We start from the raw sequence: 82,388 nt of genomic DNA, 5'->3' as shown, positions 1-82,388 counted from the left end.
GAATCACCACAGATTGCTCCTCACCACCCTAACACCCGGCCACACCCCCCATTCACCAGGGGGCCCGGATCCACCAGAACCCGGAACAACCAAGCGTTAGAGCCACCCTCGACGGTTTCTCCCGTCGGGAGCACCAAGTTACTTTACTCGATCCGGCCAGCGGTGTCAACCCGCTCTTTCCGTCTCGCTCGGAGCCTCGTCAGCTCCTGTTCACTTGTGGATACAGCTTAACCCAACCCCGATGGGTACTTCGAGGGGGCCCCACTCAGCTGCCCGGGACGCCGGATGCGCCGCGGCAGCCTCGGTGAGGGCGGAGACGATACCGCCTCCCTACTCGGCCTCACGGCCGGGGCGCAGCCACAACTTGACGGTACTCGTCTCCGAAGCTCCGATCGCCTGCATCAACTGCTCCGGCGGCACCGGTTCACTCCTTCCGACCGGAACGATGTCGTAGCCCCAGGAGGTGAACTCCTCCAGCACACCACGCGGTTCGTCCCCCAGCGCTCGTATGCCAGAGGGAGTGAAGGAGCACACCACGGCGGGACGGTGTCCCCGCAACAGCCGTTCGAGCCCGGCGAGGATGCGGTGCACCCGCGAGCCGACGTCCACGTGCACCACGGAGAGGTTGCGTTCGCCGACCCCGTGCTCAGTGCTGAGCTCCTCATCCAGCCGGACCCCCCTTAGCCGGACCACGGAAGCGCGCCCGTCGGGAGCGGACTGGTGCCCCTCCCCTTCGGCGGAGGTCACCTCAACCCCGCCGGTACCGGCGGGCAGCCCGAGGAGTTCACAGTCCGTGCTCCAGGCCGCGCGGTCCAGCACGGTCAGACGTTCCCGGAGCCGCTCCGCGACGTTGACCTCCGCGTTGTGCTCCAGCAGACCGCGCGCCGTCTCGTCCGGCTCCACCGCGATCACCCGCCCGGTGTAGTTGAGCCTGCCGAGCACACGGACGGCCTGGTAGCCCACGTAAGCACCGATGTCGAGGAAGACACCACCGGGTTCGAGCAGGGAGTCGATCAGCGCGGACACCTCGGCGTCCCAGCGGTGGTGCGAGGACAGCCAGGGCAGCATCACCGTGTCGTCGGCCGGTAGCCGCAACAGTCCCGCCTCACACACCACCGGCGTGCCGGGCAGATGGGCCGTCCCACCGTTGCGCTCGTGCTCGCGCAGCACGATGCGGCGCAGCGCGTCGGTGCTGCGCAGCGTGTTGTCGATGTCCAGGGCGGTGCGGCGCAGCCCGTTCTCCAACTGTTCCCGCTGGTTCCGCTCGGAGGTCTCGATCCGCTGCTCCAGCCGGTCCACCCGGTCCAGCGTCCGCTCCACGGCACCGGTGAGGCTGTCTATGCGCTCGGCTAGTTCGGAGAGCTGCCGCTCGCCGAACGAGCCCGCGCTCTCCTCCAGGGCGCGCAACCTGCGCTCGTGCTCGGCGAGGTCGGTGCGGGCCTGCACCGTGCTGTCGTCGGCTCCGGCGACCCTGGAACCGAGCTGTTCCTGGCGCTGGGCCAGCTGCGTCAACTCCGCCCGCACCGCGTTGACGTCGAGGTCGTCGGCACGTTCCTGCTGTCTGCGGAGCAGCTCCGAGGAGGTCTTCTCGACCCCGTCGAGCAACGACCGGATGATGTCGCGGATGTGCTCGTCGTAGTGGCCCAGGGCTTTGAGCACGGCTTTGCGCAGGGCGGGGGTGACCGCGTTGCGCCCGCCCATGCCCACCTCGGGCGGACGGTGCAGCGCGTGCCGGGCCACCAACAGCGGACGCAGCGGATCCTCGTCGGGACCGTGCTGGTCCCGCGCCCACTTGGCCCGCCAGTTGCGATAGGCCGCCTCCACGCGTTCGCGGAGCTGTTCACCCGCCTTGTTCGGTGCGTGGTGCTGGGCCAGGCGTTCGCGGGCCGCGACGCCGAACCGTTCGAGGGCTCCGGGGTCGTCGGCCGCCTCGGTCAGCGCTGCCGCGGCGGCTTCGAGGTCAGGCTCCCCGGCACCGTGGCATCCAACGAGCACCGCGCCCTCACGTCCGAAGAGCTCGCCGACCGAGCCCTGTTCCACCGTGATGACGGGAATCCCACGTGCCGCCGCGTCGAGCATCCGGAGCGCGTAACGATCCCCACCGACACCACCTTCGGCGCGGTGCAGCGAAACGGCGCAGTCGGCGACGAGTTGGGCGGTCTCCTCGGAGTCCTCCCGCTCCAGCAGCAGAATCCTGGGATCTGTGGTGGTGGCCAGCCGCAGCCGCTCGGCGGCTTCCGGATGCTCGGCGGCGCCACTGACCGCCACGACCAGCCGCACGTCTTCACGCCCGCCGAACGCGGCACCGAAGGCGGTCACCAGACCGAGCACGTTCGCGCGGTGCTCCTCGGTGTGGTCGGCGAAGGCGACGAAGACGAACTCCCCCTCGATCCCGAGCCGTTCGCGTGCGTGTCGCCGAGTCGCCGGATCGGGGCGATCGTGTTCCGGGAACGGCAGGGCGAGCACCCGGGCCTGCACGCCCACGTGCCGTGCCGCGTGCCTGCCCGCCTGCGACAGCGCCCACAGCTCGGTCGGTTCGCCGGAGACGGTGGCCTGCTCGGCCGGATCGGCCCCACCGTCCGGGCGAACGTCGATGAGGTGGTGCCCCGCGGGCACCGGGACCGAGGGGTCGCAACGCAGCACGACGGGGTACTGCGCGTCGTCCGAGTTCGGGATCCCGGAGGAGCGCACCGCGAGCCGCACCAGTTCCGCTAGCCTGCCGGAGCCGACGACGGCCACGCCGAGCTGGTCGGTCATCTCGGAACGGTTCGGCCCCGGGCTCCGCACCAGCCGCGACGGCACGCGCCCACTGGCGACCCCGACTCCGGCGCACCACTCGGCGAAGGCGGCGGCGTCGTCGGTGAGCGGCCGCGGGTAGTCGCGGCGCAACAACGGGTCGTCCTGCCAGAGCGCGAAGCACCACCGGGAGCATCCGGCGGCCCGCTGCTGCTCGTCACCCGGGGTGGCGGCCCAGTCCAGGAACTCCGCGAACGGATCGCGTTCCGGGGCCTCGGGTTCGAAGGGGCCGGGGACCACGGGTTCCCCCGAGGCTTCGGCGGACAGCCACTGGGAGCGGTACGCGGCGCGCAGCGGGCCGGGCAGCGCCGTACCGTCCGGGAGCTCGTCGAACGGTGAGGACTTCTCGGTGGCCATCCCCTGGGACACGAGCGCGTTGCGGTAACCGGCGCACAGTCGCGCCAACGGCGGGGACTCGGACAGCAGTACCCGGGGGCGGTCCGAGTACTCGGCGGAGAACAACCAGGGGCGCTGCGGCTCGAAGCCCTCGAAGTGGACGCTTCGCAACGGCTGACCGTCCACGATGTAGCCGTCCTCGGAGGATTCCAGGGTTCGCTGACCGGCGTTGAACACCGAGAGCCCGACACCGGGGTCGCGCAGCACCCGGTGGTCGACCACGGCGGGAAGCCCCTCGAAGAACTCGGCCGCGGCGTCCGGTTCGGCCCGCACCCGTTGCGCCCATTCGTCGAGCACCCATTCGCAGCCCTGGCAGACCGCGAGCAGGTTCGGGTCGAATGATCCCCGTGCGGCCAGGTCCCGGGCCCCCGGGCGCAGCCCGTCGGCGGGCAGCGGGCGGAGCACCCGGGGGGACAGCCCGAGCGGGGTGTCCTTGTCCAGGGTGGCGAGCGGTTCCCCGAACGATCCGAAAACCTGGACCGACGGCGACAGGTAGAGCACCAACGGTTCGGAGCGCAGCAGGAAGGAGAGGAGCCTGGGCAGCACGACGGCGTTGAGCAACTCACCGCCGCAGGCCGTGGCCAGCCGGGCGAACTCGACCTCGTCGACGCCGATGTCGGCCGGGGTGAGGACTTCCTCGCGAGCACCGGCTTCGAGGCCGGAGTCGAAGTCCAGCAGCAGGATCGTGAACCGCCCGCCGGGGTGGCACCGCAGGAACGAGTCGCGCAGTACCCGTGCCCCGGCGAGCTGGCCATGCCTCGCGACCGTGCAGCCGTGCGGCGGGCCCGGCCCGCCTCCCTCGTCGGACGGCCGGGGGGATCCCTCCTCCGGCAGCTCGACGGGCCAAGCCGGTTCGTCGGCGAACTCGTCCGCCGGGCCGGGCCCCTCCGGATCGGCGGGCGGCCACTGGTTCGATTCGGAATGGTCCAGGGGATCGCTCACGGTCCTGAACCTACCGTCGAGGATTCGGCCTCGGCACTCCCCGACCGGATCACAGCATCGGCATCAGGGTGCGCAGCTCGTACGGCGTGACGTGACTGCGATAGGCGTTCCACTCGTCCCGCTTGTTGCGCAGGAAGAAGTCGAAGACGTGCTCGCCGAGCGTCTCCGCCATCAGCTCCGAGTTCTCCATCTCGGACAGTGCCTCGTTGAGGTTCTGCGGCAGGCTGGGATACCCGGCCGCCTTGCGCTCGCTCTCGGTCAGCGACCAGACGTCGTCCTCGGCGGCCGGTGGCAGCTCGTAACCGTGTTCCACGCCACGCAGCCCGGCGGCGAGGATCACCGCGTAGGCCAGGTAGGGGTTGCACGCCGAGTCGAGGTTGCGCATCTCGATACGCCGGGAGGAGGACTTGCCCGGTGAGTACATCGGCACCCGCACCAGGGCGGAGCGGTTCGCGTGGCCCCAGCAGACCGCTGTGGGGGCCTCGCCCCCGACCACGAGCCGCTTGTAGGAGTTCACCCACTGGTTGGTCACCGCGCTGATCTCCCTGGCGTGCCGCAGCAGTCCCGCGACGAAGGCACGGCCGGTGTCGGAGAGCTCGTAGGGGTTCTCGGGGTGGTAGAAGGCGTTCTGGTCGCCCTCGAACAGGCTGATGTGGGTGTGCATCCCGGAACCGGGCTGGTCGCTGAACGGTTTGGGCATGAACGAGGCCCGCACGTTCTGGGTGAGGGCGACCTCCTTGACCGTGTACCGGAAGGTCATCACGTTGTCGGCCATGGTCAGCGCGTCGGCGTAGCGCAGGTCGATCTCCTGCTGCCCCGGTGCGCCCTCGTGGTGGCTGAACTCGACGGAGATCCCCATCGCCTCCAGCGCCTCGATGGCGTTGCGGCGGAAGTGGGGGGCGGCGTCGTGGCTGGCCTGGTCGAAGTAGCCGCCCGAGTCCGCGGCCACCGGCTCGCTGCCGTCGGTGGGCAGGTTCTTGAGCAGGAAGAACTCGATCTCCGGGTGCACGTAGCACGTGAAGCCCGACTCGGTGGCCCTGGAGAGGGTGCGCCGGAGCACGTGCCTGGGATCCGCCCAGCAGGGAGATCCGTCGGGCATCGTGATGTCGCAGTACATCCGCGCCGAGTAGTGTTCCCCGTCCGCCGTCTCCCAGGGCAGTACCTGGAAGGTCGCCGGGTCGGGTTTGGCGACCATGTCCGACTCGTAGATGCGGGAGAACCCCTCGATGGCGGAGCCGTCGAAACCGATCCCTTCGGCGAAGGCCCCTTCGAGCTCGGCGGGCGAGATGGCCACCGATTTGAGAATGCCGAGAACGTCGGTGAACCACAGCCGCACGAAGCGGATGTCGCGTTCTTCCAGAGTGCGGAGCACGAACTCCTGCTGACGGTCCATGCCCGCACCCTAAGCGTCCGGGTGGGCTCGTGCCCCACCCGCTCGGTCACGAGTGGGTGAGGCACGTCCGCCGACAGGGTAGCCGACAGCCGCTCGGCCCGGAGTGTTCGGTGCGCCCGTCGGTGCGGGGCTCTCGATCCGGGACGGGCACGGCCCGGCCGGAAAACCTCGATCAGGCCGAGCAGCGCTTGTCCTGCTCGGGGAGCTTCAGATCGACCAGGTAGCGCGTCCCGGCCTCGTTCACGCAGTCGTTGCCGTGCAGGAAGACGGTGTGTCCCTCGCCCTCGTAGGTCAGCAGCCCGCCGCCGAGCGCGTCGGCGAGTCGCCTGCCGTTCTCGTAGGGCGTGGCCGGGTCGCCGGTGGTGGAGATCACCAGTGTTTCGGGAAGTTTCTCCGGCCGCGGTTCCGGCTTGTCACCGGTCTCCGGGACGGGCCAGAAGGCGCAGGCGTCGCGGGCGGAGCTGACGGGATGGCCGTTGTCGGTGAAGGGGGCCGCCCGCCGGTACTTCCGGTTGAACTCCCGGTAGTCCTCTCTGCCGCCGATGCGGTCGGCGTCCACGCAGGTCACCGCGGTGTAGACGGCCATGATGTTGGAGTAGGAGCCGTCCTTGGCCCTGCCGTGGTAGAGGTCGGCCAGTTGCAGCATCACCGAGCCGTCACCGTTGGCCAGTCGGGACAGTCCGGTGTTGAGTGGCTGCCAGTACCGCTTCGAGTACAGCGCCTGCACGAAGCCGATCTCGGCGTCCGCGTAGGACAGTTCCCTGCCCTCGAAGACGGTGGAGGCCGGACTGCCGATCAGCGGCCGGGTGATCTCGTGGTAGCGCTCGACCGCACGGTCGGGATCGCCGCCCAGCGCGCAGCGCCGCTGCCGGGCGCACCACTGTGCGAAGGCGTCGAAGGCCTGCTGGAACCCGGCGGCCTGTCGCAGGTTCATCTCGGCCCTGTCCCAGTTCCCCGGTGCCATGGCCCCGTCGAGCACCATCGCCCTGACCCGTTCGGGGAACCGGGAGGCGTACTCGGCCCCGAGGCGGGTGCCGTAGGAGTAGCCGAGGTAGGTGAGTTCCTCGTCGCCGAGCGCGGCTCGCAGCACGTCCATGTCCCTGGCGACGCTGTCGGTCCCCACGTTGGCCAGCAGCTTCTCACCGCTGCGTTCGGCGCACTTCTCGGCGTAGCGGCGGTTCTCCTTCTCGATCCGATCCACCGCCGCGTCGGAGGTGATCGCCTCGGAGTTCAGTCGAGCGGCGTCCTTCTCCTCGTCGGTGAGGCACTTGACGCGAGGGGTGCTCGCCCCGACGCCGCGCGGATCGAAGCCGACCATGTCGAACTTCTCTCCTAGTTCGGTGCCCTCGATCTTGGAGACCCGCGCGGCGGTCGAGGTCATCCCGGAAGCCCCCGGCCCTCCCGGGTTGGAGACCAGCGAGCCGACGCGCGCCTGCTCGTCGGAGGCCGGCCTGCGCAGCACACCGATCTCGGCGGTCTCACCGTCGGGTTCGTCGTAGTCCAGCGGCACGGTCAGGCGGGCGCATTCCAGCCCCTCGGTGTCGAAGAGCTTCTCCGCGCGGGGCGTGGTGGCGTAGGACGCGCAGCCTTCCCAGTCGAGTGACTGCTGGTAGTAGCGCTCCAGTTCCGGCGCGGGAGACTGCGCGGTGGACTGCTGGTTGTCCTGCTGTGATGGTTCCTGCGTGTTCGAGCACGCCGTCACTACCCCCAGAAGAGCGACAGCGGCGACCACGGTTCGTGGGCGAAACATGCGCGGGATCGTGACACGCGACATCGGAACGGCGCGACGAGCCGCCCCGGCGAACGTGCGCGTCGTCACTGCGCGAAGATGGAGATATGCCGCAGTTGCGTGTAGCTCTGGCCCAGGTGAACCCCCGCGTGGGCGACATCGCGGGTAACAGTTCGCTGGTCCTGGAACGCAGCGGGGAAGCCGTGGCGCGCGGGGCGCACGTCGTGGCGTTCCCTGAGATGGTGCTGTCCGGCTACCCGGTGGAGGATCTGGCGCTGCGCAAGTCGTTCGCCGCCGCCAACCGGGCCGAACTGGAGTCCCTGGCGGTGCGGCTGCGGGAGGCGGGCTGCGGGGACGCCCTGGTGATCGTCGGGCATCTGGACCGCGACGACGAAGGTGTGCGCAACGCGGCGTCGCTGCTGTACGGCGGTGAGGTGGTCGGCACCTACTTCAAGCACCACCTGCCGAACTACGGCGTCTTCGACGAGGCCCGCTACTTCGCCCCCGGCTACGACCTGCCGATCGTGCGGTTCCACGGGCTCGACATCGGCGTGGTGATCTGCGAGGACATCTGGCAGAACGGCGGACCGATCGCGGCGCTCGGCAAGGTGGGAGTGGACGCGGTGGTCTGTATCAACGGTTCCCCCTACCAGCGGGCCAAGGACCACGAGCGCACCCAGCTGGTGATACGCCGCGCCGCCGAGGCCGGAGCCCCGATGGCCTACGTGAACATGGTCGGCGCGCAGGACGAGCTGGTCTTCGACGGCGACTCGATGATCGCCACGAACCACGGGCGGCTGTTGAGCCGCGCTCCGAGGTTCGCCGAGCACCTGCTGGTGCGCGATCTGGACCTCACCGCCGGTGGCCACACCTCCACCGAGGTGGCCCCCGAACCGGTCGATCAGGGAACACCGCTGCACTTCCGGCCGCGCGCGCTGCCCGCCTTCCACGTCGAGCGGATGACGCTGCGCCCGGACCCGCTGCCCGCCTACGAGCTCTCCGAGACCGAAGGGGTCGCCGAACCGCTGGCCGAGGAGGCCGAGGTGTGGTGGGCCCTGGTCACCGGCCTGCGGGACTATCTGCGCAAGAACGGGTTCAAGTCGGTGGCCTTCGGGTTCTCCGGTGGGATCGACTCGTCGGTGTGCGCCGCGATCGCGGCGGACGCCATCGGCCCGGACGGGTTGTACGGCGTGTCGCTGCCCTCGCACTACTCCTCGGAGCACTCCCGCTCCGACGCGGCGGAGCTGGCCGAGCGGATCGGCTGCCACTTCGAGGTGCACGCGATCGAGGACATGGTCCGGGTGTTCGTGGACCAGCTGGGACTGTCCGGGCTGGCCGAGGAGAACGTGCAGGCGCGCTGCCGGGGCATCACGCTGATGGCGCTGTCGAACCAGCACGGGCACCTGGTGCTGGCACCGGGCAACAAGACCGAGCTGGCGGTGGGCTACTCCACGATCTACGGCGACGCGGTCGGCGGGTTCGCGCCGATCAAGGACGTGCCCAAGACGCTGGTGTGGCGACTGGCGCGCTGGCGCAACGCGGCGGCGGAGAAGCGCGGGGAGACTCCGCCGATCCCGGAGAACTCGATCACCAAGGCCCCTTCGGCCGAGCTGCGGCCGGGCCAGGTGGACACGGACTCGCTGCCGCCGTACGAACTGCTCGACGAGGTGCTCGACGGCTACGTCGAGGGCGACAAGAGCTACGACGACCTGATCCGGGAGGGCTTCGACGCCGAGCTGGTCGAGCGGGTGCTGCGGATGGTGGACCGGGCGGAGTACAAGCGCAGGCAGTACCCGCCGGGCACCAAGATCACGCTGAAGGCGTTCGGGCGGGACCGCAGGTTGCCCGTGACGAACCGGTGGCGCGAGGCGCGGCCCGAATAGCTCAGAGCCGTTCCGCTCGACGGGCATCGTCCTCGGCGGAACCTCTCGCACGGCTCTCGCCGCGGGTGCCGGAGACATCGGGTGGGTACTACACAACGTCGGGGCCGTCCTCGCGAGAGCGGCACGGGAGACCCCGCGACGGTGCCGCTGGCGGCGGTGGTCGGAGTGCGGCTTCGGGAACAACTCGGGCACGGCGATGTCGCGGGAAAACGGCGCATCCCGGGTCGCACTGTCCCATCGGTCCGGCGATGTCGCGGGAGAATCGAGGCGGGCCGTAATCCGGCCGGAGGGCCTGTCGGCATCAGACCACCGGTGCGGGGGAGGCGGATGACGTTCGCCGGTCGGTGCGGCGCTCGGACCGTCGTTCGGTGGCGAGCAGCGACTCGAATGCCTCGGCCTGCGCGGTCAGCAGCCGGACTCCGGCGAAGTTGACCGGACTGTCCTCGGTGTAGGAAGTGAGCACCTCCTCGCCGCTCCAGACCAGGTAGAGCACCCGCAGGTGGTGGCCGGTGCCGTTGGCGGCGCGCCAGGCCCCGAACTCGGCGGTGTAAAGGCCGAACTCCGAGTCGCAGCGCGAGAGTTCGGCGACCGCCCAGTCGTGCAGCGCCTCCCGCAACAGCTCGGGGTCGCGGTTCGCGGTGTCCACTTCGAGGCTGGCGATCAGCGGGTCGGCGGCGCCGAGGGGACGCGACGCGGGTCCGTGTTCGAGGGTGTAGCCGAAACGCACGGAAAACCTCTCCTCACCGGCTGGATAGACTGCCCGTGTCGAACGGACAGTGTGTGGTCGATTACATGCCAAATCTAGCTGACATTTGACCGCACCACATGGCCCTGAATGGGTGATCTTCGGAGATGGGCAAACCTCGGGCGACGATCGAACGCAGGCAGCTTGGGGCAGAACTACGCAGACTCCGCGAAGCCGCGGGCAAGCAACAGCGGGACGCCGCGGCGGCGATCGAGTGCGACGTCAGTCAGATAAGCCGTGTGGAGCGCGGTGAACGAGCCTTCAAGGTGCTGGAGATAGAAGCGCTGCTGGACTTCTACGACGCACCGGAGGAATCACGAACGCAGATCGGCAAACTGGCGCAGCTCGCGCGCCAACGTCAGCCACGCAGGATGTACTCCGACACGCTTCCCGGTGCGTTCCGCAGACTGAGCGATCACGAACAGGACGCCACCGAGCTCTACTACTCGGACAGCGAACTGATCCCCGGGCTGTTGCAGACCGAGAACTACGCCCGCGCCCTGATCCGAACGGCTCGTTCAGCGAGTGCCGGTGGTGAGCCCGGGGACGTGGAGGCGCGAGTCCAGTTCAGGCTGGACCGTCAGGAACTTCTCAAGCGAGCCGACGCACCCTACATGTGGTTCGTGATCGGCGAGGCCGCTCTACGACGACCCATCGGGCACAACGAGGTACTCCGAGAGCAACTCGTTCACCTGCTCGACCTGATCGAGCGGCACGAGCACGTCGTGATTCAGGTGGCACCGTTGGACATCGTGGATCATCCACTGCTTGGTGGCCCCTTGCAAATACTGCGCTTTGGCGGAATCGCACCGGATATAGTCCAGCAGCCGACCTTCATAGGTGCCGGGGTGTATCTCGTGGACGAAGAGGACATCGCTGAGTGCTCACGGGCATTCGACCGCCTCAAAGCGGTAGCACTGGGACCTGAAGAATCGCGAACGTACATCACAAAACGCCTGGAGGAACTGGACGATGAACTCTGAGCAGCACGAATCAGGCTGGTTCGTCAGCAGCTACAGCGGTGGTAACAACAACAACTGCGTCGAGGTCCGCTTCACCAACCACGGCACCGAGGTACGCGACACCAAGAACCGCACAGCGGGAACACTCGCCTTCGACCGCGAGCAGTGGAACTCCTTCGTGCGAACTCTGCCCGACAACATGGCGTGATCCCGAGCGGCCGGGGCATGCTTCGGCACGACCCACCAGGACGCTTTGAGGAGTTCGAGCATGTCCCCCGAGCCGGCTGTCTCCGACTGGTTCGTCAGCAGCTACAGCGGCCCCCGCAACAACAGCTGTGTCGAGGTCCGCTTCACCAACCAGGGCACCGAGGTGCGCGACACCAAGAACCGCGCGGCGGGAACACTCGCCTTCGGAGCCGACCGGTGGAGCGCCTTCCTGCGGGCACTGCGCGGCTGATCACGGGTACGGGGCACCCCGGCCGGGTCCTGCTCGGCCGGTCACTCCCCGAAAACGCCCGCTCGAACACTCACCGGTGCGCTACGGTGCCCCACCGTGGCATCCCAGCGAGAACAACCGGACTCCCCCGGAGCCGAGACCGCCGGAATCACCCCGGCCGTGTTCGACCTCGGCAAGCGACTGCGCCGGAACGCGCTCGCGGGCGGGCTGGTCCTCGGGCCGTTCGGAGCGCTCGTGCTGCTCGGCAGCATCACGGACAACGTGGACGGTCCGACCGCGGCACGCGTGTTCGCCGGGGTGTTCGGCGCCGCGCTGGTCGGCATCGCCGTGCTCATCGCGCTGCTGTGGCCCGTGATCTCCCGCCCGCAGCAGCTGGTGATCGAGCACACCGGCATCCGCTGGCACGACCCGCGCGGCCGACCGTTCACCATCCGGTGGGAAGAGCTGGCCGAGATCGCGGTCCACCGGAAGTGGACCCCTCCGAAGTTCGGCCACTCCTCGGCGCAGGTGCGCGTTGACCTCTTCCCCTCCGGGCACGACTTCCGGCGCCGCCACCCGGAGCTGGAACACCTGCTCCGGAACGGCGAGAACCGGCCGCACTACCGGCTCGCGCTCGGTCCCAACAAGACGGCCGCCACGATCGTCGACGAGGGAATCCAGCGCTTCCAGCCCCGGCTGCACCGGGGCATCCACGAGGAGAACCGCCCCTCCGGCGCGAGGTGAGCCCGGAACGGAGCGCTGTCCGCCCTCGACTCCGGACTCCTCGGGTGGCGGAACCTCCCGCCGGCGCTCGCTCCGGCGGAACCGACACCGAGCAGGAACTACACCACGTCGGTCCTTCCTCGCGAGAGCACGACGCGGGAGAACCCGCGGGCCGGGCCGCGGGAGTGATCGCCCCGGCGCTCACGGCACCGGGAATCCCCCGAACCGCGGCGAGTATCAACCGACTCACCGTTCACGAACGGAGTTCCCCAGCGGTATCGCTCATTTCCCCAGCTCGGCACGCAGGGCGGTCAGCTCCTCCTCTGTGAGCTCGACGTCGAGCTCGCGCAGTCGCCTCCCCAGTTCGTGCCCGGGAACGGGGGTGCGCTCCACCTCCCCGGAAGCGTGCTCCACCACCAGCTCGTCGCCCAACAACTTGCGGGTCGCCTCCCGTTCCGGCCGCATCACAACGGGCTTGCCCACGAACGGCGAGTTCGGGTGAGTCGAGGTGTGGTGGTGGGCCACCTCGTAGTCCACGAAACGGCTGGGAATCGGCTGGAATGCGTGCAGCGACTCCCACTCTTCGCCGTTCCGCTTCTGCAGATGCCAGAACGTACCGTCGTGGTGCATCCGGTGCGGGACACCCGCCTGCTCCACGACCGCCCCGTCGCGCAGCGGCAACGGGTGCGACACCCCCGCACCGAAACCGACGTCGGCCAGGTAGGCCCCCTCGTCGAACCAGACGAGCAGCATCATGTGGGTGTAGGGACCGGGACGCAGTGGCTGCACCCGGGCCATGTGCCGGGAGACGGTGAACCCCAGGCGTTCGAGCACGGCCGCGAACAGCAGGGCGTGCTCGTAGCAGTAGCCGCCCCGGTTGTTCTCCAGCAGTTTGCGCTGGATCACGTCCAAGCCGATACCGGGGTGCCGGCCGAGCACCACGTCGATGTTCTCGAACGGGATGGTGCGCACGTGCGCCTCGTGCAGGGTCCGCAGCGCCGCCACTGAGGGCTCGGGCGGCGCCGACAGGCCGAGCCGGGCGAGGTAGTCGTCCACCGAGACCGCGCCGGTGTTCCACTCATCGGTGGTCTTGTCCTGTGATTCGAGCGTTGCCATGTGACCGAAAGTCACACTTCGAGCGCGGTGGAAGTCAACGAGTTTCACCCTCCGAGGAACTCGGCCCCACCCGGAATAAACGGCGCCGGATGTGACGTGCGCCAGAAGTTGTCGAGCCCGCACGGCGGCCGTGCCACTGTTGTGGGGCAAGCATCCGTTGTTGACCCGTGGACCCGCTTGGCGGGCCGCGAGGAAGAGGATGAGATGACCGAACGGAACACGCGCGGCACCGACGCCGACGGGGTGAACATCGCCACCGGCAGCGCGGACGGTGCCGAGACCTCGGCCCCCTACGGCACGACGGCACCACGCCGCAGGACCCGGATCCACCACCTGCGCGAGTACAAGCGCAGGGGCGAACCGTGGGCCATGCTGACCTCCTACGACACCTACACCGCGCGGATCTTCGACCAGGCCGGCATCCCGGTGCTGCTGGTCGGCGACTCGGCCGCCAACAACGTCTACGGCTACGAGTCCTCGTTGCCGGTCACGGTGGACGAGATGCTGCCGCTGGTCCGTGCCGTGGCGGGCGCCGCCGAGCACTCGCTGGTGGTGGCCGACCTCCCCTTCGGCTCCTACCAGGCCTCGCCCGAACAGGCGCTGCACACGGCCGTGATGTTCATGAAGGCCGGGGCGCACGCGGTCAAGCTCGAAGGCGGGCGCCGCTACGCGGCGCACGTGGAGGCGCTGGTGGCCGCCGGGATACCGGTGATGGGCCACCTCGGGTTCACGCCGCAGAGCGAGCACGGCCTCGGCGGGTACCGGGTGCAGGGCCGTGGGGACCAGGCCGAGACCCTGCTCGCCGACGCACGGGCGGTGCAGGAGGCGGGTGCCTTCGCGGTGGTGCTGGAGATGGTCTCCTCGGGTGCCGCGAAGCGGGTCACCGGCGAGCTGGAGATCCCCACGGTGGGCATCGGCGCCGGGCCGGAGTGCGACGCACAGGTGCTGGTGTGGACCGACATGGCCGGGCTCAACACCGGGCAGACCCCGCGCTTCGTCAAGCGTTACGCCGAGATCGGGAACGAACTGGCCCGGGCGGCGGGCGAGTTCGCCGACGACGTGCGCAGCGGCGCGTTCCCCGCCAAGGAGCACAGCTTCGACTGATTCCGATGAGCGCTCTGCCGGTCCCGGGCGGCGATTCCCCCGAGAGATCGCCGCCAGGGTAGCCGAGTGGTGAAAGCTCCCGCCCGGTCGGGCCGCGCTGCGGGCCGACCGCTCTGGGGGCCACACCGAGGGCCGAGGGTGGCCACCTACGCCGCGCCGGGCGGGGTGCCCGTGCCGAACGGGCTCCCGCCCAGCGCCTCCCGGCCGTGCGGGGCGTGCCACTCCTCCAGGGCGGGCCCGGCGGGCACGATGCCGTTGGGGTTGATGGCCGGATGGGTGCGGTAGTAGTGGTTTTTGATGTGCTCGAAGTTCACCGTCTCGCCGAAACCGGGTGTCTGGAACAGGTCACGGGCGTAGGCCCACAGCACCGGTAGTTCGGCGAGTTTGTGCCGGTTGCACTTGAAGTGCCCGTGGTAGGCGGCGTCGAACCGCACCAGCGTGGTGAACAGCCTGACGTCGGCCTCGGTGATCGTCCCGCCGACGAGGTAGCGCTGGTGTTCGAGCCGCTCGGACAGCAGGCCGAGCCGCCGGAACAGCGCGTCGAAGGCCCGCTCGTAGGCCCGCTGCGAGGTGGCGAAGCCGCAGCGGTAGACCCCGTTGTTGACGTCGCGGTAGACGACCTCGTCGATCTCGTCGATCTCCTCGCGCAGCTCCACGGGGTACAGTTCCGGGGCTCCCGCGCGGTGCAGGGCCCGCCACTCGGTCTCGAAGTCGAGGGTGAGCCGGTGGTAGTCGTTGCTGACCACCGTGCCGGACTCGACATCGAGCAGGGCGGGGACGGTGCAGCGACCGCTGAACTCCGGGTCGGTCGCCAGGTAGGCCTCGGACAGCAGCCGGATGCCGGTGACCGGATCCCGACCACCGGGGTCGAGCGTGAACCGCCAGCCGCGTTCGTCCCGGAGCGGATCGACGACGCCGAGCGTGATCGCCTGCTCCAGCCCCAGCAGCCGACGCACGATCAGCGAGCGGTGCGCCCAGGGGCACGCCAGGCTGACCACCAGGTGGTACCGCCCGGGCAGGGCGGTCCACCCGGAGGAACCGTCGGCGGTCACCCGCTCGGTGAACCGGTTGTGCTGCCGCACCCACTCGCCCGAGGCCGAGGTCTCGGCCGGGAACTCGGCGGCGCTCATGCTCTCCCCGCTCTCGGCCGGTCGAACCGGGGAAACCCGTCCGGGGGCTCGGCACCGTCCCGGCCCTCCTCGGGCCGGGTCCGACGACCGGACAGTCCCGGCACGGGGGCATTGTCGGCCGAAACCGGGGGCGGTGCCAGCCGGAGTGACCGCCCCCGATCGGGATCACACGTCGGTGACGCGAATCCCCGCGTGCGCCTTGTAGCGCCGGTTGATGGCGATGACGTTGGCCGTCAGAGCCTCCACCTGGTGCGCGTTGCGCAGCCTGCCGCCGTAGATGCCGCGCACCCCCGGGATGACGTCGGCCAACGACCTGACCAGATCGGTGGCCTCCCTGTCGTCACCGAGCACCAGCACGTCCAGGTCCACGTGCGAGACGTCGGTGTCGGCCAGCGTCACGGCCGAGACGTGGTGGAACGCAGCGGTGACCCTGGAGTCCGGCAGCAGCGCCTCGGCCTGCTGGGCGGCGCTGCCCTCCTCGACCGGGAGCGCGTAGGGCCCCTTGGCGTCGAAGCCGAGCGGGTTGACGCAGTCGACCACGATCTTACCCGAGAGCTCCGAACGCAGCTCGCGCAGCGTGTCGGCGTGCGCCTCCCAGGGAAGCGCGGCCAGCACCACGTCGGCCTCGGCCGCGCAGTCGACGTTGCTCCTTCCCAGCACCGAACCGCCACTGGTCGTGGCGATCTCCTCGGCCACGTCGGCGGCCCGGTCGGCCGACCTGGATCCGATCAACACCCTCAACCCCGCCTGGGCCCACCGGATCGCCAGTCCCTTGCCCTGCGCACCGGTACCGCCCAGCACACCGACGGTCAGTTCCCGAACGTCAACCACCATGACTCCCATCGACTCCGATCACGTGTCAGCACACCTTATTACCCGCCGGTAACCAAATACCGGGGACCTGGCCCGGCGTGTTCGCGACCGGGAGCCGACCCGGTCGAAACCAGCGCACGAGCGATCCCCGTACGCTCCCGCCGCCGACTCGGACTCCCGAGCCGCCACAGCGCCGGCGGAGTGAGGCTCCGCAGGCCGGTCCCGCCGAAATCCGCCACTCGTGCGAACGGAAGCGGGACTCCGACTCCGCCGTTCCCACTCCCAGTGGACATCCGAGAACCGCGTCCCCGCGAGAACGCGGCTTCCGCACGAGCGGACCGCCGAGGCCGCCGGAGAAGCCGATGATGAAGATGTTCGCCCTGATCGCTTCCGTTCCCGATCCGCGCGGCACACTCACCGCCCCCACGAACCGGACGAGATCGATCCAGGAGGTTGTTCCGAGTACTGGGACAGGGAAAACCGGGACAGGGACCGATGCCGGAACCACGTATCCTCCTCGACCCACCGGAATACCACGGCGCGGGCCATGTCGGGCGTGCCGACACCGGAGGACCGGGCGAGGACGGCCCCGTCCGGTATCACACGGGCTCGCCCGGGACCGTCCGATCCGGCGGGTGACGCACCGGATCAGTCGGAGGGGCGGTCGGCGGACTCGAACAGCACCTCGCGGCGGGTCACGTCCGCCTCGACGAGCCGCACCGGGATCCGCTGCCCCGCCACGAGTTCCGCCCCCCGGCAGCGCGCTATCACCGGTGGCTCGCGCACGAACACCTCGCCCGTGCCCGCCTCCCCGTCGGTGCGCAGCACGGTGGCCGTGAAGACCTCGCCGACGCGGTCGGCGAGCTCCCATGCCTGCACCTGGGCGATGCACGCGCGTTCCACCCGCGAGGCCAGCCGGTCGGAGTTGCCCATCGCCGAGGGGATGTCCACGATCCCCTCCCTGACCCACTCCGGGACGGTCCGCCCGGCGACCACCGCCAGGCAGACCTCCGTGCACAGCCGGTCCACCAGCCGCCGCAACGGAGCCGTGACGTGGGCGTAGGCGGCACCGATACCCGCGTGCCCCACCGCTGAGGGCTTGCCCCACTGGAACGCGGTGTAGCCCGCACCGCGCAGCAGCCGGGTCCCCGCCACGTGCATGGCGAGGGATTCCGGGCGCAGCGGTTCCAGCCCGGTGAGGAAATCGGCCGGGGACTGCTCCGGAGGCCAGTAGACGCCGAGCCGTTCGGCCGAACGGCGCAACCCCCGCACGGCCTCCTCGTCGGGCTCGGGCACGGTGCGCAGCACCCCCACACCGGCCGCGATCATGATCTCGGCGGCGCACATGCCCGTGAGCAGGGATATCTCCGCGTTGAATGCCTCGAGCCACATGCGGGGGCGCAGCCCGAGACGCCAGCCCGAGCTGTCCGAGAACTCCACGCGCTGCTCGGGGAGACCGAGCTCGATCGCTCCCCGGTGCACCGTCTGCTCCCTGCGCAGCAGGCCGACCTCCGGCAGCGGTTCCACGGCCGGATGGGGCGTGCCCGCCTCGAAGGAGCGCAGCAGCCCACGGTAGTCCAGCGCCGCCACGGAACGGACCACGGCACGCCGGACGTCCACCCGGACGGGGGAACCGTACGGATCGAGGTCGACCGTCCAGAGCACGGCCGGTCTGACCTGCTCGGGCAGCAGACTGGCCGCTCCCTCGGACAGCACCGGCGGGTGCAGCGGAATGTTCCCGTCCGGCAGGTAGAGGGTCTGCCCTCGGCGGAACGTCTCACGGTCCAGCGCGCCGCCGGGAGGGACGAAGGCTGCGGTGTCGGCGATCGCGTAGTGCACCCGGAACCCCCCACGGCCACGCCGCCGCAGCAGCACGGCCTGGTCGAGGTCCTTCGCCCCGGCGGGATCGACGGTCACCATGGGCAGATCGGTGGCGTCGGTGCGCTCGGCCGAGGAAAGCGGGGCCGCGACCGCGCGCTCGGCCTCCATCAGGGCATCGGTGGGGAACTCCCCCGGCAGGCCGAACTCCCGACGGATGCCGCCGAAGTCCATCGCGGAGCGAGAAGCGGGGCCTTCGCGGTCCCTCTCCCCTGGGGCTCCGCCCGCCACACGGACAGCAGCGGCGGACTCACTCCCGTGGGAAGTCCGCGCCGCCGTCATCGGAACTCAGCGCTCCTCGGCTCCGGGCCGCCGCTCCCAACGCCGGTCCGCCTCGTCCGCCGCCTCGGTTCGCTGCCGGGCGAGCTCCAGGGCGTGTTCGGCCGTCGCGCGATCAGGGTATGGCCCGAGACGGTTGAGCGAGCGGCACGCCTCGCCTGGAGCCTCGACTCGTCGATGCTTCAAGCAGAAGTACCAGCTGTTCGGGTCCATGGTTCCGAGCCTGGCACGCCGAACGAGGAATGTCACGTGCGCGCGGGCGAGCGCACCGAGGACCACCCGCCCGGCGGACGACTCCGGGGAGAGTCCGGGCGGAACGCGCCGGGGCCCGCCCGGCCACCTCGGGACGAGCGGCTCCTACGAGGCACCACCACCCCGGCGCGGGATGGGATCCAGGCACGGGACGAGCACGTGCTGCTGCTCCGGGTTCTCGATCGTCGCACCGTCACGGGAGCGGTACTCCAACTCACCGGTGTCGCCGACCTCCATGGTGCACCCGACCTCGGCCAACTGTTCCTCGTCCAGATCGACCAGCCGCTCGTACCTGGTGGGCACGACGCGGTAGACCGGCCACCTCAGGTGCCCGAACGCCTGGTGGAACTCGGCGAGCAGATCGCGCATGTGCTGCTGCCACGGCAACGGCATCGACTCGGCGAGGGAGCGCGGCAGTACGGCGTAAGCCTGGTCGACACCGTGGTGCTCCTCGGACAGGTAGTCCGCCAGCGGGGTACTCGAAGCGGGCGGACCGTTCGGCCGTGGGATCGGGTCGGGGGTGAACATGCTCTTCCTCCTGGAGCGTGCGGCGGAGCGGTCTCGGCCACCGTTCGACCGACCTGGACATTCTCGGCGCGGTCACGTCCGGATGCCCGTCTCGTGCGGTGTTCGGGAGGCGGCACCGGAGATCACCTCGCCCGGGAGAGCGTGGGGCGCACCGCCGTCGGCAGCAGCTCCCCGCCGTCCCAGAGCTCGGCGATCTGAACGTCCTCGCCCGGCTGCGGGGCGTGCAACACCTCGCTGTCGCCGAGGTAGAGCGCCACGTGGTGCACCGAGTCGGACTCGCGGTTGGTTCCCCAGAACACCAGGTCACCGGGACGGGCCCGGGACAGCTTCACCTTGGCGCCGCCGCTGTCGTACTGGTCCTGCGAGACCCGGGGGATCTGCACCCCGGCCGCCGCCCACGCCTGCTGCGTCAACCCCGAGCAGTCGAACTCGTCAGGCCCCTCGGCCGCCCACCTGTAGGGATCGCCCAGCTGCCCCTTCGCGTAGTCGATCGCCTCGGCCACCAGCGAACCGGTCTCCGGCAGCTCCTCGCAGCCACCCAGCGCGGCGGCCTCGCCCCGCTCGCTGACCAGATGCGCGGCCATTGCCTCGGCGTCGTGGTAGCGCGAGGGGAACGCCGAGCGCTCCACGGCCTGCGCCGCCGCGCCGGGGCGCATCCGCTTCCAGCCCTCGACCTCCAGCAGCACGTCGTAGAACTTGTTGATCGCGTACTCCAGGTCGGTCACCTGCCGCGGCGTCCCCCAGTTCATCGAGGGACGCATCTGGAACACGCCCAGCGAGTCGGCGTGACCGTAGTCGAGGTTGCGCAGGTTCGACTCCGTCTTGCCCGCCTGGATCGCGATCTGCCAGGCGCGCGGCGGCAGCTCACGCCGCTTTCCTATCCGGATGATCCTGCTGACGACCCTGCGCTGCTCGCGCCCGAGCGCGGCCGCCATGCGCTGACCACGTTGGACGGAACCCTCGGACGTGGCCAGGGCGGTACTGCAACCGGACCAGGTACCACCGCTGCCGCCACCACCGCCCATCCCGGCCAACAGGCCGGTCACCGCACCGACACCGATCAGCCCACCGAAACCGGTGAGCAGCACCAGGACAACCGCGATCTTGCGCATATCAGTCCACCCTGTCGTAACCGGCCACGCGCCAGCCCTGCTCCGTGCGGACCACGTGCACCCGCAACGTGGGCCCGTCGGTGGGCGCCAGTACCCGCATGGAGCTCTCGGTCGAGCTCTCCGCGCTCAACTCCCCGGTCAACTCGGTCGCGGGGACGTTGGCGGGCTCGACGCTCTCCAGCACACCCATGAACTCCGGGGTGGTGTAGGGGCGCAACCGGTCGAGCCACCGCTGCCGCGTCGTGTCCGGCGAGTGGCGACTCCAGTTGGACACCCACGAACGCACCACGTCCATCCCGGCCGGAGTGGGCGGGGCGGACTCGGGCGTGACGGTGGGAACCGAGATCGTGGGCGGTGCGCCGTCGAGTTCGTCCCGCTCGCGGGTGTCCTGCCCGCCTCCGGCGACGGAGTCCCGTTCCTCGGACTCCGGGGCGTAGCCGGTGGACTCCCGGTCCGTGCGAGCGGCGCTGCCGGCCGGGGTGACCTCGGGCAGTAGCAGCCCGACGGTGCTGACCAGCGCGACCAGCAGCACCAGCGCCAGGATCAGGTGTTTGGGGGAGCGCAACGGCCAGCCCCATAACCTGCGGTATACCGCGGCGCGACCGCGATGCGTCCTGATCGGCATCAGAATCGGCCCCCTCGAACAGACACGTCACTCATCGGCGACCTCCAACCCGCGCGAGGGGCGGTAGACCACGTTGACCGGTCTCCCCCGCAGGAACTCGGTGTCGGAACGCCGGTCCGGTCCGGCGGCGTCACGCAACGGGGAGTTGCCCCCGACCCGGGAGGGGACCACGACCGGGTCCTGGTCCCGCTCCTCCCAGCTCCCCTCAGTGACCGGAGCTGTGTCCACGACACGACTGCCCCCCTCGGCGGCGGGCAGCGAACCGGCGGCTCCCCCGGTCGCGCCCGGACGCTGCTGCGCCGCCTCCCGCTCGCCACCACCGGTGGTTCCGCCCGGCCGCGCGGCCGGTATCGCGGCGGGCGAGCCCGCCCGGTCGCCACCGCCGCCCCAACGGCCCGCCGGTCGATCCATCCGCTCGGAGGTCGCCGTCACTGGGGGCTCCTCGGACTCGGGACGAGCCCGTCCGGGACCACCGCCCGCGCCGAGATCGTCGTTGTCGGAGGAACGCACCTGGTCCCAGAAGTCGTCCTGGGCACCGCGCCGCTGCTCGTCCGAGCCGCGTCTGCGCGAGCGGGAGAACCACGAGGGAGTTCCCGGAACCGCCCCGCCGGCCGCGCCGACCGAGAGCTCGACCATCTGCCCCATGCGCCGGATCGGCTTGCCGATCATCAGGAAGATGACCGTCAGCAGCCCGGCCAGCACTATCTGGGTCAGCAGTGCGAAGCCGCTGCCGGAAGCGAAGATCAGGTTGAGCACCACCGTGTGCACCCCGGCCATGGCGGAGATGACCACCACGTTGAGCAACGCCGATCCCGCGATCCGCCCCACACCGCGCAGCACGTCGTGGTGCAGTATCGCGACCAGACCGATGAGCGGTCCCGTGAGGATCAGCACGCGCAGCAGCAACTGGGCCAGCAGGATGGCGGCCTTGGCCAACAGCTGGAAGGTGGTGTAGGCCAGCGCCTGCAACATGCTCAGCATGCCCGCGCCGATGCGGCTGCCGTCCACGCCACGGAAGTAGCCGTAGGCACTGCCCATCTGGTCGGCCACCTCCTCGAACTGCCGCTTCTTCTCCTCGGCCGATCCGTCCGCCTCCCCGGACAGCACCTCGCGCTTGCTCCAGGCCTGCGCGTCGAGCAGCCGCATCCCGAGCTCCTCGGCCTTCTTCGAGTCGGGGGAGCCGAACTCGCCCCGCAGCCAGCCCCGGTAGACGACCTGGTCGTGCAGCAGCGTGGGCAGTCCGTCCCGCTCGTCGACACCGACCTCGCGCAGGAACCCGCCCTGCACCGCCGAAGTGCCGGTGATCACGACGTCGTCCAGGGCCTGGGTGTAGACCAGCGGCGTCAGGTAGGTCGCCGAGGCCAGCCACAGCCCGGCCAGGGCCCAGGTGGTCCGCTTGCCGATGCTGGCGAGGTCACCCCGCCAGATGTAGCGGAACAGCAGCACCGCGAGGACCACCGCCACGACCCCGAACCACGGGGTGAACACGCTGTCGTACAGCGCGACGGTGGCCCTGGCGATCATGTCGTCCAGCGGCTTCATGAGATCGCCGGACAGCAGCGAGTAGTGCAGCGAGTTGGTGATGCCCACCAGGTTCTTGGCGACGTTGAACAGCTGGTTGCCGATCCAGGTGTCGACCATCGCGTTGGGGTTGTTGACCCCCTGCGGTCCACAACCGAGGTCGTAGGTGTGCCAGACCTGACCGGCGTAGCCGTACTCGTCGTAGGCGCTGCCCGTCCGGCCCACACCGATCGGGGCCGGGTCCAGGGCCCCCACCATGCCGGTGCCCGGGCGTCCCGGTGTGGGGGGCTGGGTGCAGTCCAGCGGCTGCGCGTGGACGGGGGCTCCGACCAGCGCCTGCGTCCCCAGCAGCGCGACCACGACCGTCAACGCCCCGCGGCGCCCACCGCGGTGGGCCGGGAGACCGCCGAGCCCGCGACGTGCCCGTCGAACCAGGGCGACCAACGCCACGGCCGCCCCCGAAAGGATCAACAGCAACCACACGATCAGGAAACTCCTCGTGCTCGGTCCCCGCCCCGGTAACCGTTACTGCCGCCGGGATCCTCGCCGGAATCGGTCGGCTGATCGTCACGCCCCACCCCAGCGGCGGTGAGCTCCCACTCGGTGAAGTCCTCCAGCAGCTCCTCGTCCTCCTCCGGGACCGGCTCCTCCTCGGTGTCGGCGCCACCGATCTCGGCTATGGAGTCGGAGTTCGGCGTCAGCGACTCGTTGCCACCCGCCGAGTCCTCGTCGGAGTCCTCGACGACCGGCGTGGTGTCCAACGAGTCCCGCAGGTGCTGCAGGTGGGGACCGCTGAAGTCGATCCTGATGCGCTCGACCCCGCCGTCACCGTCACCGAAGATGAACTGCCTGGGCGAGCGATCCCGCTCGGTGCTGTTGCGGGCCGGACCGGGACGGCGCCCCAGCGCGGAGACGACCTGCTCGTAACCCGCGTCGACCGGCACCTTCAACAGCCGCAGCGCGTCGGACTGGGCCTGCTCGTCATCGAGCCTGCCGATGAACACCGAGTCCAACAGCGAGACGAACCCCTGGATACGCAGGAAGTCGGCGGGTATCTGGCTGGAGAGCAGCACCCGAACGTTCCACTTCCGGGAGTCACGCGCGAAGCGGTTCATCAGCACGCGGCCGGTGGGCACCTCGGACAGGAAGAAGGCCTCGTCGATCCAGACCCCCTTGCGTTCCTCCTTCGGGCGCTCGTAGACGGTGCGCTGGGTCAGCCACGCCGCCAGGTTGAGCAGCTGCACACCCAGCGCCTCGCTGTCGGTCCAGTGCTCCCGTCCGACGCCGTCCTTGGGGAGGGTGAGCCCGGCCATGGTGAGCACGGTCAGCCGGTCCTCCCTGCGCTGGGAGTAGGGGTCGGCGTCGGCTTCCGGGATCAGCAGCGACATCCGCTCCCGTACCTCGTCGAGGAAGTCCGCGACAACCACGGCGTGTTCGTGGTGCTCACTGGCGTCCCTGCGCAGCGCCTCGAACACCATGCCGGGATGGGCGTCGGGCCTTCCGCCCACCGCCCGGACGGCGCGCAGCAGCACGATCCGGGTCTGGGGCATGCGGGCGACGTCGTAGGGCAGCAGGCCGGTGAGCACGTCGAGCACCAGGCGGCGCCGGGTGGCGGCGGCCAGCGCGCGTTCCCGCCGCCAGCTGCGCTCCGGGTCCTCCTCGTCGACGAAGTGCTCCAGCTCCGGCTCGGCCACCACCCGGTACGGGTTGAGGATGCCCGGCTGGGCGTTGAGCAGGTTGATCGGCCGGGCGTAGGGCCGCAGTTCCGGCAACTCGCACAGCTCGGCCAACGGCCCGGAAGGATCCAGCAGGGTCCAGTAGGCACCGGCACGCAACGTCTTGTACACCAGACCGCCGCCGAGGAAGGACTTGCCACCGCCGAGACCGGCGACCATGGCGGTCAGCCCGGAGGCGTCGCGCACCTCCTGGGCCATCCACGGGTCCCAGGCCACCGGACGCCGGGTGGCGGTGCAGGTCTCGCCCAGCAGCACGCCCCTGCGGTCGCCGACCTCGGCGGTGGCCTGCGGCACCGAGGAGGCCGCCCACACCACCGAGCCGCGGCGCATGTAGGCCCCGGAGGCGAGGGGTTCACCGGGGATGAACTCCCGCGCCATGGCGTACTGGGCCTCGGGGTGTTCGATGGCCACCTTGGGTTTGTAGAGGTCGAGCAGCTGCTGGGCGAGTCGCAGCGCGTCGCGTTCGGTGGGCCCGGACACCGACATGCGCCACCAGGAGCGGACCCGGGTGGCCAGGGCGGTGAACCCGGAGGTCATCTCGTCGTCGATCTCCAGCACCCTGCCCGCCTGCCTGGCCAGCGAGGTGGGGGGCTCCAGACCGTGTTCCTCGGTGTAGTGCCGGACCTGGGAACGCACCTTGTTCATCTGGCGCTGCAGTTCGCCCCCCACGTCCTCGGGGCGGCGGACGTAGATGCGCGCCGACCACTCGACCGGCGCGGGCAACCGGTCGGAGTGCTGCAACCAGGGATCGTCCACTTCGGGGATCTGCAGCCCGTGCGTCTGGCCGAGGGTCAGCACGGCCACCTGCCTGCTCACCCCCGCGTTGGAGCCGGTGCGTCCCCGGACGGTGACGGTGGGGGCGTAGGGTTCCTGGTGCATGTCGGCCGCGTCGGTGAAGGAGGCCAGGTCCTCCGGTTGCCACTCGCCGCCCGGGGTGGCGGGCAGGTTGCGGGGAGCGGGCAGCCCGAGCGAGCACGAGCGGTGCATCAGCCAGGAGATCTCCTCGGCCGTGACGGGCCTGCCGTCCAGCCCGGCCGAGCCGATCACCTGGTCGAGGTGCTCGATCTCACTGTCCAACGCGACCAGTTCCGCGTCCACGGCCTCCGGGAAGACCCGGCGCAGCAGCGGCGCGGCCCGCTCGACCGCGCGGTCCACCACGTTGCGGGTCTGGACCTGCACCCCGAGATAGACCTCCTTCTCCGCCATCGACCGCCCCATGAGCTGCTGTTGCTCACCGACCATGTAGTCGTCGAAGCTCAACGCACCCGGCACATCGGGCGGCGGGTTGTGCGCGTTACGCACATGCGCTTCCGCCCACATCCGGATCGGATAGGGACGATTGGTCACGCGCAGATGCAGCCAACGTCCCTGCAGTTCGGCGTACTGCCCGGCGATGGCGGCGATGAGGTCCTGCCGCTGGGAGTCGGAGCGAAACGACCAGCGCTGCGGGGACAGCCGATACCAGGCGAAGACGTCCTGGCCGGTGCGCAGCAGGTGCCCGTCGATGGAGCGCGCGGCTATCGACGGCGTGTAGCTGGGCAGGGACTGCTCACCGGAGAGCTTGCGGTCCCCGCGCTTACCGGTCCGTGCGGTCTTCGACGCCTTCCGCGGCGCGGCACGATACTGCTGCCCCGAGGCCCGCCTGGAATCGTGCTCACGACCTCGCCCGCGACCGAACACCGCGAACCTCCTTGCTACGCACACGTCTGTTGAGGGTTCTGGCCCGTCCGGCGGCACCGGACCGCGCGGAATCGCGCGGCTTCCGGTCCTCCTGACCGGACCCGGGCCCCTCATTCTGTCTGGTGGGGCCGGTGGGATCGGATCGTGAGGCGCCGCTCGCCGTGCCGGACCGCTTCGTACGTTGGGGGGGCTCGGACCGCTTGGACCGTTTGGGCCGGGCGGCGGGACGTGGGCGCCGCGCGCTGACCCGGACGGCGGCGGCACTCGCGGCGCCTCCCCTGCCCTTGGAACTTCCCCGGGGGGCGGTGAGCTCGCGCAGCCACATCACCAGTACGGCGCTCAGCGGGCGCTCGTGGCTGATCCGGGAACAGATCAGCCGGGTCAGGGCGATCGTGATGACCATCGCCCACGCCGTGGAGAAGAAGCCGAAACCGATGTTCATCCGACGTTCCGCGGCGAGCACCAGCAGAAAGATCAGGATACCCACGCCCCAGGCGACGTAGCGCGCCCGCCACGGGAAGGTCGCCTTCGGCGGACCCAGCCAGACCGCGTCCACCCGGTAGATCTCGTCGTCGGTACGTACCCGCATATCCTTGCCACCTGCCCCGTCGAGCCGACTGGTCGACCGCTCACCCGCTGCTGGTACTGAACAGGCCGGCTATGAAGGTCCCGATGTCCACACCGGTCCCGCTGACGGCGAGACCGATTATCGCCAGCGCGACGAAGACGCCTCCGACGCGACGCATCACGCCCGCGTTGTCGCCCTTGCCGCCTCCCAGCCACAGCAGCAGCAGTGCCACGGTCAGCAGCAACAGCGGGAGCAGGTTGTCCAGAATCCAGCCCCGGATACCATCGGTGTTCAGATCGGTCTGCGCGAGCACCGCGACCGGGGGCCGCGTCGCGTCGAGCGCGGCGATCTGGTCGAGAGCTAGTAGTGGCACGGCGGTCATTGTTACCTCTGTGTACGAGCGGTCGTCGGCTTTCCTCGACAAACCGGGGGGTGCCCGGCACGCGGTATCGAGTAGAACATGACACGCGTCCCCGAAGTAGTGGTAGCGCCCACCGGGTGTGGCGCCGAACGTGTCACTCTTACAGCATGCCCGCCGGGGTTGAAAACCACGCGTACGGCGCAGCCCCCCGTTCCGGAGGACGGGAAGGGGGCACATCCGCGCCCAACCCGTCCCGTGTTCCGTCCCGTGTGGAAGGTTCGACAGCGGCCAACCGAGGACCATCCTTTCGCGACTGGTCGAACCCCGGCAGCGGCGCCGGTGATCGTCGGTATCCACGACGATGATGCCTGATCTCACATCACACTCCAGTGAAACCAGCGTTGATCATCCTCGCACGGGCCGCGCCCCCGTCTCGGAACCGGCGGGGACGGGAACGGGAGCGCGGCGGACACCGACGCGGGTGACGGGCTCAGCGGACCCCCGAGTTGCCGACGAGCAGGAAGCCGCGCATCGCGAAACGCGGGTCACCGAGCAGTTCCGTGGCACGCCGCAAGTCGTCGGGATCCACCCGGCCTTCAGCGAACATGCGATCCCTCAACTGGGTGAAGTTCGCCCGGATCAGCTCGCAGCCCGGCGAACCACCGCGCCACACCTCGGCCGTTCCCACGGAGCTGACATCGCGCAGCCCGAGGCGGCACAGCTCGCCGTAGAGGTGTCGCCCCCAGTGTATGTCGGCCCCGGCGGCCGACATGGCATCCAAATAGGACCACAACACCCTGTCGAAGAGCTCCCCCTCGGCCACACTGGGGGCACACACCGTTCCCGCACCTTCGACGTCGAAGTCCTCCATGAGCAGGACTCCGCCGGGTTTGAGCGCCCGCACCAGTGGTTCCAGCAGCTCCCGTCGCCGCTGGAGCAGGATCAGCAGCAGCCGGCCGTGCACGAGGTCGTAGCCACCTCCGGACAGGGCGTCGACCGTGATGTCGTGCTCGAGGACGCGCAGGTTCGAACCGGCCACGTGTCGCAGCCCGCGCAGATCGACGTCGGTGGCGACCACCTCGCCGCTTCGTCCGACCCGACGGGCCAGCCAGCTCGCCAGCGAACCGCTACCCGCCCCGACGTCGAGGCACCGCCAGCCCGGCCCCACGCCGGAGTCGAGCAGCCGTTGGATGCTGATCCGGTCGAAGGCTCTGTCCAGCGCACCGAGGTGGATCTCGGTGAGCCGGTCGTCAGAGGCGAAAATGTACTCTCCCAAGGTCACAACCTCCCCGTTTTCCCGGCGAGGTTAGATCGCGTGAGGTCGTGTGATCGTTATGCGACGGGGGTTGTCGCACCATCGGCCGACGGGGCGGGGCAGCTCACCGGAAGGTTGGAGGGGACGAGCCGACCTGTAAGCCGGATCCTGTACGTGGCGGGATTTCGACACCCCGCCACGTGGCGACCATCCATCTAGGCCTGCCGTCACCGACAGGCTCCAGCGGTCTACCCGCAAGTCTCGGACGGGCCGCCCTCGAACACTTGCGCAGGCACCGAATCGGTGCCCTCTTGACCTTGCTCCGGGTGGGGTTTACCTAGCCGCCCCCGTCACCGGGGACGCTGGTGGTCTCTTACACCACCCTTTCACCCTTACCCGGCCGAACGGTACGGCCGGGCGGTTTGCTTTCTGTGGCACTTTCCCGAGGGTCACCCCTGGTTGCCGTTAGCAACCACCCTGCCCTGTGGAGTCCGGACTTTCCTCGGCGGGGCCGAACCCCGACGCGGCCGCCCGGTCGACTCGTCCTCTCTTCAGTCTACCGAGGTTTCCCGGTCGGAGCGCCAACCGGGGCGGCGCCTCCCACCACGGAGCGGACGCCGCCCCGGCACCCGACCGGAGGACCTCGTCAGCCCGTCGGCGCCATGGTGGCGCGGTCCATGTCCTCCAGCGTCCGCCCCTTGGTCTCGGGCACCCACTTGAGCACGAACCACACCGACACTGCCGCGAACACGGTGTAGCCGAGGTAGGTCATCGACAGACTGATCTCGGACAGCGGCGGGAACGTGGCGGTGATGAGGAAATTCGCCAGCCACTGGGCCGCGGCGGCCACCGCCAGGGCCGGGGCGCGGAATCGGTTCGGGAACATCTCGCCCAGCAGCACCCACACGACCGGACCCCACGAGATGGCGAAGAAGAACACGAAGACGTGCGCGGCTACCAGCGCCATGGGGCCGTACGGGTTGGCCAGGTTCGGTTCGCCGTCCACGGTGTTCGCGTGGCTGAACGCGTACGTGGCCAACCCCAGCATGATGGTCATGCCCACGGAGCCGGTCAGCAGCAGCGGGCGTCGTCCGACCCTGTCCAGCAGCAGCAGGGCTATGACGGTGCCCAGGATGTTGAAGAACTGCGTGGACAGGCTCAGCAGCAACGAGCTCGACTCGTCGATCCCGACCGACTGCCACAGCGCCGACGAGTAGTAGAAGATGACGTTGATCCCGCCGAACTGCTGTAACGCCGACAGGACGATGCCGATCCAGACGATCGGGAACAGGCCGGTTCCCACCCTGCGGAGGTCGCGCACGCGGGGCCGGTGGTCGTTGGCCACGGACTCCCGGATCTCGTCGAGCCGCTCGTCGAGCTCACCCTCCTCGGTGGTGCTCAGAACCTGGTGGGCCCGGCTCAGCTGGCCGCGCATGACCAGGTAGCGCGGCGACTCGGGGATCGTGAAGGCCAGCACGCCGTAGAGGACGGCGGGAACGGCTTCCACAGCCAGCATCCACTGCCACGCGTCGAGCCCCAGCAGCGGGTCGGCGGCACCTCCCGCCATGCCAGCGATGCCCCAGTTGACGACCTGGGAGATCGCGATTCCCAGCACGATGGCCAGCTGTTGCAGCGTGCCGAGCCTTCCCCGGTTCCTGGCCGGAGCGATCTCGGCGATGTAGGCGGGCGCGATCACCGAGGCCATGCCGACCGCGACACCACCGAGGAGCCGCCAGAGGGTGAAGTCCCAGACGGTGAACGGCAGCGCCGACCCGATCGCGCTCAGCAGGAACAGCACGGCGGCCGTGCGCATCGTCACCAGCCGGCCGTACCGGTCGGCGAGCGTTCCGGCGTACCAGGCCCCGACCGCCGATCCGATCAGGGCCATCGCGACGGCCAACCCGGTCACGACGGCACCGACTCCGAAGGTCTCGCGGATCGCGGTGACACCCCCGTTGATCACGGCGGTGTCGTACCCGAAGAGGAAACCGCCGAGCGCCGCGACCGAGGCGAAGTGCGCCGTTCGCAGCGGACGGGCGTGAGATCCGGCACCCGAGGTGCCGGTGTTGGAATGGAAGGACATCTATGCTCCATTGCATTAATGGGGAAGTGTGACCCAGCAATGGTTGGTAAGGATCATATCCTTACTAACGTGTGTCAAGACAGCGACTGAACGAAGTTTCATGTTTCGTGTCGGTTACTCGAAGTAGCGACACTGGCGCCCGACACCGGTTGTGCGGGGGCCGCGCAAGGAGGTTTTCGCAGCATGGCCGACCCCCGGACGGTCCGGCAGATGAACCGACAGCACATGCTCGAGCTGTTCAGCGACGGCCAAGCGCGCTCACGCGCGGCGGTGGCCCGCACGACCGGCCTGACCAAACCCTCGGTCTCGTCGATCATCGACTCCCTGCTGGAGGAAGGGCTGCTGGTCCCCGCCGGAGTCGGCGAGGCAGGCATCATAGGCGGCCGCCGACCGAACCTCGTGGTCTTCAACCCGGACGCGCGTGCCCACGTGGGAGTGCATCTGGGAGTGCGTCGCAGTTCGGTGGCGGTCGCGGACGCCCTCGGCAGGACGCTGGCCACGGAGTCCGTGCCCAGCTCGGTCGGGGACCCCGCCTCCGGCGTGCGACAGCTGGGACCGCTGGTCGAGCGAGCGGCGGAACGAGCGGGCGTTCCCACCGAGCGCATCGCCTCCGTCGGGGTCTCGGTGTCCGGGCTGGTCGATCACCGCAGCGGGCGCTGCCTGCTCGCCCCCAACCTGGACTGGCACGACGTGCCGATCCGGGAATGGATCGAGGAGCTGTTCGACGTCCCCGCGGTGATCTACAACGAGGCCCACGCGGGCGCGTTGGCGGAACAGCGCTTCGGCTGGGGCGAGGACGTGAACAACTTCGTCCGGGTCATGGTCAGCATGGGGATCGGCGCCGGTGTCGTGCTCGACTCCCGACTGTTCGCGGGAGCCGCGGGGATCGGTGGCGAGATCGGCCACTGCCGCGTCGAGGACGACGGCAGGCCGTGCGCCTGCGGCAACGCGGGGTGCCTGGAGAGCGTGGCCTCCCAGCCCGCCATCCTGCAGTCGGTCCGTGAGGCCGCCGAGACCGGCACCCCGACGGAGCTCGCTCCCGACTGCGACATCGACGAGGTGCTGACGGCGGCCGAGGACGGCGATGCCGGAGCGGAGGCGGCGGTGCGCCGGGCCGGGACCGGTCTGGGAAGGGGGATCGCCTACCTGCTCAACGTGCTGAACCCGGACCTGGTCGTGCTCGGCGGCACGGTGGCGGCCGCCGGGCAGGTGCTGCGGCACCCGATGGAGGAGGCGGTGCGGTACTCCTCGCTGCCGCACTCCGCCTGCCGCCTGGTGACGAGCTCGCTGAGCAACGCCGAGCTCGACGGTGCCGTGTTGCTGGCACGCGAACAGGTCGCTCCCTGAGGACGACGGGGAGCACCGCGGGATGCGGTGGGGTTCGGCGCTCGCCAATCGCCGCGCCCCACCACGCCTCCGGGACGCGAGCGCCGCCCGGCCGCGTGCTCACCCGGCCACGGGCCCGTGACGGGGCTCCGTCCGACGCGGGGACCGGTCGGGGATCAGAGCCCTCGCAGGTGCGAGGTGTCGTTGACCAACCTCACCGAGGCGTTGCCGTCGGGGTAGAACTCCGCCACCGACAACGAGGCCAGGTCGAGGTGCAGCCGATAGAACAGTTCGGGCCCCACTCCCAGGGCCATGCGCAGCAGCGACTTGATCGGGGTGACGTGCGTGACGAGCACGATCGTCCGCCCCGCGTACTCCCGCAGCAGCTCCCGCCGCACCACGTCGACCCGCTCGAAGACCGCGTTCATGCTCTCACCCTCCGGCGGCGCCACGGCTGGATCGCCGAGCCAGCTGCGATGCAGCTCCGGGTACCGCTCGGACGCCTCGGTGAAGGTCAGCCCTTCCCAGGCTCCGAAATCGGTCTCCATCAGTCCGTCGTGCGAGACCAACCGCCCACCGACAGCCCTGGCCACCGCCTCGGCGGTACCGCGCGCGCGGCTCAGCGGGGAGGAGAGCACCGGAACCGTCCCTTCCCCGGACGAGAGCTCGTCCATCGTCAACAACCGCCCGGCCGCCGCCCTGGCCTGCCGTTCGCCCAGTTCGGTGAGAGGAACGTCCCCTCGCCCCGAGTAGCGCTTGTCCACCGACATCGGAGACTGCCCGTGCCGCAGCAGCAACAGCCGTGTCGGTGATCCCACCGCGCCGCTCCAGCTGGCCGCCCCTCCGGGGGTGGAACTCGCGGACGCGGCCTCCTCGGCGGAGGAACGCGCCACCGGCTCGGTCCGCGCGGCCTCCTCGGCGGAAACCGTCGAAGCGGCCGGTTCCGGCACCGGCTCCTCGCCGTTCGCCTGCCGGTCCATCGCCTCGTTGGCGAGCCGGTCCGCGTGGGTGTTGCGGTCGCGTGGGATCCACTCGAACGGCGCCGAGGTCAGCCGCGAGACGAGCCGCCGGGCCTCGGCGGCCAACGGCTGCAACGCCTCGTGCTTGACCCGCCACCTGCCCGACATCTGCTCGACGACGAGTTTGGAGTCCAGCCGGATCTCGGCTTCCGTCGCGCCGAGCTCCAGGGCGGCCGTGACCCCGGCGATCATGCCCCGGTACTCGGCGACGTTGTTGGTCGCCTCCCCCAGTCCTCCGGAACGCTCGGCCAGCACGGCACCGGTGTCGGCGTCGCGAACCACCGCCCCGAAACCGGCCGCCCCCGGGTTGCCGCGCGAGCCGCCGTCGGCCTCGACGATCACTCGCGTGCTCACAGACCCGACTCCTTGGTACGCACCATGATCGCGCCGCACTCCTCGCAGCGCACCACGTCGTCGGCCGCTGCCTCCCGCACCGAGGCGAGCGCCGCCCGGTCCAGTTCGAGGCGGCAGGCCCCACACCTGCCTCCCTGCAGATACCCGGCACCCGCCCCGCGCTGCTGCCGGATGCGTTCGTAGAGGTCGAGGAGCTGCTGCGGGATCTCGCCCGTCAGGGACTCCCGCTCGGCGAGCCGCTTCGCCTCGTCGCTTTCCAGGTCGGCCAGCGCCTCGTCGCGGGCGTTGCGCGCGTCCTCCAGTTCGGACTCCGCCGCGTCCACGGCCCGCTGGGCGTGCGAAACCTCGGTCTCCTGCGCCTCGCGGCGCTCCATGACCTCCAGCATGTCGTCCTCCAGTGCGGCCTCGCGCCTGCTCAGGGTGCTCATCTCGTGCTGCAGGTCCTCGAGCTGCTTGGAGGACTCGGTGGAATCCATCAGCTGACGGTCGCGCTGCTGCCTGGACCGCACCTGCTCGACCTCGTTCTCCAGCCGGTCCACCTCGTTCTGCAGATCGTCGAGCGTGGTCCGCGCGGCCACCAACGCGTCCTGTTTGGTCCGCACCTCGCGCTCGGCGGCGCCGATCCGCTCCAGTTCCGGCAACGTCCGCCTGCGGTGGTTGATGCGGTTGAGCTCGGAATCGACGTTGGCGACTTCGAGCAACCTGCGTTGTGCGGCGGGATCGGCTTTCACTCGGGCTTCCTCCCAGATTCGGTGGCCCTCCCGTGCGCGTGCACCGTCCACGGATCGGTGCGGCACGAGGAGACGAGGACTTCGACAGTATCGGGCAACGCCCCGCCGAGGATATCGGCGGCCTGCTCGCACCAGGGCCACTCGCTGGCCCAGTGCGCGACGTCGACCAGGTTGGGAACGCTCACCCCCGGAACGTCGGCACGGGCCAGGTGCTCGGCGGCCGGGTGGTGTCGCAGGTCCGCGGTGACGTAGGCGTCCACCCCAGCCGCGGTGGCCGTCTCCAGGTGCGAGTCTCCGGAACCGCCGCAGACCGCGACCCGTTCGACGAGCCGCCGGGGGCTCCCGGCCCCTCGGGCTCCCCACGAGGTCGTGGGCAGCGCTTCGGCGACCCGCCGCACGAACTCCTCGAAGGGCTCCGGTTCCGGGAGGGTTCCGATCCTGCCCAGCCCGGTGTCCGCCCCCTCCCGGTGCGGGCTGAGCGGGCCGGTGACGGTGAGCCCGAGCCGCGCGGCGAGCGCGTCGGAGACACCCGGGTTGGCGGTGTCGGCGTTGGTGTGGGCGCAGTACAACCCGACCCCGGAGCGGATCAGCCGGTGCAGCAGCCGCCCCTTGGGATCGTCGGCGGGCAGCGCGTTCACCCCGCGAAGCAGCAGGGGATGGTGCGAGACGAGCAGCTGCGCACCCTGCTCGACGGCGGCCTCCACGGTTTCCTCGACCGGATCCACGCAGCACAGCACACGCCGCACCGTGGCTTCCGGATCGCCGCAGACCAACCCGACCGCGTCCCACGATTCGGCGAAACTCGGCGGGTAAGCGGTCTCGAGCACGTCGAGCACGTCCCTGATGCGTGTGGTCATCGACTCGCTTCCCCTGTCGTCTGTCGATTCTCGGTGCCGGGAACGATCGGCTCGTGACGGGGAACCGTCTCCGGGAGACCACCGAGCTCCGCGAGGACCTCCCGCAAGGCCGAGACCAGACCGGAGTTCTCCGAACTCCCCCGGACAGCCACCCGGACGTGGTTCTCGTCGAGGCCGGGGAAGGTGTCGGCCCGGCGCACCGCGATGCCGCGCCTCCGGAGCCCTTCGCGCACCGAGGGCCCGTCCGGCACCCGCAGCAGCAGGAAGGGTGCGGCCGCGGGCAGCGAGACCGTCACGCCCGGTATCCCGCCGAGCTCGGCGGCGAGTTCGTCGCGGTGACCCGCGATCTCCCGGGCCGCATCGCGCGACTCGGCGACGGCCGCGGGTTCGCAGCACGCGCGCAACGCCTCCAGACCGAGTGTGCCCACCGGCCAGTGGGGGCGACCGTGGGTCAACCGGCGCAGCAGCTCCGGCTCGCCCAGCGCGTACCCCACCCGCAGGCCGGGCAACCCCCACATCTTGGTCAACGAGCGCAGCACGAGCAGGCCGGGAATCCGCTCGGAAGCCAGCGATTCGGGCTCCTCGGCCACCGCGTCGGCGAACGCCTCGTCGACGACCAGCACCCGTCCGGGGCGGGCCAGCGACCGGACGGTCTCGGCGGGGTGCAACACCGAGGTCGGGTTCGTGGGGTTGCCCAGCACTACCAGATCGGCCGCCTCGGGCACGGCTTCCGGGCGCAGCCGGTACCCCTCGGCGGGGTCCAGCAGCACCCGGGTGACCTCGACGCCGCCCTCACGCAGCGCCAGCTCGGGCTCGGTGAAGGAGGGGTGCACCACGGCGGCCAGCCTCGGCCGCAACGCGGGCAGCAACGCGAAACCCTCCGCCGCTCCGGCCAGGGACAGCACTTCCTCGGCAGGACGGTCGTGCCGCTCGGCGACGGCACGGCGCGCGGCGAGATCGTCCTCGGCCGAGGGATAACCGCCGAGCCTGTCCAACGCGGCGACCAGCCGATCGCGTAACCACTCCGGAGGACGCCGCAACCGGACGTTGACGGCGAAGTCGAGCAGCTCGCCAGCGGCGTCCACATCACCGTGGTGGCGCAACATCTCCCTGTCGTCCCGGCGAGTCATCTCCGGCAGTCTAGCTACCGGGGAGGGCCGCGTCGGACAGGCGGCGGTTCGCCACCGAGAACGCCACGGGCGTGTGGCGAAGGTGCCGCGCAGCGTCACGGCGGGGCCGGAACCCGGCGCCGGAGCGAGGTCGCCCGGCGGGACACTGGGGACGTGACATTCGATTCCACCACCAAGCCCTTCCACGTGTCGTTCGTCTGCACCGGCAACATCTGCCGATCCCCCATGGCCGCGCTGGTGTTCGGTGAACACCTGAGACGCGCGGGCCTGGCCGACCGAGTCGAGGTCTCCAGCGCCGGGACCGGTCCCTGGCACGTGGGCGAGTCCGCGGATCCGCGCACCAGCGCGGTGCTGGCCGACCACGGTTACCCGACCGAGCACACCGCCGCCCAGCTCGACGAGTACCACCTCGACGCGGACCTGCTGCTGGCCATGGACGCGGGGCACCTACGCGTGATCCGCGACGCGATCAACAATCCCGACCGCGCCCGGCTGCTGCGCTCCTTCGACCCGAAGTCGGACGAGTGGGCCGAGGTGCCGGACCCCTACTTCGGCGGCGAACGCGGTTTCGACGGGGTGCTGGAGATGATCGAGGCGGCGATGCCCGGACTCCTCGACTGGGTGAGGGCCGGGCTGGGGGAGCAGCGTTCCACGAGCTCCTCCGAGACGGTGTCCTGAACTCTCGCTCGCCGAGCGAACGCGATGACGTCCCAGCGCACCGAGGAGGAAACGCCATGAGTCGGTCACCCGCCGGTCTGGCGGAAGCCGTCGCGGAGTTCACCGGGGCCTCGGCGGCGACGCCGCGCCGCCTGGGTGGCGGCGACGCCTCGACGGCCTACGAGGTCCCGCTCTCCGACGGTCGCAGCGTGTTCGTCAAGGCCGCCCCGGCGGACATGCCGGGGGCCCTGCGCGCGGAGGCCGCGTCGCTGCACTGGCTGGCCGAGCCGGGCGCGGTGCGGGTCCCCCGGGTGTACGGCGACGACGAACGGTGGCTGGTCACCGAGCACGTGGCCGAGGTCTCCCCGACCCCGGAGGCGGCCGAGGAGTTCGGACGCGCCCTCGCGCGCACGCACGCCGCCGGCGCTCCCGCGCACGGCTGCCCGCCCCCGGGCGGGCCCCGGCACGCGTGGATCGGGCTCGCTCCGATGCGCGACGAACCCGCGGCGGACTGGCCCACCTTCTACGGCACGCTGCGCGTGGAGCCCTACGTCCGGCGGCTGGTGGACTCCGGAACACTGCGGACCTCGGAAGCGGAACCGATAACCGCGGTCTGCGAGAGGCTCGGCGAACTTCCCGGTGCCGACGAACCACCCGCCCGGCTGCACGGCGACCTGTGGAGCGGGAACGTGCACTGGGGACGCGCGCCGGGGGACGCGGAACCGCACGTGTGGGTGATCGATCCGGCCGCCCACGGTGGTCACCGCGAGACCGACCTCGCGATGCTGCGGCTGTTCGGCTGTCCGCACCTGGAACGAGTGCTGGCGGCCTACGAGGAGGAGTGGCCGCTGGCGGCGGGATGGCGGGAGCGGGTAGGCCTGCACCAGTTGTTCCCACTGCTGGTGCACGGCGTGCTGTTCGGTCGGAGTTTCGCCGTGCGTGCCCGCGCGGCGGCGGAGGAGACGCTGCGCCTGTTCTGAGGCCGTTCGGAGCCACCGCTGTTCTGCGCCGACTTCCGCGCGTCGGGCCGCCGGGGTGCTCGTCGGCTCCCGATCCGGCGTCGTCCGCACCGAAAGCCGGGAGACACCGCCCACTCCCCGCCTGGCCCGTGCGGCGTCCGGCGAAAGGACCGGACTACCGTGGACCCGTGCGTTTCGGGTTTCTACTGCGCCCCGGCTGGATCGGGTTGATCCTGCTGGTCGGCGTTTTCTCCACGGTCTGCTTCACGGTGCTGGCCCCGTGGCAGTTCAGCAGGCACAACGAGACGCAGGTGCGCAACGACGCGATCCGTTCCTCCATGCGGGCGGAGCCCAGGCCGCTGAACGAGGTGCTGCCGCGCGGACGGGCTCCGAGCTCCTCGACCGAGTGGACGCGGGTCACGTTCACCGGGCACTACCTTTCCGGGGACGAGGCGCTGGCCTGGCAGCGAACCGTGCTCGGAGAACCCGCCTTCGAAGTGCTCACCCCGTTCCGCCTGGAAAGCGGTGGAACCGTGCTAGTCGACCGGGGATTCATCCGACCGGTGGAATCCACCAGAGCACCGGAGTACTCGGCCGCCCCCGAGGGAACGGTGCGCGTGACGGCGCGAATCCGCACGAACGAGCACGACGCCGAGCAGCGGTCGATGTTCCGCCACGACGGGCACCGGTGGACCTACGCGATCAACTCCGACACCGTGGGCGAGGGACTCGGCGTCCCGATGCGCTCCGGGTACTTCACGCTGGTCGGCGAGCAGCCCGGCGTGCTGAGCCCGGTACCGCTGCCGAGGCTGGAGTCGGGACCGTACTTCTCCTACGCCATGCAGTGGATCATCTTCGGGATCATGGCGCCGCTCGCGGCGGGATACCTGATCTACAGCGAGGCGCGCTCCCCACGCACTCCGCTCGGCGGCTCCCCCCGCCGGGAGAGCACCGCCAGGCGCGGGAAGTCCCGCATGTCGGTAGCCGAGGCGATCGCCGCGGAGGAACGCCGGGAGCGCGAGAACTCGACGGGGACCTGAGCGAGCGCCCCGGAGAGGGGCACGGCACCCCGCTGTCGGGCGACGGAGGACGAGAGGCACGGGCCGCTTCACCCTCGGTCGGATCGGTGCGATCCGAACACACGAGCCTGCCACCCAGCGACCGCCCCGCGCGGGCCCACCGCCGCCTGAGAGGGATCAGCGCCGCCGTCGGCCGACCACCGACGCGGTCACCGCCGCGAGAACACCTCCCACGGTGCCGACCAACCTGGACAGCTCGACACTTCGCGTGACGTCCCCACCGTCGGCGGTGCGTCCCTCCCCCAGCACTGGTCGGCTCTCGGTGGCGTGTCCGTAGTCGGTCCGTCCCCCCAGTCGAATACGCAGCGCACCGGCGAAGGCAGCCTCGACCTGACCAGCGTTGGGGCTGGGATGCGCCGAGGCGTCCCGTCGCCGGATCCGCCCGCTCTCCCGTGCCGAGCCGCCGACGACCGGCGCGCAGGCCGTGGTCAGCGCGGCGGTGGCACGTGCCGGCACCAGGTTGAGCAGATCGTCCAGCCGTGCCGCGGCCCAACCGAACGAACGGTACCTGCTACTCCGGTTACCGATCATGGCGTCGAGCGTGTTGGCCGCCCGATAACCGACGAGGCCGGGAACTCCCGCCAAGGCTCCCCAGAACAGCGGAGCGATCACCGCGTCCGAGGTGTTCTCCGCCACGGACTCGACGGTGGCGCGCGCCAACCCCTGCCCGTCCAGGCCATCGGCGCGACGACCGCACAACCCGCGCAGCCGGAGGCGTGCGGCGTCCAGCTCCCCGGCGTCGAGATGACGTGCCATACCGGTCCCCTCCACCGCCAGCGAGGTCCCTCCGAGCACGCTCCAGGTGGTCAGTGCGGTCACCGTCGCTTCGGCGACCGGTGAGCGCCGCACCACCCGTTGAACCGCCAGGCCGAGGAACGCGGCCGTTCCCACCAGGCCCGCCGTGTGCAGCGCCCCCGCCGAACGGCTGTCGCGGTAGGTGGCCTTCTCGACGCGCTGGGCGAGCCCGCCGAACGCCGCCACCGGGTGTCCGCGCCTCGGATCCCCCAGAACCGCGTCAGCGGCCACACCGAGTAATAAACCGACCGCCCGCCCCGAACTCACGGCAACTCCTCCTCGCAAGGTCCACCAGGTCCGTGGCGCACGCTACCTCCCCGCCCCGGAACGGAAGGCACCCAGGCCACGAGTAACGGAGTGTTTTCGGAGGCGTCCGCGAGCGGGGTTATCGTGGCTGACCGTGACCGCCGATCACGAAGCCGTCGAGCCGCTCTCCGGAACGATGCCCGACGCGATGCCCTCGACCGAGGATCCCGCAGCTCGTCCGGCGAGCGTCGGACGGGTCACCGGCACGGACGGAGCCGCCCTGACCGGCCCCGCTTCCCCGGGGAGCACGACCACCACCGGAACCACGAGCGGCGAAGCCGCCGCCGAGGAGCGGGACCTCCCCTCGGCGGCGGAGGTCGGCTCGGGCGAACGGCGACTGCTGCTCTACCGGCACCTGCAGGTGAGCGGGCACCGCACCTATCTGGCGATCATGCGGCTGTTCACCTCCACCCTGCTGGCCGACCTCTCGGCCTCCGAGGTCGCGGGCACGCTGGCCGTCGCCGAGCGAGAGGGCAGGATCGCCGAGGGCGAGTCCGAGCTGTCCACCGTGGTCGAACGGCTCCGCAAGCTCCGCGAGTGGGGCAACCTGACCTACGGCAGGCGCGAGACGACCGCGTCGAGCATCGCGGAGTTCCAGCACGGCAGCGTTCGCTTCCAGGTCAGCAAGCTGGGGGTACGGGTGCAGCGGGACGTGGACGCGCTGCTGCGTGTCCCGGAGGGTGCGCGGGAGGTCTCCAGAGAACTGCTGCCCGCCGTCGAACGCGGGCTGGGCGCCATCGTGGAGCTGCTGCCACCCGGTACGAACGCCGACACGCTGCCCGAGTCCACGAGGGAACGGCTCTCCGAGCAGGTCACCACGGTCTTCCTGCAGCACTCCGAGCTCGCCGCCACGGTTCGCGACTTCTACGCCTACCTGGGTCAGGTGGTCACCCGCCACCACCTGAACGCGGGTGAGATATCCGGTTTCCGGAACCTGCTGGTGGAGTACATCCAGGCGGTGGTGGAGGACGTGATCCGCTACACCGAACCGATCGCCGTCTCACTGAGAGCACTGGCACGACGCCGCGACCAGCTACTGGCGGCACTGGGCACGGTCGAGGACCTCGGGGACGGGGTGGAACGCGCACGGGGCAGGACCGGTGCCGACTGGCAGGAGCTCACCGACTGGTTCCTGGACTCCCCCGGCAGGCCGAGTCAGGTCTCGGCGCTGCGCGAGGCCACCGCCCGCGCGATCGGATCGTTGCTGGCCAGCGTCAAGCACGCCACCTCGGGTGGGGGTCCGGTCCCCGGACGTCGTGGCGACCTGCTCAACCTGGCACGCTGGTTCGACGGTTCGGACCAGGCCGGGGCGCACCGGCTCTACGCGGCCGCCTTCGGGTTGTACTCCTCCCGGTGCCTGCAGCCCGCTCCGTCGCACGACGGGGACGAGCACAGCGCCGGCTGGCTGTGGGGCAACCGGGTGGAGGTCGCGGTCAACGTGCGCAACCGTGCCGACCGGAGCGGCAGCGGCGGCACCGCCCGGGTGCTGCACGACCCCATGACCGAGCAGCGGCTGCTGGACGAGCGCCGGGCCGAACAGCGGCGGCGCGCGGCGGCGGTGAGCGAGCTCGCCGCCGTGGAGGGGCCTGCGGACAGCAGACTGTCCGCGGACGCCCTCGAAGTACTGTGCGAACTGCTGACCTCGGCCATGGCCGACCGGGACGACCCGACCCAGAGCAGCACCGCGCTCGAACCGGTCCACCGACTGCGGCTGCGAATCCACCACGAGCGGGGAAGGCGAACCACGATTTCCAGCGTGCACGGCGAGCTGAGCCTGGACGACACGGTCCTCGAACTGGACGTCTCCGAAATGGCGGACAGTCCCGGCGGGACGGACGCACCGCTCTCCGGCTCGGACACCGGCGAGGCGGCCCGATGAGAGCACGGGAGACCACAGTACCGGGATTCGAACAGCTCGGGGACATAGACGCGGCCAACGTGGTGCGCTGCGCCAGGACGCTGTTGCGCCGCCCCCTGCTGCACGCCGCGAGCCCGGACGGCGACCTGCTGGGCATGATCTACCGTCACCGCGCGGTGCTGCAGGAGCTGTTCGCCACCCTGCTCGGCTACCGCCTGGTGATCCACCGGAGGTACGCGCGGCTGTACAAGTCCGGACCGGGCGAGGACGCCACGAGGGCGGTTCCCACGCTCACCCCCCGCGGTTACGCGCACGTGGCGTTGACCCTGGCCGCGCTGACCGGCTGCGGAAAGCAGGTGCTGCTGTCACGACTGATCGAGGAGATCCGCGCGGCGGCCGGCGAAGCGGGTCTCGTGATCGGTGACGCACCGGGGGATCGCAGGTCGATGGCCGCCGCGCTGCGCCACCTGGTCGACCTCGGGGTGCTCACCGAGACCGAGGGGACGGTGGGGCCGCTGGCCAACGACACCGCGGCGGAAGCGCTGATCACGGTGGACACCGACCTGCTCGGCCAGCTGGTGACCGGTCCCCTTTCGGAGGCCGACGGTCCGGAACGACTGGTCGAGCTGGCGGCGGGCACCGAAGGTGCCCACGCCGTCACGGTGGAGCAGGCCGTGCGGCGCAGACTGGTGGAGGACCCGGTGGTGCACTACCACGACCTGCCCGAGACTCAGGCGAACTGGCTGCGCAGGCACCGCGCCGGTGAGGCGCGGTTGCTGGAGCGGTACTTCGGCCTCGTGGCCGAGTCCCGTTCGGAAGGGATCGCCACCACCGATCCGCAGGACTACCTCAACGACGCCCCGTTCCCCGGCAGCTCGACGGTGGCGCGCGTGGCCCAGCTGGCGTTGCCGAAGTTGCTGGAGGGCTCCGAACCCCGCGAGGGCGATCACCGGCACCCGCTCGGGCGGGAGGATTTCGCCCGGGTGTGCGGTGAGTTGCTGGAGAGTTACCCGGCGGCGTGGTCGCGCCGGGCGCTCGAGGACCCCGACTCACTGGTGGCGATGGTGGTGGACCTGCTGCGCCGCGTGGGCGTGCTGACGCCGCACGACTCCGGGGAGGCCGAGCGCTGGCTGCTCAGTCCCAGCGCGCACCGCTGGTTGCCGATCCCGGACGGCGAGCCCGGCACCGCCGAGCGGGAGACGGACACCCCGCCAGAGGAACCGAGCCCCGATCTCGCGTTGTTCGACTACCCGGAAGGAGAATCCACGCGGTGAGCACGGAAGCGGTGGAGTACCAGGAGGGCACCGCGGGACAACGGTCTTCGACCGCTTCCGGCGGGGCCCGCCTCCCCGGCGGCGGGGTCGGTAGCCGTTGGAGCCTGCGACGTGGCGGCGTGGTCAACATCTGGCAGTACGCGAACCAGGAGTTCGACCTCAGTGGTGGACGCGCGATCTTCCAGGGAACCAACGGTTCGGGAAAGTCACGCACCCTGGAACTGCTGCTGCCGCTGTGCCTGGACGGCGATCTGCGACAGATCGGTTCGAAGGGCTTCGACACGGTCAGCATGAAACGGTTGATGCTCGACGAGCGCGAGGGCGGCGGTAACCGCGTCGGCTACGCCTGGGTCGAGCTGTCCAGAGTCGAGGGGGACGGCTCGGAGCGGTTCCTGACCTGCGGGATCGGGGTGAAGGCGGCGGCGGCTTCCAACCAGATCAGCGATTCGTGGCGGTTCGTGACCGAACGCCGGGTCGACCACGACCTGCGGCTGATCGGACCGGGCGACGTGCCGTTGGGCCAGACCCAGTTGCGGGACGAGCTCGGCGCCGAGTGCCTGTTCGACGAGCAGGCCTTCCGCGCCAGGATCGCGGGCACGGTCTACGGCATCACACCGGAACGCTACGGCGACCTGCTGCATCTGCAGCGCACCCTGCGCAACCCGGACGTGGGGCTGAAGGTGCAGGAGGGCCAGCTGGAGCAGATCCTGTCCGACGCGCTGCCCCCGCTGGACTCGACATTGGTGCAGCGGTTGGCGACCTCCTTCGAGGACCTGGAGTCGATCCGCGAGAACATCCTGCGGCTGACCACCGCCGACAGCGCGCTCGGAACCTTCATGACCACCTACTCGGACTACGCGCTGGCGGTGCTGCGCGCGCGGGCGAAGGAGTCCCGCGAAGCGGCGGGCCGGTACGACTCGCTGCGGGGCACGATCGAGGAGCTGACCGAGCAGCACCGGGCCAAGCTCGACGAGCGCTCCGAGAGCGACGAGCGGGTGACCGAACTGGAACGGCGCGACCGCGAGCTGGACTCCTCGTTGCAGGCCCTGCGGCAGAGCCCGGCCTACACCGAATTGCAGAACCTGCACGACCGCAGGGCACTGGTGGACAACGCGCGCTCGACGGCCGAGGACGCGCTGCGCACCGCCGAACGGCACCGGGACCAGGAGCAGCGCTCGGTCTCCACGGTGCTGGGCATGCTGGAGCGCCTGGGTTCGGACGTCGCCGCGGCCAGGCAGCATCGCGAGCGGGCGGAGTCCCTGCTCACCGCGTCGGGGTTGGACGGTTCGCTGGCCCCTGGCGTGCCCACGATGCCGCCCACCGAGGCCACGGTCCGTTCGGAGGTCGTGCGTGGCACTGCCGATACCGGCTCCGAATGGCTCAGCGTGGAACGTCACGTCCCGCCACAACCGGACACCGAGGAGTTCGCGGCCAGGCTGCGCGAGGTCGACGAACACGCCGAACGCGCGGTGGAGGCCGCGCGGCAGCGCGGGGCACTGACGCTGACGCTGCACCAGCGGGCCGTGGACACCGACCGGCAGCGGGCCGAGGTGGACGACGCCGAGCGACGGGCCGAAGCGGCCAAGGTGACCGCCACGGAGGCGGCCGCGCGGCGCAACCAGGTGCGGCAGGACCTGCACGACACCGCGCTCGCGTGGCTCGACCGGCTGCGCGGCTGGTGGCGCGACGGGGCGCTCACCGAGGAGGCGGCGGACGGCCCCGCACCACCGGACTCCCCCACACTGGAACAGCTGGTGGCCGATCGCTTCGCGGCACGCGGGGGTCGGGAGCGAACCCGCGAGTGGGCCCAGCCGGTGCTGCACCGCGCACGGATGCGCGTCACCGAGCTGGACCGGACGCTGGCGGAGATCCGCTCGACCGTGGCGGAGCGCGACACCGAACTGGCGGAGCTGCGTTCCGGTGGGGAGCGCGTTCCGGAGCGCCCCTCCTGGGCCACCGCCGAGCGGGTCACCGGCTCGGGCGAGGCGTTCTACCGGCTGGTGGACTTCGCGGAATCGCTGCCCGAGACCGAGCGCGCCGCGCTGGAGGGAGCGTTGCAGGCCTGCGGGCTGCTCAACGCGTGGGTGACCGCCGACGGCACCGCCGTCGACGCCGACACCGCCGACGTGCTCGCCACCCCCGCTGAACCGCTTCCCGAGCACTCCCTGGCCGAACTGCTGGTTCCCGCCGCCGAATCGGACTGTCCCGTCTCGGCGGAGCGGATCGGGGCGTTGCTCCGCTCGGTGGCGGTGACCTCCGGCGGCGAGCTCTCGGTCTCCGCGACGGGTCACTGGCGCAGCGGGGTGCTTTCGGGAGCGTGGCGCAAGACGGCGGCGGAGTACGTGGGCGCGGGGGCGCGCCGGGCCGCGCGGCAGCAGCGCATCGCCCAGTTGGAGGCCGAGCTGGCCCGGCTGCGTTCGGAACTCGGTGACGTGGAGCGGCGACGAGCCGAGGCGAACCGCCACGCGAACGCGCTGGAGCGGGAACTGGAGTCCTATCCGGACGACGACGAGCTGTTCAGCGCCCACGCCAGACTCGCCAGCGCGATCGACGACGCCGACGAGGCACAACGCGAGGCCAATCGGTTGCGGCAGGACCACGAGCAGGCAGAGGAGCGTTGGCGGGCGACGCGTTCGGAACTGGTGCACGCGGCGGGCGGAGCGGGGTTGCGTCCCGAGACCGAAGCGCTCCGGGAGGCCAACCGGGCCGCCACGGACGCGCGACAGGCGTTGGAAACGTTCCGCGAGGCCATCGCCTCACGTTGCCTCGGCACCCTGGAGCAGCTCGGCAACACCCTGCTGCACCACGACGCCACGGTCGCCGACCGGATGGCGGCCGAGTCGTTGGCCGAACAGCACTGCGCGAACCACGCCGAGCAGGCGGCGGCGCTGGCGGAGTTGACGGCCTCGGTCGGCGACGAGGGACGACAGGTCGCCGAGCAGGTCACCGAGCTGGAGAACGAGCGGGAAGGTCTCCGCGAACGGTTGCCCGAGACGCGGGAACGGGCTTCGGCCGCCCGGGAGGCCGCGGGCAAGCTCGAGGAAAAGCTGAACGCGGCTCGCGTACGACTGACCGAACGGGAGTCGGAGAGCCGGGACGCCGAGGCCGCGCTGCGCCGGGCCCTGGAGCTGCCGGGGTTGTGGGCGGCGGCGGTCGAGGCCACCGACGGGGAACTGCCCTCGCGACCGGGGGAGTCCGAGCAGGCGGTGACCGCGCTGCTCTCGACCACGGTGGCGCGTTCCTCCCCCGGCAGCACCACGGCCAAGGCGGTCCACGACAAACTGCACCCGTTGAAGCAGTCGCTGAGCGGTCACTTCGACGTCACCACCGCCGAGGACGAGGGGGTGCTGACCGTGACGGTGATCGGCGAGGAGGGGCCGTTGCCGGTCGCCGAGGCCGCGCTGCGGATAAACGGGCGGCTGGTCGAGCAGCGGGAGTACCTCAACGAGCAGTACCGTTCCATCTTCGCCGACTACCTGATCCGCGACCTCGCCGAACGACTGCGGGACCAGATCGCGGTGGCCCGGGACCTGTGCGACCGGATGAACCGGGTGCTGGACGGTGCGCGTTCCAGCCAGGGAGTGCACGTGCAGTTGGACTGGCAACCCGCCACCGCGCTGAGCGAGGACATGCGCCAGGCCATCGAAGTGGTCCGCAAACCGTTCGCGAACCGGGAGGAGCAGGAGGACGCGCTGCTGCGCCGGGTGTTCACCGACCTGATCGAGTCGCAGCGGGAGAGCGTCTCGGGCGGATACGGTGAGATCCTGGCCAGGGCGCTGGACTACCGGGACTGGTACGAGTTCACCGTGCGGGTTCGCGACGCGGGGCCCGACGGACAGCCGCGCGTGCGACGGCTACGGCAGTTGTCCTCGGGAGAGACCCGGCTGGTGTCCTACGTGACCCTGTTCGCCGGGGCCGCGTCGTTCTACGACGCGATCGAGTCCTCGGGCGAGCGGCACGATCCGCTGCGCCTGGTGCTGCTGGACGAGGCGTTCGAGCGGCTGGACGACCCGACGGTGGCACGTATGCTGGGGCTGCTGGTGGATCTGGACATGGACTGGATGATCACCTGGCCGAGCGGATGGGGGGTTTCCCCCAAGATCCCGAAGATGCACATCTACGACGTGCTGCGGCCGCGCAGCGGGCACGGGATCGCCTGCACCCACACCGTGTGGAACGGTCGCGGTCTGGAGCGAGCTGAACAGTGAACGACGCCGAGGACATCCGCGCCGTCTGGGACCGACCCGAACTGCGGGGGCTCTGGGAGCGCGCCAGGCAGGCGCTGGAGGCTCCCGAGCGTCCGGCGACCTTCCGACTGGAACTGCCGGACGAGGGGACCCGCCGTGAGGTGGGCAATCTCTACGGTCGTCCGATGTGGGGCCAGGGCACCAGGATCAATGTGTCCAAACTGGATGAAGCAGTGCGCGGGAGCCGCTTCGGCAGGAGTTTGGAAGAGGTGCTGGAGATCCTGCACGAGCGGCCGGTCACCCCGAGGGAGTCGGACTCACGGCGCCGGCGGCAACGAGGCGACCGGACCGTCGAAGTACTGGGCGCGGCGCTGGCCGAGCACGGTCTCGGGGATCAGCCGTGGGCCACGGCGTGGCAGCACTGGGTACGGCAGTACGGACGGGTGGCCGAGGCCGACCTGGAGTCCACCGCGGCACGCGCCGCCGCCGTGCTGGCACGTCTGGTGCTCGACCCCTCCGAGCGACCGCGGACCTGGCGTGCCCGTACCGATCTCGCCGCTCGTTTCGCACGCGGCGCGCACGGGCTGGACAACGGCACCACGCTGAGCCGGGTGGTGCTGCGTGCCGCGGCGATGGCGCACGGGGTGGACTCTCCCGGCAACGAGCGCGAGCGCAGGAACCTGTGGGAGCGCTGCGGAGTCACGCTGGACGGGGTCTCGGCCACGGTGCCCTGCTGGGCACTGCCGCTGACCGGGGCCGACACGTGGTCGGGCACCGTGCGGGAACGTACCGAAGCGGGGGTGCCGACCCACCTGACACAGCTCGACCTGCGCGCGGCACCGCCCGCTCTGGTCGAACCGGGCACGGTGATCGCGGTGTGCGAGAACCCCCGGGTGCTGGAAGCGACCGTGACGGAAAGGGTGCGGCATCCGCTGATCTGCGTCTCCGGTAACCCCACCACGGTGGCCCTGGAGCTGCTCGACCGGCTGCGCGCCGACGGTGCGGTCCTGCGCTACCACGGTGACTTCGACTGGTCCGGACTGTCCATCACCGCCTCGCTGTACGAGCAGCAGGGGGTGGTGCCGTGGCGGATGTCGGCCTCGGACTACCGCGAAGCGGTCAACCGGGCATCCGCGCTGCGCACCGACCTGCAGATCCTCGACGAGACCCCCACGGAGGCACCGTGGGATCCCGAGCTGCCCGAGGTGATGTCCAGCGCCGGTCGGGTCGTGGAGGAGGAGATCGTCCTCGACGAACTGCTGGACGACCTGCGGAACGGACTCGGCACCGCGCCCTGAACGATCGCCGGACCCTCGGCGGCCACACGTCGAGCACGCGCGGGCGGCACCCGGCCCTTGCGGGCCTTCCTCGCGGCCCGTACCGCCGCGGGGTCTCCCGTGGTGCTCTCGCGAGGAAGGTCCGGCGCTGTGCGGGTCGCTTACCCGATGCCGCGGCCTCGTCGCAGCGAGAGGTTCCGCCACGCGACCACCCGTGGAACCCGAACCGGGGAACCGGATCAGCCGGTGGGAGTGTCGAGCTGGATCTCGGTGCGCAACGGGAGGTCCGCGACGCCGTGTCCGGCCAGCACGGTGAAGGTTCCCGGCTCGAAGCTCCAACCTCCCACCACGCGGTCCCAGTGGCGGAAGACCTCGGCCTCCAGCCGCACGGGGACCAGCGCTTGGGCACCGGCCGCCGCCTCGACCACGGCGAATCCGGCCAGCCACAGCTCTGGGCGGTCCACTTCGGATTCCGCGCGTCGGAGGTACAGCTGCACGACCTCCTTGCCGTGCCGCTCCCCGGTGTTGGTCAGCCCCACCTGGAACAGCACGTCGTCACCGGCCCGGAACCGCTCCGGGCCCAGCAGCGAGGTGTACTCCCATCGGGTGTAGCCCAGGCCGTGCCCGAAGGAGTAGGCGGGCCGCCGAGCCGATCGCCGCCACGCCCGGTACCCGATGTGCGGACCCTCGGCGTACTCCAGCCTGCCGTGGTCGGGCCGGGTATCCAGCACCGGGACGTCCCGCTGCCGCACCGGCCAGGTGCTCGGCAACCGCCCACCGGGCTCGCGATCCCCCAACAGCACGTCGGCCAGGGCGTTTCCACCCTCCTGCCCCGGAAACCAGCTCAGCAGGACGGCGGGTACCTCCTCGTGCCAGTCCAGCTCGACCGGGGCTCCGGAGTTCACCACGACCACGGTGTGCGGATTCGCCTCCGCCACCGCCCGGACGAGCTCGCGCTGGCCTCCCGGCAACTCGAGCGTATCCCTGTCCGAGCCCTCGCTCTCGGTCCGCGCGGTGGTGCCGACCACGATGACGGCGGCGTCGGCCTCGGACGCGGCGGCCACCGCCCCCGCGAACTCGGCCGCCGCATCGGCTGCCGGTTCGAACAGTCCCAACGTGACGGCGCCGAGCCATCCGCCGAGCACCCGGTGGGTGGCGAGCACGTCGACCGCGCTTCCCGCTTCGAGCTCCACCTCCGCCGTGGCGTGGGGCGGAGCGAGAACCGCCTCGGCCGGATCCGCTCTCTCCGGGCGGAGCGTCCGCTCCAGCACCACAGAACCGTCCACCTCCAGGCGATGCGGCCCCACACCGGCCACCCCGAGTTCGTGGGTCCCGCTCACGGTGGGCAGCACCGTGGTGCTGACCTCGACGGTCTCCACGCCCGACAGTTCGGCACCGGTCCACATCAGCCGGGCGGTGCCACGATTCTCGGCAGCAAGCACCTCACCGTGCGCGTCGCGGAAGCACACCCGAACCCCTCGCTGCCCCGTGACGGGGTTGGTCAGCATGTCGACGGGGACCGGTTCGAGTTCGTCGCGGAGGAACACACCTTCGCGGTGGACCACCTCGGTCGCGGAGCCGAGGGCGGTGCGCAGCCCCTCCAGCGGCGAAATCGCGTACTCCGGGACGACGCTGGAACTGCCACCGCCCTGCACCCGGGACGCCGAGGCGCTGGGACCGAGCACGGCCAACCTTCCCAGCCGGGAACGCCGCAGCGGAAGCAACTCGCCCTCGTTGCGCAGCAACACCATCGAGTCGGCGGCGGCGGACCGAAGGGCTCGGCTCCGGTCCACCTCCGGCAACCGGAGCCCGCGCGGGACCACGTCGTCCAGCGCGCCGACACGCGCCGCCAGCCGGATGATCCGGCGCACCTTGTCGTCGACGGCGGCTTCGGGGACCCGTCCGTCCCGGATCGCCGCGAGCAACGGTGCGCCCCACACCTCGGAAGGCCCCGGCATCGCGAGATCGTTGCCCGCCGCCGCGGCCTCCGTGGTGCGCACGGCGGTCCAGTCCGAAACCACCACACCGTCGAACCCCCACTCGGTGCGCAGCGGGTCTTCCAGTAGCGGGTGCTCGGTCATGGTGTGGCCGTTCACCCCGTTGTAGCCGGACATCACCAACCAGGCACCGGCGGCGACCGCGCGTTCGAACGGCGCCAGGTAGAGCTCTCGCAGGGTGCGTTCGTCCACTTCCACGTCCACCGTGTAACGCTCCGTTTCGGAGTCGTTGGCCACGTAGTGCTTCGCGGTGGCGGCGACCCCCGCGTCCTGCAGCGCGCCGATGTAGGCCCCGGCGATCCGCCCGGTAAGCAGCGGATCCTCGGAGAAGCACTCGAAGTGCCTCCCGCCCAGCGGACTGCGGTGCAGGTTGATCGTGGGCCCCAGCACCACGTCCACGCCCTTGCGCCGCGCTTCCGCGGCCAGAACCCGCGCCGAACCGACGACCGACTCCTCGTCCCAGGTGGCCGCGAGCGCCGTCGGTGAGGGCAGGCAGCTCGACGGGTCGCGCTCGTCCCAGAACTCACCGCGCACTCCCGAAGGCCCGTCCGAGAGGAACATGCCCCGCAGTCCGATCACGGGCTCGTCCGGGGTGTGCCAGAAACCGGCTCCGCTGATCAACCGGACCTTCCGCTCCAGGTCGAGCCGACCCAGTAACTCCTCCACGTGCTCCTGGGAGATGTGCGGTGGTTCCATGACACGCTCCTCGTCCGCTGCTCGGGACCGCTCTCGCAGCCCCGGAAGGTGTGGTCGGCGGAGCCCACGACACCGGTTCCTCCCAAAACCGGTCCGCCGGACAGCTCCACGCGCCACCCCGAGGCCCGTGGTAGTGCCGCGACTCCTCCCGCCGTCGATACCCCTCGGAGAGGAGATCCGCCAGTGGGCCTGGGCACCCCGCACGAACCGCGCCCCGGCAGGGTGCGGTGGTCACTTCCGAGAAGACGCCGGACGGCGTGGGGAGCCACTCATGGTCACCCCTCGCCGTGGCGGCGGTAGAAGTCCTTGAGCAGCTGGTGCGCCTTGCGAGTGGGAGAACCGGTTATCTCCACGCTCTCCGTGCCGAGCCGCAGGATCACACTGTCCTGATCGTGGCGACGCAACCACGACTGCACCAGGGCTACCATCTCCCTGACCCCCGAACCGGACAGCAGACCGCGTACCACGAACTCGCGCGTGTCCACCCGTCTGGCGCTGTGCTCCCCTGACGGGGAAGAACCACGGTGGCGTCGCTGCACTGACTCGATTCGCAGTCTGCGCAGTTCGTGTTCCAACGAACAAGTGAGTCGGTCCAGCACGGCACGGTCCGTCCCGTTCACCGGAACCAGCGTGAGCTCGATCGAATCGGCGTGATCCGTCATGCACTTCCAACTACGTTCGAGGATGCGAGCTCCTGTCTGGCTCGCCGGACTCGTCGCACGAGCGTACTGAAGCCGATCACGACACTGGCGTATCGAACCTCGAACATCATCCGTTCGGAGCACCGACGGTACGCCTTCGGTGCCGCGGGCACCTCCCCTACCGGGGCGCCCGACGGACCCGCGTGACCGCTCCGCCCGCGAACGGCGAAGCGGTGTGTTCACCAGCTAGTCCCGGAAGTGCCGGGGTTCGGCCACCCGCACACCGTCGAGGGAACGCACGAAGTCGGCGCCGAGGGCCGTCGCCGGTGTCAGCGCGCCGGGCGGCACCTCACCTGTCTCGAGCGCGGTGACCACGCGCAGCACCGAGTCCGCGGTCAGGTCGTAGGTGTCCGGTCCGATCAGGGCGGCGCTGACCGCGTTGCCCGCGGCATCACCCGCCTCGGCGTGGACCTCCACGTGGCTCGCCGACCTGCTGTCACGACCGGGGCCTCGCACGAGGGCGTCGATCGCGGTGTTGGCGAACCGCCGCACAGCGGATCTGCCCAGCACGTCACGCGATACCCGAGCCGCCCTCGGAGTCATCCGGCCGAGACCGGGAATCCCGGCGAAGGTCGTGATGTTGCCGATACCGGTTGTGCGGTAGGCCGTGGCCACGTCCCCCCAGGGCAGCGATGTGACGATCCGCTCGCCTCCGGGGAAGGTGACCGTACGTCTGCGCCATCCGACGGGCACCTCACGCAACCGGCCGTCCACTCGGGCCCTGCCTCCCAGTGCCACGCCCTCCAGCGCGCTCTTCAACGTCCCCGGGCTGATGCCGCCGGTGGTGGTGAACGCGAGGTCCAGATCGGTGGCCTCGGGCAGCTCGGCCGCGACCATGGCGGCCAGGCAGTCGGTCGGGACCACGTCGAAGCCCGCGCCTGGCAGCAGGGTCACTCCGGCGGCCCTGCTCTCGTCGTCCCGGGACAGGACGGCTTCGAGCACGTCGATCTCGCCGGTGATGTCCAGGTAGTGGGTGCCGGTCCGCAGGCAGGCTCCCACCATCGGTGCCGAGGTGGCGGAGAACGGCCCCGCGCAGTGCGCGACGACGTCGAACTCCCGCAGCGCCGCGTCGAGGCGGTGCGTGTCACGCAGGTCCAGCGTCCGGTACTCCAGGCCGAGCGGGACGGCGGTGGTGGCGAGTTTGCGGGGGTCGCGTCCGGCGAGCACCGGTTCGTACCCGCGCCGCACGGCGAGTTCCGCGATCAACCGTCCGGTGTAACCGGTGGCGCCGTAGAGCATCCAGACCATGGCCAGCCTCCGCGATCGACGGTCGGGGATCGACACGAACGGGACGCGAGTACCGTGCCGGGCTCGGTTCCGGGAACCTCCACCACATCGCGCCGGGCGACCAACCTACCCGATCGGGGGAAGCGAGGAAACGATCATCCATCCCCCGAAAACCGCGAACAGCGCGGCGGCCCCGTAGCGCACTGTCCGCGACGAGAGATGGCGCGCCAGCAGCAGTCCCACGCCGACGGCCAGCCCGTCGGCGACGACCATCCCCACCGTGGAGCCGAGCCAAGTGCCGAACCAGTCGTGACGGGTGGCCAGGGTGACGGTGGCCAGCATCGTCTTGTCCCCGAACTCGGCCAGCACGAAGGCCGTGGTGACGGCCAGCAGAGCCGCTCGCACTCCCCGGCGGGATGCGGTGTCGTGACGGGACTCGTCGAGTTCGTCGCCACGCAGCGTCCACACCGCGAACCCGAGGAAAGCCACCCCCGCGCCGAGAGCGACCCACTGGGTCGGCAGCGCGTTGCCTATCCCGAATCCCAGCGCCACGGAAATCGCGTGCACGAACAGCGTCGCCACACTGATTCCCACGAGCACCTGCCAGGCACGATACCTGGTCGCGAACGTCATGGCGAGCAGCTGCGACTTGTCGCCCAGCTCGGCGAGGAAAACAGCGACCGAACTCAGCGCGAAACTCACCAGCACGCGAACTCCACATTTCTCGTGACGGATCGGACACACCGCGCCCCCGAAAGCCGGAAGACCGCCGACCAGTCATCCCGAGACGGCAGAAACGGCTCAGAGCACCGCTCGACCAGCGCCGGACACGTTACCCGAATCATCTCCGAAATCAACGATAAATGTCACTCGCCACAATCACGATCAATTTCTGAGAACAACCAAACAATTGTTTCGTGACGACGAAAAAACTGTTTCACCGAAAGACACGAAAAAATGCGGAATCACATGACCGGTATTGCGTCTCCCCAATCGCCGCCACAAGAGTTCCGCGACGAGTCGGTGCCCTGGGGAGCTCTCCGCCGCCGTCTCGCCCGAAGTTCCCCGTATCACCGGGCCAGCTCCCTCGGGCAGGGGCGCACCGAGCGCGCCCCGCACCGCCCGAAGCGGCACGGCGGCGGGCTGGTCGCGATCGACGTGTACTCCCGCGCGGGCCGCCGCACTATCGGACTACCCGACCAGCTTGCCGAGATGCTCCGATGTCACCACGAGCGGCAGGAAGCCGAGCGCCAGCACGCGGACAGCGGCTGACACGGACCGGGACGCATCTTCACCCAGCAGCAAGGCCCCGCCCCCGCGACGGCGGCTACGCCGAACGTCGAACGGCGCCGGTCGGGCGTGACCACGAAACACCGCCACACGCACGTCACCGAAGACTCCGACGACGTCGCCGACCGATTTGACGCGTACTTCTGGGACCCCAATTGAGACCCTGACAGATCAGAAAAGCCACTCCGGACAAACAGGATCGGCTTCTGTGCAGGTCAACCGTGGTGGGCGCAGCTGGGCTCGAACCAGCGACCCCCTGCTTGTAAGGCAGGTGCTCTTCCACTGAGCTATGCGCCCCTCGACGATGGCCGACCGGTATCATACAGGTCGGCCATCGCGAGGTGTCACGCGGATACTTCCGCGAGCGCCTTCCGCCAGGCGTCCTGGTCGCGAGGCTCACCCGGCTGGTTCATCTCGGCGAACCGGACCTTGCCCTCGGTGTCGATGAGGAAGGTACCCCGGTTGGCCATGCCGGCCTGCTCGTTGAACACACCGTAGGCCTTGGCGACCTCACCGTGCGGCCAGAAGTCGGACAGCAGCGGGAAGGTGTAGCCCTCCTGCTCGGCCCATGCCTTCAGCGCGAACGAAGAGTCGACCGACACTCCGAGCACCTGGACACGGTCGTTCTGGAAGTCACCGAGATCGTCGCGGACCTGGCAGAGCTCACCCTGACAGACACCGCTGAAGGCGAACGGGTAGAAGACCAGCAACACGTTCTTGTCACCGCGGAAGTCCGACAGCGACACCTTCTCCTTGTTGTAATCCGGCAACGTGAAGTCCGGCGCTGTGGCACCGACCTCGAGCGTCATGCGCCCACCCTTCTGTTCGACGGCAGCTTTCCGGCGCCGAACCTACACCGACCGGGACGACGAGCGCACCGGTAGCCACCCGGTTACCGGCGCGTAAGGTCCTCACCGCTTGGTCTTGGCGGGCTTGCGGTAGGCCAGCCTGGTTCCGGTCCACTCGTCGCCGACGCTCAGGTTGGAGGTCTGCGCGAGATTGGACGTGGCGGCTGCTTCGGCGATGTCGCTGGGTTCGACGTGACCTTCACGGCCCGTCTTGGGGGTCATCACCCAGATGACACCTTCCTCGGCCAGTGGCGTCATGATGTCGAGAAGTGTGTCCGTAAGGTCGCCGTCTTCGTCACGCCACCACAGCAAGACGACATCGACCACTTCGTCGGCATCCTCGTCGAGCAGCTCGCCTCCGCAACGCTGCTCGATCGCTTCTCGGACGGTGTCATCGACATCCTCGTCCCAGCCGATCTCCTGCACCACCATGTCTGGCTCGATATCGAGCTTCTCGGCGACGTCGGTTTCGTTCTTACCGGCGTCTTCCGCGGCGACCACGGCTTTCTCACTCCTCCAATTCTCGTGTGCGCGGGCTGGACGACCACGCACGAGACAAGTTTGCACGATCTCGCCGTCAGCGAACACCGTCGAGCGGCATCCGCGCAACCGCAGATCGCACGATACGGCGTACCAACACTGGCAGTGACCGACCAGCGAACAACATCCGCCCCCGAATCCGACGGCGGCACCGCGCGCCCGTGCGGGTGCGCGCCCGCGTTCGGAACGCGGCGATCGCGCTGTTCGTTACGAGCCACGCCACGAGACTGACGGTACTCCGGCCCGCACACAACCCGGGCCGTATTCGTACTGAGGGGTAACTGTGTCGGTTCGCTCCCACGGAGCACGATGGGAGACGATGAGGCAGCCGGATTGGCGACCCTCCGGCGAGCACGCGCACGACGTCCTCGAGGAGATCCCCTTGACCCCGCACAACAACGAGACCGGCGGCGCGAACTCCCCGCAACGAGTGCGGGTGATCCGAAACGGCCTGGCCGCGCACCTACCGGACATCGCCCCCGACGAAACCGAGGAATGGCTCGAGTCGTTCAACTCGGTGCTGTCCGTGGCGGGCAAGCAGCGTGCCCGGTACCTGATGCTGCGCCTGCTGCAGCGCGCCGGGGAGACCGGAGTGGGCATCCCCTCCTTGACCAGCACCGACTACGTCAACACGATCCCCACCGAGCTGGAGCCCTGGTTCCCCGGCGACGAGGAGACGGAGCGCCGCTACCGAGCCTGGATGCGCTGGAACGCCGCGATGATGGTGCACCGCGCCCAACGCCCCGGCGTCGGCGTGGGCGGACACATCTCGTCCTTCGCCTCCTCGGCGAGTCTCTACGAGGTGGGGTTCAACTGGTTCTTCCGAGGTAAGGACGATCCGGGCGGCGGCGACCACCTCTACATCCAGGGGCACGCCTCCCCCGGCATCTACGCGCGGGCTTTCCTGGAGGGACGGCTCTCGGCCGACCAGCTCGACGGTTTCCGGCAGGAGTACTCCCACGCGGGACCGGGCGGGGGGCTGCCCTCCTATCCGCACCCCCGGCTGATGCCGGAGTTCTGGGAGTTCCCCACGGTCTCGATGGGCCTGTCGCCGATGAACGCGATCTTCCAGGCGAGGTTCAACCGCTACCTGCGCGACCGGGGCATCAAGGACACCAGCGACCAGCACGTCTGGGCCTTCCTGGGCGACGGCGAGATGAACGAGCCGGAGTCACGCGGGATGCTGCAGGTGGCGGCCAACGAGGGGTTGGACAACCTGACGTTCGTGGTCAACTGCAACCTGCAACAGCTGGATGGGCCGGTACGGGGCAACGGCAAGATCATCCAGGAGCTGGAGGCGTTCTTCCGGGGTGCCGGCTGGAACGTGATCAAGGTCATCTGGGGACGCGAGTGGGACTCACTGCTGCACGCCGACCGGGACGGTGCGCTGATCAATCTGATGAACAGCACGCCGGACGGGGACTACCAGACCTACAAGGCCAACGACGGCGCGTTCGTCCGCGAGCACTTCTTCGGTCGCGACCCACGCACCAAGGAGATGGTCAAGAACTTCACCGACGACCAGATCTGGGGGCTCCGCAGGGGCGGGCACGACTACCGCAAGCTCTACGCGGCCTACAAAGCGGCGATGGAGCACCACGGCCAGCCGACGGTCATCCTCGCGAAAACGATCAAGGGTTACGGCCTCGGAGCCCACTTCGAGGGTCGCAACGCCACGCACCAGATGAAGAAGCTCGCCCTGGACGACCTCAAGCTGTTCCGGGACAGCCTGCGCATCCCGATCTCGGACGCGCAGCTGGAGCGGGACCCCTACCTCCCGCCCTACTACCACCCGGGTGAGGACGCCCCGGAGATCCAGTACCTGCGGCAGCGCCGGAGCAGGCTGGGAGGCTACCTGCCGGAACGACGCACCCCGGCCAAACCGCTGGTGCTGCCCGGCGACAAAATCTACGACGTGGTGCGCCAGGGCTCGGGCAAGCAGGAAGTGGCGACCACCATGGCGTTCGTCCGGCTGCTCAAGGACCTCGCCAAGGACCCCGAGATCGGGCCGAGACTGGTGCCGATCATCCCCGACGAGGCGCGCACCTTCGGGATGGACTCTATGTTCCCCTCCCAGAAGATCTACAACCCCTCCGGACAGACCTACACCCCGGTGGACTACCAGCTGATGCTGGCCTACCGGGAGAGCGACCAGGGGCAGATCCTGCACGAGGGAATCAACGAGGCGGGGTCGGTGGCCTCGTTCACCGCGGCCGGGACGAGCTACGCCACCCACGGCGAACCCATGATCCCGATCTACATCTTCTACTCGATGTTCGGTTTCCAGCGCACCGGCGACGGGCTGTGGGCCGCGGGCGACCAGATGGCGCGGGGCTTCCTACTGGGAGCCACCGCGGGCCGCACCACTCTGGTCGGTGAGGGGCTGCAGCACGCGGACGGTCACTCGCAGCTGCTGGCCGCCACGAACCCGGGGGTGGTCTCCTACGACCCGGCGTGGGCGTTCGAGATCGCCCACATCGTCCGCGACGGCCTGCGCCGGATGTACGGGGAGCGGCCGGAGAACGTCTTCTACTACCTCACCGTCTACAACGAGCCCTATCAACAACCCGCCGAGCCGGAGGGGATCGACGTCGACGGCCTGCTTCGCGGCCTGTACCGCTACCAGCGGGCCGACGGCGAAGGGGGGCCGAGGGCTCAGCTGTTGACCTCCGGGGTCGCCATGCCGGAAGTCCTGCGCGCCCAGCGGCTGCTCGCCACCGAGTGGGGCGTGTCCGCCGACGTGTGGTCGGCGACCTCCTGGACGGAACTCCGTCGGGAAGCCGAGGCGGTGGACCGGGACAACCTGCTCCACCCGGAGGCCGAGCGACGCGAACCGTACGTGACCCGGGTCCTCCGGCCCGAGTCGGGGCCGGTGGTGGCGGTCAGCGACTGGATGCGTGCCGTACCGGACCTGATCCGTCCGTGGGTGCCCGGCGAGATGACCACGCTCGGTGCGGACGGGTTCGGGTTCTCCGACACCCGTCCGGCGGCACGACGGGTCTTCCTGGTGGACGCCGAGTCGACGGTGGTCGCCACGCTGGCCGCGCTGGCACGTCGCGGTGAGATCGACGAGTCCAGGGTGACCGAGGCGACCGCCCGCTACCGGTTGGACGACGCCCAGGCAGCCGGGCCGCAGACCTCGGAGTCCGGCGACGCCTGAGCCTCGGGTTCACGGGCGGCGGTCCCCGCCGCCCGTACCGGACCCGGTACCACTCGTGTGAACGCCCCGGGAACGGGCAGGGGCCGCCGACGATGGAACGGGGGCGCCCACGGCGGGCCTCTCCGCCACCCGCACCACGTGGGGCACGACGACCGTTCGCCCGAGGTCGCGGCGGCCCGCTCAACCGGCCCGCAGGGGTTCGTGACCGGTGGCCGTGCGGTCGCGGTGCCGCCGAGCGGTGCGCTGCCAGCTGAACCAGCCGTGCAACACCAGCGCCGCGAAAACCAGGTAGATCGCCGCGCTGAACCACAGACCGGACACGAGCTGCAACGGCACGCTGACCGCGTCCACGGCCAACCAGATCAGCCAGAACTCCACCAGACCCCGCCCCTGGGCCCAGAAAGCCACCACGGTGCCGACGAAGATCCAGGCGTCCGGCCAGGGCGCCCAGGAGGCGTCCAATCCCCGCAGCAACGCGCCGAACACGGCGGAGCCCAGCAACAGCGCGGCCAGGAGACTCCACCGCTCGCCGGCCGTGCCACGTCGCACGATCAGCCCATGCACCGCGTCACGGTGGCGGTACCAGGCGACCCAGCCGTACACCGAGATCAACATGATCACGACCTGCCGGAAGGCCATTCCACCCAACTCCGCGGCGGCGTAGACCGCGAACAGCAGCAGGGTGGCCAGAATCTGCACCGGCCACGTGGCCAGGGTGCGTCGTCGCGCGAGGAAGACCACCGCCAACGCGCACACCTGACCGACCAGTTCCGCCCAGGAGACCGACTGTCCGAAGACGACGACACCGTCGCTGAGCAACCACTCGGCGATCGCCCGCACTGCCCACTCCTTCCGAGACGTCCTTCGGGGACGCGAAGGGCAGCGACACCGGCCCGCGCGGCACGGCGGCCGAACGCGCTCGGCGTGCGCTTCCTCCCATCCGGACTTTCACCGTCGGTTCCGGAGTCTCACCGGATCGACCGGCCCACCGGGGGTGGGACGCGGTTCGCGGACTTTCACCGCCGGTTCGGACTTTCACCGAGCCCCGGAGCGCACGTTTTGCTCCTCGTGGTCAACGACAGCACTCCCCCGTGACTTCCACGAGCGGAATGTGCGGTGGAACACGGCGGACAGTTCGCACTGTCGAGGCCCCGTGTCCCCACGCGTAGACTGATGTCGCAACGCCACACCGCGCCCACCCGGTGACCGCGTCGTGGCGACGGCCCGTGAGCCGCCCGAGGAAATCACCACGCTTCACCCCGCCCGTGGAGCTCGCCGGCATCTCGTCTCCAGGGAGAGTCAGGTTGAACGACACCGACCGGGCGATTCTCGCCTTCGAGAACGAGTGGTGGCGCCATTCCGGCACCAAGGAGCGACACATCCAGGAGCGGTTCGGGCTCTCCGCCATTCGCTACTACCAGCGGTTGAACCGGCTGCTGGACGACCCGGAAGCGCTGGCCAGCTCCCCCACGCTGGTCAGCAGGTTGTTACGGCTCCGGGACGCCAGGGCTCGGCAGCGAGCAGCGGCGCTCGATGAAGAAGCCGAGAACCCGGAACGGTTCCGCTGACTCGCCCCACGGCGGAGTATGCGGGTTTCCCCCGATTCGACCTCCCACCGGGAACCGGCTCGGGACTCCCGGCGCGGTACCACCCAGCACCCGGTGTCCGGGAAACCGTGCGAGGCTGGTCGGCATGGCGGGCGAGAACGCAGCGAACTCCCCCGGCGCGGCGGCGCCGAGGACGGAGCGCACCGAACTGTCGGCCAGGACCCTGCGGAAACTGGAACGCGCCTCGGGAGGACTGGCCACCGCGAGCATCAACGCCATGGAACAGCGGCTGTCCTGGTTCTCACGGCTTCCCGCCGACCAGCGCTCCAACGTGCTGCTGGTGACCCAGACCGGGGTCTCCAACTTCGTCTCCTGGCTGCAGGACCCCTCCGAGTCCATCAGGCTCACCGCGGAGGCATTCCGGGCCGCCCCCAGGGACCTGTCGCGGTGGATAAGCCTGCGGCAGACACTGGAGATGGTGCGCACCGCCATCGACGTCTTCGAGCAGCAGCTGCCCGACCTGGCCGAGGACGATCAGGAACGAATCCTGCTCACGGAGTCGATACTTCGCTACACCCGCGAGATCGCGTTCGCGGCGGCGACCTCGTACGCGGCGGCCGCGGAGGCCAGAGGGGCCTGGGACGCACGACTCGAAGCGCTGGTCGTGGACGGGATCGTGCGAGGTGACACCGAGGAGTCACTGCTCTCCAGAGCGGCGGCGCTGGGCTGGGAACCGTCCTCGGAAGCCACCGTGATGGTCGGCAGCGCTCCCTCCGACGATCCTCCGACGATCGTATACCAGGTGCGCAGCAGGGCCGCCCGAGCGGGCCGATCGGTGCTGCTCGGGGTGCAGGGAAGCAGGCTGGTGGTGGTGTTCGGCGAGGCCTCGGACGGCCGCGCGGCACGGGAACCGGCGGGCATCATGGCCGAGGCGTTCGAGGACGGGCCGGTGGTCATCGGCCCGACGGTGCCCAGCCTCGCCGAGGCCCACCGCTCCGCGGCCGACGCCATGTCGGGGCTGCGCGCCGTGGTGGCCTGGCCGGAAGCCCCTCGGCCGGTCGCTTCGGAGGACCTGCTCCCGGAACGGGCGCTGGCCGGTGATCCCGAGGCGGAACGACTGCTGGTCGACACGATCGTGTTACCGCTGAACGAGGCGGGCGGCACCCTGCTGGAGACGCTGGACACCTACCTGGAGCTCGGCGGGGTGCTGGAGAGCTGCGCGCGAAAGCTGTACGTGCACCCCAACACGGTTCGCTACCGGCTGCGCCGCATATCCGAGGTGACCGGGCGCAGCCCGACCACTCCCCGAGGGGCGCACACCCTGCGGGTGGCGCTCGGGGTGGGCAGGCTGGTCAAGTCGCGCGGGGTGTGGTGAGAGGCGCGGCGAGTCGCCGAGGGCTCAGCTCACGAAGTCCAGCGCCCGGCTCTCCGGAACGACACGCCGACCCGGCGAGGCCCGCCCGACGTCGTCGCCTCCGCCCACACCCGAAGCAGGTTATCGCGACGGGCGATCTCCGGTGGTTGGTTCGCGGACGAAAGCGCCGTAGGCTGGCTCACGCCCGCCGCCGGAAGAACGCACGATTGATCCGGTTGTCACCCACCGGTCACAATCCACAACGGCGACCACACCCACTTGGCACTATCGGCGGATAAGTCTTTGTAGGTTTTCCACAAAAAATCGACACTGTCTTCGTTGATGTCAGCATCACGTCACCCCGGCTCCGACGTGTTCAGTGATGGGTGTGATCGCGCTGCTAGCCCCCGGCCAAGGCGCCCAGGCGCCAGGCATGCTCCAACCGTGGCTGGAACTGAACGGAACCGAGCGACGCCTGACCGAGTGGTCCGAGGCCACCGGTCTCGATCTCGTGCGGCTCGGCACCACCGCCGACGCCGAGGAGATCAAGGACACTTCGGTCACCCAACCACTCGTGGTGGCCAACACGTTGCTCGCGGCCGAAGAGCTGTGGCGACGCCACCCGGACCTCCCCCTCGACGCACCGGTCGCCGGCCACTCGGTGGGTGAGCTCGCCGCCGCCGCCATCGCCGGCGTGCTGAGCTTCGAGGACGCGATGTCGCTGGCGGCGGTGCGCGGCAGGGAGATGGCCGCCGCCTGCGCCGCGGAGCCCACGTCGATGTCGGCGGTGCTGGGCGGTGAGCAGGACGAGGTACTGGACCGGCTGGAGCGGCTCGGGCTTCGTCCGGCCAACCGGAACGGCGCGGGCCAGATCGTGGCCGCGGGCCGCGAGGAAGCCCTGGCCGAGCTGGCGGAGAACCCCCCGGAGAACAGCAGGGTACGACCGCTGGCGGTGGCCGGCGCGTTCCACACCGAGTTCATGGCACCCGCGCGCGAGGCGCTGCGGGTGCACGCGGACAAGCTCTCCGTCTCCAACGCCGGACGCGCCATGCTGTCGAACGCCGACGGCGCGGCGGTCACCGATGGCGACGAGATACTGCACCGGCTGATCGAACAGGTCGTTCGGCCGGTGCGGTGGGATTCCTGCATGACCACGCTCGGCGAGCTCGGTGTCACCGCCACGATCGAGTTTCCGCCCGCGGGAACCCTGTCGGGCATGATCCGTCGTGATCTCAAGGGCACCAAGACGGTGCCACTGAAAAGCCCCGCCGACCTGGACAAGGTCGCGGAAGTACTGGCCGAACACGGCCGGGCCGATTCCGGGAGCGATTCGTGAGCAAACCTTCGACGTTGCGCCAGAGCAGCGGTCCCGCGGCCACCCGGGTCCTCGGCTTCGGCAGCACGCAGGGAAACCGGGTCGTCACCAACGACGATCTGACCCGCTACGTGGAGACCAGCGACGAGTGGATCCAGCAACGGGTGGGTATCGTCAGCCGCAGGCTCGGTGAGGACGACCAGACGGTCGTGAGCATGGCGGTCGAGGCCGGTTCCAAGGCGGTCGCCGACGCGGGGCTCTCCCCCGCCGACGTGGACCAGGTCATCATCGCGACCTGCACCATGCCGGGCCCCATCCCGAACGCCGCGGCCCAGGTCGCCGACCGGATCGGGATAACCGCCCCCGGCGCGTTCGATCTCAACGCGGCCTGCGCGGGATTCTGCTACGCCCTCAGCACGGCCTCGGACTTCATCCGGGCGGGTTCGGCGCGGCGCGTACTGGTGATCGGTGCCGAGCGTTTCCAGGAGTGGCTGGACTGGGAGGACCGGGCCAACTGCATCATCTTCGCCGACGGCGCGGGCGCGGCGGTCGTCGGCCCGGCCGAGACACCGGCGATCGGCCCGGCAGCGCTGGGCAGCGCCGGTGACATGGTGGAGACCATCTACCTGCGGGAGAACCGCTACATTTACCAGGAAGGGCAGACCGTGTTCCGCTGGGCGACCTCGGAGGTCGCGCCGGTGGCTGCCCGTGCGGTGGAACAGGCCGGACTAAGTTTGTCCGATGTGGATGCTCTGGTCGCGCATCAGGCGAACCTGCGAATCGTCGAGGCCGTGGCGAAGAAACTGCGACAACAGGGAGCCCGTGACGATCTCGTCGTGGCTCGTGACATCGTGCATTCCGGCAACACGTCGGCCGCGTCGATCCCCCTCGCGATCGATCACATGCGATCAGCGGGGGAGATCAACAGCGGTGACGTGCTGCTCCTGGTCGGCTTCGGGGCGGGCCTGTCCTACGGCGGCCAGGTAATCATCTGTCCGTGATCGACCGATCACCGACCGGCGGGAACCGGGCGGTGGCATCGAGCGAATCGAAGCAGGAAGGAAACGAACGTGGCGAACGAGGAAATCACTTCGGGCCTGGCGAGCATCGTCGAAGAGGTCGCCGGGGTCGACGCGGAGGAAGTGTCCGTCGAGAAGTCCTTCGTCGACGACCTGGACATCGACTCGCTGTCCATGGTGGAGATCGCCGTCCAGGCCGAGGACAAGTTCGGGGTCAAGATCCCCGACGATGAACTGGCCAACCTCAAGACCGTGGGCGATGCGGTGGACTACATCGTCAAGAACGCATGACGACCAAGGACGTTGTGATCACCGGGATGGGCGCGACGACTCCGCTCGGCGGGGACGTCGCGTCCACCTGGGACGGTTTGCTGAACGGTGCGAGCGGTAGCCGCACGATCGACGCCGACTGGGTGGACACCTACGAGCTCCCCAGCCGGATCGCCGCTCCGCTGGCCGTGGAACCCAGCGAGGTGTTGCCACGGGTCCGGCTGCGGCGCATGGACCGCTGCGAGCAGATCGCGCTCATCGCGGCACATCAGGCGTGGAACGACGCGGGCTTCGAACTGCCCTCCGAGGAGGAGCAGCCGGTCGACCCCGACCGGCTCGGCGTTTCGATCGGCACCGGCATCGGCGGACCGACCACACTGCTGGACCAGCACGACACGTTGAAGTCCCAGGGGCTGCGCAAGGTTTCCCCGCTGACCGTGCCGATGCTCATGCCGAACGGGCCGGCCGCCCACGTGAGCCTGGAGCTCAAGGCCCGTGCGGGGGTGCACTCCCCCGCCGCGGCGTGCGCTTCGGGTGCCGAGGGCCTGGCCACCGGTATGGACATGATCCGGTCCGGCCGGGCGGACGTGGTCGTCGCCGGAGGCGCCGAAGCGTGCATCCACCCGATCACGGTCGCGGGTTTCGCGCAGTCCCGCACGCTGAGCACCCGCAACGACGAGCCGGAGCGCGCCTCCCGGCCCTTCGACGTCGACCGTGACGGTTTCGTCATGGGCGAAGGCGCCGGGGTCGTGGTGCTGGAGAGCGCCGAACACGCGGCGGCACGCGGCGCCAGGGTCTACGGACGGCTGGCCGGGGCGGGTATCACCGCCGATGCCTACCACATCACGGGCTTCCACCCGGACGGCCTCGGACAGATCAACGCGATCAACGCGGCCATCGGAACAGCGGGACTGTCCACCACGGACATCGGGCACGTCAACGCGCACGCCACCTCCACGGTGGTCGGCGACGTCGGCGAGGCCGCCGCCATCCGCAAGGCGCTGGGCGACGACGTGGTGCTCACCGCCCCCAAGGGCGCACTGGGACACCTGGTCGGCGGGGCCGGCGCCGTGGAGAGCATCGTCACTGTCCTGTCGCTGTACCACGGAGTGGTTCCACCCACCTGCAACCTCGAGAACCCCGACCCCAAGGTCGAACTCGAGGTCGTCGGGGGCGAACCGCGCGAGATGAGCTCGACCGCCGCCGTCAACGACGCCTTCGGGTTCGGGGGCCACAACGTCGCGCTGGCCTTCACCCGCGATTGAGGCGTCCACGAGCGCGGTGTTCGACGGTCAGCACCGTCGTGCCCGTGCTCCGGGTGATGACGACCCCGACCCTGACACCGTCCCACCTCGACACCGGAGAATCCCGTGACAGCAGTGGCGTCTCATTCCGAAACCTCGGGGACAGACTGGGATCCCCGTGACCCCGAACTGCGGCTGTCGCAGTTGCTGGACACCGAATCGGTCGTCCCGCTGTACCAGCGGGACGACAGTGGAGTGCTGGCCGTGCGAGGCCGGATCGACGGTTCACCGGTCGTCGCCTACTGCACGGACGGGACGGTCAAGGGCGGGGCGATGGGCAGCGCGGGATGCGCCCGCATCGTGGCCGCTATCGACACCGCCGTAGCCGAGGGCTGTCCAGTGCTGGGCGTGTGGCACTCCGGCGGTGCGCGGCTGCCGGAGGGCGCCGAGGCGCTGGACGCGGTCGGCCAGGTGTTCGCGGCGATGATCCGGGCTTCCGGGCGCGTTCCGCAGATCTCGGTGGTGCTCGGCCCAGCCGCGGGCGGGGCGGCCTACGGACCGGCACTGACGGACGTGGTCATCATGGCCCCGTCGGGAAGGGTGTTCGTCACCGGCCCGGACGTGGTGCGCAGCGTGACCGGCGAGCAGATCGACCAGGAAGGGCTCGGCGGGGTGGACGCCCACGGCACCAAGTCGGGAGTGGTGCACGTGGTCGCCTCGGACGAACCGGACGCCTACGAGCGGGCCCGCCGGGTGACCGGTCTGCTGGCCGACCAGGGCGACTTCGACCTCGGCACCACCGGGAGCGGCCGGGAAGATCCGGGGGCACTGCTACCCGAGACAGCACGGCGGGCCTACGACGTCAAACCGGTGATCCGGAGAATCCTCGACACCGACGTCTCGGAGGAAGCCGTCTTCGAGGAACTGCAGGCGGAGTGGGCCCCGAACATCGTCACCGGTCTGGGCAGGCTCGGAGGGCGGTCAGTGGGCGTGCTGGCCAACAACCCGATCCGCAAGGGCGGTTGCCTGGACTCGCTGTCCGCCGAGAAGGCAGCGCGTTTCGTGCGGATGTGCGACTCGTTCGGCATCCCGCTGGTGGTGCTGGTCGACGTTCCCGGCTACCTGCCCGGCGTGGACCAGGAGTGGGGCGGCGTGGTGCGCCGCGGTGCGAAACTGCTGCATGCCTTCGGTGAGGCCGTGGTTCCCCGGGTCACCCTCATAATGCGCAAGTCCTACGGCGGTGCCTACATCGCCATGAACGCCCGCTCCCTCGGCGCCACCACCGTGTTGGCCTGGCCGCAGGCCGAGATAGCGGTGATGGGGGCCCGCGCAGCGGTGGGCGTACTGCACCGCAAGGAGATCGCGGCCGCCCCCGAGGAGGAGCGGGAGGCGCTGCAGGACCGATTGGCCGAGGAACATCAGCGCGTCTCGGGCGGTGTCGATCGTGCCAAGGCCATCGGCGTGGTCGATGAGGTGATCGAAACCGCCGACACGCGCGAAAGCCTGACCCGCGCGCTTCACGAGGCCGAACCACGGCGCGGCGCTCACGGCAACATCCCGCTGTAGCGCCGTGACCGGGGCACAATGGAACCGCCCGGGTACGAACCGGTGCCGGCCACCGGTTCGTACCCGGCCACGTTCGTTCCGGCGCGCGTGCGGTAGCCCCCGGAACATCCGTGGCGTACCCGCGCACCTCGCCTCCGGCGATTGTCGTCAGCCGTCCTCACAGCGCCGTGGCAACGAGCTGTCGGGCAGCCCCTGGCCGAGCCGCAACCGCCCGTCCTCGGGAGCGAGCCGGTAGACGACCCGCCAGCGCAGGCACTCGGCGGGCACGGACTTGGGCGCGTGCCCCCGGTCCTGCGTGCTGATGAACGACATGACCACGCGCAGGGTCCTCCCCGGGCCGGGAACGATCCGGTGGACCTCGATCGTGCCGTCCTCGGTGGTGCGGTACTCCTGCAACCACTGCCCCAAGGGCTGGTTGATCCGCTTGGCACGCACCACTGTCCTCCGCCACTTGGGGTAGTCGCTCTCGTTGATCGCGTCGAAGTGCCGCTGCAACAGATCCCGCACGGACTCCGAGTCCGGATGCCGCTGGGCGGCCTCGCTGAGCATCACGCTTTCGAGCCCCGGAGGGTCCGGGACAGGGCTGGGCACGGTCGAGGTCTCGGGAAGCGGTTCGGCAGCCTGTTCCATGGCGGTGTAGAGGTGTCGTGCGAACAAACCACCCGCCACGGCGCCCAGCAACGCCACTGCTGTGAGTGGCACCGCCCACAGCAGCACTTTCCGGCGGGAGGAAGAGGATTTCGACGGCACGCCCTGAGCGTGCCATACGGCGGACCATCACCCGTTCGAGACCGAGTCCGAACGAGTCTCTCCAGTCAGGATGCCGGGAGGCGCGTGTCGGAGCCCACCGCCACCTATCGGCCGAGCCCGAGATCAGGAGGCCAGGCCGACGTGGCACCTCAGGTGCTCTCGAGGCACTACTGGACAGCGCGGATGATGCCGCGCTGGATCGCGGTGGTTATGGCCGCCGTGCGGTTGTCCACTCCGAGCTTGTCGAAGATGTGCACCAGGTGCGTTTTGACTGTCGCCTCGCTGATGAAAAGTTCACGGGACAGCGACCTGTTGGACAGCCCCTGCCCCAACAGCCGCAGTATCTCCACCTCACGTGGGCTCAGGGATTCCTCGGGGCCGCGCAGCCTGTCGAACAGCCGGGCGGCGACGTTCGGTCCCAGCGCCGTTTCCCCCCGCGCCGCCGAACGGACCGCTTCGACCAGCTGCTCCGGCGGTGAGTCCTTGAGCATGTACCCCGTGGCACCGGCCTCGACCGCGGCGAGGATGTCCGCGTCGGTCTCGTAGACGGTGAGTACCAGCACGGCCGGAGGCTCGGGCAGGGAGGTGATGCTCCTGGTGGCGGTGACCCCGTCCATCCCCCCACCCATCCGCAGATCCATCAGCACGACGTGAACGCTCGTCGCGGCCAACACCTCCAGTGCCTCCCGACCATCGGCCGCTTCGGCCACGACCAGCGTGTCGGAGCGCTCGTCGAACATGGCCCGCAAGCCGCGGCGGACGACGGGGTGATCGTCGACCAGCAACAACCGCAGGGGCTCGTTCACCTGGTCACCTCCTCGCGCAGCGGGAGCCGGATCGCCACGGCGGTACCGTCCCCGGTGCTCTCCACCTCCAGCTCGCCACCCAACCGATCGATCCGCTCACGCAACGACGGCAGGCCGAACCCCGTCCCGTCCGCTCGCGGAGCTCGTGCCCGTTCCGGATCGAATCCGACGCCGTCGTCGTAGACGTCCAGCGTCACCTCGGTCCGCAGGTATCCGAGCGTGACCGTCACCGAATCGGCACCGGCGTGCTGGACCACGTTGGCCAGGCTCGCCTGCGCGGCGCGCAGCAGGGCCACCTCGTACTCGGCGGGCAGGGTGACAGCGGTGCCGTCGATCCGCGACCGGCAACGCAGCCCGGACTCGCGTTCGACTCGTTCGCACAGCCTGCGCAGCGCCTCGGGAAGACCGGCATCGTCCAGGGCCGGCGGGCTGAGCTTGCGGACGAACCCACGTGCCTCGGCAAGATTCTCCGAAGCCGTGTCACGCGCCTCGACCAGGTGTCCCCGGGCTGTGGTCGCCTCGGCGGGCAACGCGGCCTCGGCGGCCCGGAGCAACAGGACCACGCTGGAGAGCCCCTGCGCTATCGTGTCGTGGATCTCCCTGGCGAGCCGTTCCCGTTCGGCCGCCACCCCGGCCTCGTGCTGGGAGGCGGCGAGTTGCGAGCGCGTCCGCCGAAGGTCCTCGATCAGACGGCGACGCTGCTGGCTCTCCTCGTGAACGGCCGCGTAACCCCACGCCACGAGCACGGCGAAGCCCGCCCCCAGACTCGGCCCGAGCACCATCGCGACGCTGAATTCCTCGGCGTGCACCAGCTGAGTGGTGATCACCGCCCCCGTCAGAACCGCCACAGCGAGGATCGCGTGCGCTCTGCGCAACAAGTGCATGTGCAGGAAGAACAGCGGAAAGGCGATCCACGAGAAGTCCGGGCTGGCGACCAGCAGCGCAGCCCACAGCCCGGTCACGCCCGCCAACCAGAGCAGCGCGGCCCGGCGGTCGTGCGCGACCCGACGGGGCAGCGCACCCACCGCGTAGAGCACCGCCAGCGTCACCACCCCCAGCAGGGCCGGCATCGTGCCGCCGTCGAGGTGGTGCGTGGCGAACAACCGGGCGGTGGCCACCGCCAACAGCAGGTAGAAACCCACGTGCAGGGCGGTGCGCAGCACCCGCAGCACCACGGATTCGCTGGGGTCGTGCCCGCTCAACGTCGCGTTCCCCTCCATCGGAGCAGCTCGGCCGTTCGTGAGACGTGAGGAGCTCTCGGCAGCGCCGTGTCGGCTGCGCCGCTCCCGTCTCCGTGCTTCGGGAACGGACCGGAACCGGTTACGGCGGTCTCGGAGCATCGGGGGGCTCCCCCGCCCGGTGGGCGACGGCCACCACGCCGAGACGGCGCCGAGAGGGGCACCGATCCGAAGGAGGCGGGTACCTGTCGAACGGCTGGTCGCCCCGCCCGAGGGCTCCTGGGAGTCCAGTATCCACGCGTCGGTCGAGCTCGGCATCAATCGAACGGTTGACTTCCGTCTCCGACGAACGACACCCGGACGTCGAACTCGTCACCGATGGCAACGCGGCCGCTCGCGACGACAGTGGGAGACGTGCTTCGCCGCGTAGCAACGGAGCACCGTCCCGGTCGCCGCGCGGAATCGGTCGGAATACAACTACCAGGAGAGAAGTGTCCCGTGTTCGTCGCCATCCGAGACATTCGCTTCGCCAAGGGGCGATTCACTCTGATGGGTTCGGTCGTAGTGCTGATCACGCTGTTGGTCGTGCTGCTTTCCGGACTCACCTCAGGACTGGCCGACCGATCGGTGTCGGCCGTCAGGGAGCTGCCAGCCACACACCTGGTGTTCGGCGGCAGCGGAACCGAGGAACCCGCGAAGTCGTTCGCCGACAGCGCCGTGGATCGGCGTCAACGAGCGGTGTGGGAGAACAGGGAGGGTGTGCGCCGAGTCACCCCGCTGGGAATCACGACCACCCGAATGGGGACGCCGGACGGCGGTGAGGCCGGGGTCACGGTATTCGGACTGCCTCCGGGAGCCCCAGGTGCGCCGGAAAGAGTGGCCGACGGAACCGTGGTCATCAGTCGCTCGCTCGCCGAGGAGCAGGGACTGCGCACCGGTGACCGGCTCACCACGACCACGGGTGATCTCACGGTGCGTGCTGTCGTGCCGAGCGAGTTCCACAGCCACACACCGGTGGTTTGGACCACGCTGGGCACTTGGCACGAGATGCGTGCCCAGCGAGACGGCGTCCAGCCAGCACCGTTGGCCACGGTCCTGATGGTCGATGCCGGGTCGGGGACGGACCTGGCGGCGGCCGATTCGGCCGCGAACACGCTCTCGGCCACCGTGGCGGACAGCCTCGAAGCGGTGGGCTCGTTCTCCTCGGAGAACGGATCGCTGCTGATGATGCGGGTGCTGCTGTACGCGATATCGGCGCTGGTGATCGGAGCGTTCCTCACCGTCTGGACGATCCAGCGCAGCGGGGACGTCGCCGTGCTCAAGGCACTCGGCGGCTCCACCGGTTACCTGCTTCGCGACGCGCTGGTCCAGTCGCTGATCGTCCTGCTCGCGGGCGCCGGTCTCGGCGGGGCGATCGGTGTCGCCCTGGGCAGTGCGGCCGGGAGCGTCGTGCCCTTCGAACTGACCGTGCGAACGACGCTGGTGCCGGTACTGGTGATGGTCGCGCTCGGCATGGTCGGGGCGGCGCTGGCAGTACGCCGCATAACTTCCGTGGAACCACTGACAGCCCTGGAGGCGGGACGATGAGCCTGACGATGTACGGGGTCGGGCTGGACTACCCCGACGGAGAACGCACGGTGACGGCACTGGACGACGTATCGCTGCGGGTCGCGCCCGGTGAGCTGCTGGCGGTGACCGGGCCTTCCGGCTCGGGCAAGTCGAGCTTGCTCGCCGTGGCCTCGGGCCTGGTTCGCCCCACACGGGGTTCGATCAGCGTGGGCGACTCCGACGTCACCGACATGTCCGGCCGTGAGCTGAGCGGACTGCGGCTGACCCGGATCGGCATCGTGTTCCAACAGCCGAACCTGGTCGGATCGCTGACAGCGGCCGAACAACTCCAGGTCACCGAGCACATGCGGGGACGCTCGGCGCGGAAGGCACGAGACAGGGCGGTCCAGCTGCTGGCCACGGTGGGGTTGGCGGGCAAACAACACCGCCGGCCGCACCGGCTCTCCGGTGGTGAGCGCCAGCGGGTCAACATCGCGCGGGCGCTGATGGGCAGCCCCGAGGTGCTGTTGGTGGATGAGCCGACCTCCGCCCTGGACCAGGAGCGCGGCGCACGGATCGTGGAACTGCTCCGGGAGGTGACCTCGCACTACGGGATCGCCACGGTGCTGGTCACGCACGACACCAGACACCTGTCCCACACCGATCGCACGGTCTCGATCGTGGACGGGAGGCTGTCCGAAGCGGACCCGCACCACGAGGACTAGCGGGGTTCGCCCCGGCCCGGACGCATCGGCTGGCGGGCATCCCACTCGTGGGAGCCCTGCTCTGCCGGGGTAGCCGCGCCGGGGAAGGCGTCCGCTAACCGACGCTGTGCAACCATTCCACCGGCGGGCCCTCACCGGCCTCCCGGAACGGTTCCAGCGCTTCGTCCCAGTTGGACCCGAGCAGTTCCGCCACCCGGTGGCGCACGCTCTCCACGTCCTGGCACTCGGCCATCAGGGAACGCAGCTGGTTCTCGGCGACCACGATGTCACCGTTCGCCCCGGTGCGGGCCCGCCACAATCCCAGTTCAGGGACGTGGCAGAATCTCTCCCCGTCCGCACCGGGGCTGGGGTCCTCGGTGATCTCGAAACGCAGTATCGGCCAGGAACGCAGCACTCCCGCCAGTCGGGCCGCGGTCCCCGGTTCGCCGGACCACACGTGCTCGGCGCGAAGCTGTCCCGGAGCCGCGGGCTGTGCGGTCCAACGGAACTCGCAACGGGTGTCGAGCACGCTCGCGACGGCCCACTCGACATGCGGACAGACCGCACCCGGTGAGGAGTGGACGTAGACAACGCCGGTTGTAGAGTCACACGTGCTCATGTTGCCCTCCGCTTGTGCCACGAGGGACGTTCTCACGCTACGACCTCGAAGCGAAGTACGACTCTGCCAGTCGATCACAAGCGGTGGGTCTCCGCACGCTTTCCGCGCGCCGCGCCGCACTGTCGAGAATGGACCGGCAAGGCTCGGCGCATCCGTTTCCGCCCCCCGGGCAACGATCGGAAATCGCACTTCGGAAGGCATAGCCACGGCCGGGACCAAATCGGCGCGGGACCGGAGGGACCGGTATCCTCCTGGGCTCCCCACGACGTGGTGATAACACTCGAAAGGGGACACTCGCCCCGTGTTCGGCCCCGAGGAAGCGGTCCCGGCCGCCCCTGGAGCGCCCCTTTCAGAGCCCGTAGGCCTCCAACAGTCGAAGCCAGATCTCACCGACCGTGGGGAACACCGGCACGGCGTGCCACAGCCGCCGCAGCGGCACCTCCCCGACGATCGCGATCGTCGCCGCCTGCAACAGCTCGGCGACGTCCTGTCCGACGAACACCGCGCCCAGCAGCACCTCGTTCCGCTCGTCGACCACGAAGCGGGCCCTGCCCCGGTACCCGTCGGCCCGCAGCACCGCACCGACCGAATCGATGTCCAGCTCCACGGTGCGCACCTGATGCCCGGCCCGCTCGGCCCGCGCCGGATCGTAACCGACCTGGGCCACCTCCGGGTCGGTGAACACCACCGCCGGTACCGCGCGCCTGTTGGCCGAGGTCATGTACCGGCTGAACGCCTCGGTGGTCACGTGCCTGCCCGTGGCTCTGGCGACCACCACGTCGGCCACCACACGCGCGGCGTACTTGGCCTGGTGGGTGAGCCGCGCCTGCCCGGTGACGTCGCCCACCGCGTAGAGCCAGCCCCCGGAGACCCCCCTGACCTCGCCGTGCTCGTTGACCTCCACGGCACCGTCCTCGTGCAGGCCCACCGACTCCAGTCCCAGGTGCCCGGTGGCCGCGCGACGCCCGGTGGCGACGAGCAGGTGCTCGGCCGAGACCTCGGTACCCCCGGAGAGCCGGAGCGCCACCCCCTCCGGGGTCCGCGAGACGCTCTCCACGACCGAGTCGGGACACATTCGCACGCCGTCGGCGCGGAGGGCGGCACCGACCAGCTCACCCGCGAAATCCGCCATGGCGGGCAACGGGCGCGGTCCGCTCTCGATCATCAACACGTCCGTTCCCAGCCTCGCCCATGCCTGCGCGAGTTCGACCCCCACCGCGCCCGCTCCCAGTACGACCAGGCTTTCGGGGGCGCGTTCGGCGGAGGTGGCAGCTCGGGAGTCCCAGAAATCGACCTCGTCGAGGCCGGGGATCTCGGGGTGGTCGGGCACGCTTCCGGTGGCCAGCACCACGGCCCTCGCCGCGCGTAGGGAGAGCGTCGTGCCGTGCACGTCGCGGACCATGACCTCCCCGCTGCCCGCGACCCACCCCGAACCGCGGAACAGGGCCACGCCGAGCTCGTGGACCCGGTCGACCTGTCGCCGATCGTCCCACTGGTCGACGAACGAGTCCCGTCTGCGCAGCGTGCCGGTGATGTCCGGCTCCCCGGTGACGGCCTGGGCGGCCCCCTCCACGCGACGGGCCTCGGCCACCGCGTGCCCGGAGCGCAGCAGCGCCTTGCTCGGCACGCACGCCCAGAAGGAACACTCGCCGCCGACACGTTCCCGCTCCACGAGAGCCACCGAGAGCCCTCCGGACACGACCCGCCCCGCGACGTTCTCCCCCGCCGGTCCCGCCCCCAGGACCACGACGTCGTACTCGTAGTCGGCGGAGTCCCGGACGGCACCGTCCGGCTCCGCGTCCGTAGCAGCCATACCGGCCAGGGCAATACATCGCGGTGGCGACGGCAACCCGGATGCCCCGGGCCGCGTGACGGTGGACGGCGGTTCCGGTCCTCGGGGCGGCTCGGCGCGAGGACCGGGGAGTCGCTCACCGGTGCCCGGGTACCGCCCGGCGGTCACCGGGCCGGTCCACACGGCTCAGCGGGAGACCCGGCTCCACCCGCCGACGGCGGGAGTCTGGCCGTTCTCGTACTCGGTGGGAAGTATCCGGGGCGTCCGGGTCAGATAGGGGTGGAACAGCCGGAACACCACGGCCGCGGGCGCGTACAGTGGGACGACGGCCGACAGAGTGGCCGCTGTGACTCCGGCACGGAACACGTCACCGGGCAGCAGCCGTGGGTAGCGATCCACGAACCGGCTGTTGGCGAGCGAGACCACCCACAGCACGAGCACGAAACCGACCATGGTGGTCACCGCGATGACCACGGACGGCTGGTAACCCAGCCGCTGCGAACCGAGCATCACCGCGATCCACCCCAGCAGGGCGGGCACCTGGCCGCGTTCTGTGGTGGCCGCCCACAGCAGGCCACCGAAGACCGCCAACAACGCCCCGGCGCTCTCCCATGTACTCACCACCCGGTCGCTCCAGGCCGTGTCGAACACGCCGACCCGTTCCAGCAGACCGCGCCACACCTCCACCGCGGAGGGGGACGAGTCGGGGGCCAGGAACTGGCCGACGATCCACCACAGCGTCCACACCGACACCACGAACGCCGCCAGGCGTTGCCAGTGGGGCCTGCTGCCGGCCACACTGCACAACCTGATCACTTCCCACCAATGCGCACGCACGAGTGGCCACCTCCGTCGATCGGATTCGCCGCACCACGGCGATCGTCACCGTCAACGGAGTGATCGGTCCATTGCCCGATCAGTGGTGTGTCCCGAACACGCTGGGTCACATCGCGGCGGGGACCGGTGTGCAGTTCCTCCCCACGACACAGTGCTCGGCCACGAGCTCGACTCCCCCGCCGTCGACGAGCCAGGTCTTCCCCGTCGCGGTGGACACCAGCACACGATCGGCTGAGTCTGTCGAGACCCGTACATCCCCCGCGCCCCCGATCGGACCTTCGAACCGAATCCCCACCCCACCACCTATCCGTCCTCCTGTCCTCGGATCGATCGTGGTGAGGCGGACCGCGTCACGCGCGGCGCAGTCCCGCGGCCGCAGCACGAGGAGTCCGGTCGAGCTCCAGGCGATCCGCAGCGGAGCGCACGCCGGTTCGAACAGCCGGATCCGATCAGATCCGGCCCGTCCGGCCGGGACCAGGCGCAGCGTCGGCGCGCCCCCATCCCGGTCCCGCACGACCAGCGCCAGTCGTCCCGAACGATCCAGTGCGAGGTCACGCACCACCAGACCGGTGTCCAGCGTGATCCTTCGGGTGGAGTTCCCCGATACGAGCGTCACCCGGTTTCCGCCCGCGACGGCGAGCCTGCCGTTGGCCGCGCTCATGGCGCTCACCTCGGCTCTCCGACCCACTCCCCGGACACGCCGGGTGGTTCCGTCGGGGCCTACCCGCAGCACACCCTCACCAGCGACGGCCGCGTAGACGTGCTCGTCCCCCTTGGCGAGCGCGGTGACCTCGGCATCGACCCTGCCGAACTCCCGCAGTACCTCGCCGGTCTCCAGGGCCGCCGAGGCCAGCGTCCCGTCGGCCAGCCGCACGACGTAGCTGTCCGGAGCGATACCGACCGGCACGGGCCGAGGACTCCGGTCGGGGACGAGCACCAGGACGAGCAGCAGGGCGGCGGTGGCGGCGGCAGCGACTCCGGTCAGCCCGAGAACCAGGCGAGATCCGGAACGCCCACGGCGCTTCGCGAGCACACGTGACAGCGCGGTGGGGGAAGGTTCCACGTCCCGGACGAGCGTGTGCAGACCCTCGCGCAACAACCGCTCGTCGGAGTTCTCCCTGGGGGCGGCGGTGTCTAGTTCCGTCACACGCGCTCCCTCAGCAAACTCGACAATCGCGTGACCCCTCGGGAACAGTAAGCCTTGACCGCGCCCGGAGTCACTTTCATTATCTTCGCGGTGTAAGCCTCGCTGAAGTCGGCGTAGTAACGCAGCACGATCGCCTCCCGTTGCCGGGGAGGCAGCCGGGCGATCGCCTCGGCCAGCACGGTGCGGTCCACGCCGTGCGCGCTTTCGTCCGGTCCTGGCTCGCGTTGCACCAGACGGTGCTGGTACTTTCTCGAGACCTGACGCCTGCGCAGCAACGAGCGTGACTTGTTGAGGACCGATCGACGCAGGAACGCCAACGCCCTGTCCCGGTCGCGCAGCCGCGCCCGGGAGTCGAACACCCGCACGAACGCGTCCTGGACGATGTCCTCGGCCGCCGACCGGTCGTCCACGAGCAGTACGGCCATCCGCAGCAGCTGGGAGTAGTGCTCGTTGTAGAGATCCGTCAGTTCGGCCGTCAGCTCATCCATGTCCGTCTGTCCGTCCGACCGTGCCGCGGTGGCGAATGCGATCGAAGCAGTCCATGCCGACACGGCGCCGGGGTCCACCGCCCGGCGAGTACCGCGCGGAAACCGTTCGGACGCGGGGAGGCGATCTCGGTGCTAGGCCCCTGCCGTGTCCGAAAAACTGGATCCCGACAACACGTCGGAGTGACACTGTGATCTTACCCGGTCGGGGAATACCTACCGACGGTCGTCCGCTCATCGAACATGACGGCCACAGCTGTGGGGTATCCCCACGGCTGCTGACCGAAAAGTTCCAGTCACACCCTCTCGTTAGGAGGAAGGCGCCACCAGCGGCGCCGAGTGAATCGCATGAAGTTCGGTATCTCCACATTCGTGACCGACGAGGGAATCGATCCGGCGGAGCTGGGTGAGGCAGCCGAGCAGCGCGGTTTCGACGCTCTCTTCCTGGCCGAACACACCCACATACCCACCAGCAGGCGGACGCCCTATCCCGGCGGAGGCGATCTGCCCAGGCGTTACCACCGAACACTGGACCCCTTCGTGAGCCTCACCGCCGCGGCGGTGGCCACCAGGCACCTGTCACTGGGAACGGGAATCGCGCTGATGATCCAGCGGGACCCCATCGTCACTGCCAAGGAGGTGGCCAGCCTGGACCGCGTCTCGGGTGGCAGGGCCGTGTTCGGCGTGGGCGCGGGCTGGAACCGGGAGGAGATGCGCAACCACGGAACCGATCCCGGTCACCGGGGCGCTCTCATGGACGAACGCATCCGCGCCATCAGAGCACTGTGGACCCGGGAGGTGGCCGAGTTCCACGGCGACCACGTCGACATCGAACCCTCGTACTGCTGGCCGAAACCGGTCCAGTCGCCTCACCCGCCGATCTACGTGGGTGGGGAGAGCGAGCGCTCGGTGGAACGCGTCGCCGAGTACGGCGGCGGCTGGCTGCCGAGGTGGGGAGCGGAGAACCTGCCCAAGAAGATCGAGCAAGTCCGCGAGCGCGCGGGGTGGCGAGTGCCGGTGACACTGTACTCCGCCGCGGACGATCCCGCCGCGATCGCGGAGCACGCCCGCGCCGGGGTGGACCGCGTGCTGTTCCATCTTCCCACCGAGCCCAGAGACACCACACTGCGTTATCTGGACCAGTTCGCCGAATCGGCGAGGAAATCACGTCAGTAGAGCCGTTCGGCTGTGGCGAACCGGCCTCGATAGGCGGATCGGTGAGACTGGGCCGGTTCACCACATCCACGTTTTTGACAATTCTCAAACAAAACCCCAGAGGAGAGTAAACCTCGTTTACCGAACATGCCCACACAACGCACCGCGAGAGCGGAAACAGCACCGAACGCGGCCGAACCGATTCGCGACGAGCACGAAGAGAAGGATATCTTCGCAGCACAGTGGACAGAAAACCTCTAGCTCCCATGCCCGGAACGGCCATTACCCACCAGGGGTGAATTCCCCGGAACGACGATGACGACCAATAGCCACCAGCCGAGCACGGTACGACACCTTCCCCGCTTGACAGCCACTCCTTCCGTCCAGCGGAAGCCCACTGCCTGAATTCGCGCCCCGAGCTGAGAGGCTGAATCGAACGCAGCCTAGAAGGGGAGGTTGGAATGCGTACCCAGGTCGCGATCGTGGGAGCGGGTCCAGCGGGCATGCTGCTGTCTCATCTGTTGCACCTGCAGGGAATCGAATCGATCGTCTTGGAGCGGCGCAGTCGCGAGTACGTACAGCAACGGGTCCGGGCGGGAGTCCTGGAGCAGGGCACCGTCGACGTGCTGCGGGAGGCCGGGGTCGCCGAACGGCTGGATCGGCAGGGGCACCCGCACTACGGCGTGAACGTCCAGTTCGACGGGGAGCGCCTGCGCATCCCGCTCGCCGAACTCACGGACGGGCGAAGTATCACCGTCTACGGCCAGCAGGAAGTGGTCAAGGACCTGGCGGACCGGCGCGACCGGGACGGCGGCGAGGTCCACTACGAGGTTTCCGACGTGTCGATCGAGGGCCCCGACACCGAGCGACCGCTCGTGCGGTTCACCGCCGGGGACGGCACGAGCCACGAGATCCACTGCGACTTCGTGGCGGGCTGTGACGGTTTCCACGGCGTCTCCCGGAGCACGATCCCGGAGAGCGTGCGAACCAACTACGAACGCGTCTACCCGTTCGGTTGGCTCGGAATCCTGGCCGAGGTCCCGCCTTCCAGCGAGGAACTGATCTACGCCAACCACGCAAACGGATTCGCGTTGCAGAGCCTGCGCTCGCCGGAGCTGAGCCGGATGTACCTGCAGTGCGACCCTCAGGACCCGATCGAGCGCTGGCCCGACGAGCGGATCTGGGCCGAGTTGCAGACCAGGCTGGGCACCCCCGGCTGGGAACTGCGGGAGGGTCCAGTGATCGACAAGAGCATCACCGCGTTGCGCAGCTTCGTCACCGAACCGATGAGCTACGGCAGACTGTTCTTGGCCGGCGACTCGGCGCACATCGTTCCCCCCACCGGCGCGAAGGGGCTGAACCTCGCCGTGGCCGACGTGGCACGGCTGGCGGAGGCGATGACCGACTTCTACAGCGGCAACGGCACTTCGGGGTTGGACACCTACTCCGAGGACTGCCTGCGGCGCGTATGGCGTGTGCAGCACTTCTCGTGGTGGATGACCTCCATGACCCACCGGTTCGACGGCCCGGACGCGGCTTTCGACCGGCGACTGCAGCGCTCGCAGTTCGACTACCTACGCACCTCGACAGCGGCGGCCACCACCCTGGCGGAGAACTACGTGGGCATGGCCGAGGTGTGACGTCACTGCCGCGGTGACCACGGAAAGCCCGTTCCGCACGGCTTTCCTCGCTCGACGAAAACGACTCGGCACCGAGGTTCGAGTCGTTTTCGTCTCACTCACCCAGTCGAAGGACTAGTCGCACTTCGGACACTTGGGTGGACCACCTCCCTGCGGGGGGATCATGGGGCCACCACACGTCGGACACATCGGTGACATCGCTCCTGCTTCCGGTGCACCTCCACACGGCCAAGGCCGCGGACCCCCTCGGTAGGGACTCCACAGTCGCACTCGCCACTGATCGGAAACCGGATACCGCACCGGAAGTGAAGCGGTGTGTCCGGCGACGTCTCCGCAGGCACTCCGCGTGAGCACGCCCCGCGCACGAACCACGCGCACGCTCCGCGCCTTCCACGAACGAGACCTCCGGCACCTCTCGCACCGCTTCGCTCCGCCTTCCGACCAAGGCCACCACTCCGGCCGATCACTGGCAGCCCGCCTGAAGACGCGCGGGAGGGCCCGATGCCGGGGCGGGACTCGGCCTCTCCTCGAATCGATACAGCATCACGCACCGACGACGATCATCGGGTGCGCGACTCCCCCGGAGCGCCCCACGACGGGCTCGCTCGGGCCGTTCGTCCTCCACCGGTCCCGTTGACAGTCATGTCCTTCTCCTGTCAGCTTGTTCTTACACATGCAAACCAGCCGCTCGACTGTGGGGCGAGCACCACAGGAGCGGCGGCGAACGACACCGCGTTCCCACGGACCACGGGAGTAGGTCATGACCAGCACACGGAAGCCCCCGGAGCGAAACGGACCGACCCGAGGGCCACTGTTGCTCTCGACACGGCCGTGGGCGGCCACGATCTACCTCCTGAGCTACCCGGTCGTGGGCACTCTGCTGTTCGTGACAACGGTGGCCAGCGTGCTGATCGCCGCGGCGCTGAGCATCGTGTGGGTGGGGCTACCGCTGCTGCTCGCCTCGGCGGTACTGGCCCGGAAATGCGCCGACGTGGAGCGGTGGCGCGCGGCGCTGGTGACGGACCTCGTCCCCGCCCCCGGCCACACCTCCCACGGCGGTGGGTTCATGGCCCGTCTCCGGGCGTTGTGGTCGGATCCCGCCACGCAGCGGGCCCTCGGTTATCTGGTACTGATGTACGTCCCGTTGCTGATCATGGACACAGCCGTCGTGGCCCTGTGGCTGTCCGTGGTGGGGATGGTGACGGTCCCGCTGTGGTTCTGGGCCGTACCGCAGAACGGGGGTCACGGGGTGATGATCGGCTACCGCCCCGAAGCGCCCAACACCACGAGTTTCGCGTTCGGCGACGGTTCGTTCGGGCTCTGGATCGACGACCTGCCCACCGCGCTGCTGGCGGCGGCACTGTTCCTGGTACTGGCCTTCGCCCTGGCGCACCTGGTGACGGCCGTGGCCCGGCTGCACGGCGGGGTGGCGCGTTCGATGCTGGGACCTCCCACCGATCCGCTGGATTCCGCCCGGCGGGTACTGGAGGAGCCCGGAGCACTGCGACGGTCCTCGGAGCCGGGAGAGCACGATGACGCCCCCGCCGGGAGAGCGGTTCCCCGGCACGACCGGACGACATGAGAGAAACGGGGAAGTCGATCCGAGGAGAACACCACCAGCGGGGGTGAGTCCTGAACAGCGAGGAACTGCTGAACTTCCTTGCCGCCGTGGGGCACTCCCACCGGTTGCGCATCATCGCGGCGCTGGCCGAGGGACGGGTGCACGTCAGCGAACTCGCCCGCAAGCTCGGCCTCTCGCGACCGCTGCTGTACATGCACCTGGACCGGTTGGAGAAGGCGGGGCTGGTGCGGGGGCAGTTGGAGCTGTCCCCCGACGGCAAGGCCCTGAAGTATTTCGAACTCGTCGCCTTCGAACTGCGGCTGACGCCGGAGACCGTCGCGGCGGCGCTCGATGCCGACGAGGAGAAGTCAACGGACGAATGAAGGGACAGCGAGCATGAGCGGCCTCGTGGCTGCCATCCTGATCGTGCTGATAGCCGTCGGCGGAGTCACGATCGGGGTGGTCACCTACTTCCGGTTGCAACGGCACCGAGCCGACGCCGTCGCCATGGCGAACTACCGCAAGCTCGCGGAGGAAGCCGTGGGGCGGCAGGAGGCCGTGGAGAACCGACTGCGGGAACTCGACTCCAGGCTAGCGGAGATCGAGAAACTGCTGCGCAGCATCGACTGACCGCGCGTGGAACGCGGGGAAGACCTCGAGGGATCTCCCTACGCGGCACCCGCTGTCACCTGGTCCGGCAGCTGGCGAGAAACGGCCACTGTGGCTGGTCGGTGCTGCTCGGCTGCCGTGGTCTCGCGCGGGAAAATGGAGATACGACCGATCGAAGCGAACCGGCCCCACGGTGGGACCGGAATTCCTATGCTCTCGGCATGGTCTCCGATGCGGTGCGGTTGCGGGATCGGTTGGTCGAAGCCGCGCGAGCGGGCGAACCGCTCGACGTCAGCGACGAGACCGACCGGGAGATCCCCGCGACCGCGATCCGGGCACTGCTGTTCGGGCTCGACGCCGAGGAGCTCGACCCGCGCGGCGTCCGACTGCGCGGCGCGCACGTCACCGGCCAGCTGGACCTCACCGACGTGCGGGCCGCGGTGCCGCTGGTGCTGACCCGGTGCGAGTTCGACGAAGGCATCACGGCCACGCGGGCCCACCTGCCGCACCTGGACCTGTCCGAAAGCCGGTTCCCGCACCTGGACGCCGACGATTCCGGCTGCGAGCACGACACGCGCCTGCACCGGACCCGCTGCGAGTGGGTGAGCCTGGTCGACGCCGACCTCACCGGCGACCTCACGCTGCACGGCGCGCGGCTGGCCGCCTCCGACACCCCCGCCCTGGACCTGGCGGGAGCCACCATCGGCGGCGATCTCTACCTCGACGACGGGTTCACCGCCAGCAGCGACAGCCACGGCGGCACCCTGCGACTGCTCAGAGCCACCATCGGCGAAACACTCCACCTGTCCGAAGCGAAGTTGACCGCCATCAATGGGCCCGCCCTGTTCGCCGACAATCTCACCGTCAGTGACAACGTGTTCCTCAACGAGAGCTTCAGCGCCAGTTCTGACAGCCAGCTGGGCACGGT

General features: G+C 69.8%; 66 protein-coding genes, 1 tRNA gene, 1 other RNA gene, 2 pseudogenes and 1 riboswitch. Of the genes and pseudogenes, 31 read left to right on the top strand and 39 right to left on the bottom strand.

Annotation, left to right across the window (positions count from 1 at the left end):
• Window positions 1–330: 330 nt before the first annotated feature.
• The 3 genes from BLQ75_RS11780 to BLQ75_RS11770 all read right to left on the bottom strand — a co-directional run bounded on the left by BLQ75_RS11780 (window position 331) and on the right by BLQ75_RS11770 (window position 7,277).
• A complete protein-coding gene (locus BLQ75_RS11780) occupies window positions 331–4,134 on the bottom strand; it encodes a glycosyltransferase family protein (protein ID WP_092601545.1) in 3,804 nt (1,267 codons plus the stop codon).
• A gap of 49 nt (window positions 4,135–4,183) precedes the next feature.
• Window positions 4,184–5,527 (bottom strand): type I glutamate--ammonia ligase, encoded by a 1,344-nt coding sequence (gene glnA / locus BLQ75_RS11775; protein WP_092601543.1) that lies wholly within the window; start codon window positions 5,525–5,527, stop codon window positions 4,184–4,186.
• A 172-nt stretch (window positions 5,528–5,699) separates the two neighbouring features.
• The gene (locus BLQ75_RS11770) at window positions 5,700–7,277 is read right to left on the bottom strand and encodes an alpha/beta hydrolase (RefSeq protein WP_092601620.1); all 1,578 of its coding nucleotides are present in this window, start codon (window positions 7,275–7,277) and stop codon (window positions 5,700–5,702) included.
• 86 nt (window positions 7,278–7,363) lie between these two features.
• On the opposite strand from BLQ75_RS11770, the gene BLQ75_RS11765 reads away from it, so the two are divergent.
• Window positions 7,364–9,139: an NAD+ synthase gene (locus BLQ75_RS11765; protein ID WP_092601541.1), complete on the top strand. Its 1,776-nt coding sequence runs from the start codon at window positions 7,364–7,366 to the stop codon at window positions 9,137–9,139.
• 301 nt (window positions 9,140–9,440) lie between these two features.
• Here the strand turns inward: BLQ75_RS11765 and BLQ75_RS11760 are convergent, their stop codons facing one another.
• Entirely contained in the window at window positions 9,441–9,866 is a 426-nt protein-coding gene (locus BLQ75_RS11760) for a hypothetical protein (protein ID WP_092601539.1), read from the bottom strand.
• Between the two features lie 125 nt (window positions 9,867–9,991).
• Here BLQ75_RS11760 and BLQ75_RS11755 point away from each other — a divergent pair, with 125 nt between their 5' ends.
• The 4 genes from BLQ75_RS11755 (at window position 9,992) to BLQ75_RS11740 (ending at window position 12,026) form a co-directional block, all read left to right on the top strand.
• Window positions 9,992–10,867, top strand: a complete 876-nt coding sequence (locus BLQ75_RS11755) for a helix-turn-helix domain-containing protein (RefSeq protein WP_092601537.1) — start codon at window positions 9,992–9,994, stop codon at window positions 10,865–10,867.
• On the top strand, window positions 10,857–11,054 hold the full coding sequence (locus BLQ75_RS11750) for a DUF397 domain-containing protein (RefSeq protein ID WP_092601535.1): 198 nt from the start codon (window positions 10,857–10,859) through the stop codon (window positions 11,052–11,054). Before BLQ75_RS11755 ends, BLQ75_RS11750 begins: the two co-directional genes overlap by 11 nt.
• A 60-nt stretch (window positions 11,055–11,114) precedes the next feature.
• Window positions 11,115–11,303, top strand: coding sequence for a DUF397 domain-containing protein (locus BLQ75_RS11745; RefSeq protein ID WP_092601533.1), 189 nt, complete (start codon window positions 11,115–11,117; stop codon window positions 11,301–11,303).
• A gap of 96 nt (window positions 11,304–11,399) precedes the next feature.
• Window positions 11,400–12,026 (top strand): hypothetical protein, encoded by a 627-nt coding sequence (locus BLQ75_RS11740; RefSeq protein WP_092601531.1) that lies wholly within the window; start codon window positions 11,400–11,402, stop codon window positions 12,024–12,026.
• A gap of 261 nt (window positions 12,027–12,287) precedes the next feature.
• Here BLQ75_RS11740 and BLQ75_RS11735 read toward each other — a convergent pair whose 3' ends face one another.
• Window positions 12,288–13,121, bottom strand: coding sequence for an arylamine N-acetyltransferase family protein (locus tag BLQ75_RS11735; protein ID WP_092601528.1), 834 nt, complete (start codon window positions 13,119–13,121; stop codon window positions 12,288–12,290).
• Between the two features lie 204 nt (window positions 13,122–13,325).
• Here BLQ75_RS11735 and panB point away from each other — a divergent pair, with 204 nt between their 5' ends.
• A complete protein-coding gene (panB, locus tag BLQ75_RS11730; protein ID WP_092601526.1) occupies window positions 13,326–14,225 on the top strand; it encodes a 3-methyl-2-oxobutanoate hydroxymethyltransferase in 900 nt (299 codons plus the stop codon).
• Between the two features lie 146 nt (window positions 14,226–14,371).
• Here the strand turns inward: panB and BLQ75_RS11725 are convergent, their stop codons facing one another.
• From BLQ75_RS11725 to BLQ75_RS11660, 13 genes and pseudogenes are all read right to left on the bottom strand, one after another.
• On the bottom strand, window positions 14,372–15,355 hold the full coding sequence (locus BLQ75_RS11725; protein WP_092601524.1) for a glutathione S-transferase family protein: 984 nt from the start codon (window positions 15,353–15,355) through the stop codon (window positions 14,372–14,374).
• 165 nt (window positions 15,356–15,520) lie between these two features.
• Window positions 15,521–16,186 (bottom strand): NADPH-dependent F420 reductase, encoded by a 666-nt coding sequence (gene npdG / locus BLQ75_RS11720; protein ID WP_092601618.1) that lies wholly within the window; start codon window positions 16,184–16,186, stop codon window positions 15,521–15,523.
• A gap of 630 nt (window positions 16,187–16,816) precedes the next feature.
• Complete coding sequence (locus tag BLQ75_RS11715; RefSeq protein ID WP_211481320.1) at window positions 16,817–18,328, bottom strand: RNB domain-containing ribonuclease; 1,512 nt, start codon at window positions 18,326–18,328, stop codon at window positions 16,817–16,819.
• Between the two features lie 354 nt (window positions 18,329–18,682).
• Window positions 18,683–19,105 carry a hypothetical protein gene (locus BLQ75_RS11705; RefSeq protein WP_092601520.1) on the bottom strand — a complete coding sequence of 141 codons (423 nt, stop codon included), beginning with the start codon at window positions 19,103–19,105 and terminating at the stop codon, window positions 18,683–18,685.
• A 122-nt stretch (window positions 19,106–19,227) separates the two neighbouring features.
• Window positions 19,228–20,217 (bottom strand): C40 family peptidase, encoded by a 990-nt coding sequence (locus BLQ75_RS11700; RefSeq protein WP_092601518.1) that lies wholly within the window; start codon window positions 20,215–20,217, stop codon window positions 19,228–19,230.
• A 1-nt stretch (window position 20,218) separates the two neighbouring features.
• Window positions 20,219–20,842, bottom strand: a complete 624-nt coding sequence (locus BLQ75_RS11695) for a hypothetical protein (protein ID WP_092601516.1) — start codon at window positions 20,840–20,842, stop codon at window positions 20,219–20,221.
• Window positions 20,843–20,869: 27 nt separating this feature from the next.
• Window positions 20,870–22,846, bottom strand: a complete 1,977-nt coding sequence (locus BLQ75_RS11690) for a hypothetical protein (protein ID WP_244515459.1) — start codon at window positions 22,844–22,846, stop codon at window positions 20,870–20,872.
• A gap of 2 nt (window positions 22,847–22,848) precedes the next feature.
• Complete coding sequence (locus BLQ75_RS11685) at window positions 22,849–25,779, bottom strand: ATP-binding protein (protein WP_092601514.1); 2,931 nt, start codon at window positions 25,777–25,779, stop codon at window positions 22,849–22,851.
• A gap of 213 nt (window positions 25,780–25,992) precedes the next feature.
• Window positions 25,993–26,368: pseudogene (locus tag BLQ75_RS24705) on the bottom strand (hypothetical protein); the annotation flags it as partial.
• Between the two features lie 40 nt (window positions 26,369–26,408).
• Window positions 26,409–26,729, bottom strand: coding sequence for a hypothetical protein (locus tag BLQ75_RS11675; RefSeq protein WP_211481319.1), 321 nt, complete (start codon window positions 26,727–26,729; stop codon window positions 26,409–26,411).
• Between the two features lie 469 nt (window positions 26,730–27,198).
• A complete protein-coding gene (locus tag BLQ75_RS11670) occupies window positions 27,199–27,984 on the bottom strand; it encodes a class I SAM-dependent methyltransferase (RefSeq protein ID WP_170837442.1) in 786 nt (261 codons plus the stop codon).
• Between the two features lie 120 nt (window positions 27,985–28,104).
• Window positions 28,105–28,506: RNase P RNA component class A (rnpB, locus tag BLQ75_RS11665), an RNA gene on the bottom strand.
• Window positions 28,507–28,609: 103 nt separating this feature from the next.
• Window positions 28,610–30,046: a sugar porter family MFS transporter gene (locus BLQ75_RS11660; RefSeq protein WP_092601508.1), complete on the bottom strand. Its 1,437-nt coding sequence runs from the start codon at window positions 30,044–30,046 to the stop codon at window positions 28,610–28,612.
• A 183-nt stretch (window positions 30,047–30,229) separates the two neighbouring features.
• Here BLQ75_RS11660 and BLQ75_RS11655 point away from each other — a divergent pair, with 183 nt between their 5' ends.
• Window positions 30,230–31,393, top strand: a complete 1,164-nt coding sequence (locus BLQ75_RS11655; protein ID WP_092601506.1) for an ROK family protein — start codon at window positions 30,230–30,232, stop codon at window positions 31,391–31,393.
• Between the two features lie 155 nt (window positions 31,394–31,548).
• On the opposite strand, the gene BLQ75_RS11650 is transcribed toward BLQ75_RS11655, so the two are convergent.
• From BLQ75_RS11650 to cobC, 4 genes are read right to left on the bottom strand one after another with little or no spacing between them, the layout of a single operon-like run.
• The gene (locus BLQ75_RS11650; protein ID WP_092601504.1) at window positions 31,549–32,745 is read right to left on the bottom strand and encodes a bifunctional RNase H/acid phosphatase; all 1,197 of its coding nucleotides are present in this window, start codon (window positions 32,743–32,745) and stop codon (window positions 31,549–31,551) included.
• Window positions 32,742–33,476, bottom strand: coding sequence for a zinc ribbon domain-containing protein (locus BLQ75_RS11645; RefSeq protein WP_092601502.1), 735 nt, complete (start codon window positions 33,474–33,476; stop codon window positions 32,742–32,744). Before BLQ75_RS11645 ends, BLQ75_RS11650 begins: the two co-directional genes overlap by 4 nt.
• Window positions 33,473–34,333 (bottom strand): Nif3-like dinuclear metal center hexameric protein, encoded by an 861-nt coding sequence (locus tag BLQ75_RS11640; protein ID WP_092601500.1) that lies wholly within the window; start codon window positions 34,331–34,333, stop codon window positions 33,473–33,475. The genes BLQ75_RS11645 and BLQ75_RS11640 overlap by 4 nt, the downstream gene beginning before the upstream one ends.
• Window positions 34,330–35,463, bottom strand: coding sequence for an Rv2231c family histidinol phosphate aminotransferase CobC (gene cobC, locus BLQ75_RS11635; RefSeq protein ID WP_092601498.1), 1,134 nt, complete (start codon window positions 35,461–35,463; stop codon window positions 34,330–34,332). The genes BLQ75_RS11640 and cobC overlap by 4 nt, the downstream gene beginning before the upstream one ends.
• Window positions 35,464–35,616: 153 nt before the next feature.
• Between cobC and BLQ75_RS11630 the strand changes: the two genes are divergently transcribed.
• The 3 genes from BLQ75_RS11630 (at window position 35,617) to BLQ75_RS11620 (ending at window position 38,119) form a co-directional block, all read left to right on the top strand.
• A complete protein-coding gene (locus BLQ75_RS11630; protein WP_092601496.1) occupies window positions 35,617–36,141 on the top strand; it encodes a low molecular weight protein-tyrosine-phosphatase in 525 nt (174 codons plus the stop codon).
• A gap of 56 nt (window positions 36,142–36,197) precedes the next feature.
• A complete protein-coding gene (locus BLQ75_RS11625) occupies window positions 36,198–37,100 on the top strand; it encodes a fructosamine kinase family protein (RefSeq protein ID WP_092601494.1) in 903 nt (300 codons plus the stop codon).
• A 167-nt stretch (window positions 37,101–37,267) separates the two neighbouring features.
• Entirely contained in the window at window positions 37,268–38,119 is an 852-nt protein-coding gene (locus BLQ75_RS11620) for an SURF1 family cytochrome oxidase biogenesis protein (RefSeq protein WP_092601610.1), read from the top strand.
• 156 nt (window positions 38,120–38,275) lie between these two features.
• Here BLQ75_RS11620 and BLQ75_RS11615 read toward each other — a convergent pair whose 3' ends face one another.
• On the bottom strand, window positions 38,276–39,220 hold the full coding sequence (locus BLQ75_RS11615) for a cobalamin biosynthesis protein (protein WP_092601492.1): 945 nt from the start codon (window positions 39,218–39,220) through the stop codon (window positions 38,276–38,278).
• A gap of 133 nt (window positions 39,221–39,353) precedes the next feature.
• Between BLQ75_RS11615 and BLQ75_RS11610 the strand changes: the two genes are divergently transcribed.
• The 4 genes from BLQ75_RS11610 to BLQ75_RS11595 are packed head-to-tail and all read left to right on the top strand — an operon-like array spanning window position 39,354 to window position 47,876.
• Window positions 39,354–41,138, top strand: a complete 1,785-nt coding sequence (locus tag BLQ75_RS11610) for a DUF2397 domain-containing protein (protein ID WP_244515457.1) — start codon at window positions 39,354–39,356, stop codon at window positions 41,136–41,138.
• Window positions 41,135–42,391, top strand: coding sequence for a TIGR02678 family protein (locus tag BLQ75_RS11605; protein ID WP_092601490.1), 1,257 nt, complete (start codon window positions 41,135–41,137; stop codon window positions 42,389–42,391). Before BLQ75_RS11610 ends, BLQ75_RS11605 begins: the two co-directional genes overlap by 4 nt.
• A complete protein-coding gene (locus tag BLQ75_RS11600) occupies window positions 42,388–46,599 on the top strand; it encodes a TIGR02680 family protein (protein WP_092601488.1) in 4,212 nt (1,403 codons plus the stop codon). Before BLQ75_RS11605 ends, BLQ75_RS11600 begins: the two co-directional genes overlap by 4 nt.
• Window positions 46,596–47,876 (top strand): TIGR02679 family protein, encoded by a 1,281-nt coding sequence (locus tag BLQ75_RS11595; protein ID WP_092601486.1) that lies wholly within the window; start codon window positions 46,596–46,598, stop codon window positions 47,874–47,876. Before BLQ75_RS11600 ends, BLQ75_RS11595 begins: the two co-directional genes overlap by 4 nt.
• A 218-nt stretch (window positions 47,877–48,094) precedes the next feature.
• Here the strand turns inward: BLQ75_RS11595 and BLQ75_RS11590 are convergent, their stop codons facing one another.
• The 4 genes from BLQ75_RS11590 to BLQ75_RS11575 all read right to left on the bottom strand — a co-directional run bounded on the left by BLQ75_RS11590 (window position 48,095) and on the right by BLQ75_RS11575 (window position 53,184).
• Window positions 48,095–50,548, bottom strand: coding sequence for a beta-glucosidase H (locus tag BLQ75_RS11590; protein ID WP_092601484.1), 2,454 nt, complete (start codon window positions 50,546–50,548; stop codon window positions 48,095–48,097).
• 275 nt (window positions 50,549–50,823) lie between these two features.
• Window positions 50,824–51,210 carry a hypothetical protein gene (locus BLQ75_RS11585; RefSeq protein WP_092601482.1) on the bottom strand — a complete coding sequence of 129 codons (387 nt, stop codon included), beginning with the start codon at window positions 51,208–51,210 and terminating at the stop codon, window positions 50,824–50,826.
• A 225-nt stretch (window positions 51,211–51,435) separates the two neighbouring features.
• A complete protein-coding gene (locus BLQ75_RS11580; RefSeq protein ID WP_244515455.1) occupies window positions 51,436–52,533 on the bottom strand; it encodes a saccharopine dehydrogenase family protein in 1,098 nt (365 codons plus the stop codon).
• Window positions 52,534–52,602: 69 nt separating this feature from the next.
• The gene (locus BLQ75_RS11575; RefSeq protein WP_092601478.1) at window positions 52,603–53,184 is read right to left on the bottom strand and encodes a TMEM165/GDT1 family protein; all 582 of its coding nucleotides are present in this window, start codon (window positions 53,182–53,184) and stop codon (window positions 52,603–52,605) included.
• Between the two features lie 261 nt (window positions 53,185–53,445).
• On the opposite strand from BLQ75_RS11575, the gene BLQ75_RS11570 reads away from it, so the two are divergent.
• Window positions 53,446–53,748 (top strand): hypothetical protein, encoded by a 303-nt coding sequence (locus tag BLQ75_RS11570; protein WP_092601476.1) that lies wholly within the window; start codon window positions 53,446–53,448, stop codon window positions 53,746–53,748.
• A gap of 240 nt (window positions 53,749–53,988) precedes the next feature.
• Here the strand turns inward: BLQ75_RS11570 and BLQ75_RS11565 are convergent.
• The 3 genes from BLQ75_RS11565 to BLQ75_RS11555 all read right to left on the bottom strand — a co-directional run bounded on the left by BLQ75_RS11565 (window position 53,989) and on the right by BLQ75_RS11555 (window position 55,115).
• Window positions 53,989–54,063 (bottom strand) — tRNA-Val (locus BLQ75_RS11565).
• A gap of 47 nt (window positions 54,064–54,110) precedes the next feature.
• Window positions 54,111–54,575, bottom strand: coding sequence for a peroxiredoxin (locus BLQ75_RS11560; protein WP_043577428.1), 465 nt, complete (start codon window positions 54,573–54,575; stop codon window positions 54,111–54,113).
• 102 nt (window positions 54,576–54,677) lie between these two features.
• A complete protein-coding gene (locus BLQ75_RS11555; protein WP_092601474.1) occupies window positions 54,678–55,115 on the bottom strand; it encodes a DUF3052 domain-containing protein in 438 nt (145 codons plus the stop codon).
• A 358-nt stretch (window positions 55,116–55,473) separates the two neighbouring features.
• On the opposite strand from BLQ75_RS11555, the gene aceE reads away from it, so the two are divergent.
• Window positions 55,474–58,314: a pyruvate dehydrogenase (acetyl-transferring), homodimeric type gene (gene aceE / locus BLQ75_RS11550; RefSeq protein WP_092601472.1), complete on the top strand. Its 2,841-nt coding sequence runs from the start codon at window positions 55,474–55,476 to the stop codon at window positions 58,312–58,314.
• Between the two features lie 180 nt (window positions 58,315–58,494).
• Here the strand turns inward: aceE and BLQ75_RS11545 are convergent, their stop codons facing one another.
• Window positions 58,495–59,154 carry a nicotinamide mononucleotide transporter family protein gene (locus tag BLQ75_RS11545; RefSeq protein WP_092601470.1) on the bottom strand — a complete coding sequence of 220 codons (660 nt, stop codon included), beginning with the start codon at window positions 59,152–59,154 and terminating at the stop codon, window positions 58,495–58,497.
• Window positions 59,155–59,238: 84 nt separating this feature from the next.
• A riboswitch (FMN riboswitch) is annotated at window positions 59,239–59,370 on the bottom strand.
• A 248-nt stretch (window positions 59,371–59,618) separates the two neighbouring features.
• On the opposite strand from BLQ75_RS11545, the gene BLQ75_RS11540 reads away from it, so the two are divergent.
• The 7 genes from BLQ75_RS11540 to BLQ75_RS11510 all read left to right on the top strand — a co-directional run bounded on the left by BLQ75_RS11540 (window position 59,619) and on the right by BLQ75_RS11510 (window position 66,629).
• On the top strand, window positions 59,619–59,882 hold the full coding sequence (locus tag BLQ75_RS11540; RefSeq protein WP_092601468.1) for a DUF3263 domain-containing protein: 264 nt from the start codon (window positions 59,619–59,621) through the stop codon (window positions 59,880–59,882).
• 124 nt (window positions 59,883–60,006) lie between these two features.
• Window positions 60,007–61,236, top strand: a complete 1,230-nt coding sequence (locus BLQ75_RS11535) for a PucR family transcriptional regulator (RefSeq protein ID WP_170837441.1) — start codon at window positions 60,007–60,009, stop codon at window positions 61,234–61,236.
• A gap of 367 nt (window positions 61,237–61,603) precedes the next feature.
• Window positions 61,604–62,551, top strand: a complete 948-nt coding sequence (locus BLQ75_RS11530; RefSeq protein ID WP_170837440.1) for an ACP S-malonyltransferase — start codon at window positions 61,604–61,606, stop codon at window positions 62,549–62,551.
• A complete protein-coding gene (locus BLQ75_RS11525; RefSeq protein ID WP_092601464.1) occupies window positions 62,548–63,531 on the top strand; it encodes a beta-ketoacyl-ACP synthase III in 984 nt (327 codons plus the stop codon). Before BLQ75_RS11530 ends, BLQ75_RS11525 begins: the two co-directional genes overlap by 4 nt.
• A gap of 69 nt (window positions 63,532–63,600) precedes the next feature.
• Window positions 63,601–63,840 (top strand): acyl carrier protein, encoded by a 240-nt coding sequence (locus BLQ75_RS11520; protein WP_043577423.1) that lies wholly within the window; start codon window positions 63,601–63,603, stop codon window positions 63,838–63,840.
• On the top strand, window positions 63,837–65,084 hold the full coding sequence (locus BLQ75_RS11515; RefSeq protein WP_092601462.1) for a beta-ketoacyl-[acyl-carrier-protein] synthase family protein: 1,248 nt from the start codon (window positions 63,837–63,839) through the stop codon (window positions 65,082–65,084). The genes BLQ75_RS11520 and BLQ75_RS11515 overlap by 4 nt, the downstream gene beginning before the upstream one ends.
• A gap of 114 nt (window positions 65,085–65,198) precedes the next feature.
• Window positions 65,199–66,629 carry an acyl-CoA carboxylase subunit beta gene (locus tag BLQ75_RS11510; RefSeq protein ID WP_342028300.1) on the top strand — a complete coding sequence of 477 codons (1,431 nt, stop codon included), beginning with the start codon at window positions 65,199–65,201 and terminating at the stop codon, window positions 66,627–66,629.
• A 147-nt stretch (window positions 66,630–66,776) separates the two neighbouring features.
• On the opposite strand, the gene BLQ75_RS11505 is transcribed toward BLQ75_RS11510, so the two are convergent.
• From BLQ75_RS11505 to BLQ75_RS11495, 3 genes are all read right to left on the bottom strand, one after another.
• Window positions 66,777–67,379, bottom strand: a complete 603-nt coding sequence (locus tag BLQ75_RS11505) for a hypothetical protein (protein WP_092601458.1) — start codon at window positions 67,377–67,379, stop codon at window positions 66,777–66,779.
• 167 nt (window positions 67,380–67,546) lie between these two features.
• On the bottom strand, window positions 67,547–68,185 hold the full coding sequence (locus BLQ75_RS11500; protein WP_092601456.1) for a response regulator: 639 nt from the start codon (window positions 68,183–68,185) through the stop codon (window positions 67,547–67,549).
• Entirely contained in the window at window positions 68,182–69,405 is a 1,224-nt protein-coding gene (locus tag BLQ75_RS11495; RefSeq protein ID WP_170837439.1) for a sensor histidine kinase, read from the bottom strand. The genes BLQ75_RS11500 and BLQ75_RS11495 overlap by 4 nt, the downstream gene beginning before the upstream one ends.
• Before the next feature lie 456 nt (window positions 69,406–69,861).
• Here BLQ75_RS11495 and BLQ75_RS11490 point away from each other — a divergent pair, with 456 nt between their 5' ends.
• Window positions 69,862–70,950 (top strand): ABC transporter permease, encoded by a 1,089-nt coding sequence (locus tag BLQ75_RS11490; RefSeq protein WP_092601454.1) that lies wholly within the window; start codon window positions 69,862–69,864, stop codon window positions 70,948–70,950.
• Window positions 70,947–71,636, top strand: coding sequence for an ABC transporter ATP-binding protein (locus BLQ75_RS11485; RefSeq protein ID WP_092601452.1), 690 nt, complete (start codon window positions 70,947–70,949; stop codon window positions 71,634–71,636). The genes BLQ75_RS11490 and BLQ75_RS11485 overlap by 4 nt, the downstream gene beginning before the upstream one ends.
• Window positions 71,637–71,730: 94 nt before the next feature.
• Here BLQ75_RS11485 and BLQ75_RS11480 read toward each other — a convergent pair whose 3' ends face one another.
• From BLQ75_RS11480 to BLQ75_RS11460, 5 genes are all read right to left on the bottom strand, one after another.
• Window positions 71,731–72,234 (bottom strand): DUF3145 domain-containing protein, encoded by a 504-nt coding sequence (locus BLQ75_RS11480; protein WP_092601450.1) that lies wholly within the window; start codon window positions 72,232–72,234, stop codon window positions 71,731–71,733.
• Between the two features lie 349 nt (window positions 72,235–72,583).
• Window positions 72,584–74,047 carry a dihydrolipoyl dehydrogenase family protein gene (locus BLQ75_RS11475; RefSeq protein WP_092601448.1) on the bottom strand — a complete coding sequence of 488 codons (1,464 nt, stop codon included), beginning with the start codon at window positions 74,045–74,047 and terminating at the stop codon, window positions 72,584–72,586.
• Window positions 74,048–74,212: 165 nt separating this feature from the next.
• Complete coding sequence (locus tag BLQ75_RS11470) at window positions 74,213–74,863, bottom strand: hypothetical protein (RefSeq protein ID WP_092601446.1); 651 nt, start codon at window positions 74,861–74,863, stop codon at window positions 74,213–74,215.
• 106 nt (window positions 74,864–74,969) lie between these two features.
• On the bottom strand, window positions 74,970–76,010 hold the full coding sequence (locus tag BLQ75_RS11465) for a hypothetical protein (protein ID WP_092601444.1): 1,041 nt from the start codon (window positions 76,008–76,010) through the stop codon (window positions 74,970–74,972).
• Complete coding sequence (locus BLQ75_RS11460; protein ID WP_092601602.1) at window positions 76,007–76,498, bottom strand: SigE family RNA polymerase sigma factor; 492 nt, start codon at window positions 76,496–76,498, stop codon at window positions 76,007–76,009. Before BLQ75_RS11460 ends, BLQ75_RS11465 begins: the two co-directional genes overlap by 4 nt.
• Before the next feature lie 345 nt (window positions 76,499–76,843).
• Here BLQ75_RS11460 and BLQ75_RS11455 point away from each other — a divergent pair, with 345 nt between their 5' ends.
• From BLQ75_RS11455 to BLQ75_RS23440, 6 genes and pseudogenes are all read left to right on the top strand, one after another.
• On the top strand, window positions 76,844–77,671 hold the full coding sequence (locus BLQ75_RS11455) for an LLM class F420-dependent oxidoreductase (RefSeq protein WP_092601442.1): 828 nt from the start codon (window positions 76,844–76,846) through the stop codon (window positions 77,669–77,671).
• Between the two features lie 440 nt (window positions 77,672–78,111).
• The gene (gene pobA, locus BLQ75_RS11450) at window positions 78,112–79,290 is read left to right on the top strand and encodes a 4-hydroxybenzoate 3-monooxygenase (RefSeq protein WP_092601440.1); all 1,179 of its coding nucleotides are present in this window, start codon (window positions 78,112–78,114) and stop codon (window positions 79,288–79,290) included.
• A 760-nt stretch (window positions 79,291–80,050) separates the two neighbouring features.
• Complete coding sequence (locus BLQ75_RS11445; RefSeq protein WP_092601438.1) at window positions 80,051–80,872, top strand: sensor domain-containing protein; 822 nt, start codon at window positions 80,051–80,053, stop codon at window positions 80,870–80,872.
• Window positions 80,873–80,922: 50 nt separating this feature from the next.
• Window positions 80,923–81,234: an ArsR/SmtB family transcription factor gene (locus BLQ75_RS11440; RefSeq protein WP_092601436.1), complete on the top strand. Its 312-nt coding sequence runs from the start codon at window positions 80,923–80,925 to the stop codon at window positions 81,232–81,234.
• 13 nt (window positions 81,235–81,247) lie between these two features.
• On the top strand, window positions 81,248–81,481 hold the full coding sequence (locus BLQ75_RS11435) for a hypothetical protein (protein WP_092601434.1): 234 nt from the start codon (window positions 81,248–81,250) through the stop codon (window positions 81,479–81,481).
• Window positions 81,482–81,681: 200 nt separating this feature from the next.
• Window positions 81,682–82,388 (top strand): annotated as a pseudogene (locus BLQ75_RS23440) (hypothetical protein); the annotation flags it as partial.

Source organism: Actinopolyspora xinjiangensis, from assembly GCF_900104475.1.
Lineage (GTDB): Bacteria > Actinomycetota > Actinomycetes > Mycobacteriales > Pseudonocardiaceae > Actinopolyspora > Actinopolyspora xinjiangensis.
Note: the sequence above shows the minus strand (reverse complement) of the source record. Positions and strands in the feature narration are given on the sequence as shown.

Bases quoted from the DNA above. Each gene is read 5' to 3' on its own strand.
- BLQ75_RS11585 (WP_092601482.1), bottom strand. From the start codon at position 51,210: ATGACGGATCACGCCGATTCGATCGAGCTCACGCTGGTTCCGGTGAAC.
- BLQ75_RS11435 (WP_092601434.1), top strand. From the start codon at position 81,248: ATGAGCGGCCTCGTGGCTGCCATCCTGATCGTGCTGATAGCCGTCGGC.
- BLQ75_RS11755 (WP_092601537.1), top strand. From the start codon at position 9,992: ATGGGCAAACCTCGGGCGACGATCGAACGCAGGCAGCTTGGGGCAGAA.
- BLQ75_RS11750 (WP_092601535.1), top strand. From the start codon at position 10,857: ATGAACTCTGAGCAGCACGAATCAGGCTGGTTCGTCAGCAGCTACAGC.
- BLQ75_RS11485 (WP_092601452.1), top strand. From the start codon at position 70,947: ATGAGCCTGACGATGTACGGGGTCGGGCTGGACTACCCCGACGGAGAA.
- BLQ75_RS11535 (WP_170837441.1), top strand. From the start codon at position 60,007: ATGGCGGGCGAGAACGCAGCGAACTCCCCCGGCGCGGCGGCGCCGAGG.
- pobA (WP_092601440.1), top strand. From the start codon at position 78,112: ATGCGTACCCAGGTCGCGATCGTGGGAGCGGGTCCAGCGGGCATGCTG.
- BLQ75_RS11675 (WP_211481319.1), bottom strand. From the start codon at position 26,729: ATGACCGCCGTGCCACTACTAGCTCTCGACCAGATCGCCGCGCTCGAC.
- BLQ75_RS11735 (WP_092601528.1), bottom strand. From the start codon at position 13,121: ATGGCAACGCTCGAATCACAGGACAAGACCACCGATGAGTGGAACACC.
- BLQ75_RS11660 (WP_092601508.1), bottom strand. From the start codon at position 30,046: ATGTCCTTCCATTCCAACACCGGCACCTCGGGTGCCGGATCTCACGCC.
- BLQ75_RS11705 (WP_092601520.1), bottom strand. From the start codon at position 19,105: ATGTTCACCCCCGACCCGATCCCACGGCCGAACGGTCCGCCCGCTTCG.
- BLQ75_RS11495 (WP_170837439.1), bottom strand. From the start codon at position 69,405: ATGGAGGGGAACGCGACGTTGAGCGGGCACGACCCCAGCGAATCCGTG.
- cobC (WP_092601498.1), bottom strand. From the start codon at position 35,463: ATGACTCGCCGGGACGACAGGGAGATGTTGCGCCACCACGGTGATGTG.
- BLQ75_RS11770 (WP_092601620.1), bottom strand. From the start codon at position 7,277: ATGTTTCGCCCACGAACCGTGGTCGCCGCTGTCGCTCTTCTGGGGGTA.
- BLQ75_RS11655 (WP_092601506.1), top strand. From the start codon at position 30,230: ATGGCCGACCCCCGGACGGTCCGGCAGATGAACCGACAGCACATGCTC.
- BLQ75_RS11445 (WP_092601438.1), top strand. From the start codon at position 80,051: ATGACCAGCACACGGAAGCCCCCGGAGCGAAACGGACCGACCCGAGGG.
- panB (WP_092601526.1), top strand. From the start codon at position 13,326: ATGACCGAACGGAACACGCGCGGCACCGACGCCGACGGGGTGAACATC.
- BLQ75_RS11560 (WP_043577428.1), bottom strand. From the start codon at position 54,575: ATGACGCTCGAGGTCGGTGCCACAGCGCCGGACTTCACGTTGCCGGAT.
- BLQ75_RS11725 (WP_092601524.1), bottom strand. From the start codon at position 15,355: ATGAGCGCCGCCGAGTTCCCGGCCGAGACCTCGGCCTCGGGCGAGTGG.
- BLQ75_RS11765 (WP_092601541.1), top strand. From the start codon at position 7,364: ATGCCGCAGTTGCGTGTAGCTCTGGCCCAGGTGAACCCCCGCGTGGGC.
- BLQ75_RS11605 (WP_092601490.1), top strand. From the start codon at position 41,135: ATGAGAGCACGGGAGACCACAGTACCGGGATTCGAACAGCTCGGGGAC.
- BLQ75_RS11695 (WP_092601516.1), bottom strand. From the start codon at position 20,842: ATGCCGATCAGGACGCATCGCGGTCGCGCCGCGGTATACCGCAGGTTA.
- glnA (WP_092601543.1), bottom strand. From the start codon at position 5,527: ATGGACCGTCAGCAGGAGTTCGTGCTCCGCACTCTGGAAGAACGCGAC.
- BLQ75_RS11625 (WP_092601494.1), top strand. From the start codon at position 36,198: ATGAGTCGGTCACCCGCCGGTCTGGCGGAAGCCGTCGCGGAGTTCACC.
- BLQ75_RS11480 (WP_092601450.1), bottom strand. From the start codon at position 72,234: ATGAGCACGTGTGACTCTACAACCGGCGTTGTCTACGTCCACTCCTCA.
- BLQ75_RS11455 (WP_092601442.1), top strand. From the start codon at position 76,844: ATGAAGTTCGGTATCTCCACATTCGTGACCGACGAGGGAATCGATCCG.
- BLQ75_RS11640 (WP_092601500.1), bottom strand. From the start codon at position 34,333: ATGACCACACGCATCAGGGACGTGCTCGACGTGCTCGAGACCGCTTAC.
- BLQ75_RS11590 (WP_092601484.1), bottom strand. From the start codon at position 50,548: ATGGAACCACCGCACATCTCCCAGGAGCACGTGGAGGAGTTACTGGGT.
- BLQ75_RS11745 (WP_092601533.1), top strand. From the start codon at position 11,115: ATGTCCCCCGAGCCGGCTGTCTCCGACTGGTTCGTCAGCAGCTACAGC.
- BLQ75_RS11715 (WP_211481320.1), bottom strand. From the start codon at position 18,328: ATGACGGCGGCGCGGACTTCCCACGGGAGTGAGTCCGCCGCTGCTGTC.
- BLQ75_RS11475 (WP_092601448.1), bottom strand. From the start codon at position 74,047: ATGGCTGCTACGGACGCGGAGCCGGACGGTGCCGTCCGGGACTCCGCC.
- BLQ75_RS11700 (WP_092601518.1), bottom strand. From the start codon at position 20,217: ATGCGCAAGATCGCGGTTGTCCTGGTGCTGCTCACCGGTTTCGGTGGG.
- BLQ75_RS11570 (WP_092601476.1), top strand. From the start codon at position 53,446: ATGACCGGTATTGCGTCTCCCCAATCGCCGCCACAAGAGTTCCGCGAC.
- BLQ75_RS11515 (WP_092601462.1), top strand. From the start codon at position 63,837: ATGACGACCAAGGACGTTGTGATCACCGGGATGGGCGCGACGACTCCG.
- BLQ75_RS11460 (WP_092601602.1), bottom strand. From the start codon at position 76,498: ATGGATGAGCTGACGGCCGAACTGACGGATCTCTACAACGAGCACTAC.
- aceE (WP_092601472.1), top strand. From the start codon at position 55,474: ATGAGGCAGCCGGATTGGCGACCCTCCGGCGAGCACGCGCACGACGTC.